71 protein-coding genes and 3 pseudogenes are annotated in these 91,588 nt (G+C 72.8%); 35 read left to right on the top strand and 39 right to left on the bottom strand.

Annotation, left to right across the window (positions count from 1 at the left end):
* The 6 genes from ACLU3S_RS06590 to ACLU3S_RS06615 form a co-directional block, all read right to left on the bottom strand.
* On the bottom strand, positions 1-575 hold a 575-nt coding region (locus tag ACLU3S_RS06590), incomplete at its 3' end, for an acyl carrier protein (RefSeq protein WP_413950793.1).
* Positions 576-773: 198 nt separating this feature from the next.
* Entirely contained in the window at positions 774-14,639 is a 13,866-nt protein-coding gene (locus ACLU3S_RS06595) for an SDR family NAD(P)-dependent oxidoreductase (protein WP_413950794.1), read from the bottom strand.
* 160 nt (positions 14,640-14,799) lie between these two features.
* Positions 14,800-16,524 carry a fatty acyl-AMP ligase gene (locus ACLU3S_RS06600; protein ID WP_413950795.1) on the bottom strand — a complete coding sequence of 575 codons (1,725 nt, stop codon included), beginning with the start codon at positions 16,522-16,524 and terminating at the stop codon, positions 14,800-14,802.
* A 353-nt stretch (positions 16,525-16,877) separates the two neighbouring features.
* Entirely contained in the window at positions 16,878-17,981 is a 1,104-nt protein-coding gene (locus ACLU3S_RS06605; RefSeq protein WP_413950796.1) for a hypothetical protein, read from the bottom strand.
* Between the two features lie 372 nt (positions 17,982-18,353).
* Positions 18,354-18,890 (bottom strand): hypothetical protein, encoded by a 537-nt coding sequence (locus ACLU3S_RS06610; protein ID WP_413950797.1) that lies wholly within the window; start codon positions 18,888-18,890, stop codon positions 18,354-18,356.
* A 56-nt stretch (positions 18,891-18,946) separates the two neighbouring features.
* Positions 18,947-20,299 carry a peptidase S8 gene (locus ACLU3S_RS06615; protein ID WP_413950798.1) on the bottom strand — a complete coding sequence of 451 codons (1,353 nt, stop codon included), beginning with the start codon at positions 20,297-20,299 and terminating at the stop codon, positions 18,947-18,949.
* A 392-nt stretch (positions 20,300-20,691) separates the two neighbouring features.
* Here ACLU3S_RS06615 and ACLU3S_RS06620 point away from each other — a divergent pair, with 392 nt between their 5' ends.
* Both ACLU3S_RS06620 and ACLU3S_RS06625 read left to right on the top strand, forming a co-directional pair.
* On the top strand, positions 20,692-21,072 hold the full coding sequence (locus tag ACLU3S_RS06620) for an antibiotic biosynthesis monooxygenase family protein (RefSeq protein ID WP_413950799.1): 381 nt from the start codon (positions 20,692-20,694) through the stop codon (positions 21,070-21,072).
* A 291-nt stretch (positions 21,073-21,363) separates the two neighbouring features.
* Positions 21,364-21,954, top strand: coding sequence for a TetR/AcrR family transcriptional regulator (locus ACLU3S_RS06625; protein ID WP_413950800.1), 591 nt, complete (start codon positions 21,364-21,366; stop codon positions 21,952-21,954).
* A gap of 50 nt (positions 21,955-22,004) precedes the next feature.
* Here the strand turns inward: ACLU3S_RS06625 and ACLU3S_RS06630 are convergent, their stop codons facing one another.
* From ACLU3S_RS06630 to ACLU3S_RS06650, 5 genes are all read right to left on the bottom strand, one after another.
* On the bottom strand, positions 22,005-22,640 hold the full coding sequence (locus tag ACLU3S_RS06630) for a cysteine hydrolase family protein (protein ID WP_413950801.1): 636 nt from the start codon (positions 22,638-22,640) through the stop codon (positions 22,005-22,007).
* 598 nt (positions 22,641-23,238) lie between these two features.
* A complete protein-coding gene (locus ACLU3S_RS06635) occupies positions 23,239-23,490 on the bottom strand; it encodes a hypothetical protein (RefSeq protein WP_413950802.1) in 252 nt (83 codons plus the stop codon).
* Positions 23,491-23,635: 145 nt separating this feature from the next.
* Positions 23,636-26,842 carry a TIM-barrel domain-containing protein gene (locus ACLU3S_RS06640; RefSeq protein ID WP_413950862.1) on the bottom strand — a complete coding sequence of 1,069 codons (3,207 nt, stop codon included), beginning with the start codon at positions 26,840-26,842 and terminating at the stop codon, positions 23,636-23,638.
* Positions 26,843-27,233: 391 nt separating this feature from the next.
* On the bottom strand, positions 27,234-28,259 hold the full coding sequence (locus tag ACLU3S_RS06645; protein WP_413950803.1) for a LacI family DNA-binding transcriptional regulator: 1,026 nt from the start codon (positions 28,257-28,259) through the stop codon (positions 27,234-27,236).
* Positions 28,260-28,338: 79 nt separating this feature from the next.
* A complete protein-coding gene (locus ACLU3S_RS06650; protein ID WP_413950804.1) occupies positions 28,339-28,485 on the bottom strand; it encodes a hypothetical protein in 147 nt (48 codons plus the stop codon).
* 747 nt (positions 28,486-29,232) lie between these two features.
* Here ACLU3S_RS06650 and ACLU3S_RS06655 point away from each other — a divergent pair.
* Positions 29,233-31,503, top strand: coding sequence for a glutaminase domain-containing protein (locus ACLU3S_RS06655; protein ID WP_413950805.1), 2,271 nt, complete (start codon positions 29,233-29,235; stop codon positions 31,501-31,503).
* 144 nt (positions 31,504-31,647) lie between these two features.
* Here the strand turns inward: ACLU3S_RS06655 and ACLU3S_RS06660 are convergent, their stop codons facing one another.
* The gene (locus tag ACLU3S_RS06660; RefSeq protein WP_413950806.1) at positions 31,648-32,901 is read right to left on the bottom strand and encodes an MFS transporter; all 1,254 of its coding nucleotides are present in this window, start codon (positions 32,899-32,901) and stop codon (positions 31,648-31,650) included.
* Positions 32,902-32,957: 56 nt separating this feature from the next.
* Between ACLU3S_RS06660 and ACLU3S_RS06665 the strand changes: the two genes are divergently transcribed.
* Positions 32,958-33,320 carry a winged helix-turn-helix transcriptional regulator gene (locus tag ACLU3S_RS06665; RefSeq protein ID WP_413950807.1) on the top strand — a complete coding sequence of 121 codons (363 nt, stop codon included), beginning with the start codon at positions 32,958-32,960 and terminating at the stop codon, positions 33,318-33,320.
* A 113-nt stretch (positions 33,321-33,433) separates the two neighbouring features.
* Here ACLU3S_RS06665 and ACLU3S_RS06670 read toward each other — a convergent pair whose 3' ends face one another.
* The 3 genes from ACLU3S_RS06670 to ACLU3S_RS06680 all read right to left on the bottom strand — a co-directional run bounded on the left by ACLU3S_RS06670 (position 33,434) and on the right by ACLU3S_RS06680 (position 36,546).
* Positions 33,434-34,246 (bottom strand): class I SAM-dependent methyltransferase, encoded by an 813-nt coding sequence (locus ACLU3S_RS06670; RefSeq protein WP_413950808.1) that lies wholly within the window; start codon positions 34,244-34,246, stop codon positions 33,434-33,436.
* Between the two features lie 320 nt (positions 34,247-34,566).
* Complete coding sequence (locus ACLU3S_RS06675) at positions 34,567-35,394, bottom strand: lectin (RefSeq protein ID WP_413950809.1); 828 nt, start codon at positions 35,392-35,394, stop codon at positions 34,567-34,569.
* 396 nt (positions 35,395-35,790) lie between these two features.
* Positions 35,791-36,546, bottom strand: a complete 756-nt coding sequence (locus tag ACLU3S_RS06680; protein ID WP_413950810.1) for a hypothetical protein — start codon at positions 36,544-36,546, stop codon at positions 35,791-35,793.
* A gap of 225 nt (positions 36,547-36,771) precedes the next feature.
* Between ACLU3S_RS06680 and ACLU3S_RS06685 the strand changes: the two genes are divergently transcribed.
* From ACLU3S_RS06685 to ACLU3S_RS06700, 4 genes and pseudogenes are all read left to right on the top strand, one after another.
* Positions 36,772-37,401, top strand: coding sequence for a DUF3887 domain-containing protein (locus tag ACLU3S_RS06685; protein WP_413950811.1), 630 nt, complete (start codon positions 36,772-36,774; stop codon positions 37,399-37,401).
* A gap of 45 nt (positions 37,402-37,446) precedes the next feature.
* Positions 37,447-37,662: a PLD nuclease N-terminal domain-containing protein gene (locus ACLU3S_RS06690; RefSeq protein WP_413950812.1), complete on the top strand. Its 216-nt coding sequence runs from the start codon at positions 37,447-37,449 to the stop codon at positions 37,660-37,662.
* A 17-nt stretch (positions 37,663-37,679) separates the two neighbouring features.
* A pseudogene (locus ACLU3S_RS06695) lies at positions 37,680-37,862 on the top strand (GNAT family N-acetyltransferase); the annotation flags it as partial.
* A gap of 210 nt (positions 37,863-38,072) precedes the next feature.
* Positions 38,073-38,789 carry a TMEM175 family protein gene (locus ACLU3S_RS06700; RefSeq protein WP_413950863.1) on the top strand — a complete coding sequence of 239 codons (717 nt, stop codon included), beginning with the start codon at positions 38,073-38,075 and terminating at the stop codon, positions 38,787-38,789.
* 90 nt (positions 38,790-38,879) lie between these two features.
* Here ACLU3S_RS06700 and ACLU3S_RS06705 read toward each other — a convergent pair whose 3' ends face one another.
* From ACLU3S_RS06705 to ACLU3S_RS06730, 6 genes are all read right to left on the bottom strand, one after another.
* On the bottom strand, positions 38,880-39,797 hold the full coding sequence (locus ACLU3S_RS06705) for a class I SAM-dependent methyltransferase (protein WP_413950813.1): 918 nt from the start codon (positions 39,795-39,797) through the stop codon (positions 38,880-38,882).
* Between the two features lie 53 nt (positions 39,798-39,850).
* The gene (locus ACLU3S_RS06710; RefSeq protein ID WP_413950814.1) at positions 39,851-40,390 is read right to left on the bottom strand and encodes a hypothetical protein; all 540 of its coding nucleotides are present in this window, start codon (positions 40,388-40,390) and stop codon (positions 39,851-39,853) included.
* Between the two features lie 81 nt (positions 40,391-40,471).
* Positions 40,472-41,245, bottom strand: a complete 774-nt coding sequence (locus ACLU3S_RS06715; RefSeq protein ID WP_413950815.1) for a class I SAM-dependent methyltransferase — start codon at positions 41,243-41,245, stop codon at positions 40,472-40,474.
* Between the two features lie 134 nt (positions 41,246-41,379).
* Positions 41,380-42,297: a Ku protein gene (locus tag ACLU3S_RS06720; RefSeq protein WP_413950816.1), complete on the bottom strand. Its 918-nt coding sequence runs from the start codon at positions 42,295-42,297 to the stop codon at positions 41,380-41,382.
* A gap of 263 nt (positions 42,298-42,560) precedes the next feature.
* On the bottom strand, positions 42,561-43,124 hold the full coding sequence (locus tag ACLU3S_RS06725; RefSeq protein ID WP_413950817.1) for a GNAT family N-acetyltransferase: 564 nt from the start codon (positions 43,122-43,124) through the stop codon (positions 42,561-42,563).
* A 48-nt stretch (positions 43,125-43,172) separates the two neighbouring features.
* Complete coding sequence (locus ACLU3S_RS06730; protein ID WP_413950818.1) at positions 43,173-43,490, bottom strand: hypothetical protein; 318 nt, start codon at positions 43,488-43,490, stop codon at positions 43,173-43,175.
* Positions 43,491-43,612: 122 nt separating this feature from the next.
* Here ACLU3S_RS06730 and ACLU3S_RS06735 point away from each other — a divergent pair, with 122 nt between their 5' ends.
* A complete protein-coding gene (locus tag ACLU3S_RS06735; protein ID WP_413950819.1) occupies positions 43,613-44,620 on the top strand; it encodes a L,D-transpeptidase in 1,008 nt (335 codons plus the stop codon).
* Positions 44,621-44,897: 277 nt separating this feature from the next.
* Here ACLU3S_RS06735 and ACLU3S_RS06740 read toward each other — a convergent pair whose 3' ends face one another.
* Entirely contained in the window at positions 44,898-45,743 is an 846-nt protein-coding gene (locus ACLU3S_RS06740) for an RNA polymerase sigma factor SigF (RefSeq protein WP_413950820.1), read from the bottom strand.
* A 231-nt stretch (positions 45,744-45,974) separates the two neighbouring features.
* Here ACLU3S_RS06740 and ACLU3S_RS06745 point away from each other — a divergent pair, with 231 nt between their 5' ends.
* Positions 45,975-46,616, top strand: coding sequence for a carbonic anhydrase (locus tag ACLU3S_RS06745; protein WP_413950821.1), 642 nt, complete (start codon positions 45,975-45,977; stop codon positions 46,614-46,616).
* 123 nt (positions 46,617-46,739) lie between these two features.
* Here ACLU3S_RS06745 and ACLU3S_RS06750 read toward each other — a convergent pair whose 3' ends face one another.
* The 3 genes from ACLU3S_RS06750 to ACLU3S_RS06760 form a co-directional block, all read right to left on the bottom strand.
* Positions 46,740-47,717 (bottom strand): L-threonylcarbamoyladenylate synthase, encoded by a 978-nt coding sequence (locus ACLU3S_RS06750; protein ID WP_413950822.1) that lies wholly within the window; start codon positions 47,715-47,717, stop codon positions 46,740-46,742.
* Positions 47,718-47,833: 116 nt separating this feature from the next.
* A complete protein-coding gene (locus ACLU3S_RS06755; protein ID WP_413950823.1) occupies positions 47,834-48,193 on the bottom strand; it encodes a nuclear transport factor 2 family protein in 360 nt (119 codons plus the stop codon).
* Between the two features lie 23 nt (positions 48,194-48,216).
* Positions 48,217-49,002, bottom strand: a complete 786-nt coding sequence (locus ACLU3S_RS06760) for an SDR family oxidoreductase (protein WP_413950824.1) — start codon at positions 49,000-49,002, stop codon at positions 48,217-48,219.
* Between the two features lie 109 nt (positions 49,003-49,111).
* Between ACLU3S_RS06760 and ACLU3S_RS06765 the strand changes: the two genes are divergently transcribed.
* The gene (locus ACLU3S_RS06765) at positions 49,112-49,600 is read left to right on the top strand and encodes a winged helix-turn-helix transcriptional regulator (protein ID WP_413950825.1); all 489 of its coding nucleotides are present in this window, start codon (positions 49,112-49,114) and stop codon (positions 49,598-49,600) included.
* Between the two features lie 43 nt (positions 49,601-49,643).
* Here the strand turns inward: ACLU3S_RS06765 and ACLU3S_RS06770 are convergent, their stop codons facing one another.
* Complete coding sequence (locus ACLU3S_RS06770) at positions 49,644-50,228, bottom strand: TetR/AcrR family transcriptional regulator (protein WP_413950826.1); 585 nt, start codon at positions 50,226-50,228, stop codon at positions 49,644-49,646.
* Positions 50,229-50,395: 167 nt separating this feature from the next.
* Between ACLU3S_RS06770 and ACLU3S_RS06775 the strand changes: the two genes are divergently transcribed.
* Positions 50,396-51,778: a dihydrolipoyl dehydrogenase family protein gene (locus ACLU3S_RS06775; protein WP_413950827.1), complete on the top strand. Its 1,383-nt coding sequence runs from the start codon at positions 50,396-50,398 to the stop codon at positions 51,776-51,778.
* Positions 51,779-51,926: 148 nt separating this feature from the next.
* Here ACLU3S_RS06775 and ACLU3S_RS06780 read toward each other — a convergent pair whose 3' ends face one another.
* The gene (locus ACLU3S_RS06780) at positions 51,927-52,334 is read right to left on the bottom strand and encodes a winged helix-turn-helix transcriptional regulator (protein WP_413950828.1); all 408 of its coding nucleotides are present in this window, start codon (positions 52,332-52,334) and stop codon (positions 51,927-51,929) included.
* Positions 52,335-52,517: 183 nt separating this feature from the next.
* On the opposite strand from ACLU3S_RS06780, the gene ACLU3S_RS06785 reads away from it, so the two are divergent.
* The gene (locus ACLU3S_RS06785; RefSeq protein ID WP_413950829.1) at positions 52,518-53,609 is read left to right on the top strand and encodes a Gfo/Idh/MocA family protein; all 1,092 of its coding nucleotides are present in this window, start codon (positions 52,518-52,520) and stop codon (positions 53,607-53,609) included.
* A gap of 221 nt (positions 53,610-53,830) precedes the next feature.
* Entirely contained in the window at positions 53,831-54,793 is a 963-nt protein-coding gene (locus ACLU3S_RS06790; protein WP_413950830.1) for a quinone oxidoreductase family protein, read from the top strand.
* A 104-nt stretch (positions 54,794-54,897) separates the two neighbouring features.
* Here the strand turns inward: ACLU3S_RS06790 and ACLU3S_RS06795 are convergent, their stop codons facing one another.
* Positions 54,898-55,590, bottom strand: a complete 693-nt coding sequence (locus ACLU3S_RS06795) for an alpha/beta hydrolase (RefSeq protein ID WP_413950831.1) — start codon at positions 55,588-55,590, stop codon at positions 54,898-54,900.
* A 360-nt stretch (positions 55,591-55,950) separates the two neighbouring features.
* Here ACLU3S_RS06795 and ACLU3S_RS06800 point away from each other — a divergent pair, with 360 nt between their 5' ends.
* A complete protein-coding gene (locus ACLU3S_RS06800; protein ID WP_413950832.1) occupies positions 55,951-56,937 on the top strand; it encodes a zinc-dependent alcohol dehydrogenase family protein in 987 nt (328 codons plus the stop codon).
* A 56-nt stretch (positions 56,938-56,993) separates the two neighbouring features.
* On the opposite strand, the gene ACLU3S_RS06805 is transcribed toward ACLU3S_RS06800, so the two are convergent.
* Positions 56,994-57,386, bottom strand: a complete 393-nt coding sequence (locus ACLU3S_RS06805; RefSeq protein ID WP_413950833.1) for a hypothetical protein — start codon at positions 57,384-57,386, stop codon at positions 56,994-56,996.
* Positions 57,387-57,594: 208 nt separating this feature from the next.
* Here ACLU3S_RS06805 and ACLU3S_RS06810 point away from each other — a divergent pair, with 208 nt between their 5' ends.
* From ACLU3S_RS06810 to ACLU3S_RS06825, 4 genes are all read left to right on the top strand, one after another.
* The gene (locus tag ACLU3S_RS06810; protein WP_413950834.1) at positions 57,595-58,104 is read left to right on the top strand and encodes a cupin domain-containing protein; all 510 of its coding nucleotides are present in this window, start codon (positions 57,595-57,597) and stop codon (positions 58,102-58,104) included.
* A gap of 460 nt (positions 58,105-58,564) precedes the next feature.
* Positions 58,565-59,194 carry a LysE family transporter gene (locus ACLU3S_RS06815; RefSeq protein WP_413950835.1) on the top strand — a complete coding sequence of 210 codons (630 nt, stop codon included), beginning with the start codon at positions 58,565-58,567 and terminating at the stop codon, positions 59,192-59,194.
* Positions 59,195-59,284: 90 nt separating this feature from the next.
* Entirely contained in the window at positions 59,285-59,893 is a 609-nt protein-coding gene (locus ACLU3S_RS06820; protein WP_413950836.1) for a TetR/AcrR family transcriptional regulator, read from the top strand.
* A 434-nt stretch (positions 59,894-60,327) separates the two neighbouring features.
* Entirely contained in the window at positions 60,328-61,314 is a 987-nt protein-coding gene (locus ACLU3S_RS06825; RefSeq protein ID WP_413950837.1) for a zinc-dependent alcohol dehydrogenase family protein, read from the top strand.
* Positions 61,315-61,441: 127 nt separating this feature from the next.
* Here ACLU3S_RS06825 and ACLU3S_RS06830 read toward each other — a convergent pair whose 3' ends face one another.
* The 3 genes from ACLU3S_RS06830 to ACLU3S_RS06840 form a co-directional block, all read right to left on the bottom strand.
* On the bottom strand, positions 61,442-62,365 hold the full coding sequence (locus ACLU3S_RS06830) for an AraC family transcriptional regulator (protein WP_413950838.1): 924 nt from the start codon (positions 62,363-62,365) through the stop codon (positions 61,442-61,444).
* 280 nt (positions 62,366-62,645) lie between these two features.
* Positions 62,646-64,202 (bottom strand): helix-turn-helix domain-containing protein, encoded by a 1,557-nt coding sequence (locus ACLU3S_RS06835; RefSeq protein WP_413950839.1) that lies wholly within the window; start codon positions 64,200-64,202, stop codon positions 62,646-62,648.
* Positions 64,199-64,513: a helix-turn-helix domain-containing protein gene (locus tag ACLU3S_RS06840; protein WP_413950840.1), complete on the bottom strand. Its 315-nt coding sequence runs from the start codon at positions 64,511-64,513 to the stop codon at positions 64,199-64,201. Before ACLU3S_RS06840 ends, ACLU3S_RS06835 begins: the two co-directional genes overlap by 4 nt.
* A 551-nt stretch (positions 64,514-65,064) precedes the next feature.
* On the opposite strand from ACLU3S_RS06840, the gene ACLU3S_RS06845 reads away from it, so the two are divergent.
* Together ACLU3S_RS06845 and ACLU3S_RS06850 are read left to right on the top strand one after the other, a co-directional pair.
* Positions 65,065-69,165: a discoidin domain-containing protein gene (locus tag ACLU3S_RS06845; protein ID WP_413950841.1), complete on the top strand. Its 4,101-nt coding sequence runs from the start codon at positions 65,065-65,067 to the stop codon at positions 69,163-69,165.
* Positions 69,166-69,219: 54 nt separating this feature from the next.
* Positions 69,220-69,336, top strand: a pseudogene (locus ACLU3S_RS06850) (aldehyde dehydrogenase family protein); the annotation flags it as partial.
* A 71-nt stretch (positions 69,337-69,407) separates the two neighbouring features.
* Here ACLU3S_RS06850 and ACLU3S_RS06855 read toward each other — a convergent pair.
* Positions 69,408-70,850, bottom strand: coding sequence for a carboxypeptidase regulatory-like domain-containing protein (locus ACLU3S_RS06855; RefSeq protein WP_413950842.1), 1,443 nt, complete (start codon positions 70,848-70,850; stop codon positions 69,408-69,410).
* Positions 70,851-71,000: 150 nt separating this feature from the next.
* On the opposite strand from ACLU3S_RS06855, the gene ACLU3S_RS06860 reads away from it, so the two are divergent.
* The 8 genes from ACLU3S_RS06860 to ACLU3S_RS06895 all read left to right on the top strand — a co-directional run bounded on the left by ACLU3S_RS06860 (position 71,001) and on the right by ACLU3S_RS06895 (position 80,341).
* The gene (locus tag ACLU3S_RS06860; protein WP_413950843.1) at positions 71,001-71,609 is read left to right on the top strand and encodes a TetR/AcrR family transcriptional regulator; all 609 of its coding nucleotides are present in this window, start codon (positions 71,001-71,003) and stop codon (positions 71,607-71,609) included.
* Positions 71,610-71,828: 219 nt separating this feature from the next.
* Positions 71,829-74,576 carry a LuxR C-terminal-related transcriptional regulator gene (locus ACLU3S_RS06865; protein ID WP_413950844.1) on the top strand — a complete coding sequence of 916 codons (2,748 nt, stop codon included), beginning with the start codon at positions 71,829-71,831 and terminating at the stop codon, positions 74,574-74,576.
* Positions 74,577-74,721: 145 nt separating this feature from the next.
* Positions 74,722-75,549: an alpha/beta hydrolase gene (locus ACLU3S_RS06870; RefSeq protein WP_413950845.1), complete on the top strand. Its 828-nt coding sequence runs from the start codon at positions 74,722-74,724 to the stop codon at positions 75,547-75,549.
* Between the two features lie 66 nt (positions 75,550-75,615).
* Positions 75,616-76,410, top strand: coding sequence for an oxidoreductase (locus ACLU3S_RS06875; RefSeq protein WP_413950846.1), 795 nt, complete (start codon positions 75,616-75,618; stop codon positions 76,408-76,410).
* 167 nt (positions 76,411-76,577) lie between these two features.
* Positions 76,578-77,183: a flavin reductase family protein gene (locus ACLU3S_RS06880; protein WP_413950847.1), complete on the top strand. Its 606-nt coding sequence runs from the start codon at positions 76,578-76,580 to the stop codon at positions 77,181-77,183.
* 465 nt (positions 77,184-77,648) lie between these two features.
* Positions 77,649-78,305, top strand: coding sequence for a histidine phosphatase family protein (locus ACLU3S_RS06885; RefSeq protein ID WP_413950848.1), 657 nt, complete (start codon positions 77,649-77,651; stop codon positions 78,303-78,305).
* 261 nt (positions 78,306-78,566) lie between these two features.
* Positions 78,567-79,232: a response regulator gene (locus tag ACLU3S_RS06890; RefSeq protein ID WP_413950849.1), complete on the top strand. Its 666-nt coding sequence runs from the start codon at positions 78,567-78,569 to the stop codon at positions 79,230-79,232.
* On the top strand, positions 79,229-80,341 hold the full coding sequence (locus ACLU3S_RS06895) for a sensor histidine kinase (RefSeq protein ID WP_413950850.1): 1,113 nt from the start codon (positions 79,229-79,231) through the stop codon (positions 80,339-80,341). The genes ACLU3S_RS06890 and ACLU3S_RS06895 overlap by 4 nt, the downstream gene beginning before the upstream one ends.
* Positions 80,342-80,849: 508 nt before the next feature.
* Here ACLU3S_RS06895 and ACLU3S_RS06900 read toward each other — a convergent pair.
* Entirely contained in the window at positions 80,850-81,674 is an 825-nt protein-coding gene (locus ACLU3S_RS06900) for a hypothetical protein (protein WP_413950851.1), read from the bottom strand.
* On the opposite strand from ACLU3S_RS06900, the gene ACLU3S_RS06905 reads away from it, so the two are divergent.
* Together ACLU3S_RS06905 and ACLU3S_RS06910 are read left to right on the top strand one after the other, a co-directional pair.
* Entirely contained in the window at positions 81,673-81,810 is a 138-nt protein-coding gene (locus ACLU3S_RS06905; protein WP_413950852.1) for a hypothetical protein, read from the top strand. The two genes, ACLU3S_RS06900 and ACLU3S_RS06905, sit on opposite strands and share 2 nt — an antisense overlap.
* A gap of 99 nt (positions 81,811-81,909) precedes the next feature.
* Positions 81,910-82,003, top strand: a pseudogene (locus ACLU3S_RS06910).
* 147 nt (positions 82,004-82,150) lie between these two features.
* Here the strand turns inward: ACLU3S_RS06910 and ACLU3S_RS06915 are convergent.
* A complete protein-coding gene (locus ACLU3S_RS06915; RefSeq protein ID WP_413950853.1) occupies positions 82,151-83,395 on the bottom strand; it encodes an MFS transporter in 1,245 nt (414 codons plus the stop codon).
* A gap of 140 nt (positions 83,396-83,535) precedes the next feature.
* Here ACLU3S_RS06915 and ACLU3S_RS06920 point away from each other — a divergent pair, with 140 nt between their 5' ends.
* Positions 83,536-84,471, top strand: coding sequence for a LysR family transcriptional regulator (locus ACLU3S_RS06920; protein WP_413950854.1), 936 nt, complete (start codon positions 83,536-83,538; stop codon positions 84,469-84,471).
* Between the two features lie 82 nt (positions 84,472-84,553).
* On the opposite strand, the gene ACLU3S_RS06925 is transcribed toward ACLU3S_RS06920, so the two are convergent.
* Both ACLU3S_RS06925 and ACLU3S_RS06930 read right to left on the bottom strand, forming a co-directional pair.
* Positions 84,554-85,318: an alpha/beta hydrolase gene (locus ACLU3S_RS06925; RefSeq protein ID WP_413950855.1), complete on the bottom strand. Its 765-nt coding sequence runs from the start codon at positions 85,316-85,318 to the stop codon at positions 84,554-84,556.
* A gap of 357 nt (positions 85,319-85,675) precedes the next feature.
* Positions 85,676-86,668: an NADPH:quinone reductase gene (locus ACLU3S_RS06930; protein ID WP_413950856.1), complete on the bottom strand. Its 993-nt coding sequence runs from the start codon at positions 86,666-86,668 to the stop codon at positions 85,676-85,678.
* Positions 86,669-86,908: 240 nt separating this feature from the next.
* Between ACLU3S_RS06930 and ACLU3S_RS06935 the strand changes: the two genes are divergently transcribed.
* The gene (locus ACLU3S_RS06935; RefSeq protein ID WP_413950857.1) at positions 86,909-87,883 is read left to right on the top strand and encodes an asparaginase; all 975 of its coding nucleotides are present in this window, start codon (positions 86,909-86,911) and stop codon (positions 87,881-87,883) included.
* Between the two features lie 54 nt (positions 87,884-87,937).
* The gene (locus ACLU3S_RS06940) at positions 87,938-88,606 is read left to right on the top strand and encodes a Type 1 glutamine amidotransferase-like domain-containing protein (protein WP_413950858.1); all 669 of its coding nucleotides are present in this window, start codon (positions 87,938-87,940) and stop codon (positions 88,604-88,606) included.
* Positions 88,607-88,620: 14 nt separating this feature from the next.
* On the opposite strand, the gene ACLU3S_RS06945 is transcribed toward ACLU3S_RS06940, so the two are convergent.
* Together ACLU3S_RS06945 and ACLU3S_RS06950 are read right to left on the bottom strand one after the other, a co-directional pair.
* Complete coding sequence (locus ACLU3S_RS06945; RefSeq protein WP_413950859.1) at positions 88,621-89,403, bottom strand: hypothetical protein; 783 nt, start codon at positions 89,401-89,403, stop codon at positions 88,621-88,623.
* 91 nt (positions 89,404-89,494) lie between these two features.
* On the bottom strand, positions 89,495-90,718 hold the full coding sequence (locus ACLU3S_RS06950) for a saccharopine dehydrogenase family protein (RefSeq protein WP_413950860.1): 1,224 nt from the start codon (positions 90,716-90,718) through the stop codon (positions 89,495-89,497).
* A gap of 144 nt (positions 90,719-90,862) precedes the next feature.
* On the opposite strand from ACLU3S_RS06950, the gene ACLU3S_RS06955 reads away from it, so the two are divergent.
* Positions 90,863-91,570, top strand: a complete 708-nt coding sequence (locus tag ACLU3S_RS06955; RefSeq protein ID WP_413950861.1) for a TetR/AcrR family transcriptional regulator — start codon at positions 90,863-90,865, stop codon at positions 91,568-91,570.
* Positions 91,571-91,588: the final 18 nt, after the last annotated feature.

Raw genomic sequence — 91,588 nt, forward strand, 5'->3', positions numbered from 1 at the left:
GCGGCCGTGGAGGGCGGAAGGGTGGCGGAGGCCGGGGACGGAACGGCGTCCCCGGCGGGAGGCGCGGGCGGGCCGGCGGTCGGGAGCGCACCGGACTCCGCGCCGGGATCCGGCAGCGTGCCGGGGGCGGTGCCCACGACAGCGCGGGTGCCTGCGTGCCGGGCCGGCGCGGCGGCCTCGCTCGGCGCTGCGGCCCCGGTCGCCTCCAGCCAGCGCCGTGCGAGGCTGATCGGACGGGCATCGGCGAACACCTCGTCCAGATCGAACTCGATGCCCAGCTCGCCCTCCAGCTCCGCGACCAGCTCCACGGCGTGCACGGACGTGCCCCCCGCGTCGAAGAAGTCGGCGTCGGGCGCGAGGTGGCCCGCGGGCAGGTAGCGGCCCGCCGCGGCGGCGATGGCCGCGGCCACGCCGTCCACGTCGCGGGCGGGTGGGGCGGGGGCGGCACCGAGGTCCGCGCCGCCGGCGGCCCGCATCACCCTGGCCAGCAGGTCGTCCACGCCCAGCCCGCCGCCACCGCGCTCGATCGCCTCGGCGGTCGCCCGCTGCCCGGAGTCCTCCGTCACGTCACGCATGTAAGCCCTTCCACGATGTGCACGTCCTGTCGCTTGCCCCTGACGAGGTCCTCGGCTCTCGGCAAGGTCCTCGGTTCCGGCAAGCTCCTTGGTTCCAGGTCCTCGGTGCCGACGAGGTCCTTGATTCCGGCAAGGCCCTGGGTTCCGACGGAGGCCCTTGCTTGCGAAGAGGTCCTCGCCCGCCGCCGCGGGACGTCCTCACTGCTGCTCCCAGGAGCGGAACGCCCTCAGGTGGTCCGGTGTGACCACGGCCTCCAGGCGCTCGTCGTCCTGGTCGCCGCCGCCGAGTGCGGCCAGCAGGCGTCGCGCCGGCGCGTTGCGCGGGGTGCGCTCCGCCGTCAGCCGGACCTTCGTGCAGCCCAGTTCCTCGGCGCGGCCGGCCAGCCACTGCAGCAGGCGTTCCTCGACTCCTCGACCGAGCGCCCGGCAGCTCATCAGCCAGCCCAGGACGTCCAGTTGGTCGCCGTCCGCACTCAGGGCGAGCACGGCGATCTGGCCGTAGTCGCCGAACCGGTCCCGGGCCGCCGCCGTCCACACCTCGCCGCGCTGCCGCCACCGGGCGACGTCGCCGCCGTCGGCCGACCGGGGGTGGAGCGTGAACTGGTTGGTGCGGCGGACGAGTTGCTCGGCTCGCTGCACGTCCGCCTCGGTCAGCTCCCGGATGTCGACCTCCAGCCGCAGGTGCGCGAGGAACTCCGCGAAGCCGGCGGTGGCACGGACGGCCTCCCGCTCCTGCTCCTGCGCGTAGAACCGGGCCCGCAGCGCGTCCTCGGCGGTCGCCGGCGGGGGGACGAGCGGCCACAACCGGCCCAGGAACTCCCCCAGTTCGTCCGCGGGCGGGCAGGTCACCGACAGCACGTGCGGCAGCGCGGCACGCATCTTGGCGATCTCGGCAGGGTTGTCGTCCAGGAACAGGAAGCTGTCCAGGCCGAGGTTGAGCGTGCGCGCGGCCTCGGCCAGGCGGCCCGGCTTCGGCTCCCATGCGGCCGACAGGACGCTGAAGTGCTCCGGCTTCAGCAGACTGTCCGGGCGGTCCAGGACGGCACCGACCGTGGCCTCGTCGTTGTTGCTGACGAGGGCCAGCAGCGCGCCCGCCTCGCGCCACTGCAGCAGCCGGCGGGCGAGCAGGGCGCGCGGGCCGTCCAGGTCGACGGCCTCGGGACCGATCTCGCCGGCGACCCCGCCCCACAGGGTCTCGTCGCCGTCCACCGCGATCACCTTCGGTGCGGGGCGCAGCACCGCGCGCACGACCTCGGCGAGGCGCAGTGCCACCGCCGCCTGGAAGCGCGGGGTGAAGGGCAGGTGGGCCAGCCGCTCGGTCCGCTCGTCGAAGGGTTCCGCGACGGGGTGGTGACGGGTCCAGTCGTCGGGGCCGAGCACCGCGATGCCGGGGAGACGGGCCAGGTCGGCGGCGACCTCGCGCTCCCATCGCCGCAGACGATCGTCCTGACGGGCGGCGGGCAGGAAGCCGACGATCAGCGGTGTACGGGTGCGTTCGGACAGGGCCTTCAGCGCGGCCGGGTAGGCGGCGCGCAGCTCGGCGAGCAGCGCGTCGTCGACCGGGCCGAAGCGCTCCAGGTCCACCGCGCGCAGCAGCACCGCGCCCGCCGCGGTGGCGGGGTCGGCGAAGACGCCCGTGGGATCCTGGAGGCTCGCGAGCACGTGGTGGTACGGCGCTTCGGCGACCGCCGGTCCGCCGTTCCCGGCCCCGTCCTCGATGGCCGCCTCGCACATCGGCGGGAGGTTGCCGAGGGCGAAGGTGGCGGCGAGGGCCAGGGAGCTGCGCAACGCGGGGACGCCACCGGCGCGGGCCGGCACCGCCGGGTCCTCGGCCGTCTCCCCGAGCAACCCGAGGAACTCCTCCCCCAGTTCGGCCGTGGTCGCGGCATCCAGGATGTCCAGGTTGTGGTCGAGCCGGATGCGTGCCGCGTCCGGGGTCATGGTGATCATGAGGTCGAGGTCGGAGTAGCCGGTGCCGGCCGGCAGCACCTCCAGCCCGGTGAGGCGGCGCGAGGAGCGTACGTAGTTGAAGTAGACCTCGACGAGCGGCGCGTTCTCCCGGTGCAGGCCCTGACGGGCCAGGGTGGCCAGGACGTCGGAGAACATGGCGCCCTTGGCCAGGACCCGCTGCAGGCGCGCGTCGGTGCGGTGCAGCACGTCGGCCACCTGCTCCCCGGCGCGGGCCTCGGCCGGGAAGGGCACCGGCACGCCGAAGAAGCCCACCGCGTCGTACGCATCGGCGTGGATGCGGGTGTCCACGGGCACGGCGAGCACGAACCGCTCCCGTTCGCGCTTCCTGGCCAGCAGCACGGTCAGGGTGCCCAGGCAGAAGGCGGCGGGAGTGACGGCCAGTCTGCTCGCGGCCGCCGCGACCCGCTCCATCAGCCCGTCGGGAATCGTCACGGTCACGCTGCCGGCCCGGTACGACCGGGTCGCCGGGCGCGGCCGGGCCAGCTCCAGGTCGAGCCGTTCGCTTCCGTGGAAGTGCTCGCGCCACTCGGCGCCCGCGCCCTCGCCGCCCTGCTGCGCCGCGATGAGCAGCGCGATGTCGCGATTGGTGGCGGTGGTGTCGAGCGGGGTGCCGGACAGCTCCGCGTCGATCTCGCCGGCCACGAGCAGCAGCGACTGCAGGTCGCTGACCGCGTGGTGGGCGCCGAACACCAGGATCTGCCCGTGGGTGCCGCCGTCCACCAGCTCGAACCGCCACAGCGGTGTCGTCGTCAGGTCGAACGGCGGCTCCAGCAGGGTGCGCAGCCGCTCGGCGGCGTCGAGGGGGCCCTCGACGGCCGTCCAGCGGAGCACCGGCTCCGCCGGCTCCCGGTCCACGCGCAGGTGCCGTACGCCTTCCTCGCCGGTGACGATCGCGGTGCGCAGGGCCGCGTGCCGGGCGACGAGCCGGGTGAGGATGCCGGCGAGCGTCTCGGGGGTGGTCGGCGCGGTCAGCCGTACGGCGAGGCCGATGCCGTGTGCCGCGTCCGGCATGTCCGGCCGGGCGCTGCGCAGCAGTCGTACGACGTCGCGGGTCGCGGGCCGCAGTTCGCTCTCCGGGACCTCCCCCGCGAGGGCGCCGGAGTCCTCCCGTTCCACGACCTGCCGCTCCGGAAGGCCCTCGGCCAGGGCCCGGGCGAGGCCGCGGATGTCGGATGCCGCGAACACGTCCGCGGCCGGGAGCTCCACGCCCAGTTCACGGACGAAGGCGTTGCGCAGCCGCACCAGCATCAGGGAGTCCAGGCCCAGTTCCTTCAGGGCCGTGGTCGCCGACACGTCGACCACTCCCCCGGAGACCTCGCCGACCCGGGCCCGGACGTACGCCTCCAGCCAGGTGGCGCGGTCCTCGCCGGTCGTCGCCGCGAACACCTTCTTCACCAGGTCGTCCGAGGCGGCCGTGCTCGTGGGCACGGTGACCAGGTCGCCCAGGATCGGACGGGTGCGCACGGCGTCGGGGACGAGCGTCAGCATCTCCCGGTCCAGGGCCATCGGCGCGAGTTGGCGGCGGTCGTCGGCCAGTACCCGCTCGAACAGCTCGCCGCCCTCCTGCGGAGAGAAGGCCAGCAGGCCCGAGCGGCTGGTCTCGGCGGACCGGGTGCCGGAGCCGGCGACCATGCCGACTCCGGCCCAGGCGCCCCAGTCCAGGCTCAGTGCCCGGCGGCCGGAGCGGGAGAGGTGGTGCGCCCAGGCGTCTAGGAAGGCATTCGCGGCCGAGTACGGGCTCTGCCCGGCCGAACCGAGGAGTCCGGCCGCGGAGGCGAACAGGACCAGGTTCCCGGCCTCCGGGACCAGTTCGGTCAGCAGGGCGGTGCCCAGGACCTTCGGGGCGAGGACGCGCAGGACGCGCTCGTCCGTCAGGTTCGCCACCGTGGCGTCGTCGAGGACTCCGGCCGCGTGCACGACCGTGGCGATCGGGCCGCAGGCGTCGCGTACGGCGTCCAGGGCGGCCGTGAGGCCCGCCCGGTCGGCGACGTCGGCGCGGGCCACGTGGACGGTGACGCCCCGCTGCTGGAGGCCCGTGATCCAGTTCCTGGCCTCGGCGTCGGGCGTTCCCCGGCTCATGAGGGCCAGTCGGCGGGCCCCGCGGCGGACCAGCCGCTCGGCGACGACGCGGCCCAGGCCGCCCAGACCGCCGGTGATCAGGTGCACGCCGTCCGCGGCGCTCCCGCCGGTTCCGTCGTCGTGCGGGCGGGTGCGGGCGAGGCGCGGCACCAGGCGGCCGGTGCCGCGCAGGGCGACGAGCCGTTCGTCGTCGGCGTGCCTGAGCTGGGTCCACAGGGCGTCGACGCCGTCGGTGGGCGGCAGGTCGATCAGCGTGGTCGACAGCTCCGGCTGCTCCTGCGCCACCGCCAGCCCGAAGCCCCAGGCGAGCGCCTGCTGTGGGTTGGTCACCGCGGTGCTGTCACCGGCGGCCTGGCTGCCGCGTACGACCACGAACAGGCGCGGGGCCCGGCCCTGCGGGCGGCCGGTGAGGGAGCGCACCAGATGCAGGGTGCTCAGGCAGCACAGCCGCGCCGCCCGCTCGGCCGAGCCGGCGTCGACGACCGCCGGGGCGTCGAGCGCGGTCAGCTGGACCACCTGTGCGGGCTGCTCGCCCGCGAACGCCTCGTCCAGCAGCCGGGCGAGGTGGTCGGGGTCGGCCGGGTCGAGGACGTAGCGGCCGGGTCCCTCCATGGCGAAGGCGCTGCCCGGGCGGGCGATGACGTGCGGCACCGAGGAGCCGAGTCGTTCGCCGAGTGCGGTCGCCACCCCGGTGTCGTCGGCCAGGATCAGCCAGCTGCCCTTGACCGGCGGTTCCTGCGCCACCGGGCGCGAATGCCAGCGGGTCTCGAAGAGGGAGTCGTCCGGCGGCGAGAGCACGGCCAGCCGGAACTCCTCGATCTCCAGCAGGAGTTGCTCGTCGTCGTCCCAGATCCTGATGTCCAGGGTGGCGGTGTCGTCGGACACGGAGCGCAGTTCGCAACTGGTCCAGGCCGGCGTGGTGCCGAGGCCGGTGAACCGCAGCCGTCCGGCCCCTGCGGGCACGAAGGCCCTTTTCTCGGGTGCGGCCCCGGGCAGGGCCGCGGTGTGGAACGCGGCGTCGAGGACCGCGGGGTGCAGCAGGTGACCCGCGGCGGGTCTGGCGGCCAGTCGGGCCACGGCCGCCGAGTGCCCGCGGCGGCCCTGCTCCAGGCCCCGGAAGGCGGGGCCGTAGCCGATGCCGACGACGCTCAGCCCGGCGTACACCGCCGGCAGGTCCACGTCCTGTGTGCACTGCTCACGCAGGGCATCGAGACGTACGGTGTCGGGCCGCACGTCGGCGGGGGGCTGCGCGTCGGCCGGGGGCTGGGCGTCGGCCAGTGGCCGCACGTCAGCCGGGAGCCGCACCTCGGCCGGGAGCCGCACCTCGGCCGGGGGCTGCGCGTCGGCCGGGGGCTGTGCGTCGGCCAGTGGCTGCCCGCCGGCCGGGGACTGCTCGTCGGCGGGGGGCCGCACCTCGGCCGGGGGCTGCTCGCCGGACACCGCGATGCGCCCGCTGACGTGCCGCTCCCACCGCGGGCGCGGCTCACCGGCGGCCGCGGAGGCAACCGTGAAGGACCGGAAGCCGTCCCGGGCGGGCCGCAGCACCAGCTGCACCCGCACGGGCCGCTCCGGATCCAGTCGCAGCGGCTGCACGAACTCCACATCTTCCAGACGGACTTGGCGTCCGCCCTGCACCGCGGAGGCGGCCTCCAGCGCCATGTCGAGGAAGGCGGCGCCGGGCAGCCAGACCTCGCCGTTCACCCGGTGGTCGCTCAGATAGGCGAAGCGGCTGTCGCGCAGGTCGACGTCGCTCTGGAAGAGGTGCCGGCCGGGCTCGTCGCTGGACTGGACGTGCGTGCCGAGGAGAGGCGAGGTGCCCGTGGCGGTGGCCGGGGCGGGCGTCAGCCAGTGGCGTTCGCGGGCGAAGGCGTACGTCGGCAGATCGACGCGGCGGCCCCGCGGGAACAGCGCAGGCCAGTCGGGGGTGTGCCCCGCGACGTACAACTCGCCGACTCTGCGCAGCAGGACCTCGATGCCGTCCTGCTGACGGCGCAGCGAGCCGACGCCGGCCACGTCGGTCCCGGCCTCGGCGGCCACCGCCTCGATGGAGGACAGCAGCGAGGGGTGCGGGCTGAGTTCGACGAAGTAGCGGTAGCCGTCGTCCAGCATCCGCCGGACGGTGTCCGCGAAGCGGACGGGCCGGCTGAGGTTGGCGTACCAGTACTCGGCGTCCAGCCGGTCGCCGGAGACGGGTTCGGCCAGCACGGTCGAGTACAGCGGGGTCGGCGCCTGTGCGCCCCGGATGCCGGAGAGGCGTTCGAGCAGTTCCTTGCGCAGGGGTTCCATCAGCGGGGTGTGCGAGGCGAACGGCGTCGACAGGTGTCGTACGGCGATCCCCCGCTCCTCGAGGTGACGGCGCAGCTCGGCCAGGGCGTCGGCGCCGCCGGAGACGGCCGTGGAGGAGGCGCTGTTGACCGCGGCGACGAACAGCCGGTCCGCGTAGGGGGCGAGCAGTTCCTCGGTCTGCGCCCGCGGCAGCTCCACCGCGACCATCCCGCCCTGCCCGACCAGCGGGACGACGGCCCTGGCCCGGCCGGTCACCACGGCCACGGCGTCGTCCAGGCCGAGCGCGCCCGCGCTGTACGCGGCTGCGATCTCGCCCAGGCTGTGCCCGACCACGGCGTCCGGGGCCACGCCGAGGGCCCGCCACGCGGCGGCCAGCGCGGCGTTGACGGCGAACAGCACCGGTTGCAGGCACTCGGTCCGGTGCAGCGGGGAGAACTCCTCCGGCGCCCGCAGCGCGTTGAGCACCGACCACCCGACGTGGTGCTGCACCGCCTGGTCGATCCGGGTCAGCTCCTCGCGGAACGCCTGCGACCCGGACAGCAACTCCAGGCCCATGCCTGGCCATTGGCCGCCGTGCCCGGCGAGGACGAAGGCCACCTTGCCCGCGGCGTCCTCGCGCGGCGCGGCGGGCCGCGCCCGGCCGCTGCCCACCGCGTCGAGCGCGGCCCGCAGTTCGTCCCGGTCGCCCGCCGTGACCGCCGCCCGCCAGGGGAAGTGGCTGCGGTGCCGGGCCAGGGTGTGGGCGACGTCCGGCAGCGGCGTGTCCTCGGTCAGGTGCCGGGCCAGCCGTGCGGCCTGACCGCGCAGTGCGGCCTCGCTGCGCCCGGACAGCACGAACAGCCGCTTTCCGGACGGGGGTTCACTTGCGGGCGCGGGCTCCGGCGGGGACGGCGGGGCCTCCTCGACGATCACATGGGCATTGGTGCCGCTGATCCCGAAGGCGCTGACCCCGGCCCGCCGGACCCGCTCCCCCGCCGCCGGCCAGGGCACGGCCTCCTGCAGCAGATGGAGGCCGCCGGCCCCCCACTCGACGTGCCGGCTGGGTGTGCCGGCGTGCAGGGTCGCCGGCAGCATCCCATGCCGCAGCGACTGCACCACTTTGATCAGCCCGGCGACGCCCGAAGCGGCCTGGGTGTGCCCGAGGTTGGACTTCAGCGAGCCCAGGTACAGCGGCCGGTGCCGGGGGCGGGAGTCGCCGAAGACCCGCGCCAGGGCGTTCGCCTCGATCGGGTCGCCCAGCGTCGTGCCGGTGCCGTGCGCCTCCACGTAGTCGATGTCGGCGGGTTCGAGGCCGGACAGCGCCAGGGCCCGCCGGATCACCTGTTCCTGCGCCGGGCCGTTGGGCGCGGACAGCCCCTGGCTGCGGCCGTCCTGGTTGACGGCCGTGCCGCGCAGCACCGCCAGCACCTCGTCGCCGTCCCGTCGCGCGTCGCTCAGGCGCTTGAGTACGAGCATGCCGGCGCCCTCGGCCCAGACGGCGCCGTCGGCGTCGTCGGAGAAGGAGCGGCAGCGGCCGGTCGGGGACAGGCCTCGCAGCCGGCTGAACTCCACGAAGGTCTGCGGGGTCACCATGAGCGTCACACCGCCGGCCAGCGCCAGGTCGCACTCGCCCGACCGCAGCGCCTGCACCGCCAGGTGCACCGCGACGAGCGAGGACGAGCAGGCCGTGTCCACCGTCAGCGCCGGGCCGTGCAGCCCGAGCGCGTACGCCAGGCGGCCCGAGGCCACGCTGAGCGCGGACCCGGTGCCGACGTATCCGTCGAGCTGGTCGAGGCGGGAGCCCGACAGGTAGTCGCTGGCGAACATGCCGACGTACACGCCGGTGGTGCTGCCCGCCAGTCCCGCGGGGACGATGCCGGCGCGCTCCAGCGCCTCCCACGCGGTCTCCAGCAGCAGCCGCTGCTGGGGGTCCATGGCGGCGGCCTCCTTCGGGGTGATGCCGAAGAAACCCGCGTCGAAGGACTCGATGTCGTCCAGGAAGCCGCCCTCGCGGGCGTAGGACTTGCCCGGTGCCTCCGGGTCGGGGTCGTACAGCGACTCCACGTCCCAGCGCCCGGCCGGGAACGGGCCGACCGCGTCGCGGCCCTCGGCGACCAGCTGCCACAGCTCCTCGGGGTCGCCCACGCCGCCCGGCAGGCGGCAGGCCATGGCCACCAGGGCGACCGGCTCGTCGGACGCCGCCGCGGGGGTGTGCGGCGTGGCGGGTGCGGACGGACGGGTGGTGGGGCCGGCGGGCGCGAGAGCGGTGGCCAGCAGGTGCGCGGCGAGGCGGGCCGGGGTGGGGTGGTCGAACAGCAGGGTGGCGGGAAGCCGGGAGCCGAGGCGGGCGCCGATGCGGTTGCGCAGCTCCACCGCCGTCACCGAGTCCATGCCCAGCTCGCGCAGCGGCTGGTCCGGGCGGACGGACTCCGCGGAGCGCAGGCCGAGGGCGCGGGAGGCCTCCTCGCGGACCAGGCCGAGGACGCGGTCGGCGCGTTCGGCCTCCGGCAGCCGGGCCAGGCGGTCCGCCAGCGCGTTGGCGCCGTCCCGGCCGGTGCGGGGGGCGGGCAGCAGCGAGCGCCACAGCGCGGCCGCACCGCCGCCCGCGCCGGCCGTGGTCGCGCGCAGGCGGGGCAGGTCCAGCGCCCAGGCGACCAGGTGCGGGGTGTCCCGGCGCAGCGCGAGGTCGACGAGGTCGCGGCCCTGTTCCGGGGTGAGGGCGCGGTGGCCGAGGCGCGCCATCCGCTCCAGGTCGGCGTGTTCGGCGGCCAGGCCCTCGCCCGCCCAGGCGCCGAAGGAGACCGACACGGCGGGCAGGCCCAGGGCGCGCCGGTGGTGGGCGAGCTGGTCGAGGAAGGCGTTGGCGGCGGCGTAGTTGGCCTGGCCCGCGTTGCCGACGACACCGGCGGCGGAGGAGACCAGCAGGAACAGGTCGAGCCGGGCGCCGGCGGTGAGCCGGTGCAGATGTGCGGCGCCGTCGGCCTTGGGGCGCAGCACCCGCGCGAGGCGTTCGGGGGTCAGCTCGGCGACCACTCCGTCGTCCAGGACGCCGGCGCAGTGCACGACGCCGCGGAGTTCACCGGCGACGGCACCGACGACGTCGGCCAGGGCGGCCGCGTCGGCGACGTCGCACGCCGCCACCTCCACCTCGGCGCCGAGCGCTGCCAGTTCGGCGGTGACCTCGGCGCCGCGCGGGTCGTCGGCTCCGCGCCGGGAGGTCAGCAGCAGGCGGGGCACCCCTCGTTCGGCCAGGAGCCGGGCGATGTGGCGGCCGACGGCGCCGAGGCCTCCGGTGATCAGCACGGTGCCGTCGGTGGGTATCCGCGCGCGGTCCTCGTCCGCCGCGCGGGCGCGCACGAGCCGGGGCACGAGCAAGGTGCCCGCGCGCGCGGCGAGTTCGGGCTCGTCCCCGTGCGCGGCGGCGCGCAGGGCGGTCGCGGGATCGGTGCCGTCGAGGTCGAGCAGGGTCAGCCCGAGGTCCGGATGCTCGGCGCGGGCGCCGCGGGCCAGCCCCCACAGCACCGAGTGGGCGAGGCCCGGCACGGTGTCCTGCTCGCCGGCCGCGACCGCGCCGCGGGTCACCCAGACGGTCCGGGCGGGCGCCGGGTCCTGGGCGAGGAGCTTCTGCAGGTCGGCCAGCGCGGCCTCAGCCATCTCCCGTGCGGCGGCGGCTGGTTCCGCGTCCTCGGGCGGTCGTGGCCAGAACCGTACGAGGACGTCACCGCCGGCGTCGTGGCAGCGGATGCCCGCGGCTTCGAGGCCGCGCAGGGCGGCGCCGACGTCCGGGTCCGACGGGTCGCCGACGACGTTCCAGTCACCGGTCGGTGGCTCCGTCGCCGGCTCGGGCGCCGTCGTCCAGGCCACCTCGTACAGGTGCCGCCCGTTGCCCGCTGCGCCGGCGAGGTCCGCCGGGCTCGCGGCCCGCAGCCGTACCCCCTCCAGCCGGCCCACGGGGAAGCCGTCGCCGTCCCACAGCGTCACGTCCAGGGTGAGATCCGTGCCGGTGCCGCCGGTGCGACGCACGGACACGGTGAGGTCGTCGGCACCGGCGTGCGAGAGCGCGGCGCGGCCCACGGCGACCGGGAGGAGCACCCGGGCGCCGGAGGCGGCGCCCTCTTCGAGGGCCGCGGCCACGTGCAGCGCGGCGTCCAGCAGCGCCGGGTGGACGGGGTAGGGGTCGGCCGGGTCCCGGGTCGCGGACGGCAGCGACAGCCGGGCCAGCAACTCGCCCTTGCCGGTCACCACCGCCTCCCGTACGCCCTGGAAGGCGGGACCGTAACCGAGGCCGAGCCGGGTCAGCCGCTCGTAGGTCTCCGTGCTCCAGGCGGGCTCCGCCGCCTGCGGCCACACCGGCGGCTGCCCCGCCGGTGTGGCCGCCCCGCTCGCGGAGGCGGTGGCGTGCAGGGTCCAGCCGGTGGCCTCCTGGCCGCGCGGGCGGCTGTGCACGGTGATCTCCGGTTCCGGACCGGTGGTGACCACCTCGACGGACACCTCGACCGTGCCGGAGGCGGGCAGCACGAGGGGCGCGAGCAGCAGCAGGTCGCTCACGTCGGCCGGGTCGTCCGGGCGGGCCACCGCGAGGGCGGCGCGGCACAGCTCCAGCAGGGTGGTGCCGGACACCACGGTCCGGCCGAACACGGTGTGGTCGGCCAGCCAGTCGGCGGTGGCCGGGGACCACTCGTTGCGGAAGGTCCAGCGGGTCTCGTCGGCCGACTGCAACTGGACGCCGAGCAACGAGTGCGCGGCGCGGTCGAACGGGCCCGGGCCGTCCGCGGCGGAGTCGGGTTCGATCCAGTGGCGCCGGGTGTCCCAGGCGTAGGTCGGCAGGTCCGCCCGGCCGGCGCCGGGGACCAGGCGCCGCCAGTCCACCCGCCGTCCGTGGACGTGCAGTTCGGCGGCGGCGCGGTCCAGGCAGGCGGGTCCGTCCTCGTCGCGGCGCAGCGAGCCGACGGCGACCAGCTCGTGGCCGCGGTCCTCGCCGATCGTGTGCAGGGCGGTGAGCAGGGAGGGGTGCGGGCTGAGCTCGACGAAGTGGCGGTAGCCGTCGGCCGCCATGCGCTCCACGGTGGGCGCGAAGCGCACGGGTTCGCGCAGGTTGGTGTACCAGTAGTCGGCCGGAAGCTCCTCGGCGACCGGCTCGCCGGTGACGGTGGAGTACCAGACGACCGGCGCGGGGTACGTGGTCACGCCGTCGAGCTCGTCGAGGATCCTCGCGCGGACCGGCTCGACCTGCGCGCTGTGGGAGGCGTAGTCGACGTCGAGGCGGCGGACGAAGACCTGCTCCCGCTCGAGGTCGGCGAGCAGGCCCTCCAGCGGCTCCACGTCGCCGGCGATCACGGTCGCCCGGCCGCTGTTGACGGCGGCGACCGAGACCCGGCCGCCCAGGGCGTCGAGGCGGGCGGCGAGTTCGGTGTGCGGCAGGGCGACGACGGCCATGGCGCCGGTGCCGGACAGCTCGGTCAGGGCACGACTGCGCAGGGCGACGACCGCCGCCGCGTCGTTGAGGCTGAGCGCGCCGGCCACGCAGGCCGCGGCCACCTCGCCCTGGCTGTGCCCGACCACGGCGTCCGGCCGGACATCGCGGGCCCGCCAGGCGGCGGCCAGGGACACCATCACGGCGAAGAGCACCGGCTGGACGACGTCCACGCGATCCAGCGGCGGGGCTCCGGCCTCGCCGCGCAGGACCGCCGCCGCGGACCAGCCGGTGAACGGCCGCAACGCCGCGTCGCAGCGGTCGAGTTCGTCGGCGAACACCGGGTCGCGCTCGAGCAGGTCGCGAGCCATGCCGGCCCACTGGGCGCCCTGTCCGGGGAAGACGAAGGCCACCTTGCCGGCCGGCAGCGTCCGCCGGGGACCGGCGACCAGGCCGGTGTCGGGCCGGTCCTCCGCGAGAGCACGCAGCGCGGCCAGCAGCGCGTCCCGGCCGGCCGCCCGGACGACGGCACGGTACTCGAAGTGGGTGCGGTGGTGGGCCAGCGTCGCGGCCACGTCGGGCAGTCCCAACTCCGGCTGTGCGGCGAGCCGTTCGTGCAGTCGGGCGGCCTGTCCCCGGAGCGCGGGCAGCGTGCGGGCGGACAGCGGGAAGAGCGTCGGGCCGTGCGGCTCGATCTGTGCCGCGGGCTGCGCGGCGAGGTCGTACGGTGCCTCCTCAAGTACGACGTGGGCGTTGGTCCCGCTGATGCCGAACGCACTCACCCCCGCCCGCCGCACGCGGTCGCCGCCGCGCGGCCAGGGCCGGGCGCTGCCGTGCACGGTCAGGCCGCTGCCGGCCCAGTCGATGTGCTCGGTGAGGGTCTCGGCGTGCAGGGAGGGCGGTATGAGCCCGTGCTCGAGGGCGAGCACCGTCTTGATCACACCGCCGATGCCCGCGGCGGCCTGGGTGTGACCGATGTTGGACTTCAGCGAGCCGACGCCGAGCGGCCGGTCGGCGGGGCGGCCCGGTCCGAACACGGCGGCCAGTGCGCGGCCCTCGATGGGGTCGCCGAGCCGGGTGCCGGTGCCGTGCGCCTCGACGTAGTCCACGTCGCCGGGTGCGAGCCGTGCGGCGTCGAGGGCGGCACGCAGCACCCTCTCCTGCGCGGGGCCGCTGGGGGCACTCAGCCCCTGGCTGCGGCCGTCCTGGTTGATGGCCGAGCCCTTGACCACGGCGAGCACCCGGTCGCCGTCGCGGCGGGCGTCGGCGAGCCGCTTGAGCAGCACCACACCGCAACCCTCGGCCCACACCACGCCGTCCGCGTCGGCGGAGAAGGGGCCGCACCGCCCGGACGGCGACAGCCCGCGCAGCCTGCTGAACTCCACGTGTCCCCGCGGGGTCACGAGCAGGCTCGCGCCGCCCGCAAGGGCGAGGTCGCACTCGCCTGCCGCGAGCGCGCGGGCCGCCAGGTGCAGGGCGACCAGGGAGGAGGAGCAGGCGGTGTCGACGGTGACCGCCGGGCCCTGCAGTCCGAGGGTGTAGGCGATGCGCCCGGAGGCCACGCTGGGCGCCGAGCCCGTGCCGACGTGCCCGTCGAGCTGGGCCAGCGAGGCGGAGGCGAGGTATCCGCTGTCGTACAGGCCGATGTAGACGCCCGTGGAGCTGCCGTGCAGCGTCCCGGGGACGATCCCGGCCCGCTCGATCGCCTCCCAGCTGGTCTGCAGCAGCAGCCGCTGCTGCGGGTCCATGGCGTCGGCCTCGCGCGGCGAGATCCCGAAGAAGGGGGCGTCGAAGCGGTCGATGCCGTCGAGGAAGCCGCCGCGCAGCGTGTACGCCGTGCCGGTCGCCTCGGGGTCGGGGTCGTACAGGCCCTGGGTGTCCCAACGGCCCGCCGGCACCTCACGGATGGCGTCCTCGCCGGCGGCGAGCAGCCGCCACAGCCCTTCGGGGTCGTCGGCGCCGCCGGGGAAGCGGCAGGCCATGGAGACGATGGCGATGTCGTCGCCGGCCGGCCGCGCCGGGCCCCCGGCGGGTGCCGGGGTGGCCGCAGGGGCGCCCGGCTCGCGGAGGACCGCGTCGGCCAGCGCGGCGATCGTGGGATGGTCGAAGACGAGCGACGGCTCCAGGGGCCGGCCGGTCCGTTCGGAGAGTTCGGCGGCCAGCGTGACCAACGTCCGTGATCCGAGGCCGAATTCGGCGATCGGCCGGTCCGGGTCGACGGCCAGCGGGTCGAGCCCGGCCGCCTCGGCGACGGCCGACCCCAGCCAGGCCCGTACGTCCTCGGCGGTGGCGAGGGGCGTGGTGGTGGACTGCTTCTGGTGCTCGTTCGCAGGCATCGGGGCAGGTGTCCTCAAGCGGCGGGTGGTGCGGGCGGATTCCGCACGGCGGCGTGCGGCGGCGGCGTACGGCGGGCATCGGGTGACGTACGGCCGCGGGGTGCGGGGGTTCGGCAGGCGCGGCGGGGGGCCGGCGCGGGCGGGCGCCGGCGGCGACGGGTCATCCCGTGACGGGCACGCCGATCACGGCGAGGGCGCCGTCGAGGTAGGCCGCCCGGCAGGCGCGGCGCTGGATCTTCCCGCTGGACGTCTTCGGGATGGTGCCGGGCTGGACCAGCACCACGTCCCGCACCGACAGGGCGTGGGCCTCGCCGACGGCGCTGCGCACCAGGTCGGTGATCTTCTCGGCCTCGCCGGCCGCGTCGGGCGCCACCTCGGCGACCACGACGACGTGTTCGCCCTCCCGGCCGGCGTCCACGGAGAACGCGGCGGTGCAGCCGGGCCGCAGCGCCGGGTGGGACAGCTCCGCGGACAGCTCCAGGTCCTGCGGGTAGTGGTTGCGTCCGTCGACGACGACGAGGTCCTTGAGGCGGCCGGTGACGAACAGTTCGCCGTCGCGCAGGAAGCCGAGGTCGCCGGTGCGCAGGAAGCGGCCCTCGCGGCCGGTGAGGGTGGCGCGGAAGGTCTCCCGGGTGGCTAGGGTGTTGCGCCAGTAGCCCTTGGCCACGCTCGCGCCGGCGACCCAGATCTCACCGACCTCGCCCTCGGGCAGCTCCTCCTGCCGCTCGGGGTCGACGATCACCACGGTGATGCCCGTCCCCGGCCGGCCGCAGCCCACGGCGGCCGCGTCCGCCTCGCCGGCGTGCGGGCCGGTCTCGCCTGCGTCCAGCAGGGTGGGCGGGGCGTCCACCGCGCCGCCGGTGACCATCAAGGTGGCCTCCGCCAGGCCGTAGCACGGATAGAAGGCCTCCTGACGGAATCCGGCCGCGCGGAAGGTCTCGGTGAACCGTCGCAGCGTGGCCGCGCGCACCGGCTCGGCGCCGTTGAACGCGACCTTCCACGAGCTCAGGTCGAGGCTGTCGACCAGCTCGTCGGTGGCGTGCTTCAGGCACAGCTCGTAGGCGAAGTTGGGGCCGCCGCTGGTGTGCGGCCGGTAGCGGCTGATCGCGGTCAGCCAGCGGCCGGGGCGCTGCAGGAAGTGCAGCGGTGACAGGAGCGTGGTGGTGGCGCCCAGGTACAGCGTGTTCAGGATCGGGCCCATGAGGCCCATGTCGTGGTAGACGGGGAGCCAGCTGAGCGTCAGCTCCCCGCCGTACTCCGCGAGGACGTCCGGGGTGTGGCCCATCCGCTCGGTGATGATCCGCTCGTTGTCCAGCAGGTTGCCGTGGGTGACCACCACACCGCGCGGGGCGGAGGTGGAGCCGGAGGTGTACTGCAGGAAGGCCACCGAGTCGGCGGTGAGGTCGGGGGCGCGCCAGGTACCGGCCGCGTCGTCGGGGATGTCCTCGGTGGCGACGCAGGTGACGGCGTCCAGTTCGGGCAGGTGCTCGGCCCCGGTGTGCAGGGCGCCGACGACCTCCCGGCCGCCCAGGATCACCTGGGCGCCGGAGTCGGCCATCAGGCGCTTCATCCGGGTCAGGGCGCGGTGGTTCTGCGACCGTCCCTGCGGGGGCACGCCCGGCACGGCGACCACGCCGGCGGCGAGGCAGCCCAGGAAGGCGGGGACGAACTCCAGGCCGGGCGGATGGAGCAGCAGGGCGCGCGAGCCGGCCAGGCCGCGGTCCTGGAGCCAGCCGGCGACGGCCCGGGTGCGGTGGGCCAGTCGGGCGTAGGAGAGGTCCTGGACGTCTCCGTCGCAGTCGCCGGTCAGGAGGTACCGGTAGGCGGTGCGTTCGGGCTGTTGCTGGGCGTGTGCGGTCAGTAATTCGACCAGGGAACGAGCCATATGACGTGTCTCACCTGTCCGGGTCAGCGGGTGGGGGAACCGGAGTGGACGGCCGCGTGCCGCGCACGCGCAGAAGCCGCCGGCCCGGCCCCCTTGCCAGGTCGTCCGTCTCGACCACTCGCCCGCGGCCGTCCGGCCATGGGTCCCCGGGTCCCCCCACTCAGCTTGCTACTAGTGAGTAGCACCATAACAAGTCCCACCCGGCGACGGGTCGAACACACGTAAACGCTGTGTGTCCAAGAGGAGTTGACTGTGAGCGGTCCGCGCTGCCGGTGACAGGTGTCATGTCCTGGATCAGCTGCGCCGGTCCGCCGAGGCGCCCGGCCGGCGCGCGGGTGCCGACGTGGCGCGGATCACCAGGCGCACCGGGTGACCGCCGTGCCTCGGTCCAGCAGGGCGCGGCCTCGCTCGAGCAACTCGGCGACCTCCGGCCGCGACCCGCCGGGTATCCCCCACAGCAGCGCGCCCCGCACCACCGGCACCGCCCGCGCCCGCAGTCGTTCGTCGGGGTCGCCGAGCAGTGTCACGGCCGCCTGCAGCCGTACGGCGTCCGGGTGCAACAGGAGCGGCCGCCATGCGGACACCCGCTCCCACCGGGGCCGTACCGCATCCAGCCGCCGCATCAGCCACTCGGCCGGCAGCACGTCCGCCGACGGCAGCAGGGCGAGCGTGGCCTCGCGGACCACGCCGGGCGCCGGATCGTCCAGCAGGTGCCGTAGCCGGGAGACGTCCGCCGTGTCCAGCGTCCGCAGCCCCGCCACCGCCCGCGCCCGCACTCCGGGCAGCGGATGGTCCAGCAGCGGCCACAAGAGGGCCGCGTCCGCACGCTCCCCGCACTCCGCGAGACCGATCGCGGCACCGGGCGGCAGCGTCACGTCGCCCGGGTCGGCGCAGCGCGCCCGGTACCAGGACAGCGGATCGGTCCCGTGCTGCCGCAGGACGTACCGGGCGCAGGCCCGCACCAGCGCCGAACGGTCGGCGAGGAAACTCACGGCGCGCTCCGGCCCCTCCAGTCGCCGCAGCGCGGTGACGCCCGCCGAGCGGGCCCTGGGGCTACGGGCGCCCAGCAGTGCGTCCAGCACCTCCTCCGCGTCGCACCTCGTCGCGGCGGCGAGCGCGGCCTCCGAGCACAGCGTCTGTACGACCGCGTCGTCGTCCCGAGCGGCGGCACGGGCCAGTTCCGCTGCCGAAAGGAAGCCCTCCTCGACGGCCAGGCCGTAACCGAACCGGCGTACCGCACGGTCAGGGGACACGAGAAGCGGGGTCAGCCGCTCCCGGGGTGCCCGGCGCAGCAGGTCGTCGAGCAGGCCGAGAGCGAAGTCGCCGCGATGCCGGTCGGCGAGGCGCCGGATCAGCGGGGCCAGCCGTACGGCCGTCTCGGCGTCCAGCGCCTCGCTGAGCCGCTCGCGGGCCCGCGTGCGCACCGGGTCCGCCCAGTCGGCGCACCGCACGGCCACCAGAGGGAGCAGGTCCGGCCGGCGCCCGGAGGGAGAGTGAGCGCGCCCGAACCGGCGAGTCGCCGCACGGCGGGGAGGCTGAACGGGTACCGGCCGGCGTCCACGTCCTGGTCCAGCCGGACCTGCTGAATGAACCTGCCGTATGCGGAGGTCATGAGGCACAGATGGCGCCGGGGCGCGGGGCCGGGGCCGCCGGGACCCGGGGCTCGCCCGCCGTCGGACGGTCGTCGTGGACCACGTAGGACTCCCCGGCCGTGAAGCTGCTTGGTCCTGTCCACGCTACCGGGTGTCGGTACGGCCCGGTGTGCCGGGCCGTACCGACATCATGGTCCCCCGTGCCCGGACGGCGTCAGACGTCCGCCGTCAGGGGGCTCAGTGCTCCTCGCCCTGGCCCATGCCGATGCCGGTCTCCCAGGAGGTGACGAACACGCCGGACTTGTAGACGTCGGTGGTGCCGGGGAAGAGGAAGCTCGTGGCCCGGCTGGTTCCGTCGGGCATGGCGAGGGTGAGGCCGTTGACCTCCACCTTGTTCTCCGGCAGGTCGGGGACCGAGTAGAAGACGGTCGCGTGCAGCGGCGAGTCGGAGCGCAGCACGAGGGTGCCGCCGCGGCCGTTGACGGTCACGGGGACCTTCTTGGCCGCGTCCGGCGGTGAGCTGACGGTGATCAGCGGGGTGTCGCTGAGGCTGCAGGTGATGCCGTCGTGGGCGAGCAGCGTGAGGTCGAAGCTGCGCCGGCTGAGCCCGTAGGAGTAGCCACCGAAGTAGAACGACACGTTGCTGGTGGTGCAGGGCCGGACCGCCGCCTTGGCGGCGGTGGCGGTGGTGGCGGCGTCGGCCATTCCGGAGCCGGTCAGGAGCGCGGCGGACAGCGCCGCGGCGACCGCCGTCGCCCGAGTCCTTCTACGCATGGGACGGGTCCTCTCTTGTCCAGTGGTGCGGGAAGTCCAGTGGTGCGGGAGGCGGATCAGAACGCGCCGAGGCCGTGGGGCATGCCGATTCCGGTCGGCCCGTCCCAGCCCTTGCCGGCGTTGCACAGCGACCTGCCGATCCCGGGGTAGTCGGCGCACTGGTGGAAGTCCTCGTTGTTCCCGCCGGTGATGTCCGTGAAGTCGGACGGCGGCGCCTTGTAGAGGGTGCCCGGCCCCTGCACGGAGCCCAGGTGACCGGCGCGGGCGTACAGTCCGGCGATGTACGGCGCGGAGGCACTCGTGCCGCCCACGATCGTCCAGTCGTTGGGCTCGCCGCTGCTCGGCGCGTAGGTGTCGTAGACGGCCAGGCCCGTCGCCGGGTCGGCGTCCGCGGACACGTCGGCGGCGGCCCGGTGGTGGCCGCATGCGGCGGTCGCCGAGGAGGGCTGCCCGGTGGCGGCGGCGAAGTCGGTCTCGCAGCCGCTGCCGGCCGCCCACCAGGCGGTCGCCGGACCGGTGGCGGGCAGGGTGACGCCGCCCACGGCGATCACCGAGGGCAGGTTGGACGGCCACAGCTGGTGGATGCCGCCGTTGAAGCCCTCGTCTCCGGTCGCGGCGGTGATCGCGACGCCCTTGTGCCGGAGCGCCTTGAGGTAGGCGCCGCTGGTGTTGGTCACGTCCGCGGTGTAGCCGTAACTGATGCTGACGGCCGAGGCGTTGGAGGCCACCGCGGTGTTCACCGCCTTGGCGAAGTCACCGGTGGAGACATCGTTGTCGTCCTCGCCGTCCTGCCAGGGCACGGAGATCTCCACCAGGCGGCAGGTGGGGCACGCGGCCGAGGCCGCGTCGAGGTCGAGCGAGGTCTCGAGGGCGAGTTCCTCCTCGAGGGCGGCTCCGGGGCCGCTCTTCTGCGGCGCCGGCTGCTTGCCGCCCGTGTAGTTCTTCAGGGTGAGGCAGCCGGACGCCGTGTCGCAGGCCGGCAGGCCGTAGGCGGCACGGTAGTGGGCCAGGTCGGCGGCGAGCGTCTCGTCGACGCCGGCGTCGATGATCGCGATGGTCGCCGTGCTCTTCGACGTTGCGGGCAGGTCGTACGCCGTGGCCAGGTCGGCCGGGCCGTAGCCCGCCGGCGCCGACGCGCGCAGCGGCGTGGTGCCGCCGGTCTTCTCGGTGACGACCTGAGCCGCGCACCGCGGGCAGACGGCCCGCACGCCGTGCCGGTCCAGCAGTGACCCGGACCGCACCTCCTGGCGCAGCCGGACGATGGGCTCACCGCTGTCGGCGACGGCGGCCGAGCGGGCGACCCCGCCGGTCGTCGGCGGCGCGGCCACCGCGTGGGGGGAGGCCAGTGCTCCGAACAGCAGAGCGGGGACCGCGGTCACGACCGCCAGTGCGCCGGTCGTCCGACGCACGCGGGCCGTGCGTATGACCGGCCGTCTCCCTCTCATTCGATCCACAGATTCACGAATCCCTTCTGCGCCCGGCCCGTTGGGCACGGGCGCGTCCCAGATCCGCTCCGGCGTTCCGCTGACGCGGAGCGCTGAAGCGGCCGTGATGCGATGCACCACGGCCGCTTGGATCACGCCCGGCGCAGAAGAGTTCGTTGAACGACCGACATTTTTTCTGATGCCCAGTCAGGCAGCCCAAGTCTCGGTCTGCTGGGGGTTCTTCATGGCTGTGGCAGCAGCTCTCCGCCGAGGACCGGCCCTGTGGGCAGGGTGAGTCCGACGATCGGTCCGGGCTCAGTGAACCTGGGCAGGAAACGCGCTGGATCGCCGGCCGCGCCCCGCCTTACCGTGGCGCCATGAGCGATCACACCGACGCCCCTGTCGCGCCCGTAGGGGCCTTCGAACCCCCCTATTACGTGGCCGTCTTCACCACGGTGCGAACCCAGGACCAGAGTGGCTACAGCGAGACCGACGCACGCATGGAAGAACTCGTGAAGAACGTCCCCGGGTTCCTGGGAATGGACCACGCGCAGACTCCCGGCGGTCTGGGCATCACCGTCGGCTACTTCCGCGACGCCGACGCCCTCACGAAGTGGCGGTGCGACGCCGAGCACCGCGCGGCGCAGAAGCGCGGGCGAGCCCAGTGGTACGAGTGCTACACGCTGCATGTGGCGAAGGTGGAGCGGAGCCACGGGTTCGCGCGAGCGGAGGGCCCGCAGAGCCGGGCAACCGACTGAGGCCGGAGCCCGGCAGCGCAGCCGTGCCGGCTCCGGCAGGGACCGTGCCCTGCGGGATCACCGGCCGGCCGGCCCACGGCCGTGCCCCGTCGGGGTGCCCGCGCAGCCGCCGCCACCGACGGCTGCGCGGACAGCGCGGCGTCACTGCCGTGCGGCTCTGCCGGTTCGCACGGGTCGAGGAGCCCGGGATCGACGCATGTCGAGCCGAGAGGCCGTGCGCCAGGTGCGGAGTATGATGGGCATCATCCAGTTGGCGGCGGCCCGGGGCCGCATCTTCGGAGGAGGTCCGGCATGGGACACTCGCAGGCGGACAAGGCCGCGTCCCGCGAACGAGTGCTGCGCATCGCGTCCCGCAAGGTCCGGGCCGAAGGCGTCACCCGTCCCGGCATCGCGGAACTGATGCAGGAGGCGGGCCTCACCCACGGCGGCTTCTACAAGCACTTCGCCTCCCGCGACGACCTGATCGCGCAGGCGGCGACCCGGGCCCTCACCGAGGGCTCGGCGAAGATGGAGAACGCCGCACGCAAGAACGAGCAGGAGCCGGCGACCGGCCTCATCGACGCCTACCTCGCCCAGCGGCACCGCGACGCGCCCGCCACCGGCTGCGCCCTGGTCACCCTCGGCGCCGATGCGGGCCGAGGTGACCGGCAGCTCAAGGACGCGTACGAGAAGCAGGTGCGCGCATATCTCGACCTGATCGCCGGCATGGACGACGACGCCGAGGAAGCCAGGGCCGAGGCCATGCTCACCCTCAGCGCGCTGGTCGGGGCCATGCTCATGTCCAGGGCCGTCGCCGACCCCGCCTTCTCCGACGAACTGCTCGGCACGGTCGCCGACCGCCTCAAGCGGCGCCGGCCCCGAGCCGCCGAACCGGCCGCCTGATTTCCGCCGAGACCGGCGCGTCCCCCGGCCGGCGGCCCGGGCTCACCCGCTCAACGGAGGGTTCTCACGAACTCGTCCGCCGTCAGGACGGCATGCGCGTACGCCGGCGCGTTGATGTCGAACGTCGCCTTCATCTCGTCCCAGGTGAAGGCGCCGATGGCGTCGCGTACGAGGGTGACGTGGTATCCCAGCTCCTGCCCGAAGCGGGCGGTGGTGTCCACGCAGGTGTTGGCCTTCATGCCGATGATCACCAGCTTCTGGACCTTGTGCTGCTTCAGCATCATGTCCAGGTCCGTGTTCGCGAAGCCGCTGGATGCCCAGTGCTGCCGCATGACCAGCTCGTTCTCCCGCGGTACGAAGTCCGGATGCCATGCGGCTCCCCAACTGCCGACCGCGCACGTCTGCCCTTCCACGACGCGCTGCTGTGTCGGGGAGAGGTGGTCCCAGGTCAGGTAGTCGCCGGGCGCCGTCTGGCGGTGCGGCACGATGAACACGTGGAAACCGTGGTCGCGAGCCGCGGCCAGCACCGCGCGCATATGGTCGAGCAGCCCGATGCCCTCCGCGACCTCCTTGGCCCGCGGCCACAACTTGCCTCCCTCGGAGAGGAAGTCGTTGTACGGATCGATGATGAGCAACGCGGTCTCTTCGGCCGGATAGGCCACACGTGCTCGTGCTCCGGTGTTCATCGCAACTCCTCGGCGCTGCCTCGTGTCCCACGTCAGAACGCCGGTGCGGGGCTTGCCCCGGATCCGGGTCGGGGAGGCAATTCCGTCTCCCGGACGACCTCCGCGCCGCGTGGCTCCGCTCGAGATGTCATGGCATCCCTGCCCGACGCACCCCCCTTGCGTGTGTGCGCCGGGCGAGGATCAACGGCTCGGCGTTCGTCCTCGCGGCGCGCTGCGCGACCGCCCCGACCGGCTCGCGCTCCCACTGGGACACCCGGTCCTCGACGCTTCACACACCATACGAGTACGGGAGCGCTCCGGCACCTGGAGAGGCTGTCCAGGACGGACGGGCGGGGCCGCTCGAGGGGGTGGGGCCGGAGCCGGGCGCGGCCAGGGGCACGCCCGGGAGCACCTCGTCAGGTGCTGCTCCTGCGGATCCCGGGCCTGCGGCGCGGAGGACGACCGGCGCGCGGCCGCCCGGCCTCGTCCGGTGATCCGGCAGGCCGTTGGTGTGCGAGGGACGAGGGCAACCGACGGCGGGGCACGCGGCGAACGGCCCCGGACCGATTCCGGTCCGGGGCCTTTGACACTCGCTCAGGGATGCACACAGCCGAAGCTGCTACCAGCCCCCACCGCATTCGGAACCGAAGCTGGTGAACTGGGCACCCGGGTTGCCCTCGCCGTTCAGCACGTTTCCGAAGAGGCCGTTGGCGAGGCCCACCTCACCGAAGAGGTCCATGTTGAAGTCGTGGGACTTGCAACCGCCGCCGTGCCCGCCTCCGGCGGCGTGTGCGGAGGCGGGGCCGATGCCCATGAGGCTGATGCCACCGACGAGGGCGATCCCGACGGCCGCCTTGCGAAGCCTGCTCATGTCTTCTCCTTCAGCCGAGTAGAGCGCACCATAAGAAGATCCACTAAGCGCTCCTTTCGGAGGCTAGATCGACATCTCCCACGGCGCTCATCGGGGCGGCCATCCGGGCTCCGGGACGTGAACCGTCAGGGTGTGTGCCTGCTCCCTACTGGTAGGTGACGGTGATCGGCCGGCGGACGGTGTGCCGGGGCAGCGTGATCGTGAGGGTCCCGGTGGAGCTGTTCCAGCGGTAGTCGGACGCGGTCAGCCCTACGCCGCCGGCGGCGACCTCCATGGGCGCGTGGGTGACCCCCAGCAGGGACAGCGTCCACCGGCGGTTCCTCACCTGGCCGTGGAAGGAGCCCCGCGCCGGACCGATCGACACCGTGTGGCGCGCGCCGCGGCTGCCGTACCGGATGGTCGTCGTGGCGCTGTGCCCCTTGCCCGTGGCGGTCCCGTCGTCCTCGTACAGGCGGTACGACCCCGGCGCGCCGGTGGCGACGGTCAGGGTGAGGTCGGTCAGCGGGGCCTTGTCGTTGCTCGCCACGTCGTGGGTGCGGGTCGGCAGGATGCCGCCGGCCTTGACGAACACGGGCATGGTGTCCAGGCCGGTGGTGACGTCCTGGGTGGTGCCACCCTGGTAGGTCCTGCCGGTGAAGTAGTCGGTCCACCGGCCGGGCGGGAACCACACCGAGGTCGTCGCGGTCGTCCCCGGCGTCGTGACCGGCGCGACCAGGACGTCCGGGCCGTAGAAGTACTCGCTGCCCGCTGTGGCGTACGCCTGGGCCTCCTCCGGGTACTCCAGGTAGGTGGGGCGGACGATCGGCACACCGATGCGGTTCGCCTCCTCGGCCAGAGAGTAGGTGTAAGGCACCAGGTTCTCGCGGAGGTTGAGGAACGCGTCCGCGGACGTGCGCGCCTCGGCGCCGTACTGCCAGGGCAGCCGGTCGCTGTGGTTGCTGTGCAGGCGGTCGACCGGCTGGAAGGCGCCGAACTGCACCCAGCGGGCGTACAGGTCGTCGGGCAGTTTGTGCGTGGTGCGGGTCTGGCCGCCGTCGGTGTAGGTCTCCGAACCGGTCAGCCCCGTCGTGTCGTTGTGGCCGCCGATGTCGTGCGTGATGGCGGCCATTCCGGTCGCCGCCGACTCACCCGGGGTGTAGCCGACCTCCAGCTTCAGGGTGCCCCAGGTGGAGGAGGTGTCGCCGGTGAAGTGCACGGTGCTGCGCTTGTCCGCCCACGGCCCGGTCGGCAGCGCCTGCCGGCCGCTGTATCCGCCGGCCTGCAGGGAGCCGTAGGCGCGGGAGAGGACGAAGCCGCGGCCGAGGGTCTTCGCGGTGAGGGCGGCGTACTGCTGGTTGATCCAGGCGTCCGGCGTGACACCCCGCAGCGAGGACTGCGAGGAGTCGCAGCACCAGTCGAGCCACCAGAAGTCGTTGCCCTGCTCGTCCAGGGTCCGGTGCAGGTCCAGGTAGGCCTTGAGCTGGTCGGGGTCGCCGAAGTCGAAGGTGTAGCAGTTGTTCTCGACCGAGGCACCGGGGGCGCAACCGCCCTTCGTCAGCCTGCCCTTGGCCGTGGCCTGTGCCTGGGCGAACTGGGGGTCGGAGGCGAGGATGCTCGGGTGCACGTTGAGCGTGTTGTGCAGCCCCTGTGCGGCGGACCAGTCGAAGAAGCCCTTCGGGTCCGGGAACCTGCCCGGGTCCATCTCCCAACCGCTCCAGCTGTTCACGGCCTTGAAGTCCGTGTCGGTCACCAGGACGTCCAGCGGGACGCCTTCGGAGCGGAAGGCCGGGAGGATGGTGTCCTCGTAGTCGGCCGCGGTGCGGTCGATGTACTCCGAGTACCACACCCCGTACGCCCACGGGGGCAGAAGCGCGGGAGGCCCGGTCAGGGTGGCCAGGTCGGTGAGGCCCTGCTTGTAGTCGTGCCCGTAGCCGAAGACGTAGCCGTCCTGGTAGGGCCGGCCGTCGTGCGCGGGACGCGGTGTCACCTTCTGCGTGGGGGTGTCGTAGAGCGCCGACGGGGTGTCGTCCAGCAGGTACCAGCCGTCCTTGGCGAGCAGTCCGGGGGTGGTCGTGGGGGCGGCGCCGGTGCCGGTCACTCCGTCCAGGCCGCGGCGGTAGCCGCCGAGTGCGAGGTGCGGCTGCGGGGCCGCGGCGCCGGTGGGGGTCGCGGAGACGGTGTCCAGGTTGACGTGGCAGCTCGCCGTGCCGGGGCAGCCGAGGGTGACGTCGTCCTCGCCCGCCTTCAGGGTCACGGGCACGGAGGCGGTCTGCCAGTCGTCCCAGTCCTTCGTCGCCGGAAGGGTCAGTGTCCCGGTGCCGGCGCCCGTGGACACCGTGGCGGTGCGGGTCTGGTGCAGGCCGTCGCCGCCGGTGCCGTTGGCGTAGCGCACCCGCAGGGTGTAGGTGCCGTCGGCGGGCACGCCGACCAGGTGGGTGGTCAGGCCCGATCCCTGGTTCAGCTCGGCGACGAAGCCGCCTCCCGCGTACCCCTGGTGGTCGGTGGCGCTGGTCGCGGTGCCGGCGATCCGGCCGGCCTCCGCCTCGCAGCTCACCCCGAGCAGGCAGTCGGGGATCGCCGTGGTGGACACCGGCGGGTAGGGATCGCCGGGGCGTACCAGCGCGACGCTGTCGATGTTGACGTTCCCGCTGTCCAAGGCGGTGCGGGTCAGCGCGATCGTGTGATGTCCCGCGCCGAGCGAGACGTCCGTGGTGGCGAGCTTCCAGGTGTCCCAGTCGCCCGTGGTGGGCAGGGTCACCGTCCGCTGCGCCCCGCCGTCGACCGACAGCGTCAGCGTCCGGGTCTGGTTCTTTCCGTCGCCGCCTAGGGAGTTGGCGTAGCGCAGGCCGAACCGGTAGGTACCGGCGCTGCTGACATCGATGTCGGCCGACGCCGAGCTGCCGGTGCCCGCGAATCCCGCGGCGAAGCCGGTGCCCGTGTGGCCGGCGTGGTCAAAGGCCACGGACACGCCGTCGAGCCGGAGGTTCTCCGCCTCGCACAGGTCGCCCGGCTCGCAGGTCAGCCGCTGCCAGGGGGTGGCGGTCACCGGTGCGTCGCCCGCGGTCAGGCGCACCGAGAGGTTGCGGACGTCGAACGGTCCGGAGCCGACCCGGTAGCGCAGGGTCAGCGCGCTCGTGGTGATGGTCAGCCAGCCGTCGGACGTTCGGGCCGTGTAGGAGGCCGGGGCGAAGCCGTCGCGGCCGATCGCGTTGAACGTCGGGGCGTCGGTGAACGTGTGGTCGCCCGCGTACTCGGTGCGGATCAGCGTCGGCGACAGCACCTCGAAGCGGGCGTCGCCGGAGGTCACGGCCGGGACGTGCCGGCCTTGCCGCGCCTCGCCGGCCGCGACGGGACCGGTGCCCGCCAGTGTCATGGTGGCGGCGACGGCCAGGGCCGCCGCCGCGCCCACCTGCCGCCGCGCTGTTCCGCGCCGTCGTTTCCTCGATACGCCTGTCATGTCGACTCCGTTTCTCCTTCGACCGGTTGACGGGTGACTGCCGTGCGGCGGGGGCGTCGCATGTCGTCACACGCCGCCGCCGGCACCGGCCGGCCGGTGCTCACGCCGTCGGGTGCGGAAAGCGGAACTCGGTGCGGCTGCGGTACTCCTGGCCGGGTCGCAGGACCGCGCTCGGGTACTCCGGCCGGTTCGGCGAGTCGGGATGTCGTGCGCGGTGCCGTACGGTGAGCCGGTCAGGGTGCAGTGGGGTATCGGCATCCTCGTCCTCGCTCGTCGAAGGTGTACGGCGGCGCTGAGGCGGTTCCGGTCAGGTCCTTCGGATCGCGGTGGATTCGCGCACGATCAGCCGGTAGCCGGGCTGGATCAGGCGGGGTGCCGGCGGCGGGTCCATCGCCCGGGCGGCGATGCGCTCCACCAGACAGTCGACGGCGAGCCGGGCGAGGCCGGCCTTGTCGGGTGCGACCGTGCTCAGCGACACCGCTCCGTAGCGCCCCTCCTCGATGTCGTCGAACCCGACGACCGCGATGTCCTCGGGCACCCGCAGGCCGCGTTCGACCAGGGTGCGCATGGCGCCCAGCGCGATCAGGTCGTTGTAGGCGAACACGGCGTCGGGACGCTGGTCCCGGTCGAGCAGACAGGCCATCGCGGCGGCGCCGTCGGCCCGGTCGTAGCCCTCGGTGGCCACCACCAGGGACTCGTCGGGGACCAGTCCGGCCGCGGTGATGGCCTCGCGCCAGCCGCGCAGGCGCAGATGGGCGGGCTGGCGGGCGCTCTCGCGGCGTGCGCCGAGGAAGGCAACCCGGCGCCGGCCGAGGTCGAGCAGATGGCGCACCGCGATCCGGGCCGCACCCACGTTGTCGATCATGATGTGGTCGTAGGGGCCCTCGTACTCGCGCTCGCCGAGCAGCACCATGGGCGGACCTTCGGGGCGGTCCAGGAGGTCCTTGTGCTCCAGCCCGATGGGGCTGAGGATCAGGCCGTCGATCACGTGCGAGCGGAAGCCCTGGGAGACCAGCAGTTCCTTCTCCCGCAGCCCCGCGGTGTGGTCGAGCAGCACCGTGAGGTCGTGCCGGGCGGCGGCGTCGATCACCGCGCCGGCCACCTCCGCGAAGTAGGGGTTGCCCAGTTCCGGAATGGCCAGGGTGATCAGCCCGGTGCGGCCCTTGCGCAGGTGGCGCGCCGTCAGGTTGGGCCGGTAGCCGAGCTCGTCGATGGCGCGCTGGACCCGCTCGCGGGTACGGGGGGTGACGTGCGGGTAGTCGTTGACGACGTTCGAGACGGTCTTCACCGACACGCCGGCGCGCAGCGCGACATCCTTCAGGCTGACGCCCACGACGGTCCTTTCTCAAAGGCGGAGGGTGGTCCGGCGCTCTGCCGGGCGGCCGTGCCGGGCCGGATTCGGCGGCGGGTGCTCATTCCAGCTGTTGGGTGCGGCTGAGCAGGGCCTGCATCAGGACTACCACAGCCAGAAAGGCGCCGTTGACCGTGTCGGTGAAGGCGGAGCCGTACTGCGAGAAGGAGTGGTCGACGAGGTTGTGGACGACCGCCGGCAGCAGCACGCCGTGCCGCCGCCGGAAGCGCCGGGCGAGGCCAACTGCTGGGCGGCCGCGGTGGTGTCGCTGCTCGCGCCGGCAGCGGAGGCGGGCGAGTCGTCACCGGAGTCGGTGCAGGCGGTCGCGGTCAGGCACAGGCCTGCGGTCAGTACCGCGGCGGAGACGGCCTTGGCCCGGAGGAAGGAGTACATGCGCCGATCACATCCTCGTCGAAGGGGTCGGAGCGTGCGGGTTCTGACGGAAGGTAGAGCGGGAGAACCGGCCGGGCGGGCTGGTGGGCGACCTGGCCTGACACGGTGATACAACGATGTAGAGGCACAGTGGAGGATGACCTCCGAAACTGTCAATGCGTCGGTTCGGCCTCGCATCGATTGGCTTGTTCGAAGCTCACTACGAGGGCCGGGGGTCAGCCCCTGAGGCCGTCGTCAGCCCGTCGACACGATCCCTCGTTCGCCTCAACTCTTCGGACAATACGGAGAGTTGAGCCCCACCCTCCCAGGACTTCCAGCGCCGGGAACCTGGCGGGCGCCAAGGGGTGGACATGACAATCTGGCTGTGCTGTCATCGTCCTGCTCACTTTTCCATCGTTGTACCGGCGATCTCTCCGCGACTTCCCCACCTGCCCTGTGGTCCATGCCAGGGCCCGCGCGCCGTCCCCTCCGGCTCCTTGTGGCGGATCGACGCGCCCACCCCCGCGCGCACCTCTGCCCGTCCTTCACCGTCTTCCCCGAGCGGCTCTTCCAGGAGATCCGAATGACGCCAAGGAACGACAACACCGAGCTGCCTGCGCACGACTCCGGCGTCCCCGATACCCCGGCCGGACCTGGCGCCCCCGCCGGGAGTCTCAGCCGCCGCGGCCTGATCCGGTGGACCGGCGCGGGCCTCGGTGCCGCCGGCACCGGTCTGCTGCCGGGCTTCGCCCACAACGCCTGGGCCGCCGCCGGCCGCCCGCTGCAGGGGACGTCCGCGCGGAGGGGCGTCCCCGCCTCCTCCGGCGGCCACTCCCCCGGCCCGTCGGCTCCCGCGTTCGATCCGATCCGGCCACCCGCCGTGCCACTGGCCGTCCGCTCGCCCTATCTGAGCACGTGGCTGGACGCCGATCTGCCGGCCGGCCACTGGCCGGCCTTCTGGACCGGCCACACCACCGCCATGACCGGTGTCATCCGGGTCGACGGCACCAACTTCCTGTTCCTGGGCGCGCCCAACGTGCCCGACCACCCGCTCTCCCGCGGCGCGGTCCAGCGCTCGCTGACCCTCACCGCGACCCGCTCGCGGTTCGTCTTCGAGGCCGGGGGCGCGCAGCTGACCCTGACGTTCCTCTCCCCCGTCGAGCCCGGCGACCTGCGCCGCCAGTCGATGCCGCTGTCGTACGTCATCGCGGACGTGCGCAGTTCCGACGGCGGGGCACACGACGTCTCGCTGTACCTCGACATCTCCGGCGAGTGGGCCTCGGGCGACTCCGGAACGAAGATCCGCTGGTCCCAGCAGCAGCTGTCCGGCTCCGGCGGCACCACGGCGACCTCGCTGTCCTTCGCTGCGGACAACCCCGGAGTGCTCGAGGAGAACGGCGACATGGCCTCCTGGGGAACCGTCGTGTGGAGCGCCACCGACCGCCCGGGGCTGAGCTGGCAGATCGGCTCGGACACCGACGTCCGTGCCACCGCACTGGCCGGCCACGCGCTGGCCGACTCGGCGGACACCCGCCAGCCGCGTGCCATCGACGACAGCTGGCCGGTCTTCGCCTTCCGTTTCGACCTCGGCAGTGTGCGGGCTTCGACACGGGCACTGATGTCGGTCGGGCACGTCCGCGAGCCCGCCGTCAGCTACCTCGGCGAGCAGTTGCCGCCGTTGTGGAAGTCGTACTGGTCGAGCCGGCAGGCCATGGTCGGCTTCTTCCACTCCGACGCGACCGCGGCGCAGAAGCGCACCGCTGCCCTGGACCACAAGGTGCGGACGGAGGCGACGGCCGCGGGCGGCGCGAAATACGCCGCGCTGTGCGCGCTCTCCCTCCGGCAGGCGTACGCGGGCACCGAACTGGTCAGCAGGAAGGGCAGGCCCTGGGCCTTCCTGAAGGAGATCTCCTCCGACGGCAACGTCTCGACCATCGACGTGACCTACCCGGCGATGCCGGTGTTCCTCTACCTGGACCCGCGGTACCTCGGCCTGCTCCTCGAACCGCTCTTCGACTACGCGGAGAACGGCGGCTGGCCCAAGAAGTTCGCCCAGCACGACCTCGGCTCCAGCTACCCCGACGCGAGCGGACACAACGACGGCAACGAGGAGGACATGCCGGTCGAGGAGTCCGCCAACATGCTCCTGATGACGGCGGCCTACCTCGCGCGCAGCGGCTCCGCCGAGGCCGCCGCGTTCGCCTCCGCGCACTACGCGATCCTCAAGCAGTGGGCCGACTATCTGGTGGACAACGCCCTCGACCCGGGCTACCAGAACCAGACCGACGACTTCACCGGCTTCATCGCCCACAGCGCGAACCTCGCCCTGAAGGGCATCCTGGCCATCGGCGCCATGGGCCGGATCGCGACCGTGGCAGGCCACTCCTCGGACGGCGCCCACTACGACAGCACCGCCCGCGACTACATCGGCCAGTGGGTGGACAAGGCCCAGGACACCGGCAAGGACCACCTCAAGCTCGCCTACGACCAGCCCGGCACCTGGAGCCTGAAGTACAACGGCTACCCCGACTCACTGCTCGGGCTGAACCTCGTACCGCGCGACGTGGCCCGCGCAGAGGGCGACTGGTACCTGTCGCAGGCCAACCAGTACGGCATCCCACTGGACCCGCGGCACAGCTACACCAAGGGCGACTGGGAGATGTGGACGGCCGCCTGGCTGCGCGACCACCCGGTCAGCGACCTGCTGATCTCCTCGCTCTACCGGTTCGCGCACACCTCGCCCTCGCGGACGCCGTTCACCGACTGGTACGACACCGCGGCGAACACCCGCAGCGGCTTCCAGGCCCGCCCGGTGGTCGGCGGCGTCTTCGCGCTGCTGAGCCTGCGCCGATGACCGTCCCCGACCGGTGCCGGCGGACGCGCCGTCACCGCCGGCACCCGCGCCCCACCGCGCCAGGGCCGAGAAGCAGGGTCACCTCCTGCAAGGGGCGGCGCGGACCGTTCCGGCCAAGGTGTGCGGGCAAGGGCCCGGACGCCGTCAGGGCCCACCCGGCGAACTACGGCCCGGGACGCCTCCGATGCGGCTCCGCGCCGCCGGCACCGCTTCGCCGATCAGGGTGGCGAGCGCGGCTCCGAGGGCGCTGACTCCGACCAGGGTCAGCCAGATCGCGGCTGCGCCCGCGGACAGCAACCCGGAGAGGGCGGCCGGAGCGACCGCTCCCGCGATGCTCACGGCGAGCTGGTTGAGGGCCAGGTAGCGCCCGCGCAGAGCCTCTGGGGCGCTCTCCGCCGCGACCGTCGACGTGACGGGACCGCCGAGGATCTCACCGAGGGTGTAGACGAGGGCGCCGAGCAGCACGACGCCGACCGCGAGGGCGAGCGCGGTCACGCGGTCGGCGGCGAGGAACAGGAGGTAGCCGGTCGCACAGCAGGCGTGTCCGGCGACGAGGACGCGGCTGCGGACGCGCCCGCTGAGCCGCCCGACGACGGCGCCTTGGCCGAAGCCGACCATCAGGGTGTTGAGCGTGAAGACGGCACCGGCGGTCCAGCCGGGCAGTCCCAGCACGTCCACGGCGTAGACCGGTATCGCGACGTTGAGGGCGAACAAGGAGATCGCGAAGCACAGTTGATGCGCGACCACGGACAGGTACCGCACATCCCGGAGCACGCGCCGCCAGCCGCCGGCCGCGTCCCGGCCCGCCTCGGGACGGACGTTCGGCACGGCCCGCATCAGCACGAAGGCGGCGAGACAGGACAAGGCGTTGACGACCACGATCGCGGCGTAGACGCCGTGCGTGCCGAAGCCGACGGCGACGGCGGTCAGGAGGCCGCCGAGCGCGTAGCCGAGGTTGCGCACCGACCCCAGAAGACCGAACCAGCGCTCGCGCCCGCCCGGCGCGGCCAGCGCCGTGACGGCCGCGCCGTAGCAGCCGAAGAACACCGCCCGCCCGGCACTGTTCAGCCAGGCGCAGAGGGCGATCTGCCATGCCCGGTCCACGACGAGATACCCGGCGAAGCCGAGTGCCTGGGCCAGGTTCGCCGCCTGCAGCACCGGCTGGGTGCCGTACCTGTCGACCAGTCCTCCGACCAGAGGGCCCACCGGGAGCGCCAGCAGCCCGGCCGTCGTCAGGGCCGCGCCCACCTGCACCAGCGTCAGCGGCGTCGTGGCCAGGAAGTACAGCATCGAGACGGGGATGAAGACCCCGGTGCCGATCGAGTCGATGACGATCGCCGCGACGAAGCGGCCGTGCCGGGCCATGGAGGGACGGACCGTGTAATCGGGAAGAGTCACAGCCCGGGACGGTATAGATTCGATACCAGTATCCACAACGCTACCGGGAGCCGTGCATGGGCAACGCCTACAACGTCATGGCAGCGACCTGCCCCAGTCGCACCGTTCTGCACCGGATCGGGGCGCGCTGGACGGTGTTCGTCGTCAACGCACTGGACCACGGGCCGATGCGATTCACCGAACTCAAGGCGCACATCCGGGGGATCACTTCGAAGGCGCTCACCGAGACGCTTCGCGCGATGGAGTACGACGGTCTGATCTCTCGCACGGAGATTCCGGCACATCCCCCGCATGTCGAGTACGCCCTCACCGGCCTCGGGCGGTCGCTGCTGACGCCGCTGCGTGCCGTCCGGGAATGGGCCGAGAGCCACGTCCCCGACATCGAGCGCGCCCGCGCACAAGCCGATGCGCGACGGTGACTCCGTTCGCCGACGGGTGCGCATCGCTCGGAGCCACCTGTGCGGAGCGTCGTGGTCGTAGCCCCGAAGTGGCGCCTGTCAGGCCGGCGCCGACGTGGTCCGCGTCGGCGGCGTCATGCCCGGCCGTGCGCCAGCAGCGCCGCATGAGGCAGCGCCAGAGCGCCGTCGGGCCGGGTGAACTCCGCGCACAGCAGGTCGAAGTGCCGCCTGATCTCCGCGACGACCGCCGGAGTCTGACTGGTCACGATCTGCCCGATGGTCGCCACTCCGGCGGCCGGTCCGCTCCACCACTCCTCGCGCGTCGTCCGGTGGTCCCAGACCAGGGTGTCGCAGGTGGCGTTCAGCAGTCCGGCCTCGCCCAGCAGCGCGGCGAGACCCTGCCCGGTGCGGGGGAAATCGTCCTCGTGAGCCAGAGCCGACACGTGAGCGGGTGGGACGGCCCCCGCCGCCTGGACCGCCCTGCCGAGGAGGGCCTGCCCGGGGGCCGGGGGCACCGCCCAGATCGTCACCGCTATGCGTCCACCAGGACGCGTCATCCGGCGCAGCTCCCGCAGAGCCTCCCGAGGGCGTCCGACGTGGTTGAGGACGAAGTTGCCGACCACGGCATCGAACTCGCCGTCCGGGAAGGGCAGTCGGGGCAACGAGGCGAGCCGTACATCGGCTTCCGGGGCCGCCCGCCCGGCTCGGGCAACCATGTCCGGCTCGGCGTCCACGGCCGTGACCTTCGCTCCTCGCGCGCACGCGGCGGCCGCGACCGTGCCCGTACCCGTGCCCACGTCGAGGACGCGCACCCCCTCGCGGACTCCGGCGGCCCGGAGGAGGTCCGGCACGGCGTACGCGCAGAGCTTGGCGAAACTCGCCGCGTACGCGTCGGCCCGCCCAGCCCATGTGCGCCGTTCGTACTCATCGAACGCCGTGTGCGCCATCTGTCCCCTCCCGGAGCGACTACCACTGCTGCAAGGGCAGCACCGGTCCCTGCCGCCAACGCTAGCCTGATCGCCACGGTCAGCCGCCGGTTGCCCGCGATGCCGCACGGCGCCGCCTTACCAGTCGATGACGTCGCGGTCGTCGACTGGTCCTGTGGTGTCCGCGCCGGGCACGGTGGTGGGTGGGCTCGTCCGCGGCCCCGCGGTCCGTCCGGCCGGGCCGGGAAGCCGTCGCTGCGGCACAGGAGAAGCGGCTGCCGCAGCGACAGGGCGCCCCGGGCTTCTGTCCGGGGCGCCCACCTGGCCGGAAGTCCACTTGGTCAGTTCAGGACCTGTTCGGTGACGACGATGTGGCCCGCGTCGGGGTTGAGGACTCCGCCGAGACGGGCGAAGGCTCCGTCGGTCAGGTCCAGGCACTTGGGTTCCCGCGGGGTGGAGGTGAAGGTGCCCCGGTCGTTGATGCGCACCACGAGCGACCTGCCGTTGGCGACGTTGGTGACCTGCACCCTGGTGCCGAACGGGAGTTGCGGCTGCCGGCTGAGCGAGGTGGCCGCGGTGTCCGCGTTGTTGTCGAAGAGCTCGCCGCTGGCCGTGAGCGCGCCGGGAGGCTGAGGACCGTAGTGCGTCACCCAGCACTGGTCTCCCGTCTGGCCTCCCGACGCCACGGGGGCGTTCCACTTCTGGTTGGCGCCGCCGCTGCAGCTCCAGATCTGTATCCGGCTGCCGTTGGCGGAGTTGTTGTCGGTGACGTCCAGGCACTTGTTCGCCTGCGGGTTGACGATGTCGCGGGCGGCGGTGACGGTCCACTTCTGGTTCGCGCCGCCGGTGCACGACCACAGCTGCACCTTGGCGCCGTCGGCCGTCGAATTGCCGGTCACGTCCAGGCACTTGCCCAGGGCGCGGATCGTGCCGTCGCTGCCGGCCGTCCACTGCTGGGCGCCGGTGCCGTTGCAGTCGTAGAGCTGGACGGGTGTGCCGTCGGCCGGGTCGGCCCCGGCGACGTCCAGGCACTTGCCGGCCAGGCCCGTGATGGCGCCGGTCGCGGCCTGGGCGGGGGAAGCGGTCAGCAGCCCGGTGGCGAGGGACAGGGCGGCTATGGCGACGCCGGAGCCCAACGCGGGCCGACGGGTGGGGAGTTGCCTGAACATGACGGACGATGCACCCTTTCGCGTCGCAGAAGCGGTAGCAAAGTCGCCTTCTCGAGACAGGTGAGCAAGGCGGCACCCATGCAACATGCAGCACTCCCTCACGGAAAGGTCTAAACCAGACACGTATCGAGGCGGCCCCCGGCACCGGCGCGCGGCATCGCGCCACCGACATGCTCCAGGGAGCAGGGGCCCGCCCTCTGTGCCGAAGTCCTCCTTCTTAAGGCGCCGAGGAGGCTGGGGGTGCTCGGCGTGGTGCGCACGCCGCGGAGCCTGCGCACGTGTCCCGCGAGGTCCACCTCGCCACGAACCCGGACAAGCTCCCGACCGGAGAGCCGGACGGCACGCGCCCCCGAGCCGGGCCGACCGCTGCCACCGGTGACCGGACGGGGCCGTGCCTCAGCCGCAGCGGCCCGCCGCCGGCTTCCGGAGGGCGACCGAGGACGGAGCCTGCCGGACGTCGACGACATAGCACTGGGACCGCAAGGAGACGCCGGGCTCCAGCAGCCGGAAGGTGACGTCCAACTTGCCCGTGGACGACTCCACGTTCACCACGTCGATCCCGGGCGTCCGCCACACCGGTGCCACGCGCACGGCCTCGACTCCGCCCTTGCCGAGAGCCGCGCGCACCTCGGCGACCACGTCGTCCGCGACCTGGCCGGGTGGCCGGTAGAGGGCGGAGGCCGGGGCGGCGCACGACGTGTCGGGGACGCGCGCGGAGGTGGCCCGGACGGCGACGATGCGGAACCGGTAGCACCCCGTCGCCTCGGTCCGGCCCATGGCACCGGGCCCGAATCCCTCGAGCCGCGCGGTCACCGTCACCGTGCCGCCCTGCCGCCGAACCCGGACCGGGCCCAGGACGCGTCCCGTACGCACATCCCGGTCGATCTCGGTGCCGAGCAGCACCCCGTCACGCGCCGAGCCCGCCAGACGGGACCTGGTCAGTGCCGCCTGTCTCGCCATCGCACCGTGGGCCTCGCTCTCTCCGCGATGGCCGGCCACCGCCAGTCCCACCCACAGTCCGCACACCACCAGCAGGGCAAGGGCCGGCACGGCGAGACACCCGTTCCACAGACACCCGGCGACACCACCGCGTCCCAGCGACGTGCCCATCGGCACCGGATCCCGGCCGGCCCCGGCCCCGTCTCTCCCCATGCGGCCAGCATCCCGGCGCCGGCGGAGCCCCGCGGCCCGCGCGTCCGACACGTGACCCGATCGCCGCCCCGCCGCCACCAGGTGACGTCCCGTCAGCCGATCGGGGCGTGCTGGGTGTGCGAAGGGGCCGCCTCTCGCGCCCGTCGGGCTCGCGGTGGGTGCCGACAGGGAACGGCCGTAAAGGAATCCTTGACGGCAGCAGAGCCGTAAAGGCATCCTTGACATATGGCCGACGCCCCACGGACCCTCTCCGACCTCGGCGCCCTGCTGGCCGAGCAGGCATCGACGCTGGCTCAGGCGGTGGGCAGCCCGGTCACGCCGCCCGACTACCTCAACCTGGTCCGGCGCGCCCAGGACGTCGACCGGCTGGCGGAGCAGGTGCTCAAGCTGTGCGTGCAGCAGTGCCGGGACGCCGGCCACACCTGGCAGGAGATCGGCGACCTGCTGGGCGTCACCCGCCAGGCCGCCTTCCAGCGGTTCGGCAAGCCCATCGACCCCCGGACGGGAGAACCCATGGACAAGACGGTGCGCATGGCCGACGCGGCGGAACGTGCCATCAAGGTCGTCACCGATGTCCTCGAGGGCCGCATGGACGAAGCGAGGCAGTCCTTCAACGCCCAGGTTCTGGAGGCGTTCACCGACGAGGTGCGGGGCAACGGCCTGGCCACGGTCACCGGCCTGGTCGGCGCGTTCGAGGGCTTCGGCGAGGGCGAGCCCTTCGTCCGGCGCATCGGCGACCACACGGTCGTCGACATCCCGCTGCGCTACGAGGCCGGCGACATGAAGGCTCGCGTCGCGTTCGACGCCGACGAAAAGGTCGCCGGGCTCTTCATCCTCACGCCCGAGACCCCGTGAAGGGCTTGCCGCCGGGCAAGCGAGCATCCCGATGAGAGACGTCCCGTGCTCACCGACTCCCTGAGCTCCTCGTCACCCACACCCTGGGCGGCGATCGTGCCGCTGGTGGCGGTCGTCCCCGCCGTCTGCTGCATGTTCGACATCTCGCGACACCCCGACACCCGGAGGCTGTCCGCGCAGGCATGGCTGGCCATCTGCGCGTTCGGGAACGTGCTCGGCCTCGTGGCGTACCTCCGGTTCGGCCGCAGCAAGGACCGGTGACCGCTCCACCGGCCGCTCTGGTCGCCCACGACGAGCAGGGAGACGCCGTGGCGGCCGTGACGGTGTGGTCGGCCGGACCCGGCAGACCCGGGCTGTTCGAACCGATGGGCGTGCACCGGGAGCACCGCGGCCGCGGCCATGGCACGGCGACCGCCCTCGCCGTGGCCGCCGCGCTCGGGGAGCCGGGCTCGTCGAGCGCGGCGGCCGCACGCGGGCTTCCATGCGGGCTCCGTAGCCGCCTGAACGTCGGCCGGCTTGCGGCAGCGCCACTAGGTCCAAAGCCGACGCCGGGACGCCTGGGGTCCTCTGTGCGGCTCGGGCTTGAGGCACCGGACTCCGCCAGGCCGGCATGCTCCGGAACGAGGGGCCCTCACCACGATGGGCTCACCACCGGCCGACATGCCCCGGGGTTGCTCGCGCAGCGGCGCCCGGTGCCTGAGGCTGAGGCGATGACAGAGCCTGTTCAGGAACCGGGAGGGCCAACGCCGTTCGGCGTGGAGCGCGACCCCACCCGAGTGGTCGCGTTCAGCGACGCCGTCATCGCCATCGCCATCACACTGCTCGTCCTGGACATCCACCCGCCGCACGACACCAGCCGCCTGGCGCACGGCCTCCTCATGCTCTGGCCGTCCTACCTCGCCTACGCCGTCACCTTCATGCTGATCGGGCAGGTGTGGGCCAACCATCACATCATGTTCGACCACATCCGCAGTGCCGACCGGATGGTGCTGTTCCTCAACACCGTGCTGCTGATGGACATCGCGTTCCTGCCCTTCGCCGCCTCCGTACTGGCCGAAGCCTTCCGCGACGGACACGGGCAGCGTACGGCCGTCGTTCTGCACGGCATCGCGTTCGAATGCGCGGCCGCTTTGTTCAACGTCATCTGGTGGTACGCCTGTCACGATCGCCGGCTCCTCGCCCCGACCATCGATGCGGCGGGCGCGAAAGCCATCGGCCGGCGCTTCCGACTCGCCCTGGCCTGGCTTGCCGTCGGCATCCTGCTCGGCGCCCTGCTTCCCGCACTCGGCGTGGCCGTGATCTCCGCCTTCATCCTGTACTACTGGCTGCCCATCTCGGGCGAGATCGCCAAGGTGCAGCGCCGGCGTCGCCGCGGGCACCGGACATGACCGCCGGAGACGTCATCCCGCACACCACAGCCGAGACGCACGAACGGGCTCACCGGTCGCCGGTACCGGCCGGCAGGTCGCGGACCACGCTCACCGGCTCTCCGCGACCGCCACGCGACCCGACTTCAACGACGTCCGGCCGGGTACGGGGCCGCCGAGCTGCTGGGCGAGGGAGAGGAGCGTGTCGTCCGACACCACCCGCAGGCCGTGCTCCGCGAGCACCGCGGCCATCTGCTCCGGCCGCCACAGTGAGCGCCACGGCTCCCCGGACGTGATGGAGCTGCCGAGCACGCGCGCCAGCAGGCGGCCCACGGCAGCCCTCGCGGACGGTGCCTGGTAGTTGACGACCAGGACGCTGCCCGGGGCCGACCGGGCGGCGAGCGCGGCCACCGTCGCGCGGACCTCGTCGCGCGTGAGGTACGGGACGACGCCCTCCCACAGCCAGGTCGTCGGCGCCGCCGGGTCGTGCCCGGCGGCGTCCAACGCGGCACCGAGATCGTCGACGGCGAAGTCGACCGGCGTGAACCGCACGGATCGGGCCACGGCCGGCGGTTCTGCCGAGGGGCGGCTGTCCTCCTCCGGTCCCCGGGTCGCGTGCGCGGCCTCGGCGAGCCGGGCGCGCTTGTCCCGCTGGGAGGCCGGATGGTCGACCTCCCACACATCTGTCTGCGCGAGCTCCGCAAGGCGCCACGCGCGCGTGTCGAGACCGGCGCCGAGGATCACGAGCTGGCCGGTGGTGCGGGCGCGGAGAACCTCGTCGATCGCAACCGTCCGCGGTACGACCACCTCCGCGCACGCCCGCACACTCTCGTACGCGGTGCGTGCCTGCCAGCCCTGCGGCGGGGTGCTCGCCCGCACCTGGTCCACGGACACGCGCTCCGCGGCGCGCAGCAGCTGTGTCGCCACTGGATCGGCGAACCTGCCCGTGGCGACCCGGCCGTCCGCGGCCGCCCGCCCCTGGCACACCAGCACCGCCGTCCGGCTCGCCCCCCGCGCACGCTGCTTCATGGGGTCGTATTCAACACCACCGTCCGCCTTCACTGACGGACGGGCTCGGCCGGTTACATCGCCTGCCCTCCTGGGATCAGGTGCGGGGCCGGCGTTGCATAGTACGGGGAGCGACGGTAAGCCTCACGGCCTACGACAACCAGCGCCGGCTTCCACAGACGCACGCCGTGTCGACGCTCCCACCAGATCGCGGTCCGCCATGTATGCACGACGCCGAGGAGCGCGATCAGCGGCAAGCTCACGCTGACAAGCGGTCCGTGGGAGCCATACGCGAATACCAGCGTCATCGCGAAGACACCGATGGCGATCCGGACGCGGCCTCGCCGAAGAAGTCGAGTCTGCTCCTCCTTCTGCCTCACCGATGGTTCTTCGATCACCACGGCGGCGCCGAAGTCACGCAGTTCACGCGGCCGGTGCACCAGGAAGCCGACCGCGAAGAGCAACGTCAGTGCGACGGCCAGGGAGATCTGAATGCGCCCAGCGGTGCCCGACAGCCCCGGATCGTCCATGGTCGAGAAGACCAGCACATCTGCGGCAGCCCCCGCCAGGATCCCGGCCAGGCTCTCCCCGACCACGGCGTGGACGATCCGCACAAGCGGTGCGTCCGCCGTGAGCCCCCCACCCTCACCCATCACGGACCGCATCGAACACCGATCAGCGACCAGGCGCAAGAATCAGCCGGCCGAGCCCGCGGCCGGCGCGGGTGCCTCGACGACGAAGAACAGGAAGTTCGGCTTGGTCGAGAGGTCGTGGAAGCCGTCGGGGAACAGCTCACGGGCGGCCGGGTCGGGCTGCGGCTCGCTGATGGCGGAAAGACGATAGCCGGCGCTGGTGAACGCATCGACCATCGCGTGCAACGGCCTGCGCCAGAACCGCATCGGGACGGACCGCCCGTTGAAGGTCCAGTGGAAGGCATAGCTGGTGGTCGCGAAGTAGTCGGGCCGGGGATCCCGGATCGTGTAGGCCACGATGGGGTGGTCCACCGACGCGATGAGGCGGCCGCCGGGCCTGAGCACGCGCCGTATCTCCGCCAGCGCCGGCCCCCAGTCCTCCAGGTAGTGCAGCACCAGCGACGCGACGACGTCGTCGAACGCACCGTCGTCGAACGGCAGGGGGTCCCTCAGGTCGGCCAGGTGCAGGGCCACAACGTCGCCGAGCCGCCGCCTGGCCAACGCGAGCATCCCGGCGCTGACGTCGATGCCGGTGACGACCGCACCGCGGTCGCGCAGCGCGGCGGACAGAGAGCCCGAGCCGCAGCCGGCGTCCAGGATCCGGCGGCCGGCGACGTTCCCGGCGAGAGCCAGCATCGCGGGCCGCGCGTAGTACGCGTTCACGAGGTTGTTCTCGGTTTCCGCCGCGTACTCCTCGGCGAAGCCGTCGTAGTCATTCGCCTCGGCCAAACCTGCGGCTTCGGGCGCGTTCTCGGGTACGTCGGTCAGGTGAGCCACCGTCGCAGCCTAGCCTGCTGGCGGGTCGGCGAACCGACGCCGACCCGGCTCCCGAGGACCGCCAGGACCTGCCTGCCGACGCAGGTCGCCGCGGGCGCACCGCCGTCGTCCGGACACGATCCCAGGCTGCTCGGCTAAGCACTGCGCGGCCGCCGACCCGCCGTCTTCTTCGCGGGGGTCTTCTTGGCCGCGGCCTTCTTGGCCGGTTGCTTCTTCGCCGCCGCCTTCTTCGGCTTCGGCAACTCGTGCACCTGCGCCGGGCCGGCCCCGCCGCGCGACGCCTTCGCCTGCTGCACGGACGCGTTCAGGGCGGCCATCAGGTCGAGGACCTGGGCCGGCTCCTGCGGCTCCGGCGCTTCGGGGAGCGGCTTCTCCTCGCGCTTGGCCTCGATGATACGGGCGATCGCCTCGGTGTAGCGGTCCTGGAAGTCGGGGCCCTCCAGCTGGTCCACGGTCATGGTGTCCATGAGCGCGAGCGCCCCCTCGATCTCCGCGTCGGACACCTCCACCGGTGGCGGCAGCAGCGGGGCGGGGTCGCGGATCTCGTCGGGCCAGCGCATCGCGTGCAGCACCAGCACGTCGTCCCGCACGCGCAGCAGCCCGAGTCTCTCCCGGCCGCTCCACGCGTACTTCACGACGGCCACCTTGGCCGAACGGCCCAGGGCCTGGACGAGCAGCTTGTACGGCTTGGCCGCGACCTGGCCGGCCGGCTGGAGGTAGTAGCCGTCGGCGATGCGGATCGGGTCGATGGACTCCAGCGGCACGAACGCGTCGATCTCGATGGCCTTCGCCGTGGGCAGCGGGAGATTGCTGAGATCGTCGTCCGTAATGGGGATGACCTGCGTCTTGGTCATCTCGTAGCCCTTGCCGATCTCGTCCTGGGAGACCTCCCGGTCCTCCAGTTCGCAGATCTTCCGGTAGCGGATCCGGCCCTGGTCGGCCAGGTGGTACTGGTGAAAGTGGATCGAGTGGTCCTCGGTCGCGCCGACCACATGGATCGGCACGGTGACCAGACCGAACGTGATGGCACCGGACCAGACGGTTCGGGGCATGGCAGACCTCCGCAGTAGCCCCGAGCACCTTCAGCGTATGAGCGCCCCTCGCACCCCGCACGTGCGATTCCGCCTGCACCGCCGACCCGGCCCCGCCGCGGCGGGCCGAGGATCGGGATGGCCGGGACCCTGGGGTTCGGACGGCTGGAGATCCGGCGCGCGCGGTGTGGGGACCCTTGCGGCATCGGGCCGCCTCGTCCCGCTCACCCGGCCCGGCGAGGGGCCGCTTCGGCGGGTTCCGTGCGACCGTCGCGCCGGCGAACCTACGCGGGCACGGCACCAGCGGACGGCGCGACCGGGGACCACCTGCCGAACCACTGCTCGGCGCCCCACGCCTCGAACCGCTCCAGCTCGGTGAACCCCAGCTTCGCCGCGAGGCGCATCGAGCGGGCGTTGGCGGTCTGGGTGTAGAGCACCACCGGCTCGCCGGGCAGCGCGTCGGCGAACCAGTCGAGTGCCGCTGCGCACGCCTCGGTGGCGTACCCGTGTCCCCACGCCTCCGGTAGGAACAGGTAGCCGAGCTCGGTCTTCCCGGCCTCAAGACGGCGGTTGCCCGGATGCTCGGGGACGTGCGGTTTGAGCTGGACCGTGCCGATCATCGCTCCGTCGAGCTCGACCACGAACCAGCCGGGGAGCCGCCCGGGCACCTCGGGCACCGTGCGTTCGAGCTCGGCACGCGGCCGAGGGCCACCGAGGTACGCGAGCACCTCTGGCGAGGCGTGCAGCTCGATGCACGCCTCGCGGTCCCGGGCCGCGGACTCGCGGAGTATGAGCCGTTCGGTCGTCATCGGGGCGGGTGGCCAGACGCCGGCGGCGAGTTCGGTCATGGCGGGCAACCTACCGCACGCCCGTGAGAGCGGTCCGGAACAGGCGGCCTACGGACCTTCGGGACGGAGACCGTACTCCGCCGGCCGGGAGAGCAGCTCCCGGCGGGAAGCCCGGACGAGGCGTCCTCCGGTGAAGCGGGCGTCATCGGTCACCTCTGCCACGCACGCGACGGGCGGCGCGAACGACTGTGCCTCGTCGTCCGTGGCGCACTCCGCCTCCGCGAGCACCAGGCCCCGCAGGTGCCCGTCGAAGACGGTCCACGCCCAGGGGAGGAACGACGTGGCCGCGACCGCCGGCGCCGAAGTCCGCGGAAGTTCAGGGGAACTGTTGGAGACGATCGCCGGCATCCGCAGCGCCTGCGGCATCGCGCCCGGGACCGTCCGCGGTCCGGCGGCTGACGCCGGGATTTGGGACACGTTTTACACGACGGACGCAACTGCGCGTCCGTTCTACCCTGTCTGACAGGGAGTCGGGCCCGTCAGGGTCAATGAGCGAGAGAGCGGGGCAGGCAGTGGGACGGCGCAGGGGCAGCATAGGGGTCGCACTCGTCGCGGGTGCGGTGCTGATGGGCGTGAGTGGCTGCGGGGGCGGCAGCGCCAAGGCGAGCGGGGACGACGCGAAGGCGTCGGTCAAGCCGAGTGTGAGCGCCTCTCCGTCACCGACGAAGCCCGCGGGGCCCCCCATGCTGCTGGAGACGATCACCCCGCAGACGGGAACCACGGTCGGCGTGGCCATGCCGATCTCGGTGATCTTCACGAACCCGGTGGCGGCGAAGGCACGGGCCACCGTGGAGAAGCACATGAAGGTGAGCGCCTCGCAGCCGGTGGCCGGCGCCTGGCACTGGTTCGGCGACAGGCGCGCCGACTGGCGGCCGAAGAACTACTGGCCCTCCGGTACGACGGTCAAGATCGACGCCGATCTGACGGGCGTCGGCAACGGCAACGGACGCTACGGCGTGCACAACTACACGCACACCTTCAAGATCGGCGACGATGTGCGCGCCGATGTGTCGGTGACCGGTCACACCATGAAGGTGACCCGGAACGGCAAGCTGGTGCGCACCCTGTCGATCAATGCGGGCAGCCCCCAGTTCCCGACCTGGAACGGGACGATGGCCGTCATCGACAAGCAGGAGAAGGTCCACATGACCTCCTGCAGCGTCGGCATCAGCTGCGACAAGGGCAGCCCCAACTACTACGACCTGACGCTGCCCTGGGACGTCCACCTCACCCAGTCCGGCACGTACGTGCACTACTCGACCGGCGACCCCAATCCGGGCAGCGGCAGCGCCCGCGGCTCGCACGGCTGCGTCCACCTGTCCCTGTCGGACGCCAAGTGGTTCTACCACGAGGTCAAGCGGGGCGACCCCGTCACCATCACCGGCTCGCCCCGCGCCAAGGCCCCGGCCGACAACGGCTACGCCGACTTCAACCTGTCGTGGGACGCGTGGCTCGCGGGCAGCGCTTCCGGGGAGGCGACGACCTCGACGCTGTGAAGCAGCGCGGTGGCGGCGCCGGTCGCCGTCCCGTGCCGAGGGGCCCTCGGAACAGAGGGCCCCTCACCGGTATGTCCCGACAGCACGGGGAGCACGCCCAAACGCGGTTCCCCTTCGCCCATGTGGTGACTGCCGCTCGGCGGGCGGACGAGAGACGCACACGGGGCGGCCGTAGGAGCGACCCTGACGCGGGACGCGTCGTTGCCGTGAGCGGCGAGCGGTTCATCTCGGCCGGCCGCCTCTCGCCTCGGCGTCAGGTGTCGGGCAGGGCGGCTCGTCATCCGGTGGCGAGCAGGCCCTCGCGCAGCCGGGCCAGGCAGCGCGAGAGCAGCCGGGAGACGTGCATCTGGGACACCCCCAGGTGTTCGCCGATCTGCGCCTGGGTGAGTTCCTCCACGAACCGCATGTGAATGATCTGCCGGTCCCGCTCGCCGAGTTCGGCGATCAGCGGAGCGAGCGCGTGGAAGTCCTCGACCAGTTCCAGAGCTCCGTCCTCGACCCCGATGAAGTCCTGCAGGAGCGCTTCGCCGTCCTCGCCGGCGCCGATCGCGGCGTCCAGCGAGGAGGAGTTGTAGCCGTTGGCGGCCAGTTGGGCCTCCCGGACCTCCTCCTCCGGCAGACTCATCAGCTCCGACAGCTCCTCGACCGTCGGGCTGCGGTCCAGGCGGCTGCGCAGCTCCTCGGTGGCCCGGGCCAGCTGGACGCGGGCCTCCTGCAGCCGGCGCGGCACGTGCACGGCCCAGGTGGTGTCGCGGAAGAACCGCTTGATCTCACCGACGATGTAGGGGATGGCGAAGGAGGTGAACTCCGCCTCGCGTGACAGCTCGAACCGGTCGATCGCCTTGATCAGGCCGATCATGCCGACCTGGACGATGTCCTCCATCTCCTCCGGCCCGCGGCTGCGGAACCGGCCGGCCGCATAGCGGACCAGGGACATGTTCATCTCGATCAGCGTGTTGCGGGCGTAGCTGTACTCGTGCGTGCCCTCCTCCAGCACCGTCAGCTGCCGGAAGAACAGCCGCGACAGCTCGCGGGCGTCCTTCGGCGCCACCCGGGAGGGGTCGGCGACTTCGGGCAGCTCGCGGTTGTGTGTATCCGTTGCCGCGGTGCTCGTGAGCGCCATGACGTGTCCCCTCCCAAGATCGAAGCCAGTCTCACCGGTGCCGGCCCGCACGGGCCGACAGCGCGCCGTCTACCCCCTCATCCTGCCTGTACACCCACAACCACATGAACGCGATCACCGGACCGAGCACCCGAGTACGACGCCGCGCGGGAGCCAGAGCCACGACGCGCCCGGCGTGACAGGTGCCGTCCTGGCACGACGGCACCGGGGAAGGGAACGTAAGCTGCCGCCATGAGCGAGATCCAGGCCGCAACGCCCCATGAAGCCTTCGAGCTGCTGCTGGCCGGCAATCGGCGGTTCATCACAGGTGTCCCGGAGCACCCGAATCAAGATGCCACCCGCCGCACCGAGGTCGCTCCGTCCCAGCGTCCGTTCGCCGTACTGTTCGGATGCTCCGACTCCCGTCTGGCCGCCGAGATCATCTTCGACCGCGGCCTGGGCGACCTCTTCGTGGTGCGCACCGCCGGCCATGTCATGGGCCCGGAGGTGATCGGCAGCATCGAGTACGGCGTCGACGTGCTGGACTGCCCCCTGGTCGTGGTCCTCGGCCACGACTCGTGCGGCGCGGTCGGCGCGGCGCGTGCCGCCCTGGAGGACGGCATGGCGCCGAACGGTTACATCCGCGATGTCGTCGAGCGGGTGACCCCCAGCGTGCTGGCCGCGCGGGCCGCCGGACGCGTGAGTGCCGACGAGATCCTCGCCGAGCACATAAGGCACACCGTCGACCTGATGCTGGACCGCTCCCGCCTTCTGGCCGAGCGGGTGTCGGCCGGGCAGGCCGCCGTGGTGGGCCTGTGCTACAGCCTCGACGACGGCACCGCGCGCCTCGTCGCGGCCCGCGGCCTGGACATCCCCGTCGCCACGGCGCCGTAGGGATGCCGTAGGGATCAGGTAGGGATCAGGAGGACGATCCGCCGGATCGCGTACGGCAGCGCGGACCCCGGAGCCCGCACCGGTGCGGGCTCCGGCAGCCACACCGGACGGCGCCGGTGGCGGTCACGCGGCGGGCCGGGGCCCCGCGGCGCGGCGGAGCCGGTTGGCGATCGCGAGGCCCAGCCCCTCCTCCGTCGGCAGGGACGCGACGATGAGGTCGCAGCCCCGCCGGTCGAGCTCGCGCAGGAATCCGTACAGCCCGCGGGCGTAGGCGGCCGCCGAACCGGGCACCGGCACCACGGCGTGCGCGTTCACCGGCGCGTCGGTGAAGGCGGGAGGGAGAAGGACCCCCACCCGGTGCCCCAGCTCCTGGGCGAGCTCCGCTTCGGCGACGACCTTCTCGGGCTCGACGAGGACGACCCTCGCCCTCGGCGCGTAGTGGGACGGATGTTGGCCCGGCACCCGGATGCGGCTCGTCGTGTGCACCGCCGGCGGGCGCCCCAGCAGCGCCTCGAGGTCCTCGCGCGTCACCCCTCCGGGCCGTAGGACGGTCGGGGTCTGGCCCGTGGCGTCCACGATGGTCGACTCGACGCCGACCGCGCAGGGCCCGCCGTCCAGCACGAAGTCGACGGCACCGCCGAACTCCGCACGGACATGGTCGGCCGTGGTCGGGCTGACATGGCCGAAGCGGTTGGCGGAGGGGGCCGTGACACCGCCGCCGAAAGCCGACAGCAGCGCGAGCGCGACGGGGTGGCCGGGCACGCGCACAGCCACCGTCTCCAGGCCACCCGTCGCTTCGAGGGGCACCCGGCGACCGCGCCGCAGGACCAGGGTGAGCGGCCCCGGCCAGAAGCGCTCGGCCAGCAGGCGCGCCGTCTCGGGCACGTCCTCGACCCAGTCGCCCAGCAGCTCCGCGCCGGCGATGTGCACGATCAGAGGATGGGAGGGAGGGCGCCCCTTGACCTGGAAGATGCGCGCCACGGCGGCGGGGTCCTCGGCGTTGGCGCCCAGACCGTACACGGTCTCGGTGGGGAGGGCCACCAGGCCTCCGGCGCGCAGCACATCCGCCGCCTTCTCGATGTCACTCGTTCTTGCCGTCACCCTCGCAACCCTCTCACTGCTCGGTTCTTCCGTGGCCGGTCCCCCGGCCCGTGCCGGGCAGCGCGCCCTCGGTACCCCAACGACCCGGCAGCGTCGATGTTCCGAGCATCGGCCCGTCAGGCTTCGATGACGAGGCTCTCGATGAGGCCGCCGCGCAGGGCGAACCGGTAGTGCAGATCCACCACTCCCCCCGGGAAATTGCCCTCGAGGTGATGTGTCGTGACGTAGTGATGCGCGTCGACCTCCTGCGCACCGCTGAGTTCGTTGGTGTAGGTGTACTCGGTGGCGGAACGGTTCAGCCAGGCCTCGATCGCCAGGGCTCCCTGGTGGGTCCTGCCGTCGTCGGTCACGGTGGCGTCGGTACGGAAGGTGCCCATTGCGGTGGCGGTGTCATGGGCGTGATGCGCCTTCAGGTAGCGGGTGATCACATCGGGAAGGGCGTCCGGGGGCACGTCTCGGGGCCGGGTGTCGTGCATGGCGTCTCCTGACGGGGCGGGTTTCATACGGTGGGAAGGGTGCCGCCGTCGATGACGTGCTCGGCACCGACGATGGCCGACGCGCGGTCGGAGGCGAGGAAGGCGACCAGTTCGGCCACTTCCTCCGGCTGGTTGGGGCGGCCCAGGGGGATGCCGCCGAGGGATGCCATCAGTTGCTCCAGCGCCGCTTCGTGAGTGAGGCCGGCACCGTCGGCGATCCGCGCGACGAGGTGGTCGGCCGCGGTGGTCCGGACGAAGCCGGGAGAGACGGTGTTGACGCGGACGCCGTGCGGAGCGACCTCGTTGGCCAGGCCCTTGCTGTAGGTGGCGAGCGCGGCCTTGGCAGCGGCGTACGCGAGGGTGCCGTTCCACAGCGGCATCCGGCGCTGGATCGACGAGACGTGGATGATGACGCCCTTGCCGGCCTCGATCATGCCGGGCAGCAGGCCGCGGTCCAGGCGGACGGCGGCAAGGAGGTTGACGCTGAGCTCTCTGTCCCAGTCGTCCTCGCCGAGGGCGGCGAATCCGCCCGAGGGGGCGTCGGAGCCACCGAGATTGTTGACCAGGATGTCGATCCCGCCGAGACGGCGGATGGCTTCGCCGACCACGGTGGCGGCCCCCTCGGGGGTCGCGAGGTCGGCGGTGACGATGTCCGAGGACGCGAGGTCGGCCGGTCGGGTGCGCGCGGTGACCAGCACGGTGGCGCCGGCCTGGGCGAGGCGCTGGGCGACGGCCGCACCGACGCCTTTGGTGCCGCCGGTGACCAGGGCACGGCGGCCCTGAAGGGATTCGCTGAGGGGGGTGCTCACGGCAGGTTCCGTTCCCAGGGCAGGCAGAAAGGGCCTCACCCCGTGGTAACTGCTAAAATAGAAGTAAGTGACTTCGACTTTAGCAGTAACTGACTGGTGGTGGTCGACCTTGGCAAGCCGGATCAGGGCGGAAGACCTCGAATGCCCTCTGTCCACGACGGCTCAGCACGTCGGCGAGTGGTGGACCCTGCTGATCCTCCACGACGCCTTCGACGGCTACACCCGCTTCGACCAGTTCCAGGAGAACCTCGGCATCTCCACCAGCATGCTCACCGCACGCCTGAAGACCCTCGTCGCCGACGGCTTGCTGGAGCGCCGCCCGTATCAGACGAACCCGGTCCGCTACGAGTACGTCCTGACCGACCTCGGCCGCTCCCTGCGCCCGGTCATCGTCGCACTCGCCGCGTGGGGCAACTCCCGGCTCACGCCCGAGCAGCGCAGCATGATCCTCGTCGACGCCGACAGCGGCGAAGAGGTCGAGCCCGTGGTGGTCGACGCCAGGACCGGCCGCCGCCTCGACGACAGCCAGGCGTACGTGTTCACCGCCGGCCCCGCCGCCGGGCCCGCCATGCGGACCCGCTACACCGGTCGCGGATGAGGCCGTCGGCCGGCGGATGCGGCGCTCCGCCGGCCGGAACCGCTCAGCTCGGGTGCGGCAGCGCGCGCTGCAGGATGTCGAGGGCCATCCGCCTGGCTCGCAGTACGGGTTCCGCCGATCGGGCGCTCTTGCATCCAGCGAGCCCGCCGTCGTAGAGCAGCACCAACTGCGCGACCGTCGCGTCCGGATCGGCCGCACCCGCGGCGGTGAGCTCCCTGCGCCACAGGTCGGCGAGCCACTCCCGGTGCCGCTCGACGACTCCCCGCACCGGATGCCGCGCCTCGGGGAACTCGGTGAGGGCGTTGAGGAACACGCAGCCGCGGTAGCCGCGGCGCCTGACGTCCTTGGCGGCCAGGTCGAACGGCACCAGGACGCGGTCCACGGGGTCGGTCAGCCGGGCCAGGGCTCGGGCCTGGCCGGCACGGATGGTGTCGTCCTGCCTCTCCAGATAGGCTGCGACGAGGGCGTCCTTGGACCCGTAGGTCTGGTAGAGGCTCGCCCGGGCGACATCGGCCTCGGACAGGATCCGGTCGACCCCGACCGCCCGGATCCCTTCCTTGGCGAAGAGGACGGACGCGGTGTCCAGCAGGCGCTGCGCCGGTGAGGCGCCGCTCTTGGAAGTAGCCATGACTCCCAGGCTAGGCGATCGCAGACCGATCGGTCCGTCCGTACGGCCGGAACTTCCTGAACAGAACGATCGGTCTGTCAATAGACCGACCGTTCTATCCGGTAACCTTCGTCGGGCGCCGTCACGCGCGCCATCCCCCCGAACGATCCCCCGATGGGAGCACCGACATGAGCGATCCGGTTGAGGAGTACGACCTTCTGGTCGTCGGCGGAGGCAAGGCGGGCAAGACGCTCGCCATGGACTGGGCGAGGGCGGGAAGGCGCGTCGCGATGGTGGAGCGCGGCATGATCGGCGGCACCTGCATCAACGTCGCCTGCATCCCCACCAAGGCGCTGGTCGCGAGCGCCCGCGCGGTCAAAGCCCTGGCGCGCGCCCGGGAACTCGGGCTCGTCGCCGACGCGCCGAAGGTGGACGTCGACCTGCTCAGGACGCACAAGACGGGCGTCGTCGACGGCATGGTCGCCGGCAACCACAAGCAGTTCCTCGACTCCGGCATGGATCTCGTGCTGGGGCAGGCCCGGTTCATCGCGGAGCGCACGGTGGAGGTGGCGCTGAACAGCGGCGGCTCCCGAGTGATCCGCGGGGCCGAGACCGTCATCAACACCGGCACCCGGCCGCGCGTCCCGGACATCCCCGGCCTCACCGAGGCAGGCATCCTGACCAGCGACAGCCTGCTGGAACTCGAACGGCTTCCCGAGCGGCTCACGATCGTCGGGGGCGGGATCGTCGGCCTCGAGTTCGCGCAGATGTTCGCGGCGTTCGGCAGCCGCGTCACCATGATCGAGTCAAACGACCGGCTTCTGCCGCGCGAGGACGAGGACATCGCCCGGACGGTCACCGAACTCCTGCGCGCCGACGGCATGGAGATCGTCACCGGGACCGCCGTCACGTCTCTCGAACGCGGCGCCGACGGCCAGGTCACCACCAGGCTCGCCGACGGAGCCCGGGTCGTCGGCGACGACGTCCTGGTCGCCGTGGGCAGGACGCCCGTCACGGCGGACCTCGCCCTGCAGGCAGCGGGGGTCAAGACCACCCAGGCCGGTTTCGTCGCCGTCGACGAGCACCTCGCCACCTCCGCCCCGCACACGTGGGCGGCAGGCGACGTGGCGGGCAGCCCGCAGTTCACGCACGTGTCGCTGGACGACTACCGGATCCTCAAGGCCAACCTCGCGGGCGGCAACCGCTCGACCGCCGACCGCCTCATCCCCTACACCGTCTTCCTCACCCCGGAGCTGGCCCGGGTGGGACTGACCGAGGACCAGGCACGCGCCGCCGGACACCAGGTGCGCATCGCCAAGCTGCCGGTCGCCGCCATCCCGCGGGCCCGCACCATGCGCGAGACGGCCGGCCTGTTCAAGGCGGTCGTCGACGCCGGAACCGAGCGCATCCTGGGCGTCTCGCTGCTGGGACCGGAGGCGGGAGAGGTGGTCACGATCGTGCAGACCGCCATGGCCGCCGGTCTGCCGTACACCGCCCTGCGCGACATGATCATCACCCATCCCTCCATGGGCGAGGCCCTCAACCTCCTCTTCGCCGCGTTCCAGGACTGATGCACTTCCAGGGCTGAAGCACTTCCAGGGCTGATGCATGCTCCAGGACTGAAGCACTTCCAGGGCTGATGCACGCTCCAGGACTGAAGCGCGCTCCAGGACTGAAGCAGGGGAAGCCGGGCGGCCCACGGCAGGGTACGCGCCGAGGTCACGCCTCCCGCGCGTCGAACGCGGCGCGGGAGGCGCTGATCTCCTCCGCGTGGCCGTCGGCCCACCCGGCCAGATCGCGGACGACCCGCAGCAGCGACCGTCCGCGCTCGGTCAGCGCGTAGTCGACCCGCGGCGGAACGGTCGCGTGCACGGTGCGGCTGACCAGCCCGTCCCGCTCCAGGCCGCGCAGTGTGACGCTGAGCATCCGCTGGGTGATCGGACGCACCAGCCTGCGCAGTTCGTTGTAGCGATAGGTCGACTCGCCCAGCTGGCAGACGACGACAACGCTCCACTTGTCGCCGATCCGCTCCAGCACGCTGCGGACGAGGGGGCGGGCCTCCTCGCGGCAGTTCGACGGCCCTGCGTCCGTCCCCGCGCGGTGTTCTCCTGCAACTGTCCCGGCCACGGTTCCCTCCGGGGTACCAGAGCACCTCAAAGTGCCTTCTTGCTCGGATTCGCCCGCCAAGTGAGGCTCGAGGTCGGCAGTCTGCGGTGCGGGTGCGAATCACCTACGTGCCACCCACTGTACGAGCCGCGCGAGCGCAACCGGAGCCGGCGGCGGGCTGCCACAGCGCACAAGGAGAGTGACATGGCGAAGATCGGCGTCGGCATCATCGGAGCGAGCCCCGGCGGTTGGGCGGCGATGGGTCATGTGCCCGCGCTCAAGGCCCTGCCCGACTACGAACTGCGTGCGGTCAGCACGACCAGGCGCGCGTCCGCCGACGCGGCGGCCCGGGCGTTCGACGTCCCGGCCGGCTACGACGACCATCGCGAGCTGATCGCCCGGCCCGATGTGGATCTGGTGGTCGTGGCGGTGAAGGTCGCCCATCACCACGCGCTGGTCTCCGCGGCACTGGACGCGGGCAAGGCCGTCTACAGCGAGTGGCCGCTCGGCGCCGACATCGACGAGGCAGCCGATCTCGCGGCCCGTGCCCGCGCCGCCGGGGTGCCCACGGCGATCGGCCTGCAGGCCCGCTTCGCACCCGCGGTGCGCCACGCGCGCGACCTGATCGCGGACGGCTACCTGGGCAAGGTGCTGGGCACCACGCTGGTCGGATCGGGCGTTGCCTGGGGCGGCGAGACCGACCGGGCGCACGCGTACATCTTCGACGAGGCGAGCGGTGCGAGCACCCTGGAAGTGCCCGTGATGCACGCCCTGGAGGCCCTGCAGGTCGTCCTGGGGGATTTCGACGAGGTGTCCGCCCAGCTGGTCCGAGGCCGCACGGAGGTCCGCCTCGCCGACGAGGGCGTGACCATTCCGGTGACTGCGCCCGACCAGGTGTCCGTCACCGGCACGCTCCGGGACGGAGGCGCGGCTTCGGTCTTCTACCGCGGCGCCCACTCACGCGGGAACAACCTGCGCTGGGAGATCAACGGCACCGAGGGCGACCTGGTCCTGACCACGTCCGGCATCAACGGCAATCTGCAGGTGGTCGACCTGCTGCTCGAGGGCGGTCGCGGGACCGACACCGCCGTCGCACCGATCGCCCTGCCCGACCGCTACTTCGCCGGCGTTCGCCGCGACCTGACGGGTCCGGCGCACAACGTGGCCCAGCTGTACGCCGCTCTGGCCACCGACCTGCGCGAGGGGACCCGCACCGTGCCGGGCTTCCAGCACGCCCTCGAGCGGCACCGGCTGCTCGAAGCCGTCAAGCAGGCCTCCAGGACCAGGGGTGCATGAGCCCGGGTGAAGTCGCGAGAACCCTTCGGAACATGTTCGTGGCTCTGGTATTCCTGTCCGCGCGTCCGAATATGGCGCATTCACGGAACCGATCAGCGAAGAAGGCGTCGGCGTCATGTGACACTGACGCCGGGGGAACCAAATATTCCACTCGCTGATCGCACGGTCCGCGGATGAAAAGGGGTGGTCCCTAGATGTTTTCTGGTCGAGCATGGCGTCTGGTGAGATTCGGCTCACCGCAGGACTCCGTCGAACTGCAGCGGATGACGTGGCCGGAGCCCGGGCCGGGTCAGGTACTGGTCCGTGTCCGCACGGCCGGAGCCGGTTATCCGGACGCCATGATGGCCGCAGGCCAGTTCCCTCTGCTCGGCGATCCGCCGTTCGGCCTCGGTGAGGAGGCCGCCGGGGAGGTCGTCGCCGTGCCGGCGGGCTCGCGGTTCTCCGTCGGCGATCGCGTGACCGGCATCACCGCATTCCTCGACGGGTGGGGCGGCTACGCCGACTACACCTATCTGCGCGAGGAGTCCACCATCCGGATTCCGGCGCGGATGACCGACGAGGAGGCCGGCGGCTTCCCGATCGGCTTCCGCACGGCATACGCGGGCCTGGTCGACCGCGCCCCCGTCGAGGCCGGACAGGTGCTGCTGGTGCTGGGCGCCGCCGGCAGCAGCGGTGGAGCCGCGCTGCAACTCGGCAAGGCGCGCGGCGCGACGGTGATCGCCGTCGCCGGAAGCCGGGAGAAGCTGGACTTCTGCCGCCGCCATGGCGCCGACCACGTCGTGAACCACCGGACCGAGGATCTGCCCGCGCGGATCGCGGAGTTGACCGGTGGCCGCGGAGCGGACGTCGTCTTCGACCCCGTGGGCGGTGACACGGCACTCGCGGCGCTGAAGGCCGTCGCACGCAACGGCCGCGTGGTCCTCATCGGCCTGGCGAGCGGAAAGCCCGTGCCCCTCGACTCGATGGACATGCTGCTGCGCAACTACTCGGCCGTGGGCGTCCTTGCGACGCCCGGCAGCCCCGAGGCGGAGGCAGTCGTGTGGGACCACCTGGCGGACCTGGCGGCGCACAGCACGATCAGCACGCCGGTGGGCCAGGTGTACGACTTCCAGGACGTGCCCGAGATGATCGCCCGGCAGGCGCGGCCCACCGCGGGAAAGACCGTCGTACGGATCGCCTCTTGAGTCACGGGTCGCCTCTGAAGTGACGACGCCCGGAATGCGGCACGACGCCGGAACAGGCCGTTCCGGCGTCGTGCCGCATTCCGGCGAGGACCGGACCGCCCGGCTCAGTCCAGTGCCGCGGCGGTGATCGTCTCGGCCAGCTCGGCGGGCATCGAGAGGAACGCCGAGTGTCCCGAGGGAAGCCGGTGGGACTTGCCCGCCCGGGCGGCCATTGCCTCCTGGAACGACAGCGGCAGGGCGTTGTCCAGCTCGCACACGATGTAGCGGCACTCCACGCTCTTCCAGGCAGCGCCGGTCAGCGGCTCGCTGAAGGACTTGATGCTCTGCGGCACGAGCCGCTCCGCCGCCCAGGCGGCGTCGTCGTCCGTCGCCCCGTTGTAGAAGTACTCCCGGTGCTCGGGGTTGGGCGGCAGGGTACCGGTGTCGCCGGACGGCAGGGCGCCGCCGGACTGGCCGGCGAGCGAGTCGCCCTCGTCGAGCTGGAACGCGGCCAGGTAGATCAGCCGGGAGACGTTCTCCGCCGTGGCAGCCGCCTCGGTGGCGGGAATGCCTCCGTAGGAGTGCGCCACGACGGTCACGGGCCCGGCGATCCCGGCGAGCGTCCCGCGGATGGCGCGGGCGTCGTCGTACATGCCGGCCGTGTGTTCGGCCGCGGCCGACGCGCTGGGAAGGTCCACCGTGGCGACCTTCCAGCCTCGCGACTCCAGCTGCGGGATGAGCCGGTCCCAGCACCAGGCACCGTGCCAGGCGCCGTGAACCAGCAGGATGGTGGGCTGACTGTTGACGTCAGCAGGCATGCGTCGTCCCTAGGGTCGTCATTTCCTGACGAATTCGATGAACTGGATTCGATGAATTCGGCGGAAGGTCTCGCTTCTCTCGTCGTCCGGCAGGCTTCACGGAACGACCGATGCGCCCGGCGGTAGACCGGGCGTCCTTCCAGCGCCTGCCACGCTAGGCGCCGGCACACTCAGGGGGCCATGCGCGGGAGTCCGCGGTACGTGCACGCGCGTCCCCGCGCGCCTGCCCGGCGTCGCCGAGATGAGGAAACGCGGTGCGAGGGGAACAGTGGAGGGCGATGTCACCGCGGAAGTCCTCGGGCACACCTCCCGGCGGCCATCGCACGGAATCAAGGCCCCGCGCGAAACCAGGGAGCCATCATGCGCGCTCTTGTCCTGAAGCGGTACGGCTCGCCACTGGAACCGACCGAGATCGAGACCCCGGTGGCCGGTCCCGGTCAGGTGCTGGTGAAGACGGCAGCCAGCGGTGTGAACCCGCTGGACGTCAAGATCCGCACCGGGAAGGCGGCCCACGCCCAGCGGGTGCTGCCCGCCGTGCTGGGTCTCGACCTCGCCGGCGTGGTCGAGGCGGTGGGCGAGGGCGTCAGCGGATTCGCCCCGGGAGAGGCGGTGTACGGCCTCACCGGCGGCGTCGGTGACCTGCAGGGTTCCCTGGCCGAGTACGCGGCCGTGGACGTCCGGCTCCTGGCGCACGCACCGACCGCCCTGTCACCGCGCGAGGCTGCGGCCCTGCCGCTGGTCGTCATCACCGCGTGGGAGGGGCTGGTGGACCGCGCCCACGTGGGCGCGGGCGACAAGGTGCTGGTGCACGGCGGCGCGGGCGGCATCGGCCACGTGGCGATCCAGATCGCCCGCGCCCACGGCGCCCAGGTGTTCGCCACCGGCTCGCCCTCCAGCCTGGCGACGATCGAGGACCTGGGGGCCACACCGATCGACTACACGTCGACCGACGTGTCCGAGTACGTCGCCGCGCACACCGGCGGAGAAGGCTTCGATGTCGTCTTCGACACCGTCGGCGGGGCGACGCTGGACGCCTCCTTCGCCGCGGTCCGCGTCCACACCGGCCATGTCGTCAGCGCGCTCGGCTGGGGCACCCACAGCCTCGCGCCTCTGTCGTTCCGCGGGGCCACGTACTCCGGTGTCTTCAGCCTCCTGCCCATGCTGACCGGCACCGGCCGGGCGCACCACGGGGAGATCATGGCGAGAGCCACGGAGCTCGTCGACAAGGGTGGCCTGAGGCCGATGGTGGACGCCCGCCACTTCACCCTGGAGACCGTCGCCGAGGCGCATGAACTGGTGGAGAGCGGTGCGGCCAGGGGCAAGGTCGTGATCGACGTCGGGGCGTGACCGCGCGCCGACGTGGCGAGCGGCAGGTTCGGGCGCGCCGGCGGCCGAACCGCGTGTCACGCCCGGGGTCCGTTCCCGGCCGGGCCGCTGGGCCGGCTCCCCTCGTCGAGCCGCCGTTCGTCCATGGCCTCGGCCCGCCCCACCGATCGCGCGTGCACGCCGTCCCAGACTCCGAGGCGCACGAGGCGGCGCTGACGGGCTCTCTCGATCCGGGCGAACATCGCGAACCATGCGCCCGTCAGCACGCCGGCGATCCCACCCGCTGCCACATCGGTGCCGCCCTCGGGGGAAATGAGGTACGTCCCACCGAAGAAGAGTCCTGTCACAAGCCCCACGACGAGGGGGCGCCTCGCCGCGAACATCTTCACCCTGGTCGGAGGTCGTTCACCCCCGAGGGCGCGGTCGAAGGCCCAGAAGGCACGCGCCAGACCCTCACCCTTGATCGGCATGGCGGGATCGTAGCCCGGCCCTTGCCGCACCGGCAGCCCTGCGTTCCGCCTCCCCCGTCCGCCGACCCGGCCGGTCGGCAACGCCCAACGGTCCCGATACGCATGTGCCGAAATCCACGCTTCTTGCGAAGAAGTCCGCGACGACGCTTTTCGTGTTTTCCTCCGCCGTAGCCTTACCGGGATTTTCGTTTCGGAATGGAGCTTCTCGATGACAGAATTCTCGACGTCGTCCAGCATCATCTCGCCCACCGTCCTGGCGCCCGAAGAGCAAAAGGCCGTGTGGTTCCTGGGGGCGCTGGTCACCCAGCGTGTCTCCTCCGCGAGCACCGCAGGCGCCTTCGCCGTCCTGGAGCACCGCGGCGAACGCGGATACGGCAGTCCCCTGCACCGGCACCACCAGGATGACGAGACCTTCCTCGTGCTGGACGGGGAACTGCGCGTCGAGGTCGACGGCGAGAAGCGCGGCGCGGGCGCGGGAGCCATCGCCGTACTGCCGAGGGCCCTGCCGCACGCATTCGTCGTCACCAGCCCGACGGCGCGTTTCCTCACCCTGCACACGCCCGGCGGATTCGACGCGTTCACCCTGCGGGCGGGCTCCGCCGCCACGCCGCCCCACCTCACCGTGCCCGCGGATCTGCCCCCGCTGGACCCGGCCGAACTGGCGAGGATGGCGGCGTCGTTCGGCATCGAGATCCTCGGCCCGCCGCCGGCCGTCTGAGCCCGGGGGCGGTGCACCGCAGCCGAAAGGGCCTTCCGCGCTGGAAGGCCCTTTCGGCACGCCGGGCGGCAGTGGCGGCGTGCGGGGGCGAACCGCCGCACGCCGCCGAATGGCCGTTGCCCGCGGAACAGTCGTACCCGCAGCACGGACGTCCGTCCTGGAGCCGAAGCCGGCATGCCACTCGGCTGGGGGATGCCCTGCGGAATCCGGCCCCACCAGGACCTCGACGCCCAATGCGCTTCAGCCACTCTTTACTGCCGTCCTCACAGAACCACGCGGTCGACCGGGCCCGGAATGCGCCGGCGTCCCGGGTCCATGCGTGAACGTCCGACGAGTCGCGCGGAAGAAACGCGCGCCGCGTGCCGTCGTCAAGTCGCCTGCCGCGGTGCCCCGTTCGCCTGTCCGGTACGTCACGCGCCTTGCGGGAATATCCGGTCGCGCACCGGGTGCTCAGGCAGGCATGCCCCTGTCTTCGATTGCAGCGCTTCTGGCCATCTGGGTCCTCGCACTCGCCAGCCCCGGACCGGACTTCCTGGCCGTCACCCACGCCGCGATGTCACGGTCACGACGCGACGCCATGTGGGTGGGACTCGGCGTGACGAGCGCGAACGCCCTGTGGATCTTCTCCAGTCTCGCCGGTGTGACCGTCCTCCTCACGCGCGTACAGGCCGTGTACGAGGTCATCCGCATCGCCGGCGCGCTCTACCTTCTGTATCTGAGCGTTCAGATGCTGCGTTCGCTGCGGCGCAGGGGCGAGGCCGCACCCACGGCCGTCGCCGGAGCCGGACATCGCTCACCGGTGGTCGCGTGGCGTTCGGGTGCCCTGACCAACCTGGGCAATCCCAAGGCCGCCGTCTTCTTCACCAGCGTGTTCGCGGCGGTCCTGCCCACGCACCTCGACTGGGGCCACCGTGTCGGCGTCGGCCTCGCGCTGGTCCTCGTCGCGGCGACGTGGTTCTCGATCGTGGTCGCCCGGGTGTTCTCCCTGCCCAGGATCGCGGTGGCCTACCGCCGTGCGCGCCGGTACATCGACGGGGTGACCGGAGTGATCTTCGCGGGACTGGCCGTCCGTATCGGCCTGGAGAACTGAAGCTGTCCCTGGACAGGACTGTCTGTACAGTGAGGAGACGTAGGCGGCCCGCGCGGCCGGACGGATCGACGCCGAAGGAGGAGCACTGTCATGACCGTGGATGGCCGGCGGCCTCCCCCGCGTGAACGCATCCTGCTGACGGCGTCGGAGTTGTTCTCCACGCACGGACTGCGCGGGGTGGGCATCGACCGCATCATCGCCGAGTCCGGCGTCGCCAAGTCGACGATGTACGTGCATTTCCCGTCCAAGGACGAACTGGCGGCGGCTTATCTGCGCCGGACCGACGTCTCCTGGCGGGACAAGCTCAGGGCCGCGGCGGAGGCGGCGGGTGAGGATCCGGCGGATCAGCTCGTCGGGCTCTTCGACGCCGTGTCCACGGCCTACCTGGAGCACGGCTTCCATGGGTGTCCCTTCATCAACGCGGCCGCGGAGAGCGACCCGGGCAGCGCTCCGCACGCGGTGACCGTCGCGCACAAACAGGCCGTCCGCTCCTGGGTTCGGGACCTGGCCACGGCGGCCGGTGCGCGGGACCCCGAGCGTCTGGCGCTCCAGCTGACCCTGCTGATCGACGGCACGCTCGCCGCCGGAAAGCTGGAGCAGGACCCGGCCATGCCGATCGCGGCCCGGGCCGCGGCCGCCGAACTCGTCGAGCAGTCCTGCGGCCCGCGTTCCGGGCGGTCCCGGCGCCCGCCGCGCTGACCGGAGCCGCAGCGCTCCCCCGCGGCCCGACCGGCGCTCCCCTGCTGGTGCGCCTTCCGATGGGCCGGACAGGTCTGTCCGATACGAGTCGGCGCCCGGGACGCCGCCGGCCTCGCCCGGCACCTCGGCCTGCTCATCGACGGCGCGCCGGCATCGGGGCGGCTGCTGCAGGGCCGCGCGGTCGTGGACCAGGCGAAGACGGCCGCCCAGCCGCTGGTCGACGCCCACGCCACCGGCGGCTCCCCGGCCTACGAGTGAAGGGGACGCGGCGCTGTCCGTGATCCGCTCCGGTGGCCCCGGCACTCCCCGGCGCCGTACTCGTCCTCTCTTGCCTCCACTAACCGAACGGACTAGTCTGTCCGATTAGTGGAGTCAGGCATGATCGGACCCGCCCGATCTGCGTCTTCAGCAACATTCATCGCAAAGGTGGCACCATGCGTGCAGTAGTCCTGGAAGAGTTCGGCGCGCCGTTGGTGCTCAAGGAGATCGAGAGGCCCGTGGCCGGTCCCGGTCAGGTGCTGGTGCGCATCGAGGCGAGCGGGGTCAACCCTCTCGACCTCAAGATCAGTGCGGGGCAGGCGGCCCACGCCCGACGTACCCTTCCGGCGGTGCTCGGCCTGGACCTGGCCGGCGTGGTCGAGCAGGTGGGTGACGGGGTCACCGGGTTCACCCCCGGCGACGAGGTGTACGGGATGACCGGCGGCGTCGGCGACCTGCAGGGCTCCCTCGCCCAGTACGCGGCGGTCGACGCCCGGCTGCTCGCGCCCAAGCCGAGGTCCCTGGACATGCGCGCGGCGGCCGCGCTGCCCCTGGTGACCATCACCGCGTGGGAGGGCCTGGTCGACAGGGCCCAGGTGCACACGGGTCAGAAGGTGCTCATGCACGGCGGCGCCGGTGGCATCGGTCATGTGGGCATCCAGATCGCCCTCGCACGCGGCGCCGAGGTCTTCGGCACCGGGGCACCGCACAGCCTGAAGGTCATCGAGGAGTTCGGGGCGACCGCCATCGACCGCACCGCCGAGACGCCGCAGGAGTACGTCGAGCGCCTCACCGGCGGCGAGGGCTTCGACATCGTCTACGACACCGTCGGCGGCCCGGTCCTGGACGCGTCCTTCGCCAGCGTGCGCACCTACACCGGGCACGTGCTGAGCGCCCTCGGCTGGGGCACCCACAGCATCGCTCCGCTGTCCTTCCGGGGCGCCACCTACTCCGGGGTCTTCACCCTGGCTCCCATGCTGACCGGCCGCGGCCGCGAGCACCACGGCGAGATCCTGCGCGAGATCACCGCCCTGGTCGACTCCGGCCGCCTCAGGCCGCTGCTGGACCCCCGCCGCTTCGGCCTCTCCGACGTCGCGGAGGCGCACGCCGCGGTGGCGGGCGGCACCGCCACGGGCAAGATCGTCGTCAGCGTCGACCACTAGGTTCCGCCCGACGGCCGTCTCCCGCGCGGCGACGTGGTAGTGACGACGTCCGACTGCGCGTCACGGTCCGGCCGCGGCCGTACAGGTGACGGCGGAGCCCCTCGGCGCCGTCCGCGCGGGGCGAGGGCTACGCCAGGCCGGCCTGCCGGCGGTAGCGGCCGGGGGCCAGGCCGGTGACCCGTTTGAACGCGTGGCTGAAGGCGCTTTCCGAGCCGTAGCCGTACTGCGCGGCGATGGAGGCGATCGTACGGTTCCCGGTGCGCAGTTCACGCGCGGCCGAACGGATCCGCCAGGTGGCCAGGTACTCCAGCGGCGGGGTGCCGACGAGTTCGCTGAAGCGGGCCGCGAAATGGGAGCGCGACATGCCGGCCTTGGCCGCCAGCTCGGCCACCGTCCACGGATGCGCGGGGGCCTCGTGGATGAGCCCCAGCGCCGTTCCGATCGCGGGGTCGGCCAGGGCCGTCAACCACGCCCGCCCCGTGGCCCCTTGAGCGGCGATATGACTGCGCAGCACCTGAACGAGGACGATGTGGGCCAGCCGCTCGACGATCAGGGCACCCCCGACCTCCGCTGCGGCGGTCTCCCGGCGAAGCATGTGCAGGGCGGTCCGGATGGCGCCCGCCTCGTCCGAGGCCGCCGGTACGTGCACGAGGGGCGGCAGCACGTCGACCAGGACCGCCGCGTTGGCGGTGTCCAGGTGGAACCCGCAGCCGACGACGACCGCGTCCGGTTGGCTGCCCGCCGGTGCGACCCGGACGGTGCCGCCTTCGACGAAGCCCGAGAAGACCTCGCTGCTCGGCCGGGCCGGCACCCCGGGGTCGCTGGAGAGACGGTAGGGACGCCCGTTGCCCAGCAGATAGCAGTCGCCGTCGGCGACCCGGACGGGCCGAACTCCCTCGGTCTCCACCCAGCAGGCCCCGCCGAGGACGGCGCCCAGCTTGATGTGCTGGTATCCGGGGAAGGAGATCGCCCATGGGCCTGTGGCCTCCAGCCGCGCGAACTGGGCGCTGCGCATGTCCAGCAGGGCGAGAACGTCGTTCAGGGGATCCATCGGCTTCCTTGCCGGCGTGCGCTGGGCCTCGGCGGCGAGGCGTGCGGAGCGGTGAGCGGGCCGGTTCTCTGCAGGGTCGGGATGCTCGTAAGGCTACCCCCGTGTCACGCGAATACCAAACGGACAGGTCTGTTCGGTCGTCCCTTCCTCCCGCGGTACGCGCGTCCGCGGTGCCGGTGACCGCCGTCACGGTGCGGGCGTGCTCTCCTCGCCGCCTGATGGACTCCGGCCGGGTCACGGGCTCCCCGGAGGCGCCCGAGCCGAAAGGGTGTCCGGTGCGCTACCCGGTGGTGTCCGGCGTGCCGACGGTGTAGACGTCCTTGACCTTGACCTCGGTGACGCCGCGGCCCTCCGGGAACACCGCGCGCCAGTCGCCGATCACGTGCAGCTCGTCGGTGCCCATCGCGCGGACGACCATCAGGCCCTCGTCGTACGCCCGGTGCGCCTTCCACCACAGGTTCACGAAGGCCTGCGAGCGGATCAGGTGCATCCAGTCCGTGCGGTACAGCTCGCGGTTGTAGTTCGACTCCCCCATCGTGGAGACGAACTTGGAGTACATGGCTTTGACGTACTCGAGCGTCACCTCGTCGTCCTGGGCGATCGCCCGCTCCCGGGCGTCCTTCAGCGCGACCCGGAACTTCTCCAGCAGGTTCTCCGTGGCCCCCGAGGTCCAGGACTCGTGGATCTCCGGCGGTTCGCACAGGCCGTACTTCGGGTCGGACAGGCGCAGCAGCAGGCGCAGGGTCGGCTCGGTCACCCACAGCGGGCCGGGCTCGTCCCGGCTGCCGATCGGGTTGGGCAGGTAGGCGTCGTGTTCCCAGACGGGCGGGGTGATCAGGTGCACGCCGGCGCGGCGGCGGTCGTGGTGGTCGCCGGACGAGTGCTCCAGCTGGCCGATCGGCAGGTGCGTCTTCAGGGCGGACAGATACGCGCCGTTGACGTCGAGCGCGGTCACCTCGTGTTCGCCGGGCGGCAGTTCGGCGCGTGACCACTTGGGCCGCGCCTCCCAGATCTGGTCGGCGCCACGGGCGGTCTGCTTGCGCAGGACGTCGGGCAGCCACGGGTGGGCGACGACGTCGTACCGGCCGCCCTTGCGGGTCTCGTCCAGCAGCGCCATCGCATCGGGGATGGCCCGCTTCACCAGCGCGGCGGTCGCCGCTTCGACATCGCCGGAGTGCGCCGCGAGGGCGGCGGCGACGGCGGAGCCGATCACGTCCGGAGTGTCGGCGGTCTTCAGGCGGCGCCCGACGGGCACGACCTTGACGCCGGGCCCCGCGGAGCCGCCCGGTCCTCCGGCGGGCGCCGCCCGACGGGGCGCCCGCTGCAAAGCGGACCTCGCCGGCCGTGCCGGCTCGGGCCCGCGCCGGGTATGCGCGGCCGTGCCGCACTCGGCCGGGTCCAGGTGCTGGGGGAATCCGGCCACCTGGTGCGAGGCGGGCTGCCCGCACAGCACACACGGCTCGCGCGCGGACAGGACCTCGACGTCGTCCGGGCCGCCGTCACCAAAGTCGCGGTCGTCCCGACCGGTCATCTGCTCAGCCTCTGGCGCGACGACGTCCTCGGGTTCCTCCGCCGACACCTCCTCGGCGGCATCGGCGGTCAGCTTGGTCCGCGCTCCCTCGAGGAAGTAGGCGTACTTCTCCCGTACTTCACCGCTCGGCTCCCGTCCGGACTCCCAGCCCCCGACGGTGGACGCGCTGACGTTCAGGACCTGCGCAAGCCGGGCGCGCGAGACGCTCAGCCCCTCGCGCAGGGCGCGCCGCTCCTCGGCGGGCGGCAGCGGGACCTCCTTCCTGGCCCCCGCGAGCAGAGCGTCGATCGCGTCGAAGTCCGTCATCGGTCTCCCCCGTCCTGAACGGCCGCGGGGCGTGCGGGGTTGGCGTGGCGGCCGGGGCCCCGGCGGCGCTCCGGGAGCAGCGACTCCGCGGCTCGGGTCGGTCCCGCGAGGAGATCGAGCACGTCGATACCGTAGTGCGCGGCGACCGCGTCGCAGTCGGACAGGCTCCACGCGGCGGTGCCCGACTGGCGGCGGCTCACCTGCGCCTGGCTCACTCCGAGGGCGCCGGCGAGGTCGGTCTGCGACTCACCGGTCGCATGCAGGAGCGCGGCCACCGCGGACCGCACCCGCTCGTCGAGACTCATGCCCACGACGACGACTCTACCGCCTCGCACTTATGAGTCATGCGTATCCCGCATGACTGGACGGGGGGCGGTGCACACGTGTCCCTGTGCGCGGCGCACCGAGGTGAGCGGCCCGATCGCGTGGCCGCCATGGATCACGGCCCTCGCCCCGCCGTCGTCGTCCGGCCGTGGCCCGGCCACGGCGTCCGGTCCGCACCGCGGCCGCCGCGCGTCGTCGGCATCCGGTCGCATGCGCAACGTGTGGCCGGCCGCCTACGGCGCGCGGCGGCCCGGTCACTCGGCCCGCGGCCACGCACGCTTCCGCCGGTCAGACCCTGTTTCGGCCGGAGTCGAGCACGCCGGCCGGCAGCCTCCCGCCGAACGTTCGCCATGGCCACGATCCGCCGGATCCCGGCCGGTTCCGCACTCACGCCTCGGACAGCCGTCCGCGCAACGGGGGTTGACACGGGGCGCCGGGCGACACAGCCTTTGGCAACGTTGTCATTCCTGCTGCGGCACGGGCACGTGTGGACCGGGCCCCGCTCCGCGCTGCCGTTTTTCGATGGGACGTCATACTCATGACAGATCAGTCGGGCTCGTCGCGTCACCCGTCACGACGGACCCTCATCACCACGGGCACCACCCTGCTGGCCGGCTTCGGTGCCGGTTCCCTGTTTCCCGAGTCGGCCGCCGTCGCGGCACCGGCCGACGCACCGGCGGACGCACCGGTCGAGTCCGCTGCCGCCCCCGGTCAACTGGCGCTCTACCGGCCGGTCTCCGTCTCCTCGACCGCCTACGCCGCCACCCCCGGCTCGTTCGCCGTCGACCGGCTCTCCTCCCCCGGCGTCCGGGGCAGTGGCTGGCGCGCCGAGGACGGCGACCCGCAGTGGGTGGCCGTCGATCTCCAGGCGGCCTGCGACGTCACCCGGGTCCGCCTCACCTTCGAGGCGGACGCCTCCGACCCGGTGTACACGCCGCCCACCAGCGGCAACGTGCACAGCGGCACCACCGGCAAGGAGATCCAGTCGAGCTACTCGCTGGTCTTCGTGGTCGAGACCTCCCTGGACGAGACGTCCTGGTCCACCGTGTACCGCACCACGGCGGGAACCGGTGGCGTGGTCGACATCGAGCTCCCCCGCCCGGTGTCCGCGCGCTGGGTCCGCATGACCTCCCAGAAGCGCTCCAGCCCGCTGCCCCTGGGTCTGAACGGCTTCGAGGTGTACGGCACCGCCCACGGCCACCGCCCCGCGGCGACCGGGTGGACCGACTGGGGCACCCGGCACGGGGAGGCGCCGGCACTGACGGTGGCCGACGACGGAACGGTGCCGGTGGAGTCGGGCTGGCGGCTCACCATGGACGACTGGGCCGGCGCGGACGGCGCGGGCCTGTCGAGAGCGTCCGTCGACACGAGCGCCTGGCTGCCCGCGACCGTGCCCGGCACCGTGCTCGGCTCCCTCGTGGAGCAGGGCAAGCTGCCCGACCCGGTGGCCGGCCTGAACAACCTGCACATACCGGAGGCGCTGTCGCGCCACTCCTGGTGGTACAAGCGTGACTTCGCGCTGCCGCGCGGCCTGCGCACCGGCGCCGGCCGGCATGTCTGGCTGGAGTTCGACGGCGTCAACCACAAGGCCGACGTATGGCTCAACGGCGAGCAGGTGGGCGGCCTGACGTACCCGTTCGCCCGTGCCGCGTTCGACGTCACCCGGCAGCTCACGGCGAGCGGCACGAACGCCCTCGCGGTGAGGATCACGCCGATGCCGGTCCCCGGCAGCCCCGGTGACAAGGGTCCGCAGGGCGAGTCCTGGGTGGACGCCGGCGCACAGCAGATGAACCTCAACTCCCCGACCTATCTGGCGTCCTCGGGCTGGGACTGGATGCCGGCGGTGCGCGACCGCGCGGCGGGCATCTGGAACCACGTCCGGCTGAGATCGACCGGGCACGTGGTCATCGGCGACCCGCGCGTGGACACCGTGCTCCCCGCGCTGCCGGACGTGTCGGTCGCCGAGCTGACCGTGGTCGTCCCGGTGCGCAACGCGGACACCGCCGACCACCAGGCGACGGTCACGGCGGCCTTCGCCGGCGTGCGGGTGTCGAAGACCGTCACCGTGAAGGCCGGCGCCGGCCTCGACGTCGTCTTCGCCCCGGACGCCTTCGGGCAGTTGAGGCTGCACAACCCGAAGCTGTGGTGGCCGAACGGCCTGGGCGAGGCCACCCTGCACGACCTGACGCTCACCGCCTCGGTGGGCGGCCGGGAGAGCGACCGGCGCACCACACGCTTCGGCATCCGCCAGTTCGGTTACGAGTACGACGTGCCGCTCGCGTTCACCGCGTCCGGTGACGCCTGCACCCAGACCGTCACCTTCGACCGGCAGCAGGCCCAGCACGTGCGCATCAGGTGCCTGACCCGCGCCACCTCCTGGGGCAGCTCCCTGTGGACGCTCGCCGTCCTGGACAGCAGCCGGCCGGGCATCGACCTCGCGCTGCACGCCACCGCCGAGGCGTCCAGCACCGACCAGGACGGCAACGGCGCGGCCAACGCCACCGACGGTGACGCCGCCACCCGCTGGTCGTCCGCCTACGAGGACGACCAGTGGATCCGTGTCGACCTCGGCTCCACCCAGTCCTTCGACCGCGTCGACCTCAGCTGGGAGCAGGCGTACGCGAAGACCTTCGTGGTCCAGGTCTCCGCGAACGGCTCGGACTGGACCGACGTGAAGTCCGTGGACAACGGGGCGGTGCCGCTGCCGTTCAACAACGGCAACGCCAGCCTGCAGGTCGAGGACTTCGACCGGCGGACCGCGCGCTACGTCCGCCTCGACTGCGGGCTGCGCAACACCAGTTGGGGCAACTCCCTGTGGTCGTTCGGTGTCGTGGACAGCGGTGACCCGGGTACCGACCTCGCCCTGCACCAGAAGGCCACCGCCTCCACGGAGGACCCCGACCACCCGGCGTCGCACGCCACCGACGGAGACCCCGGGACCCGCTGGTCCTCCGCCTACGAGGACCACCAGTGGATCCAGGTGGACCTCGGCTCCGCACGGACGTTCGACCGCGTCGCCGTCGTCTGGGAGACCGCGTACCCGAAGTCCTACGTGATCCAGGTGTCCGACGACGGCGAGAAGTGGACCGACGTCAAGTCCGTGTCGAACACGCCGGATCCCCTGAAGATCAGCGTCAACGGCGTGCGCGTGCTGGCCCGGGGCGGCAACTGGGGCTGGGACGAGCTGCTGCGCCGGATGCCGGCGGAGCGCATGGACGCGGCGGTGCGCATGCACCGCGACATGAACTTCACCATGATCCGCAACTGGGTCGGCAGCAGCGACCGGGAGGAGTTCTTCGCCGCCTGCGACCGGCACGGCATCCTGGTGTGGAACGACTTCCCCAACGCCTGGGGCATGGACCCGCCGGACCACGAGGCGTTCACCTCCCTCGCCCGCGACACCGTGCTGCGCTACCGCATCCACCCCTGCGTGGTGGTCTGGTGCGGCGCGAACGAGGGCAACCCGCCGGCCGCCGTCGACAAGGGGATGCGCGACGCGGTGGAGCAGCAGGTGCCCGGTCTGCTGTACCAGAACAACTCGGCGGGCGGCATCGTCACGGGCGGCGGCCCCTACGGCTGGGTGGAACCGGAGAAGTACTTCGACCCGATGACGTACGGCAGCCGCGACTTCGGCTTCCACACGGAGATCGGCATGCCCGTCGTCTCCACCGCGGCGAGCACCCGCAGCATGACGGGTGACGAGCCGGAGTGGCCGATACGGGGCGCGTGGTATTACCACGACTGGAGCGAACAGGGCAACCAGGCGCCGCAGAACTACAAGGCGGCCATCGAGGCCCGCCTCGGTGAATCCGGCGACCTGGACGACTTCGCGCGCAAGGCGCAGTTCGTCAACTACGAGAACGCCCGCGCCATGTTCGAGGCGTGGAACGCCAACCTGTGGGACGACGCCTCCGGCCTGATGCTGTGGATGTCCCACCCGGCCTGGCACAGCACGGTCTGGCAGACGTACGACTACGACTTCGACGTCAACGGCACCTACTTCGGCGCCCGTTCGGGCTGCGAACCGCTGCATGTGCAGGCCGATCCGGTGAAGTGGCAGGTCATCGCGGTGAACCACACCTCGGCCGACCTGCACGGCGCCACGGTCACCGCCCGGCTTCACGATCTGTCCGGCCGGCAACTCGGCACGAGCCGCTCGGCACGGGTGGACGTGTCCCGGGCGGCCACCGCCGACGCGTTCGCCGCCGCGTGGACGGACGACCTTCCGGACCTGCACCTGCTGCGGCTGACCCTGGAGGACTCCCGGGGCCGGGAGTTGTCGCGCAACACCTACTGGCGCTACCGCGAGGCGGCCGCAATGCGGGGCCTGAACCAGGTGAAGCAGGTGAAGCTGACGGGGGCGATCACCCGGGTGTCCCGCGCCCTCGACCGCCGGGAGCTGACGGCGGTCGTGCGCAACCAGGGATCCGCAGTGGCCGCCATGGTCCGCCTCTCGCTGCTGGAGGACCCGCACGGCCGCCGGGTGCTGCCGACGCTGTACAGCGACAACTACCTGTGGCTGCTGCCCGGCGAGTCCCGGACGGTCCGGCTGTCCTGGCCGGCGGCCGCATGCTCGTCACGCCACCCGGTGCTGACGGCGCAGGCGTACAACAGCCCGGTCGCCACACTGCGCGGCTGAGGCACCTCATGCCTTCGGCCCCGGCCCTGCGCCGGGGCCGAAGGCGTCAGCGCCGCCCGCCCGGTCACCGGCGGGCCGCAGGCCCCCGAGGGCCTCGACCGGGGCGACTACGTCACCCCGACCGTCTTCGCCGATGTCGGCAACGCCATGCGCATCGCCCAGGAAGAGATCACGCGCAACCGCTCCTGCCGCTTCCGCCGGACGGGGCCGCCGTCCGGCAGGTCACCAGGCCGTCGTACCGGCTACGACGGCGTGGTCATCGCGTGCTTCGGCTTGGCGTGCCGGCCTTGCGCCCGACCGTGCAGGGTGAAGTCCGCGCGAGCCGTCATCCCGGTCTGCAGCAGTGCCCGGTGCACCACCGGATGCAGGCTGGCCGCCGAGACCACGATGCTGACGGGCCCCTCGTGGAGGCCGGTCACGGCATAGTCGCCGCTGGCGTTGGTCACGCTGCGCGTGAGCTGGCGACCGTGTGCGTCGACGATGGTCACCGCGGCGCCGCGCACCGCGCCTCCCTCGGCGTCCTGGATGCGTCCGGTCAGGACGGCCACCGGCTGGCCGAAGTGGTGCGCGTGCACCGGGAGGGCCGCCGGCTTGGGCGCCTCCAGCGAGGGGTCCTCGACCGGGGGCTCCTCGATGAACTCCGTCTCCTCGTCGTCCTCGTAGTCCTCGTAGTCCTCGTAGTCCTCGTCCGCCTGGGCCTCCGCGGCCAGCGCCATGGCCTTGCGCCTGCGCAGCCAGAAGTCCAGGCTCATCAGGGCGAGCCCTGCCGCGAACCAGGCGCACAGCACCAGGACGGGCTTGAGCACGCCGGCTCCGTCGAAGTAGAAGATGCCCCGGAGCGCGTCGATCGCGTTGGCCAGCGGCATGACCTGGTGGAGGTCCTGGAAGAACGTCGGCAGCATCGAGGCGGGCACGGCGCCGCCGCTGCTCGGGATGCTCATGACGATGAACAGGCCCATGGCCACGGCCGGGAAGAACTGCCGGGCGAACGGGGCAAGTCCGGAGGCGGCCGTCGCCACCGCCGTGGTGAGCAGGAAGGAGACGGCCATCGCCACGGGCTTGTCGGGGATGTAGCCGAGCCCCACGCCGACGTAGTAGCCGATGAGGCTGTAGGCGGCTGCCACGCCCATGATGGTGAGGAGCTTCTTGCGCCGGTTCAAGGTCACCGCGCGCAGCAGTGTGGTCGCGAGCACGTAGGCCGGGACGCTCCAGGGCAGCGCGAAGTACAGCAGGGTGGTGCCGAGCTTGTCCTTGCTCTCGGTGGGCGCCACATCGCTGACGGTGAGGTGCCGGTGGCTCTTCGCGGCGACCTGGGTGAACACCTGGCTGAGGGTCTGCTCCAGTACGGCGCCGTTCGCCTTGGCCACGTACAGCACCGGCTTGCGCCTGTCTCCGGCGAAGCCGGCCACCGTGTCCCGGTCGAGCACCGACTGCCGTGCCGCATGGTCGTCGGTGACCGCGGTGACGTCGAACCCGCCGGGCAGCTTGGTGCTCAGCACGCTGTCGACCCGCTCGGCCACCGCGGGATCGGCCACCGCGACCTTCACGTGGTTCGGCTGCGGTGCGTGCAGCGCGGGCGCGAAGAGGAACAGCATGCCCAGGAACAGGCAGACCGGGAACCACAGGGCTTCGGCCAGGGTCAAGGCCATCGACCGGCCGTTGGATCGTTCTATCCGTTCCGCCACGGGAACTCCCTTTTCCTTGCGGACGACCGGAGCCTGTCTTGCCCGGCGCATGGCACAGAACAGCCATCCTAATACTTTTTTGCAGCACTGCATTTTTGCACTACTGTATTGATCGTCCCGGTCGTCAGCTCATGGGGGTGAGCCGAGCACATGAAGACCAACCGCCCGGAGGGGTTGCGCGACCGCAAGAAGCGGGCGACGCGGCGGGCGCTGCAGAGTTCCGCGCTGGCCCTCTTCCGCCGCCACGGTCCGGAGGCCGTCACGGTGGAGAGCATCTGCGCCGACGCCGACGTCTCCCCGCGCACCTTCTTCAACTACTTCTCCACCAAGGACGAGGCCGCCTTCGTGCTGGAGGAGGGGGCACCTGAGCTGATCGAGGAACGGATCGTCGCCCGCCCCCCGGAGGAGACCCCGCTGGAGGCGATCTGCGCCGTTGTCGTCGAGCGGCTGAGCGAGCTCGCCAACGGCAGGATCTGGGTGGAGCGCATGCTCCTGCTGCGCGAACGCCCCGAGCTGCTGCCCCGCGTCGTGCTGACCAACCGCGCCGTGGAGGACGCGGTGACCAGGGCGGTGGCGGCCCGCACCGGCCTGCCGGAGAACGACCTCTACGTCCGGACCACCGCGGCGGCGGTCTTCGCCACCCTGCAGGCCGCCATCAGCTGCTGGCAGCCCGACGCCGGGCCGGACGCCGTCACCCTGGTCAGCCAGGCCGCGGACCTGCTGAGCCGCGGGTTGCCGACTCCCCCACGGGCCGGCTGAGCGCGCGGGGGCGGATCCCCGCAGGGCGTCCTGTGCGGCTTTCCCCGAGCCCGGTCCGCGACTGCGCGCGGCTCGCCGGCGCGGATGAGGGATCGGTGCGGGCTCGTCGTCGTACAGCCGTCGGCCCGGTGCCCGCGCTAACGTGGCATCACCACCGGCGTCGGCCACCTGTCCGCAGGTGGAGCGCGCCGGCGGACGGCACGGACGGGACGGTGGCACGTGACGCGACCCGAGCATCGGCTCATCGGGCGGCAGCGGGAGCTGACGCGGCTGGAGCAGGTGCTGGCGGCTCCTGCGCACCAGGCTTTCGCGGTGCTGCGCGGCGAAGCCGGGACGGGCAAGAGCGCGCTGCTCCAGGCGGCCGTGTCGCTGGCCGGCGAGGCCGGGCTGCGCGTCGTCGGATCCTCCGGCGTCGAGGCCGAGTCCGCGCTGCCGTTCGCCGGGCTGCACCAGGTGCTGCTGCCGCTCGCGCCGTACTGCGCCCGCCTGCCCGAGGCGTCGCGCGCGATCCTGGAACAGGTCATGGGCATGCGAACCGGGCCGCCTCCGGGCGTGGCGGAGGTCGCGGGCGCGATCCTCGTGCTCATCGCCGCCGCAGCCGAGGACCGGCCCTCGTTCCTCGCGGTCGACGACGCCCACTGGTTCGACAGCGAGAGCGGCCGTGTCTGCGCGTTCGTGATGCGCCGGGCCGGAGCGGTCGGCGCTCGCGGGATCGTCACCGTGCGGACGGACGTGCCGTCCGCGTTCGACGCGGCCGGGCTCGAGGAGATCGAGGTCGGGCCGCTGGACGAGCAGGAGGCGGCAGCGCTGCTGGAGCGCACCGGCGGCCACCTCGACCCGCTCGCCCGTGAACGGGTGCTGCACTGGGCGGAGGGAAACCCGCTGGCGCTGGTCGAGCTGCCCAGGACGGCCGGGCGCATGCCCGCGACAGCGGCCGGACCGGCACCCGCGCCGCCTCTCACCCGCCGTCTGGAGCGCCTGTACGCACACCGGATCTCCGAGCTGACGCCCTCCGCCCAGGACGCCCTGCTGCTCGCCGCCCTGGACGGCCTGGCCTCCGTGGCCGGGCCCCGCCGTCCCGCGCTGGAGCGGCGGCTGGGCGATGTGGACGAGGCGATCGGCCGCGGCCTGCTGGTGGCCGACCCGGCGACCGGTCAGCTCGGTTTCCGGCATCCCCTGGTGCGGTCCGCGGTGGTCCAGCTCTCCTCGCCCGGCCGCCGCAGGGCGGCGCACGCCGAACTCGCCGGGCTCTATCGGGACGACGAGGAGCGGCGGGCGCACCACCTCGCCGAGTCGACCGTGGACCCGGACGAGAAGGTCGCCGCGCTGCTGGAGCACGCTGCCGAGACGGCGACCGGGCGAGGAGCCTCCTCCGTCGCGGTGAGCTGGCTCGAGCGGGCCGCGCAGCTCAGCGAGCGAGCGGACCAGCGCTCCCGGCGGCTGGCGGAGGCGGCCTTCGTCGCCGGGCAGTCGGCCCAGCTCGAACGTGCCCAGCAGCTGTCGGAGAGCGCGGGCACGGCCCGTACCGACGTGATCATCGCCGAGTGCTACGCCGCCCTGTACCGGGACGGCGACGTGCGCAGCACGCATCGCAGGGTCGTCGCCGCCCTGGAAGGACTGGCAGACCCCGTCGAGGACAAGGCGACGGCGGAGCGGTTGATCAACCTCCTGCTGGTGATCGCCCTGTTCGCCGCCGACACCGCCACCTGGACGATCACCGGGTCCTGCGTGGACCGTTTCTGCGACCGGGCCGATCCCGCGGGGTCGGCGAGCCTCCTCTACCGCGACACCTGGGGCGACATCGTGCGCCGGGGCGCGGGCGGCATCGAGCGTCTGCGCCGGGAGTTCGTCCGCACCACGTCCGACCGGCCGTGGGATGCCATGCGGCTGCTGGTCAGTGCCTACCATCTCGACGTACTGGAGGAGTTCCGCACCTCGCTGAACCGCCTGGTGGCCCGGGAAGGGGAGGCGGGCGCCGCCGGAAACGCCATGACCCTGCTCCAGCTGGTGATGCTGGATCACATGGGGGCAGGCCGCTGGGCCGACGCCGAGCAGACCGGCCGGCGGGGTCTGGAGTCGACCGCACGGCACGGCTACGCGCTCTTCGCCCATCAGTACCGCGCGTTTCTCGCCATGGTCGCCGCCTGCCGCGGCGACACCGAGACGGCGGACGATCACCGCAGGGCGGTGGAGGCCTGGGCCCGGCCCCGCGGGATCGGCCACCTCACCCAGTACGCGGACGCCGTCGGCGCGATGGCCGCGCTGGCCCGCTCCGACCATGCGACCGCCTTCCGGTTCGCGACCGCCATCACGGCGCCCGGCGAGTTCGCGCCCCACCGCGAGCAGGCGCCGCGAACCCTGCTGGACTTCGTCGAAGCGGCCATGCGCAGCTCACACGCCGACGAGGCACGCCTCCACGTGCAGGCGGCCGTCGCCGCCGGGCTGCCCGCCCTCTCCCCGCGCCTGGCGCTCGTCACCACGGCGGCACAGGCCATGACCGCACGGGTCCAGGCATCCCTTCTCTACCAGCAGGCGCTCGCATTGCCGGGGGCAGCCGTGTTCCCCTTCGAGACCGCCCGTATCCGCCTGGCCTACGGCGAAAGACTGCGGCGCGATCACGAGACGAGGGCGGCCCGGGAGCAGCTCGAAGAAGCCCTCCGCGTCTTCACCGAGCTCGGCGCACTCCCCTGGGCCGAGCGGGCCCGCGCGGAACTCGCCGCCGCGCGCGCCGCATTCGGCGCGCGCGACCGGGGACTGCAGTCGCTGACCGTCCAGGAGCGGCAGATCGCCGAACTCGCGGCGAGCGGACTGACGAACAAGGAGATCGGCGCGAGGCTGTTCCTCTCCCCGCGTACGGTCGGCTCGCATCTGTACCGCATCTTCCCCAAGCTCGGGATCACCAACCGCGCCGCGCTCCGCGACGCCCTCGACGCCGCCATGGGCGACGCTGCGCCCGACGAGCCGTGACCTCGCGACGCACCCGGCCCCTCGGTCATGTCCCAACCCGGCCGTTTGCGTCATCCGACTGAGCCGACCGGCACGACGCCGGCGCCATCGTGGAGAGCACCCCAGGAGATCGCATCAGGCGGTCCTCCGCCACAAGGAGGCTCTCATGACGGACCAGCGCACCCCGGTCGTGCTGATCCACGGGCTGTGGCTGCACTCCTCCTCCTGGCAGCCCTGGACGGAGCTGCTGCTTGCCGAGGGATTCGCGCCGCTCGCCCCCGGCTGGCCCGGTGAACCGGACAACGCGTCCGACGCGCGGTCCCACCCGGAGACCATGGCCTCGGCAGGCATCGACGAGGTGACCGAGCACTACGCCACCCTGATCGCGGCGTTGCCTGCCGCGCCCGTGCTGATCGGGCACTCCTTCGGCGGTCTGATCGCCCAGAAGCTGCTCGGCCTCGGCCTGGCGCGCGCCGCCGTGGCGATCGCCCCGGCGCCGATCAAGGGCGTTGCGCCCCTGCCGTTGAGCCAGCTGCGCTCGGCCGCCCCGGTCCTGCGCAACCCGGCCAACCGGACCCGAGCGGTGTCCCTGACAGCGGGCCGGTTCCGCTACGCCTTCGGCAACGCGGTCCCGCGGCAGGAATCCGACGCGCTGTTCGAGGCGTACGCCATCCCCGCTCCGGGCCGGCCGCTGTTCCAAGCGGCCTTTGCCAACTTCAGCCGCAGCTCTCCGGCCGCGGTCGACACCCGTAACACCCGGCGAGGGCCCCTGCTGCTGATGTCCGGCCGGCGCGATCACACCGTGCCGGATGTCGTCACGCGTGCCGCCTACAAGCTGTACGGCGGCTCGACGGCGATCACCGACCTCGAGCAGTTCCCCGACCGCGGCCACTCCCTGGTCGTCGACCAGGGCTGGAGGGCCGTCGCCGGCTGCGCTCTGGGCTGGCTGGCCCGCCAGGGCATCACCGGCCGGTCCACCACGGCCGGGCTCTGACGACCAGCCCCGCACCCGCTGTTCCCCACACCCGTACATCGCACGCGAACCACCGAGGAAGACATCATGGATCTGCGCCTGAAGGACAAGGCCGTCGTCGTCACCGGAGCGAGCCGCGGCATCGGCCTCGCCGTCACCCGCGCCTTCGTCGAGGAGGGCGCCCGCGTCGTGGCCGGCGCCCGCACCGTCAGCCCCGAACTCGCCGAGCTGGCGGCCTCCGGGGCCGTGGTCCCGGTGACCGCCGACCTGGCCACCGCCGACGGCGTCACCACGCTGATCGGGACCGCTGTCGAACGGCTCGACGGCCTCGACGTCCTGGTCAACAACGTCGGCGTGGCCCGGGCGCGTCCGGGCGGCTTCGCCTCCGTCACCGATGAGCAGTGGCTCGAGACGCTGACCGTCAACGTGCTGAGCGCGGTCCGTGCCGCACGCGCGGCCCTTCCCGCACTGCTGGCCGCGCGCGGGTCGATGGTCACGATCAGCTCGATCAACGCCTTCCTGCCCGACCCCGGCGTCATCGACTACACGGCCTCCAAGGCGGCACTGACCAACTTCTCCAAGGCGCTGTCCAAGGAAGTGGCTCCTCAGGGCGTACGCGTCAACACCATCGCACCCGGCCCGGTGAGCACCGAACTGTGGACCGGTCCCGGCGGCATCGCCGAGACCATCGCGACCGCCATGGGCGTGGCACCGCAGGAGGCCGTGGACCTCGCGATCAACGGTCTGGGCGGCCTCCCCACCGGTCGCTTCACCCGCCCCGACGAGGTCGCCGACCTCGTCCTGATGCTCGCCAGCGACCGCGCCGCCAACATCACCGGCGCCGACTTCACCATCGACGGCGGTCTCGTCAAGACGCTCTGATCGCGAGTCGCTGCCCGCACGACCGTCGCACTGCCCTCGCTCCCCCAGCCGGGGGGCGAGGGCGGGCGATCGTGCCCCGGGGACGGCGGGCCCGCATCTGGCAGCACGCGTACGACACGCACCCGTGCTGCGGCACGCTCCGGTGCGCGGCTTCGATACTGGGCCCCATGCGTGTCGAATACGACCCCGAGGCGATGAGCAGCGCGGACTTCTACAGGTTCCTGACATCGGTCGTGATTCCGCGGCCGATCGCCTGGGTCTCCACCGTCGCGCCGAACGGCACCGACAACCTCGCCCCGCACTCCTTCTTCAGCATCGCCAGCACCGATCCCCCGATCGTGCAGTTCACCTCGATCGGCCGCAAGGACTCCCTGCGCAACGTCGAGGACAGCGGGGAGTTCGTCGTCAACTTCTCCTCCGCACCGCTCCTGCAGCTGATCAACGCGACCGCCATCGACTTTCCTCGGACGGTCAGCGAGTTCGACTCCGCGGGTATCCGGCGTGAGACCAGCAGGCGGGTGCGTCCGCCCAGAGTGGCCGTGGCCCCGGTGGCCTTGGAATGCCGTTCGCACACCACTTTGCGCATGGGAAACTCCACCTTGGTCTTCGGGCGGGTGCTGCATGCCGCGGTGGACGACGAGTGCCTCGTCCACGGCCGCCCCGGCAGCGGGCTGCTGCGCCCCCTCACCAAGCTCGGCGGCGACGAATGGGGCACGCTGGGCGAGGTCGTGCACTTGAGCCGCATCCCGTACGAGGAACCCAGCGCACCCTGATGCCGGCCCGGGAGGAGGCCGTCCGGGCGCTTTCGCCGTGAGGACGTTCAGGACGTCATGTCCTTCGGGGCGCGCGCTGACTCCCCCTTCGGGGTGCGCGGCAGGTGCAGGCCGGCAAGGCCCTGGCGTGCCATCGCGGCCGCGAGTGCGAAGCCACCATGGTGAGTACGTCCATATGTTCATATGTCCTTACCTTCTGGGAGCGGTCCGCCCGCTCCCACCAGCCGACCGGTCCCCGGCCCGGAGGTCTGCCAGGTGGCCGGGCCCTCATCGGCCACCTGGCAGGGGCACTCCGGACGGCCGGCAGGTACCCGGGGCGGGGCCGGGCGGGAACTCTTGAGGTAGTGATGCGCTACGTGTCGACCGCTCGTGCTCCGCTCCGTGGAGCCGGTGGCGGGGACAGGTCGCCGGCTCCCGCCGGAAGGACGTCACCACGACACGCCGGCCGACAAGGAGGGCAGCCGCATGACGAACCGACTGACACTTCTGTGCGCCCGCCCGGCAGACACCGTCTTCGCCGACGCCCCGCTCCGTGAGCGGAAGCCCAGCGGTACGGGCGTCGCCCGCGCACCACTGCCTCCCCACTCGTCGGCCATCAGGTCGCCCTCGTCCGACGCCACGCTGACCGCCGCGGCCCTCGGGCTGCGGGCCGTGGCAGAGCCCGCACTGCGCGACCTCGACCACGGCGCCTGGAGCGGCCGCGCGGTGGCCGACATCGCCGCCGCGGACCCGTACGGCTACAGCGCCTGGCTGACGGATCCGGACGCCGCGCCGCACGGCGGCGAGACCGTACGCGAGCTGTGCCGCCGGACCGCTCAGTGGCTCGGCAGCCTGCCCGCCGAGACCGGCTCCACGCTGGCCGTCGTCGAGCCGGCCGTGGCGCAGGCCCTGCTCGTCAACGCCCTGGCCGAGCCGGTCCGAGCCTTCTGGCGACTGCGGATGGCGCCCCTGCACACCGTCTCCCTCACGCGCCGAGGTGGCGTGTGGAGCGTCCAGCCGGCTGAGGCGTCCGCCGACAGCGGCCTGGCTCCGTACTCCTCGCTGTCGATCACCGCGCTGGCCGCGGCCTGGCACACGATCAGCGAGCAGGGAACGCGCTTCAGCGAGACGAGGGCGGCCTGAGCGGCCCGCCACCCGTGAGACACGGGATCGTCCGTCACCCACTGGCCCCGGCCGCCCCGGCCCGGGGCCAGTGCCGTGCCGCGGCACGGCGGCCGGCCGAGGGACGGCCCACGCCCACGTGGGGCCCCGGCCGGCCCAGGCCCATCCGGCCGAATGGCTGGTCTCGCGCCGCCGATCGGCGTCGTTCGTCGCCAACCCGGCGCGAGACGGCCGACTCGGTGGTAGGCATCGAGCGGCAGACATGTGAAGAGCGGAGCGCAGGTGATCCGGGTACTGGTGGTCGACGACGAGGCCCTGGTCCGTACGGGCTTCACACACATCCTGAACGCGGCGGACGACATCGAGGTCGTGGCCGCGGTCGACGGCAGCCGCGCCGTACCCGTGGTGCGTGAGGCACAGCCCGACGTCGTCCTGCTGGACATCCGGATGCCGGACGTGGACGGGCTCACCGTCCTGGCCGACCTCCGCCGCATGCCGGATCCTCCGGTGGTGGCCATGCTCACCACCTTCGACACCGACGAATACGTGGCCACCGCCCTTCGCTCGGGAGCCGCCGGTTATCTGCTCAAGGACACCGACCCCGAGCAGCTGCCCTATCTCGTGCGGGCCCTCGCCGAGGGCGGGACGGTGCTGTCCTCCCGGGTCACTCGCACGGTGGTGGACGGCTACCTCGACCAGGACGGCCGCGAGCCCGCCGCCCGCCTCGCCGCCCGGCTCACCGAGCGCGAGCGGGCCGTTCTCCTGCTGATGGCCGAGGGCCTGGCCAACACCGACATCGGCGAACGCCTGCACCTGAGCACGGGCACGGTCAAGGGCCACGTCAGCACCGTGCTCAGCAAGCTGCGGGTCAGCAGCCGCGTCCAGGCGGCCCTGATCGCCGAGCGCGCGGGCCTGCTCACACCGTCCCAGGGCGGGGACACCCGGTGACACCGGGAAGACCACCGGCTCCGCTCCAGGACGTTCTGCTGGTCCTGATCGCGCTGCTGGACGCTTGGGTTCACGTCGACTTCGAGACGCGGCCGGCCATGATCTGCGCACTCCTGGCCGCCCTCGCCCTTGCGCTGCGCCGCCACCGGCCGCTGCTGACCTTCGCGCTCACCCTCCCCTCCGCCATGACCACCGACGCGGTGTTCGCCACCACGGCCGCCCTGTACACCCTGTCCTTGATCGGCCGCCACCGCGTCCTGCTGGCAGGCTGCTCCCTGACCTACGCCATCAGCGACTTCCTCCCCTGGCCGTGGTCCTCCCTGAAAGCCAACGACTTCACCCAGGCCAACACCCTGGTGCACCTCACCTACACACTGGCCACCGCGGCCGCCCCCGTCTTCCTGGGCCAGCTCGTACAAGCACGGCGCGACCTCTCGCACCGGCTCGCCGAGATCTCGGAGGCCCGCGAGCACGAACGGCTGCTGACGGCCCAGAGCATCCTCGCGCAGGAACGCGCCCAGCTCGCGCGGGAAATGCACGACGTGGTCTCCCACCAGGTCAGTCTCATCGCCGTCCAGGCCGGAGCGCTGCAGGTGGGCAGCCAGGACGCCGAGACCAGGGACGCCGCGGCCACCATCCGGCAGCTGAGCGTGCAGACCCTGGAGGAGCTGCGGCACATGGTCAGCGTGCTGCGGGCCTCCGGCAGCCGCCCCACGGAACTCACCCCCCAACCGTCCCTCGCCGACCTGGAGCGGCTGGTCGAAAGCAGCGGCATCGACGCGGAACTGAAGACGGACCTGCCCGACGACCTCTCACCCCCCGTCCAGCGCGCCGTCTACCGCACCGTCCAGGAGGCCCTGACCAACGTCCGCAAACACGCACCCGGCGCCAGGGCCACCGTGCACATCCGCCGCACGAACGGCACCATCCACACCACCGTCGCCAACACGGCCCCCACCCGTCCCGCGCTGCCCCTCCCCGGCGCTCACCACGGCCTGGCCGGACTGCGCCAGCGCGCCGAACTCCTCGGCGGAACCATCACCTCCGGGCCGACGCCCGACGGCGGTTACGAACTCAACCTGGAACTGCCGGCCACCAACTCGCCCTGACGGCCGGACCGAACCCGCTCCCGGCGGCCCGAGCGGAGACCCGGCCGGCCGTGCGGCTCAGGACCGGCGTCAGGGACTGGGCGACCGACCCGGAGCAGGCGGCCCGGCTGTGGGACCTTTCCGCAGAACTGACGGGCGTCAACGGCTTCACCGTCCGGAAGTGACGCGTCGCCGCCTTGGACGGCGGGCTGTGAAGATCAGGCCATGACCCGGACGCCCAAGGGCGGGGATCTCTCCAACGCCGCAGCGGGGCGACCTCTGCGGCGCCTGGTATCCGGCCGGCGACGGCCCACCCGCGGCGCGCCCGTGTGGTCACCCATGTGGTGCTGTCGGAAAACCCGGCGTCAGTAACCCCAGTGGCAGTGTCCCGGCCGCTTCCGGACAGTTGGAACATGAACCGTCACCGACGTCCACACCGGCGAGCCCCGTGGATCGTGGGCGGTGCCGCCGCGCTTGTCCTCGGTGGTCTCGGCATCTGGGCGTTGGTGACGCTGAATCAGGGAACTCCTCACCCGGCGCCGTCGGGCATAACCCTGCCCACGCCGACGGGCCCGCCGCTGCCCACGCCCACGACCACGCGGAAGCCGACACGTACGCCCACCCCCACACGCCCGCCTACGACCGCGACGGCGACTGCGCCTCCGCGGACGGGGACGGCGACGACCGGTCCCCGGCCACCGAAGCCGCCGCCGTCCAGCCATCGGCCCCCACCGGCGCAGGGCAGAACGACAGCCGCGCCGACGCCGCCCGGAGCCGTGCCCAAGCCGCCGTCAGCGTCCACGCCCCCGGTGACGTCGGCACCGGGAGTCACGCCGGTACCACCCGTGACCTCGGCGGCGCCGCCGCCACCGTCCTCGGCACCCGCGCAGCCACCGCGATCGTTCCTCGTGCCCCCCTCCGCGCCGGTGCCGCCGGCGCCGGCGACGACGTCGGCTCCGGCACTGCCGGTGATGCCGCCACCGCCGCCGCCCCCGACGGCACCGTTCCGGTCGCCGGCCCCGCCGCGATCACCGCTGCCGTCCCTGTCCGCACCGCCGGTCCCGCCGCTGTCGCCCCCGGCACCCGCGCCGACGTCACCGCCCTTGCCACCGAAGTCGCCGCCACCGGTCTCGCCGGGGCTCACGCCACCACCCCCGGTGTCACCCGGGCCCACCGCACCGCCGAGGACACCGCGGCCCACCGCGCCGGCGAGGACACCGCGGCCCACGGCGCCACCGAGATCGCCTCGGCCCTCACCGCCGCGGACATCACCGCGCCCCACGCCCTCACCGGCGCCACAGCCGTCGACGCGGTGGTACACGAGCCGGGCGGCGGTGGCTGCCGCTCGCCGCATGGCCGCCGCCGGGGTGGTCGGGGACCCCGTGTGCTCGCTGTCGGCCTTCGGTCCGCCGGATCCGGCGCTCATTCCCAGGGGCCTGCCCTCGGTGGGCATCGGGCGGGCCGACGACTACTGGTGCCTGATCTGGTGAGCCCCGGCCGCGCATCAGGGTCTCGTCAGGCTCGCGTCAGCGAACCCTGCCACTCTGGTTCCCGTGAACGGCACCGGACACCAACGGAGCCGGGATCGAGGAGAGGTGCCCGGAGTGGCTGATCGGGGACCACGAGCTCGCCTCACGGTCGGGCCCCTAGGGGCCCACGCAGGTTCGAATCCTGCCCTCTCCGCCCGGGAGACGTCGCGGTGCGCGCGGCGTCCGACGACGCGGGGCTCACCCCCCGGGGGACGCCGCCCCGCCTGACCGCCCTCGCCGACCTGGCGCCGGGCCAGTGGCGACACCGCCCCCGTACGCTCCGGCACACGCGGACGGCGCGTCAGGCGCGGCTCGGCGCCGGCTGCGTGCCGGAGCGAGGTTCGGCCGCGCGGCGTGGGAGCAGCAGAGGGGTCATCAGGAGGAGTACGCCGGCCAGGCCGATGGCGGTGCGCGGGCCGAGCAGGCTGCCCAGGACGCCCCAGACGGCCGTCAGGAGCGCGGTCGAGGCCTTGGTCGTCACGGTCCAGGCGGAGAGCGTGCGGGCGACCCGGTCGGGCGCGGTGCGCTCCAGGCGGCAGGTGGTGTAGACGGGGTTGAAGACCCCGCAGCAGAAGATGAGCCCCAGCTCGACGCCCATCACCAGCAGCAGCCCTCCGGCCCCCGGCCCCAGGAAGGCCAGGCCGACGGGCCAGAGCACGCGCAGGGCCCCGGCCACGACCAGGACCCGGTGCTGCCCGAACCGGGTGACGAGCGGACGAGCCAACCGCGAACCGAACAGCCCGCCGATCGAGGGCGCGGCGAAGGCGAGGCCGTACTGCCACGGTGCGAAGCCGAGCCGGCCGAGCATCAGGACGGCCAGCAGCGGCTGGGTGGCCATCACCAGGGCGTTGAACGCGGCGGTGTTGAAGAACAGCGGACGCAGTGTCGTGTCGGCGAGGATGTACCGCCACCCGTCGAGCATGTCCCCGGCCCGCATGCGGGCGGCCTCCCGGCGCTCGGGCGGCGGCTCGTGCCCGCCGCCCGCGCGGATGCCCAGGGCCGACAGCAGGTAGCTGACCGCGTCGGCCACCACCGTCGCCACCGGGCCGAGGAGCCCGATCGCGGCGCCGCCGAGCGGCGGTCCGATGATCGTGGTCGTCCAGGTCGTGGACTCGAACCGGGCGTTGGCGACGAGCAGGTCCTCGGCCGGCAGCAGCGTCTTCAGATACGCGCCGGAGGCGGCGCGGAACGTGATGTCGGCCGCCGCGACGACGACCGAGACCAGCAGGAGCTGGGGGAAGGTGAGCGCGCCGAGCGCGAACGCGGCGGGGATCGTCAGCAGCGCGGCGCACCGCGCCAGGTCCGTCGTGATCAGCACCGGCCGCTTGCGGCGGAACTCCACCCAGGGGCCGAGCGGCACCGCCACGACCGCGCCCACCGCGGTGCCCACGGAGGAGAGCGCGGCGACCTCGGCCGGTCCGGCGTGCAGCACCCGGATGGCGATCAGCGGGAACGCGCCGAAGGCGAGCCAGGTGCCGAGCGCGCTGGTTCCGTAGGCTCCCCAGAGCCATCCGAACCGCCGCCCCAGCCGGTACCCGCAACGCATCTCCGACGCCCCTCGCCTCTCGCCACTCGCCCGTACAACCGATCCGCGATCACCGCATCAAAGCGAGCACCGAGTCAACAGGTCAAACAACCGCAGGACCGTTTCCGCACAACCGATGGTTGTACCCGTAGGGTGTCGGCATGGACCTCGACGCCGTCCGGACCTTCGTCGCCGCCGCCGACGCGGGGCAGTTCCAGGAGGCCGCCGCCAAGCTGGCGGTCACCCAGCAGGCCGTCTCCAAGCGCATCGCCGCGCTGGAGCGCAACCTCGGCGTACGGCTGTTCACCCGCACCGCGCGCGGCGCCAGGCTCACCATCGACGGGCAGGCGTTCCTGCCCCACGCGCGCGAGCTGCTGCGGGTCGCCGAGCGCGCGGTCGCGTCCGTGCGCACCGGCCGCCGACCGCTGCGTGTCGACGTGATCGCCTCGCGCGGCGCGGCGGCCGGCCTGATGCGCGGCTTCCACCGTGCGCATCCCGAGATCGACCTGGACGTAATGATGCTGTTCGACATCGACACGGCCGTCGCCGCCCTGCGGTCCGGTTCGATCGACGCGTCCTTCCGCGCCGTCGCCGCGCCCGGCCGGCCCCTTCCCGAGGACATCGAGTCCGTCCGGGTGCTCGACGAGCCGCTCGAGCTGCTCACCGGCCCCGACCACGCGCTGGCGGGCGCCCGCTCGGTGACCGTCGCTCAGCTCGTCGGGCACCGGATCTGGATGCCCGGCATCGTCCCCGGCACCGAGTGGGCCGCGTACTACGACGACCTCGTCGCCGAGTTCAACCTCACCATCGAGGCGACCGGCCCCAACTTCGGCTCCGACGCGCTCCTCGACACCATCGCCGACACCCCTGCCCTGGCCACCTTCATGGGCGGGCACACCCGCATCGTCTGGCCCGCCGGCCACGGTCTGCGCCGTATCCCGGTGACCGATCCGACACCCGTCTACCCGCACTCCCTCCTCTGGCACCGCGACAACCCCCACCCGGCGCTGGCCACCCTGCGCGCCCACCTCGCCGCCACGGCGGCCGGCCACGGTGCCGAGGGGACGTGGGTGCCGGGCTGGGTCACGGCGCGCTGAACCACGCGCGGCGACGACGTGCCCGCCGCCACAGCCGCGGTACGGCGCCCGGTCGGCGGACCGGACGCCGGTACCCGTCGCGTCAGGCCCGTGGAGCGCCCGGATCGCCGAGGTGCCGGGCGAAGAAGACGGCCGCGCTGTGGGACTCGAACCTGGGCAGCTCCTTGTGCCTGCCCGCGTTGGCGTGCAGCGTCTTCTCCTTCGAGGCGAAGGCGTCGAACAGCGCGAGACCGGACGCGCGCGGGATGTGCTCGTCGTCCCACTGGAGCATGTACGCGACCGGGACGGTGATCTGCCGTGCCTTCTCGGCCAGGGCGTCGGGCCAGTGGAGACCGAAGACGGCGGCGGCGATCCTGGGGTCGGCCGCCGCGAGCGGCACCCCGATCGCGGTGCCCATGTTCAGGCCGAAGTAGCCGACCGGTCCGCCGGCGCCGATCTCCGGGAGCTCCTGGAGGGCGTCCAGGGTCGCCTGCCACTCGGGTACGGCGCGCTCGGCCAGGTGGGCGTTGTAGCGGACGACGACGGGGCCCTCCGGCTCACCCGCCTCTCGCACCCTGAACAGCGCGGCGATCTCCTGCTCGTCGTGTGCTGTGCGCGGGCGGCCGCCGTGGCCGGGCGCGTCGATGCAGGCGACGTGGAATCCGCAGCCGGTCGCGAGGAGGTGCGCACGGCCCGTCATCGCCGGCCACTTCTTGTGCGTGCCGCCGCCGTGGCCCAGCAGCACCAGGGGTGCGCGGTCGGGGCCGGATGCGGGCGACCAGAGCACGCCGGGGATCTCGCCCACGGTGAAGTCTCGCTCGACGACGCCGTTCGACGTCGTCTCCGCAGTGAACTGCACGGAATGCATGGCGTGTTGCCTTTCGGGAGCGCCTTGTTTCGGGCGCTCCCGGCGACACCTGTGTCAGTCGCCGACCGTGACGGAGCGGGGGAGCACCCATAGGGACACAGCGTTCATGGGTCTCACCTCCTCGGGCGGGATCACGGTCACGTACACGCTACCGGGCCGAGGCCCGTCCCGCCCAACCGTTTTTCTCCGCCGTTGCGGAGCGGGTCGCGACGGCACGGTCGTCCGCCCTTTCGCCCGAGCGGGGGCGCCCTCGGCTCCGTGACCGGCGGGTGTCCTCCTCGCGGAGCCGGGTGCCCCGGGCCGACGGCGGAAGGGACGCGGTATGCGGCGTCTCGCCGGCGCCCCGCGCAGGCCGCGTCACTCGGCCGCGGTGAGGTCCGTGCGCAGGACCGCGCGGACACCCCGCAGCTCGCCCCGCTCCATCCGCGCGTGCACCTCGCCGGCCGCGCTCAGCGGGAAGGACTCGATGCGGCGTGGCCGCAGTACGCCCTGCACGAGGAGCTCGTTGACGTACGTGGCCGCCTCGGCGAGTTCCTCCGCCGTCGCGTGCGAGATGGCGAACCCGACCACCGAGCGGTCGTTCATGTACAGCGCTCCGGCGGGCAGCACGGGACGGGTGCGGGCGCCCGCCAGCAGGACCACCCGGCCGCGGTGGGCGAGGAGGCCGACGGAGGTGGGAAGGTCGTTGACGCCCGCCGTGTCCACGTAGACGTCCACGCCCGACGGCGCGGCCCGCCGGATTCCGTTCACCAGGCCGGGGTCCCGGTAGTCGAAGACCTCGGCCGCGCCGAGCCGCGCACAGTACTCCGCGTCGCGTGCGCCGGCCGTCGCCAGGACACGCGCACCGGCGCGCGCCGCCATGGTGACCAGCGCGCTGCCGACCTGACCCGCGCCCCCCGCCACCAGGACCGTCTCGCCGACGCGGAGCCGACCGTGCACGAACAGCGCCAGGTAGGCGGTCGCCGCGGGATGGAACACGGCCACCGCCTCGTACGGGTCCACGCCCTCCGGCAGGTGGTAGAGCCGGTCGGCCGCCACCACGGCCTGCTCCGCAGCGGCGCCCTGGCGCCCGCCGTGCCCGAGGCTGTTGCACCACACCCGGTCACCGGCACGGAAGCCCGCTGCGCCCCGGCCCGCCTCGGCGACCGTGCCCACCAGATCGCGTCCGACGACGAACGGAAAGTCCAGCGGTGTCACGAAGAGCCCCGACCGGACGAAGAGATCGACCTGGTTGACCGCGGTGGCCACGACATCCACCAGCACGTCCGTCGGACCGGGCCGGGCCACCGCGATCTCGCCGTACCGGACCAGGTCCGCGGGGCCCAGCTTCTCGATGTACGCAGCACGCATGACGCCGCATCATTCCATCGGGGCGCCCGCAGAACACCCGTACCCGCCGACGTGTCATCGGCCGTGGCACGTGGTGGCCCGGCGACCGCGAAGGGGGAGCCCGTTGCCGCTCGGCACAGCGGCTGCGGCTACCGTGGCCCGGAGCCCGGCGGGACGGTGTGTGCCACCGACGGGCTTGTTCAGCATGCGAGGGTGGCCGGCCATGTGGCCGGCCCCGTACCGGCCCGGAGGTCACCGCCGATGTCCCAGCCCGCGACACCCACCGCGGCCGACGCCCCCCATCCGGTCCTCGCCGAGGTCGTCCGCTGCGGTTTCGTCGAGGGGCGGCACAGGGGCAGCCTGGTGCTGCTGGCGCCGGACGGCTCCGTGGAGCTGGCGCTGGGCGACGTGCACTCCCCCGTCCTCCCGCGCTCGGCCAACAAGCCCATGCAGGCGGCCGGCGTGCTGCACACCGGTGTGCGGCTCGCGGGCGAACGGCTGGCGCTCGCGGCCGGGAGTCACTCCGGGGAGGCGTTCCACCGCGACCTGGTGCGGACCATGCTCGACGAAGCCGGGCTGAGCCCGGCGCACCTGCGGTGCCCGACCGCCCTCCCCCTCGATCAGCAGGAGCAGGAGGCCTACCTGGCGGCCGGCGAGCGGCGCGACCGGGTCGCCATGAACTGCTCGGGCAAGCATGCCGCCATGCTGGCAGCCGCCGCGCACCGGCACTGGCCGCTGGAGTCCTACCTCGATCCCGACCACCCCCTGCAGCGGCTCGTCCGGACGGCGGTCGAGGAGGCGGCGGGCGAGCCGGTCGCCGCCGTCGGCACCGACGGCTGCGGGGCACCGCTGCTGGCCATCGGCCTGACCGGCCTGGCCCGCGCCTACCGCCGCTTCGTGCTCGCCGCACCCGGCACCCCCGAGCGGCGGGTCGCCGACGCCATGCGCGCCCACCCCGAGTACGTCGCCGGCACCCGCCGCCACGACACCCTGCTCATGCGCGCGATCCCCGGCGCCCTGTCGAAGGTCGGCGCGGAAGCGGTGCAGGCTCTCGCCCTGCCCGACGGCCGCGCCCTGGCCCTGAAGATCGACGACGGCGGATCCCGGGCCCTGGGACCGGTCATCGCCCGCGCGCTGCGCCTGATGGGGGTGAGCGCACCGGCCACCGACCGCGTGGGCCGCGTGCCCGTGCTCGGCGGAGGACGGGAAGTGGGAGAAGTGCGGGCGGTGTTCTGACGGCCTGCCCACAAGCGCGTTGCGTGCCTGGGGCGGCGGTGGTTGACTCACCCGGTGAAGCTTCTGCTGACGGCGGCCGGCGTGCGCAACGAGACGTTGCGGGACGCGCTGCGGGACCTGCTGGGCAAGCCGTTCGAGTCGGCGAACATCGTGTACGTTCCCACGGCGTCCGTCGCCGAGCCCGGGGACCACGGGTGGTTCGTGACGCACCTGACCCAGGCGCACGGTCTCGGCTGGCGGGAGTTCGACGTCCTGGAGCTGAACGGGCTGCCTCGGCAGATGGTGCTCGACCGGCTGCTGCGTGCCGACGTCATCCATGTCGAGGGCGGCAACCACTACCATCTGGCGCGCAGCATCACCGGCAACGGCCTGGCCGACGGCTTCCTGGAGGCGCTGGAGGGACGGGTCTACGTGGGGACGAGCGCCGGTTCGATGATCTTCAGCAGGAACCTCACCGAGCACTCCGCCGACGTGATCGGGGACGCCGCGGACCTGCACGTGCTCGGGGCGAGGACGATTGAGCCGCCGTTCGGTCTCTTCGACTGGTATCTCAAGCCGCACCTGTACTCGCCCGACTTCCCGGAGCGGGACGACGCCTGGGCCGATCGCATCGTCGAGCGGGCCGGCTTCCCGGTCTACTTCATCGACGACGACACGGCGATCCGCGTCAGGGACGACGAGGTGGATGTCGTTTCCGAGGGCCGGTGGCGGTTCCATCCCTGACGTGGTGACGGCCCTCATTTCAGGATGTTCACCGCCCGCGCGACCACCAGAACCACCGTCACGAGCGACACCGAGGACTGCAGCATCATCAGCATCTTCGCCCACCGGGACACGGGCATGACGTCGGGCGGGCTGAAGGCCGTGGCGTTGGTGAACGACAGGTACAGGTAGTCCAGGAACGCCGGTTCCCAGTTTGGCGGCGCCAGCTCGGGGCTCTGCATCTGCACGAAGAGGAAGTCCGCGTACTGCTGCTGCCCCCGCACCCGGGCCATCGGTCCGCCGCGGTCCCACTCCCAGTACCAGAGCGCGAACACGATGACGTTCGTGAACCAGATGACACCGCCGGCCCGCAGCAGCGGCACCGCGTCCTGGCCCCCGCCCCCGTTCAGCAGGTCCCCCACGAGCCGGGCCGCCGCCCAGCCGTTGGCCAGGCTGATGACGCCGGTCAGGACCAGCCCCAGCCAGCGCAGCCGGCGCGTCCTCGGCTCCACCCTCCGGGGGTTGCCGGCGACCACCGCGGCGAGCAGCAGCAGTTCCAGCACCGGCAACGCCCAGACCGGCCGCACGAGCGCCAGCCGGTGCGGCAGGACCAGCTGCAGGGCGACCGCCGCCAGGATCACGCAGGTCACCGCCCAGCGCGGCTCGCCACGCGTCATCCGGCGCCATGCGGGTACCAGTTCGCGCTCGCCGCTGTGCAGCGCCTGCTCGATCCTGGCGATGCGATGGGCGACATCACCCATGTCCTCGGGGCCCTCGGGGTCTTCAGGGGCCTCGGGGTTCTCGGAGTCGTCGTTCATGACGAGGATTGTCCCGGGGGGCCTCCTCGCGGGCGCGGCCGGGACGGGCCGGCGCCCGCTCCGTACGCTCGGGCGCCCGGCCGCGGCGCGATCAGTTCTCCTCGCGCAGGCCCCAAGGAGATCCGTACTCGGTGAGCAGGTCGAGGAAGGGACCCGGGGAGAATGCCTCCGGCCCCAGCACGCCCGCCGCGGACCACGCGCCGGTGGCCAGCAGTTCCAGGGCGACGACCGGGTTCACCGCCGTCTGCCACACGACGGCCTGCGCGCCGTACTCGCGCATCGACCACTCGTTGTCGACCACGTGGTACAGGTACACCTCGCGCGGCGACCCGTCCTTGGTGCCCTTCACCCAGGTGCCGGCGCAGGTCTTGCCCGTCATCCGGTCCCCGAGGCCCGCCGGGTCGGGCAGGCAGGCGGCGACGACATCGCGCGGGGAGACCCGCACGGGCCCGTCGTCCCCGGGCACGGTCACCTTGGCCGTCGAGTCCAGGCCCAGTGCGTGGAGGGTCTTCAGCTTGGCGATGAAGTCGTCTCCGAGGCCGTACTTGAACGTCACCCGGCGTGCGTCCACCCACCGGGGGATCAGCAGCACCTCCTCGTGCTCGACGTTGACGCACTCGACCGGACCGATGCCCTCGGGGAAGTCGAAGACCTCGGGCTCGCTGAAGGGAGCGGTGGTGAACCACCCGCGCTCCTTCTCGTAGACGACCGGGGGGTTGAGGCATTCCTCGATGGTGGTCCAGATGCTGAACGACGGCGCGAAGTCGTATCCCTCGACGGTGAGGTCGGCGCCGTCGCGTATGCCGATCTCCTCGATGTCGTCGAAGAGTTCGTCGGCCGCGTACCGGGCGAAGACGTCGGACATGCCCGGCTCGACGCCCATGCCCACCAGCGCCAGCCGGCCGGCCTCCTGCCAGCGCTCGGCCAGTGCGAACTGCTCGTCCCCGAGTTTCACACCGCACTCCTCGTACGGGCGTTCGCGGTGCGGCACGGACAGTGACATCGCCATGTCCAGGTAGTGCGTGCCGGCGTCCAGGGCCGCCCGGAAGAGCGGCATCACGAACCGGGGGTCGGTGGCGTTGAGGAGCACGTCGCAGCGCTGGTCGAGGAGCATGCGGCGGACCGCGTCCTGGTCGGAGGCGTCCAGCCGGTGCGCGCTGAAGCGGGCGCCGCGCTCCCCGAGCGCCGCGACGGCGGCCTCGGCACGGGAGAGGTCGTAGTCGGCGACGACCATGTGGGAGAGGAAGTCGCGGCGAGCCGCGATCCGGGTGACGGCCGTCCCGACGCCGCCCGCGCCCACGAGAAGTACGCGCATGTCACACACCTTTCTTCCGGGAGTGGTCCGGGTGTCGTCCGGGTGGCGAGCGCCTCCGGACGACTCGATGCAACGGGACGCGGGGATGTAAGGTCAACCCTGTTGGCATAAGGACCGGCGCGGGCGACGGAGGAGACGACCGACATGGCCAAGCAAGTGGTGCCGGAGGCGGCGCGCCGTCGGCGGCGGCCCACGCGTACCGGAACCGTGCTGTCCGAGGAGATCATCGTGGACACCGCGCTCCGGGTGCTCCGGGAGCACGGCAGCGCCGGGCTGACGGCGCGTCGCCTGGGCGCGGCTCTGGGCGCCGATCCGAGCACCCTGTACCGCTACTTCGCCGGGATGGACGATCTGACCCGGGCCATCGGGGACGAGCTGATGGGGCGGGCGCTGAAGAGCTGGACGGCCACCGGCGAGTGGCGCACGGATCTGCGCGCACTGGGCCGGGCCATCCACGCCGCCTACCTCGCCCACCCGCAGGCCGCCGTCCTCACCGCCAGCCGGGTCACCGGCAGGCCCCGCGAGATCGCGGTGGACGAGACCATTCTCGGCATCCTGCGCGGGGCCGGACTGCCCGACCCGGCGGCGGTCCGCGTGTACCACGCGTTCATCGACCAGAGCCTGGCCTTCGCCGCGCTCGACGCCGGTTCGCTCGCGCTGACGGACGAGGCCCGGGCGCGCGACGAGGAGATGTGGCGCTCCACGTATGCGCGCCTGCCCGCCGCGTCCCATCCGAACATCGCTGCCACGGCTCAGTTGCTCGCCCGGCGCATGCCGCACAGCGCCTATCCGGCCGCGCTGGAGATGCTGCTGGAGCACACCGCCGCGCAGGTGTCCCGGGACGATGCCTGAGCGCCGGGGCGCGGGCGG

The organism is Streptomyces sp. AF1A, assembly GCF_047340315.1.
Taxonomy (GTDB): Bacteria; Actinomycetota; Actinomycetes; order Streptomycetales; family Streptomycetaceae; genus Streptomyces.

Excerpts from the sequence above, each read along its gene's own strand:
- ACLU3S_RS06900 (WP_413950851.1), bottom strand. The coding sequence starts at position 81,674 with ATGCGGCGAGCGGCAGCCACCGCCGCCCGGCTCGTGTACCACCGCGTC.
- ACLU3S_RS06800 (WP_413950832.1), top strand. The coding sequence starts at position 55,951 with ATGCGCGCTCTTGTCCTGAAGCGGTACGGCTCGCCACTGGAACCGACC.
- ACLU3S_RS06775 (WP_413950827.1), top strand. The coding sequence starts at position 50,396 with ATGAGCGATCCGGTTGAGGAGTACGACCTTCTGGTCGTCGGCGGAGGC.
- ACLU3S_RS06640 (WP_413950862.1), bottom strand. The coding sequence starts at position 26,842 with ATGACACTGGCGGGCACCGGTCCCGTCGCGGCCGGCGAGGCGCGGCAA.
- ACLU3S_RS06635 (WP_413950802.1), bottom strand. The coding sequence starts at position 23,490 with ATGAGCAGGCTTCGCAAGGCGGCCGTCGGGATCGCCCTCGTCGGTGGC.
- ACLU3S_RS06830 (WP_413950838.1), bottom strand. The coding sequence starts at position 62,365 with ATGGATCCCCTGAACGACGTTCTCGCCCTGCTGGACATGCGCAGCGCC.
- ACLU3S_RS06880 (WP_413950847.1), top strand. The coding sequence starts at position 76,578 with ATGCGTGTCGAATACGACCCCGAGGCGATGAGCAGCGCGGACTTCTAC.
- ACLU3S_RS06870 (WP_413950845.1), top strand. The coding sequence starts at position 74,722 with ATGACGGACCAGCGCACCCCGGTCGTGCTGATCCACGGGCTGTGGCTG.
- ACLU3S_RS06810 (WP_413950834.1), top strand. The coding sequence starts at position 57,595 with ATGACAGAATTCTCGACGTCGTCCAGCATCATCTCGCCCACCGTCCTG.
- ACLU3S_RS06630 (WP_413950801.1), bottom strand. The coding sequence starts at position 22,640 with ATGAACACCGGAGCACGAGCACGTGTGGCCTATCCGGCCGAAGAGACC.
- ACLU3S_RS06735 (WP_413950819.1), top strand. The coding sequence starts at position 43,613 with ATGAGCGAGAGAGCGGGGCAGGCAGTGGGACGGCGCAGGGGCAGCATA.
- ACLU3S_RS06785 (WP_413950829.1), top strand. The coding sequence starts at position 52,518 with ATGGCGAAGATCGGCGTCGGCATCATCGGAGCGAGCCCCGGCGGTTGG.
- ACLU3S_RS06920 (WP_413950854.1), top strand. The coding sequence starts at position 83,536 with ATGGACCTCGACGCCGTCCGGACCTTCGTCGCCGCCGCCGACGCGGGG.
- ACLU3S_RS06745 (WP_413950821.1), top strand. The coding sequence starts at position 45,975 with ATGAGCGAGATCCAGGCCGCAACGCCCCATGAAGCCTTCGAGCTGCTG.
- ACLU3S_RS06925 (WP_413950855.1), bottom strand. The coding sequence starts at position 85,318 with ATGCATTCCGTGCAGTTCACTGCGGAGACGACGTCGAACGGCGTCGTC.
- ACLU3S_RS06845 (WP_413950841.1), top strand. The coding sequence starts at position 65,065 with ATGACAGATCAGTCGGGCTCGTCGCGTCACCCGTCACGACGGACCCTC.
- ACLU3S_RS06720 (WP_413950816.1), bottom strand. The coding sequence starts at position 42,297 with ATGCCCCGAACCGTCTGGTCCGGTGCCATCACGTTCGGTCTGGTCACC.
- ACLU3S_RS06915 (WP_413950853.1), bottom strand. The coding sequence starts at position 83,395 with ATGCGTTGCGGGTACCGGCTGGGGCGGCGGTTCGGATGGCTCTGGGGA.
- ACLU3S_RS06610 (WP_413950797.1), bottom strand. The coding sequence starts at position 18,890 with ATGCGTAGAAGGACTCGGGCGACGGCGGTCGCCGCGGCGCTGTCCGCC.
- ACLU3S_RS06875 (WP_413950846.1), top strand. The coding sequence starts at position 75,616 with ATGGATCTGCGCCTGAAGGACAAGGCCGTCGTCGTCACCGGAGCGAGC.
- ACLU3S_RS06770 (WP_413950826.1), bottom strand. The coding sequence starts at position 50,228 with ATGGCTACTTCCAAGAGCGGCGCCTCACCGGCGCAGCGCCTGCTGGAC.
- ACLU3S_RS06625 (WP_413950800.1), top strand. The coding sequence starts at position 21,364 with ATGGGACACTCGCAGGCGGACAAGGCCGCGTCCCGCGAACGAGTGCTG.
- ACLU3S_RS06835 (WP_413950839.1), bottom strand. The coding sequence starts at position 64,202 with ATGACGGACTTCGACGCGATCGACGCTCTGCTCGCGGGGGCCAGGAAG.
- ACLU3S_RS06680 (WP_413950810.1), bottom strand. The coding sequence starts at position 36,546 with ATGGGGAGAGACGGGGCCGGGGCCGGCCGGGATCCGGTGCCGATGGGC.
- ACLU3S_RS06885 (WP_413950848.1), top strand. The coding sequence starts at position 77,649 with ATGACGAACCGACTGACACTTCTGTGCGCCCGCCCGGCAGACACCGTC.
- ACLU3S_RS06815 (WP_413950835.1), top strand. The coding sequence starts at position 58,565 with ATGCCCCTGTCTTCGATTGCAGCGCTTCTGGCCATCTGGGTCCTCGCA.
- ACLU3S_RS06820 (WP_413950836.1), top strand. The coding sequence starts at position 59,285 with ATGACCGTGGATGGCCGGCGGCCTCCCCCGCGTGAACGCATCCTGCTG.
- ACLU3S_RS06685 (WP_413950811.1), top strand. The coding sequence starts at position 36,772 with ATGGCCGACGCCCCACGGACCCTCTCCGACCTCGGCGCCCTGCTGGCC.
- ACLU3S_RS06955 (WP_413950861.1), top strand. The coding sequence starts at position 90,863 with ATGGCCAAGCAAGTGGTGCCGGAGGCGGCGCGCCGTCGGCGGCGGCCC.
- ACLU3S_RS06935 (WP_413950857.1), top strand. The coding sequence starts at position 86,909 with ATGTCCCAGCCCGCGACACCCACCGCGGCCGACGCCCCCCATCCGGTC.
- ACLU3S_RS06665 (WP_413950807.1), top strand. The coding sequence starts at position 32,958 with ATGGGCAACGCCTACAACGTCATGGCAGCGACCTGCCCCAGTCGCACC.
- ACLU3S_RS06600 (WP_413950795.1), bottom strand. The coding sequence starts at position 16,524 with ATGGCTCGTTCCCTGGTCGAATTACTGACCGCACACGCCCAGCAACAG.
- ACLU3S_RS06930 (WP_413950856.1), bottom strand. The coding sequence starts at position 86,668 with ATGCGTGCTGCGTACATCGAGAAGCTGGGCCCCGCGGACCTGGTCCGG.
- ACLU3S_RS06595 (WP_413950794.1), bottom strand. The coding sequence starts at position 14,639 with ATGCCTGCGAACGAGCACCAGAAGCAGTCCACCACCACGCCCCTCGCC.
- ACLU3S_RS06950 (WP_413950860.1), bottom strand. The coding sequence starts at position 90,718 with ATGCGCGTACTTCTCGTGGGCGCGGGCGGCGTCGGGACGGCCGTCACC.
- ACLU3S_RS06670 (WP_413950808.1), bottom strand. The coding sequence starts at position 34,246 with ATGGCGCACACGGCGTTCGATGAGTACGAACGGCGCACATGGGCTGGG.
- ACLU3S_RS06730 (WP_413950818.1), bottom strand. The coding sequence starts at position 43,490 with ATGCCGCAGGCGCTGCGGATGCCGGCGATCGTCTCCAACAGTTCCCCT.
- ACLU3S_RS06860 (WP_413950843.1), top strand. The coding sequence starts at position 71,001 with ATGAAGACCAACCGCCCGGAGGGGTTGCGCGACCGCAAGAAGCGGGCG.
- ACLU3S_RS06655 (WP_413950805.1), top strand. The coding sequence starts at position 29,233 with ATGACGCCAAGGAACGACAACACCGAGCTGCCTGCGCACGACTCCGGC.
- ACLU3S_RS06905 (WP_413950852.1), top strand. The coding sequence starts at position 81,673 with ATGGCCGCCGCCGGGGTGGTCGGGGACCCCGTGTGCTCGCTGTCGGCC.
- ACLU3S_RS06740 (WP_413950820.1), bottom strand. The coding sequence starts at position 45,743 with ATGGCGCTCACGAGCACCGCGGCAACGGATACACACAACCGCGAGCTG.
- ACLU3S_RS06795 (WP_413950831.1), bottom strand. The coding sequence starts at position 55,590 with ATGCCTGCTGACGTCAACAGTCAGCCCACCATCCTGCTGGTTCACGGC.
- ACLU3S_RS06755 (WP_413950823.1), bottom strand. The coding sequence starts at position 48,193 with ATGCACGACACCCGGCCCCGAGACGTGCCCCCGGACGCCCTTCCCGAT.
- ACLU3S_RS06620 (WP_413950799.1), top strand. The coding sequence starts at position 20,692 with ATGAGCGATCACACCGACGCCCCTGTCGCGCCCGTAGGGGCCTTCGAA.
- ACLU3S_RS06675 (WP_413950809.1), bottom strand. The coding sequence starts at position 35,394 with ATGTTCAGGCAACTCCCCACCCGTCGGCCCGCGTTGGGCTCCGGCGTC.
- ACLU3S_RS06705 (WP_413950813.1), bottom strand. The coding sequence starts at position 39,797 with ATGAAGCAGCGTGCGCGGGGGGCGAGCCGGACGGCGGTGCTGGTGTGC.
- ACLU3S_RS06805 (WP_413950833.1), bottom strand. The coding sequence starts at position 57,386 with ATGCCGATCAAGGGTGAGGGTCTGGCGCGTGCCTTCTGGGCCTTCGAC.
- ACLU3S_RS06825 (WP_413950837.1), top strand. The coding sequence starts at position 60,328 with ATGCGTGCAGTAGTCCTGGAAGAGTTCGGCGCGCCGTTGGTGCTCAAG.
- ACLU3S_RS06945 (WP_413950859.1), bottom strand. The coding sequence starts at position 89,403 with ATGAACGACGACTCCGAGAACCCCGAGGCCCCTGAAGACCCCGAGGGC.
- ACLU3S_RS06725 (WP_413950817.1), bottom strand. The coding sequence starts at position 43,124 with ATGACCGAACTCGCCGCCGGCGTCTGGCCACCCGCCCCGATGACGACC.